The organism is Rhizobium sp. AN5, from assembly GCF_900215255.1.
Lineage (GTDB): Bacteria > Pseudomonadota > Alphaproteobacteria > Rhizobiales > Rhizobiaceae > Agrobacterium > Agrobacterium tumefaciens.
Window position 1 is genome coordinate 1,699,052 of the sequence record NZ_OCMJ01000004.1, and the last position, 110,801, is coordinate 1,809,852.

At 58.5% G+C, this 110,801-nt stretch carries 114 protein-coding genes, 4 tRNA genes, 1 other RNA gene and 1 pseudogene (2 of these 120 running past the window's edge); 48 read left to right on the forward strand and 72 right to left on the reverse strand.

What is annotated here, in order from left to right:
• A protein-coding gene (locus CRP02_RS20995) for a helix-turn-helix transcriptional regulator (RefSeq protein WP_097172177.1) crosses the window boundary here: on the forward strand, positions 1 to 385 show its final stretch. 740 nt of this gene lie to the left of the window's left edge; only the last 385 of its 1,125 coding nucleotides appear in the window; its start codon lies beyond the left edge, outside the window; the stop codon is at positions 383 to 385.
• Between the two features lie 100 nt (positions 386 to 485).
• On the opposite strand, the gene rpoC is transcribed toward CRP02_RS20995, so the two are convergent.
• From rpoC to tuf, 12 genes are all read right to left on the reverse strand, one after another.
• Positions 486 to 4,691 (reverse strand): DNA-directed RNA polymerase subunit beta', encoded by a 4,206-nt coding sequence (rpoC, locus tag CRP02_RS21000; RefSeq protein ID WP_003519344.1) that lies wholly within the window; start codon positions 4,689 to 4,691, stop codon positions 486 to 488.
• 180 nt (positions 4,692 to 4,871) lie between these two features.
• Positions 4,872 to 9,008: a DNA-directed RNA polymerase subunit beta gene (rpoB, locus tag CRP02_RS21005; RefSeq protein WP_097100524.1), complete on the reverse strand. Its 4,137-nt coding sequence runs from the start codon at positions 9,006 to 9,008 to the stop codon at positions 4,872 to 4,874.
• Positions 9,009 to 9,072: 64 nt separating this feature from the next.
• Complete coding sequence (locus tag CRP02_RS27640) at positions 9,073 to 9,240, reverse strand: hypothetical protein (protein ID WP_153793990.1); 168 nt, start codon at positions 9,238 to 9,240, stop codon at positions 9,073 to 9,075.
• 29 nt (positions 9,241 to 9,269) lie between these two features.
• The gene (gene rplL, locus CRP02_RS21010) at positions 9,270 to 9,647 is read right to left on the reverse strand and encodes a 50S ribosomal protein L7/L12 (RefSeq protein ID WP_003519347.1); all 378 of its coding nucleotides are present in this window, start codon (positions 9,645 to 9,647) and stop codon (positions 9,270 to 9,272) included.
• Between the two features lie 59 nt (positions 9,648 to 9,706).
• Complete coding sequence (gene rplJ, locus CRP02_RS21015) at positions 9,707 to 10,225, reverse strand: 50S ribosomal protein L10 (RefSeq protein ID WP_003519348.1); 519 nt, start codon at positions 10,223 to 10,225, stop codon at positions 9,707 to 9,709.
• Positions 10,226 to 10,582: 357 nt separating this feature from the next.
• Positions 10,583 to 11,278, reverse strand: a complete 696-nt coding sequence (rplA, locus tag CRP02_RS21020) for a 50S ribosomal protein L1 (RefSeq protein WP_025593957.1) — start codon at positions 11,276 to 11,278, stop codon at positions 10,583 to 10,585.
• A gap of 2 nt (positions 11,279 to 11,280) precedes the next feature.
• Complete coding sequence (gene rplK, locus CRP02_RS21025; RefSeq protein WP_003519352.1) at positions 11,281 to 11,712, reverse strand: 50S ribosomal protein L11; 432 nt, start codon at positions 11,710 to 11,712, stop codon at positions 11,281 to 11,283.
• A gap of 145 nt (positions 11,713 to 11,857) precedes the next feature.
• Positions 11,858 to 12,388, reverse strand: coding sequence for a transcription termination/antitermination protein NusG (gene nusG, locus CRP02_RS21030; RefSeq protein ID WP_003519353.1), 531 nt, complete (start codon positions 12,386 to 12,388; stop codon positions 11,858 to 11,860).
• Between the two features lie 21 nt (positions 12,389 to 12,409).
• On the reverse strand, positions 12,410 to 12,610 hold the full coding sequence (secE, locus tag CRP02_RS21035) for a preprotein translocase subunit SecE (protein WP_003507689.1): 201 nt from the start codon (positions 12,608 to 12,610) through the stop codon (positions 12,410 to 12,412).
• Positions 12,611 to 12,794: 184 nt separating this feature from the next.
• A tRNA-Trp gene (locus CRP02_RS21040) sits at positions 12,795 to 12,870 on the reverse strand.
• A gap of 242 nt (positions 12,871 to 13,112) precedes the next feature.
• Positions 13,113 to 13,919 carry a glycosyltransferase family 2 protein gene (locus tag CRP02_RS21045; RefSeq protein WP_097172178.1) on the reverse strand — a complete coding sequence of 269 codons (807 nt, stop codon included), beginning with the start codon at positions 13,917 to 13,919 and terminating at the stop codon, positions 13,113 to 13,115.
• 346 nt (positions 13,920 to 14,265) lie between these two features.
• A complete protein-coding gene (gene tuf / locus CRP02_RS21050) occupies positions 14,266 to 15,441 on the reverse strand; it encodes an elongation factor Tu (RefSeq protein WP_013636434.1) in 1,176 nt (391 codons plus the stop codon).
• 431 nt (positions 15,442 to 15,872) lie between these two features.
• Here tuf and CRP02_RS21055 point away from each other — a divergent pair, with 431 nt between their 5' ends.
• Positions 15,873 to 16,505, forward strand: coding sequence for a TerC family protein (locus CRP02_RS21055; protein ID WP_097172179.1), 633 nt, complete (start codon positions 15,873 to 15,875; stop codon positions 16,503 to 16,505).
• 1,057 nt (positions 16,506 to 17,562) lie between these two features.
• On the opposite strand, the gene CRP02_RS21065 is transcribed toward CRP02_RS21055, so the two are convergent.
• Positions 17,563 to 18,012, reverse strand: coding sequence for a hypothetical protein (locus CRP02_RS21065; protein ID WP_097172180.1), 450 nt, complete (start codon positions 18,010 to 18,012; stop codon positions 17,563 to 17,565).
• A 321-nt stretch (positions 18,013 to 18,333) separates the two neighbouring features.
• Between CRP02_RS21065 and CRP02_RS21070 the strand changes: the two genes are divergently transcribed.
• Positions 18,334 to 18,660, forward strand: a complete 327-nt coding sequence (locus CRP02_RS21070; RefSeq protein ID WP_097172181.1) for a BA14K family protein — start codon at positions 18,334 to 18,336, stop codon at positions 18,658 to 18,660.
• 120 nt (positions 18,661 to 18,780) lie between these two features.
• Entirely contained in the window at positions 18,781 to 18,975 is a 195-nt protein-coding gene (locus tag CRP02_RS21075; protein WP_097172182.1) for a hypothetical protein, read from the forward strand.
• 71 nt (positions 18,976 to 19,046) lie between these two features.
• Here CRP02_RS21075 and CRP02_RS21080 read toward each other — a convergent pair.
• Both CRP02_RS21080 and CRP02_RS21085 read right to left on the reverse strand, forming a co-directional pair.
• Positions 19,047 to 19,120: transfer RNA gene (locus CRP02_RS21080), tRNA-Gly, on the reverse strand.
• A 26-nt stretch (positions 19,121 to 19,146) separates the two neighbouring features.
• Positions 19,147 to 19,231 (reverse strand) — tRNA-Tyr (locus tag CRP02_RS21085).
• A gap of 209 nt (positions 19,232 to 19,440) precedes the next feature.
• Between CRP02_RS21085 and rlmB the strand changes: the two genes are divergently transcribed.
• The 5 genes from rlmB (at position 19,441) to CRP02_RS21110 (ending at position 23,325) form a co-directional block, all read left to right on the forward strand.
• The gene (gene rlmB / locus CRP02_RS21090) at positions 19,441 to 20,328 is read left to right on the forward strand and encodes a 23S rRNA (guanosine(2251)-2'-O)-methyltransferase RlmB (RefSeq protein ID WP_003513033.1); all 888 of its coding nucleotides are present in this window, start codon (positions 19,441 to 19,443) and stop codon (positions 20,326 to 20,328) included.
• A gap of 76 nt (positions 20,329 to 20,404) precedes the next feature.
• Entirely contained in the window at positions 20,405 to 20,797 is a 393-nt protein-coding gene (locus tag CRP02_RS21095; RefSeq protein ID WP_038491466.1) for an acyl-CoA thioesterase, read from the forward strand.
• A gap of 5 nt (positions 20,798 to 20,802) precedes the next feature.
• Positions 20,803 to 21,396: a hypothetical protein gene (locus CRP02_RS21100; protein WP_097172183.1), complete on the forward strand. Its 594-nt coding sequence runs from the start codon at positions 20,803 to 20,805 to the stop codon at positions 21,394 to 21,396.
• Positions 21,397 to 21,495: 99 nt separating this feature from the next.
• Positions 21,496 to 21,912, forward strand: a complete 417-nt coding sequence (locus CRP02_RS21105; protein ID WP_097172184.1) for a DUF2946 family protein — start codon at positions 21,496 to 21,498, stop codon at positions 21,910 to 21,912.
• A 48-nt stretch (positions 21,913 to 21,960) separates the two neighbouring features.
• Positions 21,961 to 23,325, forward strand: a complete 1,365-nt coding sequence (locus tag CRP02_RS21110) for a PepSY-associated TM helix domain-containing protein (protein WP_097172185.1) — start codon at positions 21,961 to 21,963, stop codon at positions 23,323 to 23,325.
• 157 nt (positions 23,326 to 23,482) lie between these two features.
• Here CRP02_RS21110 and CRP02_RS21115 read toward each other — a convergent pair whose 3' ends face one another.
• Together CRP02_RS21115 and CRP02_RS21120 are read right to left on the reverse strand one after the other, a co-directional pair.
• Complete coding sequence (locus tag CRP02_RS21115) at positions 23,483 to 23,959, reverse strand: nuclear transport factor 2 family protein (RefSeq protein ID WP_097172186.1); 477 nt, start codon at positions 23,957 to 23,959, stop codon at positions 23,483 to 23,485.
• Between the two features lie 12 nt (positions 23,960 to 23,971).
• On the reverse strand, positions 23,972 to 24,583 hold the full coding sequence (locus CRP02_RS21120) for an NAD(P)-dependent oxidoreductase (protein WP_013636447.1): 612 nt from the start codon (positions 24,581 to 24,583) through the stop codon (positions 23,972 to 23,974).
• Between the two features lie 153 nt (positions 24,584 to 24,736).
• On the opposite strand from CRP02_RS21120, the gene CRP02_RS21125 reads away from it, so the two are divergent.
• The gene (locus CRP02_RS21125; RefSeq protein WP_003513040.1) at positions 24,737 to 25,120 is read left to right on the forward strand and encodes a winged helix-turn-helix transcriptional regulator; all 384 of its coding nucleotides are present in this window, start codon (positions 24,737 to 24,739) and stop codon (positions 25,118 to 25,120) included.
• Between the two features lie 61 nt (positions 25,121 to 25,181).
• Here the strand turns inward: CRP02_RS21125 and CRP02_RS21130 are convergent, their stop codons facing one another.
• Complete coding sequence (locus CRP02_RS21130; RefSeq protein WP_003513041.1) at positions 25,182 to 25,535, reverse strand: DMT family protein; 354 nt, start codon at positions 25,533 to 25,535, stop codon at positions 25,182 to 25,184.
• 241 nt (positions 25,536 to 25,776) lie between these two features.
• Here CRP02_RS21130 and uvrB point away from each other — a divergent pair, with 241 nt between their 5' ends.
• A complete protein-coding gene (gene uvrB, locus CRP02_RS21135; RefSeq protein WP_097172187.1) occupies positions 25,777 to 28,758 on the forward strand; it encodes an excinuclease ABC subunit UvrB in 2,982 nt (993 codons plus the stop codon).
• Between the two features lie 119 nt (positions 28,759 to 28,877).
• Here uvrB and CRP02_RS21140 read toward each other — a convergent pair whose 3' ends face one another.
• Positions 28,878 to 29,480: a hypothetical protein gene (locus CRP02_RS21140; protein ID WP_097172188.1), complete on the reverse strand. Its 603-nt coding sequence runs from the start codon at positions 29,478 to 29,480 to the stop codon at positions 28,878 to 28,880.
• 148 nt (positions 29,481 to 29,628) lie between these two features.
• Here CRP02_RS21140 and CRP02_RS21145 point away from each other — a divergent pair, with 148 nt between their 5' ends.
• Positions 29,629 to 30,597, forward strand: coding sequence for an alpha/beta hydrolase (locus CRP02_RS21145; RefSeq protein WP_097172189.1), 969 nt, complete (start codon positions 29,629 to 29,631; stop codon positions 30,595 to 30,597).
• A gap of 12 nt (positions 30,598 to 30,609) precedes the next feature.
• Here the strand turns inward: CRP02_RS21145 and CRP02_RS21150 are convergent, their stop codons facing one another.
• Entirely contained in the window at positions 30,610 to 31,044 is a 435-nt protein-coding gene (locus CRP02_RS21150) for a DUF1801 domain-containing protein (RefSeq protein WP_097172190.1), read from the reverse strand.
• Positions 31,045 to 31,184: 140 nt separating this feature from the next.
• On the opposite strand from CRP02_RS21150, the gene CRP02_RS21155 reads away from it, so the two are divergent.
• Both CRP02_RS21155 and CRP02_RS21160 read left to right on the forward strand, forming a co-directional pair.
• The gene (locus tag CRP02_RS21155) at positions 31,185 to 31,640 is read left to right on the forward strand and encodes a PRC-barrel domain-containing protein (protein WP_003513045.1); all 456 of its coding nucleotides are present in this window, start codon (positions 31,185 to 31,187) and stop codon (positions 31,638 to 31,640) included.
• 157 nt (positions 31,641 to 31,797) lie between these two features.
• Complete coding sequence (locus CRP02_RS21160; protein WP_097100538.1) at positions 31,798 to 32,409, forward strand: DUF922 domain-containing Zn-dependent protease; 612 nt, start codon at positions 31,798 to 31,800, stop codon at positions 32,407 to 32,409.
• A 19-nt stretch (positions 32,410 to 32,428) separates the two neighbouring features.
• On the opposite strand, the gene CRP02_RS21165 is transcribed toward CRP02_RS21160, so the two are convergent.
• Positions 32,429 to 33,031 carry a J domain-containing protein gene (locus CRP02_RS21165; RefSeq protein WP_097100539.1) on the reverse strand — a complete coding sequence of 201 codons (603 nt, stop codon included), beginning with the start codon at positions 33,029 to 33,031 and terminating at the stop codon, positions 32,429 to 32,431.
• 317 nt (positions 33,032 to 33,348) lie between these two features.
• Here CRP02_RS21165 and CRP02_RS21170 point away from each other — a divergent pair, with 317 nt between their 5' ends.
• Both CRP02_RS21170 and CRP02_RS21175 read left to right on the forward strand, forming a co-directional pair.
• Positions 33,349 to 33,702 (forward strand): nuclear transport factor 2 family protein, encoded by a 354-nt coding sequence (locus tag CRP02_RS21170; RefSeq protein ID WP_097100540.1) that lies wholly within the window; start codon positions 33,349 to 33,351, stop codon positions 33,700 to 33,702.
• 264 nt (positions 33,703 to 33,966) lie between these two features.
• Complete coding sequence (locus CRP02_RS21175; RefSeq protein WP_097172191.1) at positions 33,967 to 35,277, forward strand: tyrosine-type recombinase/integrase; 1,311 nt, start codon at positions 33,967 to 33,969, stop codon at positions 35,275 to 35,277.
• Positions 35,278 to 35,752: 475 nt separating this feature from the next.
• Here CRP02_RS21175 and CRP02_RS21180 read toward each other — a convergent pair whose 3' ends face one another.
• Both CRP02_RS21180 and CRP02_RS21185 read right to left on the reverse strand, forming a co-directional pair.
• Complete coding sequence (locus CRP02_RS21180) at positions 35,753 to 36,127, reverse strand: hypothetical protein (RefSeq protein WP_097172192.1); 375 nt, start codon at positions 36,125 to 36,127, stop codon at positions 35,753 to 35,755.
• Between the two features lie 53 nt (positions 36,128 to 36,180).
• Complete coding sequence (locus CRP02_RS21185; RefSeq protein WP_097172193.1) at positions 36,181 to 36,471, reverse strand: hypothetical protein; 291 nt, start codon at positions 36,469 to 36,471, stop codon at positions 36,181 to 36,183.
• Between the two features lie 878 nt (positions 36,472 to 37,349).
• Between CRP02_RS21185 and CRP02_RS27645 the strand changes: the two genes are divergently transcribed.
• A complete protein-coding gene (locus CRP02_RS27645; RefSeq protein WP_179784089.1) occupies positions 37,350 to 37,568 on the forward strand; it encodes a hypothetical protein in 219 nt (72 codons plus the stop codon).
• A gap of 117 nt (positions 37,569 to 37,685) precedes the next feature.
• Here CRP02_RS27645 and CRP02_RS21195 read toward each other — a convergent pair whose 3' ends face one another.
• Together CRP02_RS21195 and CRP02_RS21200 are read right to left on the reverse strand one after the other, a co-directional pair.
• Positions 37,686 to 37,940 carry a hypothetical protein gene (locus CRP02_RS21195; RefSeq protein ID WP_097172195.1) on the reverse strand — a complete coding sequence of 85 codons (255 nt, stop codon included), beginning with the start codon at positions 37,938 to 37,940 and terminating at the stop codon, positions 37,686 to 37,688.
• Positions 37,937 to 38,197: a helix-turn-helix domain-containing protein gene (locus CRP02_RS21200; protein ID WP_097172196.1), complete on the reverse strand. Its 261-nt coding sequence runs from the start codon at positions 38,195 to 38,197 to the stop codon at positions 37,937 to 37,939. The genes CRP02_RS21195 and CRP02_RS21200 overlap by 4 nt, the downstream gene beginning before the upstream one ends.
• Positions 38,198 to 38,327: 130 nt before the next feature.
• Between CRP02_RS21200 and CRP02_RS21205 the strand changes: the two genes are divergently transcribed.
• From CRP02_RS21205 to CRP02_RS21220, 4 genes are read left to right on the forward strand one after another with little or no spacing between them, the layout of a single operon-like run.
• Entirely contained in the window at positions 38,328 to 38,693 is a 366-nt protein-coding gene (locus CRP02_RS21205) for a hypothetical protein (protein ID WP_097172197.1), read from the forward strand.
• A gap of 32 nt (positions 38,694 to 38,725) precedes the next feature.
• On the forward strand, positions 38,726 to 39,355 hold the full coding sequence (locus CRP02_RS21210) for a hypothetical protein (RefSeq protein ID WP_097172198.1): 630 nt from the start codon (positions 38,726 to 38,728) through the stop codon (positions 39,353 to 39,355).
• Positions 39,352 to 39,615 carry a hypothetical protein gene (locus CRP02_RS21215; RefSeq protein WP_143539333.1) on the forward strand — a complete coding sequence of 88 codons (264 nt, stop codon included), beginning with the start codon at positions 39,352 to 39,354 and terminating at the stop codon, positions 39,613 to 39,615. The genes CRP02_RS21210 and CRP02_RS21215 overlap by 4 nt, the downstream gene beginning before the upstream one ends.
• On the forward strand, positions 39,612 to 39,866 hold the full coding sequence (locus CRP02_RS21220) for a DUF6074 family protein (RefSeq protein ID WP_097172200.1): 255 nt from the start codon (positions 39,612 to 39,614) through the stop codon (positions 39,864 to 39,866). Before CRP02_RS21215 ends, CRP02_RS21220 begins: the two co-directional genes overlap by 4 nt.
• A 643-nt stretch (positions 39,867 to 40,509) precedes the next feature.
• Here the strand turns inward: CRP02_RS21220 and CRP02_RS21225 are convergent.
• Positions 40,510 to 40,866 carry a hypothetical protein gene (locus CRP02_RS21225; RefSeq protein WP_097172201.1) on the reverse strand — a complete coding sequence of 119 codons (357 nt, stop codon included), beginning with the start codon at positions 40,864 to 40,866 and terminating at the stop codon, positions 40,510 to 40,512.
• A gap of 32 nt (positions 40,867 to 40,898) precedes the next feature.
• On the opposite strand from CRP02_RS21225, the gene CRP02_RS21230 reads away from it, so the two are divergent.
• Entirely contained in the window at positions 40,899 to 41,096 is a 198-nt protein-coding gene (locus tag CRP02_RS21230) for a hypothetical protein (RefSeq protein WP_097172202.1), read from the forward strand.
• Here the strand turns inward: CRP02_RS21230 and CRP02_RS21235 are convergent.
• The 14 genes from CRP02_RS21235 to CRP02_RS21295 form a co-directional block, all read right to left on the reverse strand.
• A complete protein-coding gene (locus CRP02_RS21235) occupies positions 41,082 to 43,718 on the reverse strand; it encodes a hypothetical protein (protein ID WP_097172203.1) in 2,637 nt (878 codons plus the stop codon). The genes CRP02_RS21230 and CRP02_RS21235 overlap by 15 nt on opposite strands.
• On the reverse strand, positions 43,718 to 44,044 hold the full coding sequence (locus CRP02_RS21240; RefSeq protein ID WP_097172204.1) for a hypothetical protein: 327 nt from the start codon (positions 44,042 to 44,044) through the stop codon (positions 43,718 to 43,720). Before CRP02_RS21240 ends, CRP02_RS21235 begins: the two co-directional genes overlap by 1 nt.
• The gene (locus CRP02_RS21245; protein WP_097172870.1) at positions 44,041 to 44,262 is read right to left on the reverse strand and encodes a hypothetical protein; all 222 of its coding nucleotides are present in this window, start codon (positions 44,260 to 44,262) and stop codon (positions 44,041 to 44,043) included. The genes CRP02_RS21240 and CRP02_RS21245 overlap by 4 nt, the downstream gene beginning before the upstream one ends.
• A 1,072-nt stretch (positions 44,263 to 45,334) precedes the next feature.
• On the reverse strand, positions 45,335 to 45,601 hold the full coding sequence (locus CRP02_RS21250; RefSeq protein WP_097172205.1) for a hypothetical protein: 267 nt from the start codon (positions 45,599 to 45,601) through the stop codon (positions 45,335 to 45,337).
• A gap of 1 nt (position 45,602) precedes the next feature.
• Positions 45,603 to 45,899 carry a hypothetical protein gene (locus CRP02_RS21255; RefSeq protein ID WP_097172206.1) on the reverse strand — a complete coding sequence of 99 codons (297 nt, stop codon included), beginning with the start codon at positions 45,897 to 45,899 and terminating at the stop codon, positions 45,603 to 45,605.
• The gene (locus CRP02_RS21260; RefSeq protein WP_097172207.1) at positions 45,899 to 46,207 is read right to left on the reverse strand and encodes a DUF6074 family protein; all 309 of its coding nucleotides are present in this window, start codon (positions 46,205 to 46,207) and stop codon (positions 45,899 to 45,901) included. The genes CRP02_RS21255 and CRP02_RS21260 overlap by 1 nt, the downstream gene beginning before the upstream one ends.
• The gene (locus CRP02_RS27650) at positions 46,204 to 46,362 is read right to left on the reverse strand and encodes a hypothetical protein (RefSeq protein WP_179784090.1); all 159 of its coding nucleotides are present in this window, start codon (positions 46,360 to 46,362) and stop codon (positions 46,204 to 46,206) included. The genes CRP02_RS21260 and CRP02_RS27650 overlap by 4 nt, the downstream gene beginning before the upstream one ends.
• Complete coding sequence (locus tag CRP02_RS21265; protein WP_143539334.1) at positions 46,359 to 47,345, reverse strand: hypothetical protein; 987 nt, start codon at positions 47,343 to 47,345, stop codon at positions 46,359 to 46,361. The genes CRP02_RS27650 and CRP02_RS21265 overlap by 4 nt, the downstream gene beginning before the upstream one ends.
• Positions 47,342 to 47,527, reverse strand: coding sequence for a hypothetical protein (locus tag CRP02_RS21270; RefSeq protein WP_097172209.1), 186 nt, complete (start codon positions 47,525 to 47,527; stop codon positions 47,342 to 47,344). Before CRP02_RS21270 ends, CRP02_RS21265 begins: the two co-directional genes overlap by 4 nt.
• The gene (locus CRP02_RS21275) at positions 47,524 to 47,988 is read right to left on the reverse strand and encodes a hypothetical protein (RefSeq protein WP_097172210.1); all 465 of its coding nucleotides are present in this window, start codon (positions 47,986 to 47,988) and stop codon (positions 47,524 to 47,526) included. Before CRP02_RS21275 ends, CRP02_RS21270 begins: the two co-directional genes overlap by 4 nt.
• Positions 47,985 to 48,269, reverse strand: a complete 285-nt coding sequence (locus CRP02_RS21280; RefSeq protein ID WP_097172211.1) for a hypothetical protein — start codon at positions 48,267 to 48,269, stop codon at positions 47,985 to 47,987. The genes CRP02_RS21275 and CRP02_RS21280 overlap by 4 nt, the downstream gene beginning before the upstream one ends.
• Positions 48,270 to 48,422: 153 nt before the next feature.
• A complete protein-coding gene (locus CRP02_RS21285; protein ID WP_097172212.1) occupies positions 48,423 to 48,623 on the reverse strand; it encodes a helix-turn-helix transcriptional regulator in 201 nt (66 codons plus the stop codon).
• Between the two features lie 90 nt (positions 48,624 to 48,713).
• On the reverse strand, positions 48,714 to 49,556 hold the full coding sequence (locus CRP02_RS21290; RefSeq protein WP_143539335.1) for a hypothetical protein: 843 nt from the start codon (positions 49,554 to 49,556) through the stop codon (positions 48,714 to 48,716).
• Positions 49,557 to 49,597: 41 nt separating this feature from the next.
• Positions 49,598 to 49,673, reverse strand: a tRNA-Thr gene (locus CRP02_RS21295).
• 207 nt (positions 49,674 to 49,880) lie between these two features.
• On the opposite strand from CRP02_RS21295, the gene CRP02_RS21300 reads away from it, so the two are divergent.
• Entirely contained in the window at positions 49,881 to 51,620 is a 1,740-nt protein-coding gene (locus tag CRP02_RS21300) for a sensor domain-containing diguanylate cyclase (RefSeq protein ID WP_097172214.1), read from the forward strand.
• 18 nt (positions 51,621 to 51,638) lie between these two features.
• Here CRP02_RS21300 and CRP02_RS21305 read toward each other — a convergent pair whose 3' ends face one another.
• The 5 genes from CRP02_RS21305 to CRP02_RS21325 all read right to left on the reverse strand — a co-directional run bounded on the left by CRP02_RS21305 (position 51,639) and on the right by CRP02_RS21325 (position 58,267).
• Positions 51,639 to 52,748: an endonuclease/exonuclease/phosphatase family protein gene (locus CRP02_RS21305; protein WP_097172215.1), complete on the reverse strand. Its 1,110-nt coding sequence runs from the start codon at positions 52,746 to 52,748 to the stop codon at positions 51,639 to 51,641.
• A gap of 253 nt (positions 52,749 to 53,001) precedes the next feature.
• Entirely contained in the window at positions 53,002 to 54,030 is a 1,029-nt protein-coding gene (locus tag CRP02_RS21310; protein WP_097172216.1) for an ABC transporter ATP-binding protein, read from the reverse strand.
• Entirely contained in the window at positions 54,018 to 55,712 is a 1,695-nt protein-coding gene (locus CRP02_RS21315) for an ABC transporter permease (RefSeq protein ID WP_019565334.1), read from the reverse strand. Before CRP02_RS21315 ends, CRP02_RS21310 begins: the two co-directional genes overlap by 13 nt.
• Positions 55,713 to 55,721: 9 nt before the next feature.
• Complete coding sequence (locus CRP02_RS21320; RefSeq protein ID WP_097172217.1) at positions 55,722 to 56,705, reverse strand: ABC transporter substrate-binding protein; 984 nt, start codon at positions 56,703 to 56,705, stop codon at positions 55,722 to 55,724.
• Between the two features lie 317 nt (positions 56,706 to 57,022).
• The gene (locus CRP02_RS21325) at positions 57,023 to 58,267 is read right to left on the reverse strand and encodes a PLP-dependent aminotransferase family protein (RefSeq protein ID WP_097172218.1); all 1,245 of its coding nucleotides are present in this window, start codon (positions 58,265 to 58,267) and stop codon (positions 57,023 to 57,025) included.
• Between the two features lie 265 nt (positions 58,268 to 58,532).
• On the opposite strand from CRP02_RS21325, the gene CRP02_RS21330 reads away from it, so the two are divergent.
• A complete protein-coding gene (locus CRP02_RS21330) occupies positions 58,533 to 58,985 on the forward strand; it encodes an RbsD/FucU family protein (RefSeq protein ID WP_003513061.1) in 453 nt (150 codons plus the stop codon).
• A 109-nt stretch (positions 58,986 to 59,094) separates the two neighbouring features.
• Positions 59,095 to 60,126: an endonuclease/exonuclease/phosphatase family protein gene (locus CRP02_RS21335; protein ID WP_097172219.1), complete on the forward strand. Its 1,032-nt coding sequence runs from the start codon at positions 59,095 to 59,097 to the stop codon at positions 60,124 to 60,126.
• 74 nt (positions 60,127 to 60,200) lie between these two features.
• Here the strand turns inward: CRP02_RS21335 and ilvC are convergent, their stop codons facing one another.
• The 3 genes from ilvC to CRP02_RS21350 form a co-directional block, all read right to left on the reverse strand.
• On the reverse strand, positions 60,201 to 61,220 hold the full coding sequence (ilvC, locus tag CRP02_RS21340; RefSeq protein ID WP_003507583.1) for a ketol-acid reductoisomerase: 1,020 nt from the start codon (positions 61,218 to 61,220) through the stop codon (positions 60,201 to 60,203).
• A gap of 44 nt (positions 61,221 to 61,264) precedes the next feature.
• Positions 61,265 to 61,918: a TetR/AcrR family transcriptional regulator gene (locus CRP02_RS21345; RefSeq protein WP_003513063.1), complete on the reverse strand. Its 654-nt coding sequence runs from the start codon at positions 61,916 to 61,918 to the stop codon at positions 61,265 to 61,267.
• A 152-nt stretch (positions 61,919 to 62,070) separates the two neighbouring features.
• Positions 62,071 to 62,979: an AraC family transcriptional regulator gene (locus tag CRP02_RS21350; RefSeq protein WP_097172220.1), complete on the reverse strand. Its 909-nt coding sequence runs from the start codon at positions 62,977 to 62,979 to the stop codon at positions 62,071 to 62,073.
• A gap of 187 nt (positions 62,980 to 63,166) precedes the next feature.
• Between CRP02_RS21350 and CRP02_RS21355 the strand changes: the two genes are divergently transcribed.
• Entirely contained in the window at positions 63,167 to 64,213 is a 1,047-nt protein-coding gene (locus tag CRP02_RS21355) for an NAD(P)-dependent alcohol dehydrogenase (RefSeq protein WP_097172221.1), read from the forward strand.
• A 146-nt stretch (positions 64,214 to 64,359) separates the two neighbouring features.
• On the opposite strand, the gene CRP02_RS21360 is transcribed toward CRP02_RS21355, so the two are convergent.
• Both CRP02_RS21360 and CRP02_RS21365 read right to left on the reverse strand, forming a co-directional pair.
• Complete coding sequence (locus CRP02_RS21360; RefSeq protein ID WP_097172222.1) at positions 64,360 to 65,625, reverse strand: NAD(P)/FAD-dependent oxidoreductase; 1,266 nt, start codon at positions 65,623 to 65,625, stop codon at positions 64,360 to 64,362.
• A gap of 71 nt (positions 65,626 to 65,696) precedes the next feature.
• Positions 65,697 to 66,452, reverse strand: coding sequence for a pyridoxine 5'-phosphate synthase (locus CRP02_RS21365; RefSeq protein ID WP_097172871.1), 756 nt, complete (start codon positions 66,450 to 66,452; stop codon positions 65,697 to 65,699).
• Positions 66,453 to 66,685: 233 nt separating this feature from the next.
• Between CRP02_RS21365 and CRP02_RS21370 the strand changes: the two genes are divergently transcribed.
• Positions 66,686 to 67,381, forward strand: a complete 696-nt coding sequence (locus tag CRP02_RS21370) for a MerR family transcriptional regulator (protein ID WP_097172223.1) — start codon at positions 66,686 to 66,688, stop codon at positions 67,379 to 67,381.
• A gap of 107 nt (positions 67,382 to 67,488) precedes the next feature.
• Here CRP02_RS21370 and CRP02_RS21375 read toward each other — a convergent pair whose 3' ends face one another.
• The gene (locus CRP02_RS21375) at positions 67,489 to 68,616 is read right to left on the reverse strand and encodes an ATP-dependent DNA helicase (protein WP_003513075.1); all 1,128 of its coding nucleotides are present in this window, start codon (positions 68,614 to 68,616) and stop codon (positions 67,489 to 67,491) included.
• A 124-nt stretch (positions 68,617 to 68,740) separates the two neighbouring features.
• Between CRP02_RS21375 and CRP02_RS21380 the strand changes: the two genes are divergently transcribed.
• Complete coding sequence (locus tag CRP02_RS21380; RefSeq protein WP_179784091.1) at positions 68,741 to 70,027, forward strand: SDR family oxidoreductase; 1,287 nt, start codon at positions 68,741 to 68,743, stop codon at positions 70,025 to 70,027.
• Positions 70,027 to 70,509, forward strand: coding sequence for a DUF2269 family protein (locus CRP02_RS21385; protein ID WP_097172225.1), 483 nt, complete (start codon positions 70,027 to 70,029; stop codon positions 70,507 to 70,509). The genes CRP02_RS21380 and CRP02_RS21385 overlap by 1 nt, the downstream gene beginning before the upstream one ends.
• Positions 70,510 to 70,515: 6 nt before the next feature.
• Here the strand turns inward: CRP02_RS21385 and CRP02_RS21390 are convergent, their stop codons facing one another.
• Positions 70,516 to 70,998: an SRPBCC family protein gene (locus CRP02_RS21390; protein WP_097172226.1), complete on the reverse strand. Its 483-nt coding sequence runs from the start codon at positions 70,996 to 70,998 to the stop codon at positions 70,516 to 70,518.
• The gene (locus CRP02_RS21395; RefSeq protein ID WP_179784092.1) at positions 70,995 to 71,354 is read right to left on the reverse strand and encodes an ArsR/SmtB family transcription factor; all 360 of its coding nucleotides are present in this window, start codon (positions 71,352 to 71,354) and stop codon (positions 70,995 to 70,997) included. The genes CRP02_RS21390 and CRP02_RS21395 overlap by 4 nt, the downstream gene beginning before the upstream one ends.
• 132 nt (positions 71,355 to 71,486) lie before the next feature.
• Between CRP02_RS21395 and CRP02_RS21400 the strand changes: the two genes are divergently transcribed.
• The 3 genes from CRP02_RS21400 to CRP02_RS21410 are packed head-to-tail and all read left to right on the forward strand — an operon-like array spanning position 71,487 to position 73,193.
• On the forward strand, positions 71,487 to 71,867 hold the full coding sequence (locus tag CRP02_RS21400; protein WP_080580913.1) for a hypothetical protein: 381 nt from the start codon (positions 71,487 to 71,489) through the stop codon (positions 71,865 to 71,867).
• On the forward strand, positions 71,851 to 72,408 hold the full coding sequence (locus CRP02_RS21405) for an RNA polymerase sigma factor (RefSeq protein ID WP_003513086.1): 558 nt from the start codon (positions 71,851 to 71,853) through the stop codon (positions 72,406 to 72,408). Before CRP02_RS21400 ends, CRP02_RS21405 begins: the two co-directional genes overlap by 17 nt.
• On the forward strand, positions 72,405 to 73,193 hold the full coding sequence (locus CRP02_RS21410; protein WP_065662326.1) for an anti-sigma factor family protein: 789 nt from the start codon (positions 72,405 to 72,407) through the stop codon (positions 73,191 to 73,193). The genes CRP02_RS21405 and CRP02_RS21410 overlap by 4 nt, the downstream gene beginning before the upstream one ends.
• 64 nt (positions 73,194 to 73,257) lie before the next feature.
• Here the strand turns inward: CRP02_RS21410 and CRP02_RS21415 are convergent, their stop codons facing one another.
• Positions 73,258 to 73,851 carry a LysE family translocator gene (locus CRP02_RS21415; RefSeq protein ID WP_097172228.1) on the reverse strand — a complete coding sequence of 198 codons (594 nt, stop codon included), beginning with the start codon at positions 73,849 to 73,851 and terminating at the stop codon, positions 73,258 to 73,260.
• A gap of 162 nt (positions 73,852 to 74,013) precedes the next feature.
• Between CRP02_RS21415 and CRP02_RS21420 the strand changes: the two genes are divergently transcribed.
• Positions 74,014 to 74,859 (forward strand): aldo/keto reductase, encoded by an 846-nt coding sequence (locus CRP02_RS21420; protein ID WP_097100558.1) that lies wholly within the window; start codon positions 74,014 to 74,016, stop codon positions 74,857 to 74,859.
• A 154-nt stretch (positions 74,860 to 75,013) separates the two neighbouring features.
• Here CRP02_RS21420 and CRP02_RS21425 read toward each other — a convergent pair whose 3' ends face one another.
• The 4 genes from CRP02_RS21425 to CRP02_RS21440 all read right to left on the reverse strand — a co-directional run bounded on the left by CRP02_RS21425 (position 75,014) and on the right by CRP02_RS21440 (position 78,424).
• On the reverse strand, positions 75,014 to 75,544 hold the full coding sequence (locus tag CRP02_RS21425; RefSeq protein ID WP_097172229.1) for an SRPBCC family protein: 531 nt from the start codon (positions 75,542 to 75,544) through the stop codon (positions 75,014 to 75,016).
• Positions 75,537 to 75,905, reverse strand: coding sequence for an ArsR/SmtB family transcription factor (locus CRP02_RS21430; RefSeq protein ID WP_097172230.1), 369 nt, complete (start codon positions 75,903 to 75,905; stop codon positions 75,537 to 75,539). Before CRP02_RS21430 ends, CRP02_RS21425 begins: the two co-directional genes overlap by 8 nt.
• Before the next feature lie 133 nt (positions 75,906 to 76,038).
• Positions 76,039 to 76,611 (reverse strand): acetolactate synthase small subunit, encoded by a 573-nt coding sequence (gene ilvN, locus CRP02_RS21435; protein ID WP_003513099.1) that lies wholly within the window; start codon positions 76,609 to 76,611, stop codon positions 76,039 to 76,041.
• Between the two features lie 19 nt (positions 76,612 to 76,630).
• Positions 76,631 to 78,424 (reverse strand): acetolactate synthase 3 large subunit, encoded by a 1,794-nt coding sequence (locus tag CRP02_RS21440; protein ID WP_013636474.1) that lies wholly within the window; start codon positions 78,422 to 78,424, stop codon positions 76,631 to 76,633.
• 381 nt (positions 78,425 to 78,805) lie between these two features.
• Here CRP02_RS21440 and CRP02_RS21445 point away from each other — a divergent pair, with 381 nt between their 5' ends.
• A complete protein-coding gene (locus tag CRP02_RS21445) occupies positions 78,806 to 80,812 on the forward strand; it encodes an ATP-binding protein (RefSeq protein ID WP_097172231.1) in 2,007 nt (668 codons plus the stop codon).
• A 9-nt stretch (positions 80,813 to 80,821) separates the two neighbouring features.
• Here CRP02_RS21445 and miaA read toward each other — a convergent pair whose 3' ends face one another.
• On the reverse strand, positions 80,822 to 81,718 hold the full coding sequence (gene miaA, locus CRP02_RS21450) for a tRNA (adenosine(37)-N6)-dimethylallyltransferase MiaA (protein ID WP_097172232.1): 897 nt from the start codon (positions 81,716 to 81,718) through the stop codon (positions 80,822 to 80,824).
• On the opposite strand from miaA, the gene serB reads away from it, so the two are divergent.
• Positions 81,717 to 82,607, forward strand: a complete 891-nt coding sequence (gene serB, locus CRP02_RS21455; protein WP_065659214.1) for a phosphoserine phosphatase SerB — start codon at positions 81,717 to 81,719, stop codon at positions 82,605 to 82,607. The two genes, miaA and serB, sit on opposite strands and share 2 nt — an antisense overlap.
• Complete coding sequence (locus tag CRP02_RS21460) at positions 82,604 to 83,176, forward strand: GNAT family N-acetyltransferase (RefSeq protein ID WP_097172233.1); 573 nt, start codon at positions 82,604 to 82,606, stop codon at positions 83,174 to 83,176. Before serB ends, CRP02_RS21460 begins: the two co-directional genes overlap by 4 nt.
• A 24-nt stretch (positions 83,177 to 83,200) precedes the next feature.
• Here the strand turns inward: CRP02_RS21460 and CRP02_RS21465 are convergent, their stop codons facing one another.
• From CRP02_RS21465 to CRP02_RS21495, 7 genes are all read right to left on the reverse strand, one after another.
• On the reverse strand, positions 83,201 to 83,950 hold the full coding sequence (locus CRP02_RS21465) for an SDR family oxidoreductase (RefSeq protein ID WP_097172234.1): 750 nt from the start codon (positions 83,948 to 83,950) through the stop codon (positions 83,201 to 83,203).
• Between the two features lie 89 nt (positions 83,951 to 84,039).
• Complete coding sequence (locus CRP02_RS21470; protein ID WP_003513113.1) at positions 84,040 to 85,584, reverse strand: Do family serine endopeptidase; 1,545 nt, start codon at positions 85,582 to 85,584, stop codon at positions 84,040 to 84,042.
• A gap of 261 nt (positions 85,585 to 85,845) precedes the next feature.
• Positions 85,846 to 86,769, reverse strand: coding sequence for a protease modulator HflC (gene hflC, locus CRP02_RS21475; RefSeq protein WP_003513118.1), 924 nt, complete (start codon positions 86,767 to 86,769; stop codon positions 85,846 to 85,848).
• A gap of 1 nt (position 86,770) precedes the next feature.
• Positions 86,771 to 87,892 carry an FtsH protease activity modulator HflK gene (gene hflK / locus CRP02_RS21480; RefSeq protein ID WP_003513120.1) on the reverse strand — a complete coding sequence of 374 codons (1,122 nt, stop codon included), beginning with the start codon at positions 87,890 to 87,892 and terminating at the stop codon, positions 86,771 to 86,773.
• A gap of 143 nt (positions 87,893 to 88,035) precedes the next feature.
• On the reverse strand, positions 88,036 to 88,563 hold the full coding sequence (locus CRP02_RS21485) for a dihydrofolate reductase (RefSeq protein WP_019565314.1): 528 nt from the start codon (positions 88,561 to 88,563) through the stop codon (positions 88,036 to 88,038).
• A complete protein-coding gene (locus CRP02_RS21490) occupies positions 88,560 to 89,354 on the reverse strand; it encodes a thymidylate synthase (protein WP_097172235.1) in 795 nt (264 codons plus the stop codon). The genes CRP02_RS21485 and CRP02_RS21490 overlap by 4 nt, the downstream gene beginning before the upstream one ends.
• Positions 89,355 to 89,447: 93 nt before the next feature.
• Positions 89,448 to 89,756 (reverse strand): DUF2853 family protein, encoded by a 309-nt coding sequence (locus tag CRP02_RS21495; protein WP_003513125.1) that lies wholly within the window; start codon positions 89,754 to 89,756, stop codon positions 89,448 to 89,450.
• A gap of 141 nt (positions 89,757 to 89,897) precedes the next feature.
• Between CRP02_RS21495 and ssrA the strand changes: the two genes are divergently transcribed.
• The 5 genes from ssrA (at position 89,898) to CRP02_RS21520 (ending at position 92,152) form a co-directional block, all read left to right on the forward strand.
• Positions 89,898 to 90,270: a transfer-messenger RNA gene (ssrA, locus tag CRP02_RS21500) on the forward strand.
• Between the two features lie 229 nt (positions 90,271 to 90,499).
• Positions 90,500 to 91,012 carry an SspB family protein gene (locus CRP02_RS21505; RefSeq protein ID WP_003513127.1) on the forward strand — a complete coding sequence of 171 codons (513 nt, stop codon included), beginning with the start codon at positions 90,500 to 90,502 and terminating at the stop codon, positions 91,010 to 91,012.
• A gap of 44 nt (positions 91,013 to 91,056) precedes the next feature.
• On the forward strand, positions 91,057 to 91,260 hold the full coding sequence (locus tag CRP02_RS21510) for a DUF4169 family protein (RefSeq protein WP_097172236.1): 204 nt from the start codon (positions 91,057 to 91,059) through the stop codon (positions 91,258 to 91,260).
• 116 nt (positions 91,261 to 91,376) lie between these two features.
• Entirely contained in the window at positions 91,377 to 91,586 is a 210-nt protein-coding gene (locus CRP02_RS21515; RefSeq protein WP_003513131.1) for a ribbon-helix-helix domain-containing protein, read from the forward strand.
• 236 nt (positions 91,587 to 91,822) lie between these two features.
• Positions 91,823 to 92,152: a hypothetical protein gene (locus CRP02_RS21520; protein WP_097172237.1), complete on the forward strand. Its 330-nt coding sequence runs from the start codon at positions 91,823 to 91,825 to the stop codon at positions 92,150 to 92,152.
• A 119-nt stretch (positions 92,153 to 92,271) separates the two neighbouring features.
• Here CRP02_RS21520 and CRP02_RS21525 read toward each other — a convergent pair whose 3' ends face one another.
• The gene (locus CRP02_RS21525) at positions 92,272 to 96,012 is read right to left on the reverse strand and encodes an AsmA-like C-terminal region-containing protein (protein WP_097172238.1); all 3,741 of its coding nucleotides are present in this window, start codon (positions 96,010 to 96,012) and stop codon (positions 92,272 to 92,274) included.
• A 91-nt stretch (positions 96,013 to 96,103) separates the two neighbouring features.
• A complete protein-coding gene (locus tag CRP02_RS21530) occupies positions 96,104 to 97,516 on the reverse strand; it encodes an FAD-binding oxidoreductase (RefSeq protein ID WP_097172239.1) in 1,413 nt (470 codons plus the stop codon).
• A gap of 293 nt (positions 97,517 to 97,809) precedes the next feature.
• Between CRP02_RS21530 and CRP02_RS21535 the strand changes: the two genes are divergently transcribed.
• On the forward strand, positions 97,810 to 98,712 hold the full coding sequence (locus CRP02_RS21535; protein ID WP_097172240.1) for a hypothetical protein: 903 nt from the start codon (positions 97,810 to 97,812) through the stop codon (positions 98,710 to 98,712).
• Between the two features lie 54 nt (positions 98,713 to 98,766).
• Here CRP02_RS21535 and CRP02_RS21540 read toward each other — a convergent pair whose 3' ends face one another.
• Together CRP02_RS21540 and CRP02_RS21545 are read right to left on the reverse strand one after the other, a co-directional pair.
• Positions 98,767 to 101,916, reverse strand: a complete 3,150-nt coding sequence (locus CRP02_RS21540; protein ID WP_097172241.1) for an efflux RND transporter permease subunit — start codon at positions 101,914 to 101,916, stop codon at positions 98,767 to 98,769.
• Complete coding sequence (locus CRP02_RS21545; protein ID WP_097172242.1) at positions 101,913 to 103,079, reverse strand: efflux RND transporter periplasmic adaptor subunit; 1,167 nt, start codon at positions 103,077 to 103,079, stop codon at positions 101,913 to 101,915. Before CRP02_RS21545 ends, CRP02_RS21540 begins: the two co-directional genes overlap by 4 nt.
• 224 nt (positions 103,080 to 103,303) lie before the next feature.
• Here CRP02_RS21545 and CRP02_RS21550 point away from each other — a divergent pair, with 224 nt between their 5' ends.
• The 3 genes from CRP02_RS21550 (at position 103,304) to CRP02_RS21560 (ending at position 107,206) form a co-directional block, all read left to right on the forward strand.
• The gene (locus CRP02_RS21550) at positions 103,304 to 103,714 is read left to right on the forward strand and encodes a carboxymuconolactone decarboxylase family protein (protein WP_097172243.1); all 411 of its coding nucleotides are present in this window, start codon (positions 103,304 to 103,306) and stop codon (positions 103,712 to 103,714) included.
• A 101-nt stretch (positions 103,715 to 103,815) separates the two neighbouring features.
• Entirely contained in the window at positions 103,816 to 106,290 is a 2,475-nt protein-coding gene (locus CRP02_RS21555; RefSeq protein ID WP_097172872.1) for an ATP-dependent helicase, read from the forward strand.
• A gap of 103 nt (positions 106,291 to 106,393) precedes the next feature.
• On the forward strand, positions 106,394 to 107,206 hold the full coding sequence (locus CRP02_RS21560) for a glycosyltransferase family 25 protein (protein WP_097172244.1): 813 nt from the start codon (positions 106,394 to 106,396) through the stop codon (positions 107,204 to 107,206).
• A 163-nt stretch (positions 107,207 to 107,369) separates the two neighbouring features.
• Here the strand turns inward: CRP02_RS21560 and CRP02_RS21565 are convergent.
• Positions 107,370 to 107,741 (reverse strand): annotated as a pseudogene (locus CRP02_RS21565) (TetR family transcriptional regulator C-terminal domain-containing protein); the annotation flags it as partial.
• Positions 107,742 to 107,988: 247 nt separating this feature from the next.
• Between CRP02_RS21565 and CRP02_RS21575 the strand changes: the two are divergent.
• On the forward strand, positions 107,989 to 108,471 hold the full coding sequence (locus CRP02_RS21575) for a DMT family transporter (protein WP_003513161.1): 483 nt from the start codon (positions 107,989 to 107,991) through the stop codon (positions 108,469 to 108,471).
• Positions 108,468 to 108,893: a DMT family transporter gene (locus CRP02_RS21580; RefSeq protein ID WP_003513163.1), complete on the forward strand. Its 426-nt coding sequence runs from the start codon at positions 108,468 to 108,470 to the stop codon at positions 108,891 to 108,893. The genes CRP02_RS21575 and CRP02_RS21580 overlap by 4 nt, the downstream gene beginning before the upstream one ends.
• A gap of 32 nt (positions 108,894 to 108,925) precedes the next feature.
• Here the strand turns inward: CRP02_RS21580 and CRP02_RS21585 are convergent, their stop codons facing one another.
• Positions 108,926 to 110,212, reverse strand: coding sequence for a DUF2778 domain-containing protein (locus tag CRP02_RS21585; RefSeq protein ID WP_097172245.1), 1,287 nt, complete (start codon positions 110,210 to 110,212; stop codon positions 108,926 to 108,928).
• A gap of 455 nt (positions 110,213 to 110,667) precedes the next feature.
• Between CRP02_RS21585 and pncA the strand changes: the two genes are divergently transcribed.
• Positions 110,668 to 110,801, forward strand: partial view of a bifunctional nicotinamidase/pyrazinamidase gene (gene pncA / locus CRP02_RS21590; protein ID WP_097172246.1) — the 5' portion only. 493 nt of this gene lie beyond the right edge of the window; 134 of the gene's 627 nt are visible here — the first part of the coding sequence; it begins with the start codon at positions 110,668 to 110,670; its stop codon lies off the right edge, out of view.

The following is a 110,801-nucleotide window of genomic DNA, read 5'->3' on the forward strand; positions in this document are numbered from 1 at the left end:
AGACAGGGTGTGCATCCTTCACGTCATACCGCTGCGCAAGGACGCGCTGGATTTATCCCCTAACGGCAGCGCCATCGTGCTGATATCGCAACCATCGGACACCGTTGCCGACGTCACCCCGCTTCTGAAGGGGTTATACGATCTCACCAAGGGCGAGGCCCGTGTCGCGCTGGAAATCCTCAAAGGCCTTTCGCTTCCCTCCGTGGCAAAGCAACTTCAAATCTCGCACGAAACGGTTCGCAGCAACGCCAAGTCTATCTATGCAAAGACCGGCAGTACGGGCCAGACCGATCTCGTTCGCCGGCTTTCCGTTTTGACGCGCTACACCATCGGTGAGCAGGAAAGACCCCGAGACGGGACTGGCCATCTGAAGGACCAGATCTGACCCTTTGAACCCAACCAAAACAAAAAACGCCCGGATTGCTCCGGGCGTTTTTTACTGAACTTTGGCGGGGCTTCGTAAAGCCCCTGCCCTAGACCTGACCTTACTCGGCCGGAGCCGGATCCGTCATGTCCTGCAGCATCTGTGTTGCAGAGCCTGCACCCGTACCCTTGCGGCGTTCCTCGAGAATGAGGTCGTCGCGCGAGGTGGCGATGCGGCGGATCTGCGTCATGGTGCCGCCGGTACCGGCCGGGATGAGGCGGCCGACGATGACGTTTTCCTTGAGGCCCTGCAGCGTATCCGTCTTGCCGGCGATCGCAGCTTCCGTGAGAACCTTGGTGGTTTCCTGGAACGATGCGGCCGAGATGAAGGACGGCGTCTGCAGCGACGCCTTGGTGATGCCGAGAAGAACCGGATCGCCATAGGCGGGCTTCTTACCTTCTTCGATCAGGCGGTCGTTGTTGTCGTCAAGCTCGATACGATCGACATTGTCGCCAACGATGTAGTGGCTGTCGCCCGCATCGGTGATCTCGACCTTCTGCAGCATCTGGCGAACGATCACCTCGATGTGCTTGTCGTTGATCACAACGCCCTGCAGTCGGTAGACTTCCTGGATTTCGTTCACGAGGTAGGAAGCCAAAGCCTCTACGCCCTTGATCGCCAGAATGTCGTGCGGTGCCGGATTGCCGTCGAGAATGTATTCGCCCTTCTCGATGTAGTCGCCTTCCTGAAGATGGAAGGGCTTGCCCTTCGGTATCAGGTATTCGACCGGCTCGACGCCGTCTTCCGCAGGCTCGATCATCACGCGACGCTTGTTCTTGTAGTCGCGACCGAGGCGGATCGTACCATCGATCTCAGCGATGACAGCATGATCCTTCGGACGACGTGCTTCGAACAGTTCGGCAACGCGCGGCAGACCACCGGTGATATCCTTGGTCTTGGCGCTTTCCAGCGGCGAACGTGCAAGCACGTCACCCTGGAAGACCTTCGAACCAGGCTCAACCGACAGGATCGCGTCCACGGAGAGGTGGAAGCGGGCTTCGCCACCGCGGCTAAGTTTTGCGACAGCGCCGGAAGCATCCTTGATGATGATCGCTGGCTTGAGGTCCGAACCGCGCGGCGTCGAACGCCAGTCAATGACCTGACGCTTGGTGATGCCGGTGGATTCGTCGGTGGCTTCCAGAACGGAAAGACCGTCGACGAGGTCTTCGAAGTGAACGGTACCTTCCACTTCCGTCATCATCGGACGGGTGTAGGGGTCCCACTCTGCAAGACGCTGGCCGCGTTTTACCTTGTCGCCGTCATCAACGAAGATCTTCGAGCCATAAGCGACACGCTGCGAGGAACGTTCCACGCCGCGCTCATCGAGAATGGTGACCGACATGTTACGGCCCATTGCGATGAGAACGCCATCGGAGTTCCGCAGGATGTTGCGGTTCTTGATCTGGATCGTGCCTTCGTACGAAGCTTCCAGGAACGACTGGTCGACCACGTTTGCCGTACCGCCAAGGTGGAAGGTACGCATGGTGAGCTGCGTGCCGGGTTCACCGATCGACTGTGCGGCGATGACGCCAACGGCTTCGCCCATGTTGACCGGAGTACCGCGAGCAAGGTCACGACCGTAGCAGACGCCGCAAACGCCGACCTGCACTTCGCAGGTCAGTGCCGAACGGATACGGACGGACTGGATGCCAGCCTTCTCGATGATGGCAACGTCGGCTTCGTCGATCAACGTTCTGGCCTTGACGATGTTCTCGCCAGTCACCGGATTGTCGATGTCATCAAGAGCCGTACGGCCGAGGATACGTGCGCCGAGCGAGGCAACAACCTGACCGGCATCGACGATGGCGGTCATGGTGAGGCCCTTGTCGGTGCCGCAATCCACGGAGTTGACGATGCAATCCTGTGCCACGTCGACGAGACGGCGGGTAAGGTAACCCGAGTTCGCCGTCTTCAAGGCGGTGTCTGCAAGACCCTTACGGGCACCGTGGGTCGAGTTGAAGTACTCGTTAACGGTCAGGCCTTCCTTGAAGTTCGAGATGATCGGCGTCTCGATGATTTCGCCCGAGGGCTTGGCCATCAGGCCGCGCATGCCGCCCAGCTGACGCATCTGGTTCGGTGAACCGCGGGCGCCCGAGTGGCTCATCATGTAGATGGAGTTCATCGGCTTCTGGCGGCCCGTTTCCGGGTCGAATTCCACAGCCTTGATGCGCGCCATCATTTCTTCGGCGACCTTTTCGGTTGCCTTACCCCAGGCGTCGACAACCTTGTTGTACTTTTCGCCCTGGGTGATGAGACCGTCGTTATACTGCTGTTCGTATTCCTTCACCAAGGCTTCGGTGTCACCGACGATCTTAACCTTGCTGTCCGGAATGACCATGTCGTCCTTGCCGAACGAAATACCGGCGCGGCAAGCGTGAGCAAAGCCGAGCTGCATGATCCGGTCGCAGAAGATGACCGTGTCTTTCTGGCCGCAATGACGGTAGACCGTGTCGATCATCTTGGAGATGTTCTTCTTGGTCATTTCCTGGTTGCAGACGTCGAACGGCACGTTGACGTTCTTCGGCAGAAGTTCGCCGATCAGCATACGGCCAGGCGTCGTTTCATGGATCTTGGAAACCGGCTTGCCGTCAGCATCCACGGTCTTGAAGCGACCACGGATCTTGGCATGCAGCGTCACGACCTTGTTTTCAAGCGCGTGATGCAATTCGCCGATGTCCGAGAAGGCCATGCCTTCGCCGGGCTCGTTCTGGTTCATGATCGACAGGTAATACAGGCCGAGAACCATGTCCTGCGAAGGAACGATGATCGGATGGCCGTTTGCCGGATGCAGGATGTTGTTGGTCGACATCATCAGCACGCGGGCTTCAAGCTGGGCTTCGAGCGAGAGCGGCACGTGAACGGCCATCTGGTCGCCGTCGAAGTCGGCGTTGAAAGCCGTGCAGACGAGCGGATGCAGCTGAATTGCCTTGCCTTCGACCAGCATGGGTTCGAAAGCCTGGATACCCAGACGGTGCAGCGTCGGTGCGCGGTTCAGAAGGACCGGATGCTCGCGGATGACCTCGTCGAGGATATCCCAAACTTCAGGCTTTTCCTTTTCAACCAGCTTCTTGGCCTGCTTGACGGTCGAGGAGTAACCCTTGGCGTCGAGGCGGGCATAGATGAACGGCTTGAACAGCTCGAGCGCCATCTTCTTCGGCAGGCCGCACTGGTGCAGCTTCAGTTCCGGACCGGTCACGATGACCGAACGGCCTGAATAGTCGACGCGCTTGCCGAGAAGGTTCTGGCGGAAGCGGCCCTGCTTGCCCTTGAGCATGTCGGACAGCGACTTCAGCGGACGCTTGTTGGCACCCGTGATGACGCGACCGCGACGGCCGTTATCGAACAGCGCATCGACGGATTCCTGCAACATACGCTTTTCGTTGCGGATGATGATACCAGGCGCGCGAAGCTCGATCAGGCGCTTCAGACGGTTGTTACGGTTGATGACGCGGCGATAGAGATCGTTGAGGTCGGACGTCGCGAAACGGCCACCATCCAGCGGAACCAGCGGACGAAGGTCCGGCGGAATAACCGGAACGACCTTCATGATCATCCATTCCGGACGATTGCCGGATTCCATGAAGTTCTCAACGATCTTGAGACGCTTCATGAACTTCTTCTGCTTGAGATCCGAGGTGGTCTCGGCAAGCTCGGCACGCAGGTCGCCGGCGATCTTTTCGAGGTTCATCGAAGCCAGCATCTCGTAGATGGCTTCAGCGCCGATCATGGCGGTGAACTGGTCTTCGCCGAACTCGTCAACGGCGATCATGTACTCTTCCTCGGACAGAAGCTGGTTCTGCTTCATCGAGGTGAGGCCGGGTTCGGTGACGATGTAGTTCTCGAAATAGAGAACGCGCTCGACATCCTTCAGCGTCATGTCGAGCAAGGTCGAGATACGCGAGGGAAGCGACTTCAGGAACCAGATATGGGCAACGGGCGCTGCGAGCTCGATATGGCCCATACGCTCACGGCGAACGCGCGACAGCGTAACTTCAACGCCGCACTTTTCGCAGATGATGCCCTTGTACTTCATGCGCTTGTACTTGCCGCACAGGCACTCGTAATCCTTGATAGGTCCGAAAATGCGCGCGCAGAAGAGACCATCGCGTTCCGGCTTGAACGTACGATAGTTGATGGTTTCCGGCTTCTTGATCTCGCCGTAGGACCACGACAGGATTTTTTCCGGCGAAGCGATCGAAATCCGGATGGAATCGAAATGCTGCGCAGGCACCTGAGGATTGAAAAGATTCATGACCTCTTGGTTCATGCCTTGTCTCCTTGAGAGGCTAGCTGCTGCCCCTGTTTGCATCTGGACCGGCTTCTTCCCGGGTCACCGTCCAGAGCTTTAAATACGGATTAACCGCACAATGCGGCGAAAGTGTCCCGCGGCAACCATTGGTCGCCGGGGAACCGGCAGGCGCCAACACGGCGCCCGCCTCTCTCATCTTTATTCCGCTGCGTCGGGCAGCTGATCCTCGGGCTGGTTCTCGACCTTCGAGTTCTCCAGTTCGACCGAAAGACCGAGCGACCGCATTTCCTTGACGAGAACGTTGAAGCTCTCGGGGATACCGGCCTCGAAGGTATCGTCGCCACGGACGATCGCCTCGTAGACCTTGGTGCGGCCCGCCACGTCGTCCGACTTGACGGTGAGCATTTCCTGCAGCGTGTAAGCCGCGCCGTATGCTTCCAGAGCCCAGACTTCCATTTCCCCGAAGCGCTGTCCGCCGAACTGCGCCTTGCCGCCCAGCGGCTGCTGGGTAACGAGCGAGTAAGGACCGATCGAGCGAGCGTGGATCTTGTCGTCAACAAGGTGGTTCAGCTTGATCATGTACATGTAGCCGACGGTGACCTTGCGGTCGAACGGCTCGCCGGTACGACCGTCATAAAGAACGGACTGACCGGATTCATGCAGACCTGCCTTCTTCAGCATCGCGGCAACGTCGGGTTCATGCGCACCGTCGAAGACCGGGGTCGCGATGGAAACACCGCGCTTGGCTTCTTCGGCAAGCTTGACCAGCGATTCGTCGTCGAAGCGCTTTACCTCGTCATGCGATTCACTCGCATAAATTTCGGTAAGCTCCGTGCGAAGCTCGCTGATGTCCATCGTCTTCCGATACTCTTCGAGCATCTCGCCGATCTTCTTGCCCATACCTGCGCATGCCCATGCGAGGTGGGTTTCGAGGATCTGGCCGACGTTCATGCGCGAAGGCACGCCGAGCGGGTTCAAGCAGATGTCGACATGCGTGCCGTCTTCGAGGAACGGCATGTCCTCGACAGGAACGATACGCGAGACGACGCCCTTGTTACCGTGACGGCCGGCCATCTTGTCGCCCGGCTGGATCTTGCGCTTCACAGCAACGAAGACCTTGACCATCTTCATGACGCCAGGAGGCATTTCATCGCCGCGCTGGACCTTTTCGACCTTGTCCATGAAGCGCTGTTCAAGGCGCGACTTGGATTCGTCGTACTGGCCGCGAAGTGCTTCCAGTTCGGACTGGGCCTTCTCGTCTTCGACTGCAAACATCCACCACTGCGAGCGGGGATATTCGGAGACGACGGCGTTGGAAAGCTCGACGCCCTTCTTGAAGCCCTTCGGACCGGCGATGGAAACGTGACCACGCAGCATGTCGATCAGGCGGCCGTAGACGTTACGGTCGAGAATTGCCTGTTCGTCGTCGCGGTCCTTTGCCAGACGTTCGATTTCTTCGCGCTCGATTGCCATCGCGCGCTCGTCCTTCTCCACACCGTGACGGTTGAAGACGCGGACTTCCACAACGGTACCAAACGTGCCCGGAGGCATGCGCATGGAGGTGTCGCGAACGTCGGAAGCCTTTTCACCGAAGATGGCGCGCAGAAGCTTTTCTTCCGGCGTCATCGGGCTTTCGCCCTTCGGCGTGATCTTGCCGACGAGGATATCGCCCGGCTGAACTTCCGCACCGATGTAAACGATACCGGCTTCGTCGAGGTTCTTCAGCGCTTCTTCCGAAACGTTCGGAATGTCGCGCGTGATCTCTTCCGGACCAAGCTTCGTGTCACGCGCCATCACTTCGAATTCTTCGATGTGGATGGAGGTGAACACGTCGTCGGAAACGATACGTTCCGACATCAGGATCGAGTCTTCGTAGTTGTAGCCGTTCCAGGGCATGAACGCGACGAGCGCGTTACGGCCGAGCGCCAGATCGCCGAGGTCGGTCGACGGACCATCAGCGATGATGTCACCCTTGGAGATGATGTCACCGACGGCGACCAGCGGACGCTGGTTGACGCAGGTGTTCTGGTTCGAACGCTGGAATTTCTGCAGACGGTAGATATCGACGCCCGACTTGCCGGCATCGAGTTCTTCCGTAGCGCGGATAACGATACGGGTCGCATCCACCTGGTCGACGACACCGCCGCGGCGAGCCGCGATGGCAGCGCCGGAGTCACGGGCGACGATCGGTTCCATGCCTGTGCCGACGAACGGCGCTTCCGCCCGCAGAAGCGGAACGGCCTGACGCTGCATGTTCGAGCCCATGAGAGCGCGGTTGGCGTCGTCGTTTTCCAGGAACGGAATGAGAGCCGCTGCGACCGAAACGAGCTGCTTCGGCGAAACGTCCATCAGGTTGATGTTGTCGCGCGGTGCGAGCATAACTTCGCCCGAGTGACGGCAAACAACGAACTCTTCAGTGAAGGCGCCTTCGCCATCGAGCTCGGCATTGGCCTGTGCGACGTAGTACTTGGCCTCTTCCATGGCGGAGAGGTAGATAACGTCGGTCGTCACCTTGCCGTCGATGATCTTGCGGTACGGGCTTTCGATGAAGCCGTACTTGTTGACGCGGGCAAAGGTGGCAAGCGAGTTGATCAGACCGATGTTCGGGCCTTCCGGCGTTTCGATCGGGCAAATACGGCCGTAGTGGGTCGGATGAACGTCGCGGACTTCGAAGCCAGCGCGCTCACGGGTCAGACCACCCGGTCCAAGAGCCGAAAGACGGCGCTTGTGGGTGATTTCCGAAAGCGGGTTCACCTGGTCCATGAACTGCGACAGCTGCGAGGAACCGAAGAATTCGCGAACGGCGGCAGCTGCCGGCTTCGCATTGATCAGGTCCTGCGGCATCACGGTGTCGATTTCGATCGAGGACATACGTTCCTTGATCGCACGTTCCATGCGCAGAAGGCCGAGGCGGTACTGGTTTTCCATCAGCTCGCCGACCGAACGCACACGGCGGTTGCCGAGGTTGTCGATGTCGTCGATTTCGCCCTTGCCGTCGCGCAGTTCGACCAGCATCTTGACGACAGCGAGGATGTCTTCCTTGCGCAGCGTGCGCACGGTGTCTTCCGCGTCGAGGTCGAGACGCATGTTCATCTTCACGCGGCCAACAGCCGAGAGATCATAACGTTCTGCATCGAAGAACAGCGAGTTGAACATCGCTTCTGCCGAATCCATGGTCGGCGGCTCACCCGGACGCATGACGCGGTAGATGTCGAACAGCGCTTCCTGGCGGTTCTGGTTCTTGTCCGCATGCAGCGTGTTGCGGATATAGGCGCCAACATTGACGTGGTCGATGTTGAGGACCGGAATCTCGTCAAAGCCGGACTGAAGAATGAGGCCGAGCGTCTTTTCGTCGATTTCGTCGCCGGCTTCGAGATAGATCTCACCCGTCGAGTAGTTGACGATGTCTTCGGCAAGGAAGTTGCCGTAGAGGTCTTCGTCAGTCGCCTTAAGTGCCTTCAGGCCCTTGTCGACGAGCTGGCGGATAAGACGCGGAGTCAGCTTCTTGCCACCTTCGACAACGACTTCGCCGGTGTCGGCGTCGATCATGTCGGTGATGACCTTGGCATTCTTCAGCGTTTCAGGCTGGAACGGAATGCGCCAGCCATCGCCGGAGCGCTCGTAGGAAGCCTTGCTGTAGAACGTCGACAGGATTTCTTCGCCATCCATGCCAAGCGCCATCAGGAGCGAGGTCACGGGCAGCTTGCGGCGACGGTCGATACGCGCATAGACGATGTCCTTGGCGTCGAACTCGATGTCGAGCCAGGAACCGCGATACGGGATGACGCGGGCAGCGAACAAAAGCTTGCCGGAAGAATGGCTCTTGCCCTTGTCGTGGTCGAAGAATACGCCCGGCGAACGGTGCATCTGCGAAACGATGACGCGCTCCGTACCGTTGACTATGAACGTGCCGTTATTGGTCATGAGCGGCATGTCGCCCATGTAGACGGACTGTTCCTTGATGTCCTTAATGGACTTCGCGCCTGTATCCTCGTCGATATCGAACACGATGAGGCGCAGCGTCACTTTCAGCGGCGCTGCATAGGTCAGATCGCGCTGACGGCATTCCTCGACGTCGAACTTCGGCGCTTCGAATTCGTAAGATACGAATTCGAGCATGGATGCGCCGGAAAAATCGGTGATCGGGAATACGGATTTGAATACGGCATTCAATCCCTCGTCGGGACGGCCACCCTTGGGCTCGTCAACCATGAGAAACTGGTCATACGAAGCCTTCTGAACCTCGATGAGGTTCGGCATTTCCGCTACTTCTGGAATTTTGCCGAAAAACTTGCGTACGCGCCTGCGACCGTTAAACGAAAGGGTCTGAGCCATCGTCGCTCCTTTAAAATTGCATCCGGGCCTGCAACGGACGGGAACCGATGGCCAGTCGATCCCGTCAAGCAATGGGTGTCATCAATCTCGTTCCACATCCCGGATCGATCAGGCCGGATTGCCTAGATGAGCCGGTTCGGAACCATTCTCTTGAAGAACCCATTACCCAAAAGCCATTTTCACGCGGCTTTTGGGTAATAAGTTTTAAAACGATGACGACGGAAAGGGGCATGAAGCCCCTTCCCGCCAGCAATCGCAAGATTACTTAACGTCGACCTTGGCGCCAGCGTCTTCAAGCTTCTTCTTGAGGTCAGCAGCTTCAGCCTTGGAAACAGCTTCCTTGACAGCCTTCGGAGCGCCTTCAACGAGGTCCTTAGCTTCCTTCAGGCCGAGACCCGTGATAGCGCGGACTTCCTTGATGACGTTGATCTTGTTGGCGCCAGCGTCAACCAGGATCACGTCGAATTCGGTCTTTTCTTCTTCAACGACAGCAGCAGCGCCAGCACCGCCAGCAGCAGCAACAGCTACCGGAGCAGCAGCGGAAACGCCCCACTTTTCTTCGAGAAGCTTCGACAGTTCTGCAGCTTCCAGAACGGTCAGGGTGGAGAGGTCTTCAACGATCTTTGCGAGATCAGCCATTTTGATAGTTCCTTTTGTTCAGTTCGAACCAGTTTGAATAATTACAGCGAAAAACCGCCTTAAGCGGCTTCGTCCTTCTTGGCGTAAGCCGAGAACACCCGTGCAAGCTGGCTTGCAGGTGCTGCGACAACCGTGGCGACGCGAGTTGCCGGGGCGTTGAGTAGGCCCAGCAGCTTTGCGCGCAGCTCGTCCAGCGAAGGCAGGGTCGCAAGCGACTTGACTGCTTCGGCGTTGAGCGTGGTTGCGCCCATGGAACCGCCGAGAACAACGACTTTATCGTTGGTCTTTGCGAAATCCATGACGACTTTCGGAGCAATCATAGGGTCGACGCTGTATGCAATCAGCGTCTGGCCCTTGAAGAGATCTGTCATCCCTTCCGACTCCGTGCCCTGAAGAGCGATCTTGGCCAGGCGGTTCTTCGCGACCTTGACGGTGCCTCCGGCAGCGCGCATTTTCGAACGGAAGTCGTTCATTTGCGCAACGGTGACACCAGCATAGTGGGCCACGACAACCGAACCGGAAGCCTTGAAGACTTCGTTCAGCTCCGTGACGAATTCGCGTTTTTCCGCTCTTTCCACTGTCTGTCTCCAGTAGACGGGGCCACATAAGTGTGAACCCGTCGGGTTTGCCTTTGCCCCAAGGGACCTTTTTACAAAGATCCCGAGCGACGCTCGAGGATCCTGTCCCCCGGTCTGTCGCCGCAAACGGCTTCAGGCACAGGCACACCAGGTTCGAACCGGACAGTCAGGCATCTGCGATGCCTCAAATCCAGCCTCACCCGTCTCATGCAGGTTGAATGATTAAGGCCAAATCCCGAAGGACATGGCCACCCGCAATCTCGGACAGGAGTTCCGGGTTTCCCCGGAAATCTCCGGCTCCCTGAGAGCCGGAAATTCTTTTAATCACGCTCCCCGAGAGGGAAGCACGAGAATTGATTAAGCCGTAACCGACGAAGGTTCGATCTTGACGCCCGGACCCATGGTCGAGGAGATGGCAACGCGCTTGACGTAGTTGCCCTTGGCACCCGTCGGCTTTGCCTTGATGACCGCATCGGCGAAAGCCTTGATGTTTTCTTCAAGAGCCTTGGCGTCGAACGAAGCCTTGCCAATACCAGCGTGTACGATACCGGCCTTTTCGACGCGGAACTCGACAGCGCCGCCCTTGGACGCCTTGACGGCGCCGGCAACATCCATCGTCACCGTACCGACCTTCGGGTTCGGCATCATGCCACGCGGGCCGAGTACCTTGCCGAGACGGCCGACGAGCGGCATCATGTCCGGGGTCGCGATGCAACGATCGAAGTCGATCTTGCCGCCCTGAACGATTTCAACCAGCTCTTCTGCGCCAACAACGTCAGCACCAGCAGCCGTGGCTTCATCAGCCTTGGCGCCACGTGCAAAAACGGCGACGCGAACGTCACGGCCCGTGCCGTTCGGCAGGTTGACAACGCCGCGAACCATCTGGTCCGCATGGCGCGGGTCAACGCCGAGGTTCATCGAAACTTCAACGGTTTCGTCGAACTTGGCAATCGCACGTTCCTTGACCATCGAAATGGCGTCGGTGAGAACGTAGAGCTTGTTGGGATCCACACCTTCGCGGATCTTCTGAATACGCTTTGCTACCTTGGCCATGATCAACCTACTACTTCCAGGCCCATGGCGCGGGCAGAACCCTCAACCATTGCCATTGCGCCTTCGATATCGGCAGCATTCAGATCCTTCATCTTGGCTTCAGCGATCGTCTTGACCTGAGCCTTGGTGATGGAGCCAACCTTGGCGCCCTTGCCAGGCGTCTTGGAGCCGGAGGTGATCTTTGCTTCCTTCTTCAGCCAATAGGTCATCGGCGGCTGCTTCATGACGAAGGTGAAGGACTTGTCCTGGTAATAGGTGATGACGACCGGAATCGGCATACCCTTTTCCATTTCCTGCGTGGCGGCATTGAACGCCTTGCAGAATTCCATGATGTTGATGCCGCGCTGACCAAGTGCAGGACCGATCGGCGGGGACGGATTGGCCGACCCTGCCTTCACCTGCAGCTTGAGCTGGCCCATAACTTTCTTAGCCATATCTCTCTGCCTTTCAATTCAAACCGGTTTCCCGGCTTCTCTTCTAGCCGGATCGCTCCGGCGGCTGCGGTTGCGTGGTGCGGCGCCCTGCCCCGGCTATGGGAGCCCGTTTGCCTTCCACGCGATTGGGGTTTCACCCCTCCAGTCAGACCTTCTCGACCTGACTGTATTCCAGCTCGACCGGCGTAGCGCGGCCGAAAATCGAAACTTCCACCTTCAGGCGCGAACGCTCTTCGTCGACATCCTGAACAACGCCGTTGAACGACGCGAATGGACCATCGGAAACGCGAACCTGTTCGCCGACCTCGAACGAAACCGAAGACTTCGGACGCTCGACGCCTTCCTGAACCTGACCGAGGATACGATCGGCTTCATAATCCGGAATCGGAACAGGCTTATTGTCCGAACCGAGGAAACCGGTCACCTTCGGCGTGTTCTTGATGAGGTGATAGGCCTCATCCGTCAGGTTGGCGCGCACAAGCACGTAACCTGGAAAGAACTTGCGCTCGCTGTCGACCTTGCGGCCACGACGCACCTCGACAACCTTTTCGGTCGGAACGAGGATTTTCTCAAAAAGATGATCAAGACCCTTTTGACGAGCCTTCTCTTCGATCGACTCAGCGACCTTCTTTTCGAAATTCGAATATGCGTGAACGATATACCAGCGCGCTGCCATTTTTATTCTCCGTTCAATCCGTTACCGGCCGACGTTCAGCACGAGGCTAAGCACCCAGCCGATGAGCTGGTCAGCAGCAAAAAAGAACAGAGCCGCAAAAATGACCATCACAAGCACCATAGCCGTCGAAATCATGGTCTCGCGGCGCGACGGCCAAGTGATTTTAGACGCTTCGGCGCGAACCTGCTGCAGAAACGTAAACGGATTGGTTTTGGATGCCATTGACTGCCCACGCAATTACGGCGCGTAAAGCCGAACTAATCAGCCCCACGCACCGCGTGTCTGTTTTGACCTTACATAAACACCGATTCCAGTTTTAACAAGAGGAAATCGACATTCGGCGAAATTCGCCGGAAAACCGGCACCCATCTGCCATGCAGCGAAGACCGCGCTTGCGAATGGAAAGTGGCAGGGGCAGTAAGGCTCGAACTTACGACCTGCGGTTTTGGAGACCGCCGCTCTACCAACTGAGCTATACCCCTTTAACACCTTAGCCGACCACGAAAATCACTTGGCCGCTTCGGTATGCGTTCCCTTTAAGGCGCACGGAAAAGAATGGCAAGCGCTTTTTATTCGCTTTCGGAAGAAACTGTTGACACCTTCCCCGCCACGTTTTTTTCCTCGGCCGCTTAACCGGTTACCCCCAAGCCCGTCACCTCAACGAACCGCTTTTCGGCATCCAAATGCGCTGGTTTGATACCTTTCGCAACCGACCTTTAATCTTTTACGGCTCAAGCGCACTGCGATCGGACCTAATCAACTGACGCTCCCGATACTTGCGCTTGAAGTGCGCGACGTTGCGCGCCACCGAACGCCGCCATTTACGGACTGTCGCCAGCGAAAAGAATCGATCAAGCTCTTGTGCCGCACCGCGCCAACCACGGCGTTTCTTAAGGCCATAATTGCTGCGGCCAAATCCCGAATGGCTGACGCCGGTTTCGGCCAACCACGCCATGATCGCGCCCTGATCCTTATAAAAGATACTAATCTCCGCCTCTGTCCGGAAACCCGCATAACCTTGCGGTAGTTTTTTATAGCAGGACAACCGCTTGACGGTCGGATTGAAGGTGAAGCTATGCCAGACACGATGCGCGGTCGGCGGTATTCGCCAATACCCTATATCTTCAACTGCCTGCGCCTTGCGCCGAATGTCACGGGGCATGTCGTCATCGGTTCTGAGTTGAACGAGCGCCACCTGCGGGTCCCGCTTCAGTATTTCGATGCCCCTGCCCACAACCTGCGAAACAGGAAACGCCCAGTCGTCTTCGAGATGCAGGATGTAAGGGGTTTGCACTTCTGAATATGCCCGGTCGATAGAGCGGTGCTGCCCAATGTTGACGCCATTCAAAATGACGCGGATCGGTTGCTCTGGATACCGCGCTGAAATCGCGCGCACCGACTCGTCGTCAGAGTCCTCGATAATGATAAATTCCCGTAGCGGGTAATCATTGGTAGAAAAGAAGCTATCGAGAGTTCCGATGAGAAGATCAGGACGGCGGCAGCTGGTCAGCACAACAGTTAAATCGGACATGAAGTTGTCTCTAAAGAAAACTGGCCGATGAAATCAAGCCAGCCAAGCCATGATTAATATAGCTGCACCTACGTCAAAAGAATTACAGGCGGATGACGTCGCTAAATACAAAGCGAATTACATAAAAATAAATTATAAATTACAATTCACTTAAGTATAACTCATAATATAAGCATGAAAAGAAGTACAGCCCCGAAATTTATATTCACATTAGAAGGATATAAGAATCTTTCAACTATATAAATTTACAAAAATCGATTTTTACATAAAAAAAACGGCGGTGCCGAAGACACCGCCGTTTTAGAACTAGATTTTTAAATCCGGCGAAACCGCCGTCTGTCGAAAATTACTCGACGATAGAAGCGACGATGCCGGCGCCGACGGTACGGCCGCCTTCGCGGATAGCGAAGCGCAGCTTTTCTTCCATCGCGATCGGAACGATCAGCTCGACTTCAACAGTGACGTTGTCGCCAGGCATAACCATTTCCGTGCCTTCAGGAAGCGAAACGATACCGGTAACGTCAGTCGTACGGAAGTAGAACTGCGGACGGTAGTTCGTGAAGAACGGCGTATGACGGCCGCCTTCTTCCTTCGTCAGGATGTAGGCTTCTGCCATGAACTTCTTGTGCGGCTTGACCGAACCCGGCTTGCACAGGATCTGACCACGCTCAACGCCGTCACGGGTAACGCCGCGAACGAGCGCACCGATGTTGTCGCCAGCCTGGCCCTGGTCGAGCAGCTTGCGGAACATTTCAACGCCGGTAACCGTCGTCTTCGACGTCGGACGAATACCGACGATTTCGACTTCTTCACCAACCTTGACGATACCGCGCTCAACGCGACCCGTCACAACCGTACCACGGCCAGAGATCGAGAACACGTCTTCGATCGGCATCAGGAACGGCTGGTCGATCGGACGCTCAGGCGTCGGGATGTAGGCGTCAACAGCAGCCATCAGCTCGCGGATTGCGTCTTCACCGATCTTCTTGTCGGAATCTTCAAGAGCAGCAAGTGCCGAACCCTTGACGATCGGAATATCGTCGCCCGGGAAGTCGTAGGACGACAGAAGTTCGCGAACTTCCAGTTCGACGAGCTCGAGAAGCTCGGCGTCGTCAACCTGGTCAACCTTGTTGAGGAACACGACGATCGCCGGAACGCCAACCTGGCGAGCAAGCAGGATGTGCTCGCGCGTCTGCGGCATCGGGCCGTCAGCTGCAGAGCAAACCAGGATCGCGCCGTCCATCTGGGCAGCACCGGTGATCATGTTCTTCACGTAGTCGGCGTGGCCGGGGCAGTCGACGTGTGCGTAGTGACGGTTCGGCGTTTCGTATTCGACATGCGCCGTCGAGATCGTGATGCCGCGAGCCTTTTCTTCAGGAGCAGCGTCGATCTGGTCGTACGCCTTGAACTCGCCGAAATACTTCGTGATCGCAGCAGTCAACGACGTCTTGCCGTGGTCGACGTGACCGATCGTGCCAATGTTGACGTGCGGCTTATTGCGCTCAAACTTGCTCTTTGCCATGTGAATTGCTTCCTGTGAACGTGAAGTAGTTTTCCCGGCGAACCGGTTTGGTGTCGCCGTTTAAGGCTTTGTAAGCGAATGCGCAAGACTTAATTGTCAAAGCACCGTCGCGCACGCCCAAGGCGCGCCTCAAGGTGCATATATGGTGCGTTCCGCGCGATATTCAAAGCTGGCTCAGCCTTCCCACGCGACGGCCAGATGGGAGGCACGGATGGGACCCCGCATGTACCCCTCTTCGCACAATCGGATCGTTAAATAAGCTTTTTCTTTATCACAACTTCTTTACCTGGACCCGCATCATGGCTTAAGGAAATTTCATCTCCGGGGGAGACGGGCGAGCGGGACGATGCGCCCAGGCGCAAAACCTCTATGCCAAATATTGATCAGCCGCGCTCTCCAGCGCGAAATTACATCCGTTTCAGGACCGCTCAATGGAAATCTTCACAGCCGCCGGCTTCACGGCATTCATGCAAGTCATTGCGATCGATCTCGTTCTCGCAGGCGACAATGCCATCGTCATCGGCCTTGCCGCCGCCGGTCTTCCCGCCCATCTTCGCCGCAAGGCGATCCTGGTCGGCATCATCGCCGCCACCGTATTGCGCATCGGCTTTGCCGCCGTCACCGTGCAGCTTCTCTCCATTGTCGGGCTGCAACTCTTCGGCGGGCTTCTGCTTGCCTGGGTGTGCTGGAAGATGTGGTCCGAACTGCGCGAAGCCGCAGGCTCCATCGAAGACGAGGTGACGGACGAAGAGGCTGACCTGACCAAAGGTCACAAGACCTTCTTGCAGGCCGCAACCCAGATCGTCATCGCCGATGTGTCCATGTCGCTGGACAACGTGCTTGCCGTCGCCGGCGCCGCGCAGGACCATGTCACGGTGCTGATCATCGGTCTGGTCGTCTCGATCGCCCTCATGGGACTGGCTGCCAATTTCGTCGCCAAGTTGCTGCACCGTTACCGTTGGATTTCGTATCTTGGCCTGATGGTCATCATCTATGTGGCGCTCAACATGCTGTATCACGGCGTGATCGAAGTCCTGCCCTACGTCAAGCCCTATTTCGGCTGAGACTGGCAGTCACATATTCGTCCCGAAAGGCCTGGAAACGAGAGTTTCCGGGCCTTTTCTTGTCATGCCCACACCAATGCACCCCTCGCCTACGCAGCATTGCAAGCGCGCGCGGGTGAAATCGGCGCACACGGGAATCGGTCTCCGCGTCCGCTGCAACATTCGGATAAGACAGGGAAATCGTGATTTTTTGCCTATGGATTTTGGCAATTGAGGTCAGCCACGGGCAAGCCTAGTGAGCTAGTTAATAAGTCATAAAAATAAAAAGAAAGGTATAGCTGCCAATGGCTTATGACTGGACCGGCGGTCGCACCCGCCGCCTTCGCAGGATGAAGCTGGGCGCTGTTGCAAGCTCTCTAATCCTGCTGGCGCTCTTAACAGCGCTCGTTCTAGGCTGAACGCGCTGCGCGCAATTCAACGCTGACCGGCGGCATGGCAAGGTTTCCTAAAACCGCCCTGCCGCCGCTCCTTCGGGGGCAACGTCCACCCCTTGTTGGCAAGATTTGCAAAATATCAGCCGCGAAGGCATGTCGTGGTTATGCTGCCGAACATATGCGTTGAAGCGGGTTCACTTTGGCGCGGAAGCCGCGGCAAGACCTAGCGAAACAGCCAATAAATGACGCCAAGCACCAACGTCCACATCAGTAATGATATGGCGAGTACGGCGAGGTAGTTTCGAAATCGTCTGGTCATCCGCCCACATTGCCGGCCAGCCGCCACGGGACAGCCGTAACCGTTTGATTGCTGGATGCGGATCAAACCGCAAGATCAACTCTTTCTATCAAGATGCTGAATCGCAAACCATTCGCAGATTTTACCCGCCCGAAACCGGGGTTGCGTGAACCCGTCGAACGTCAACACGTCGATGAGCGAGAAAATGCCAGCCGCTCACTTGCCAGCAGGATTTGCAGGGCACAGGAAAAAACCGCACGTCTTTCTGGACGTGGCTCAAACACACTCCGGTCAACCGAATCGACAAATTAAGTCCTCCGGTATGATGTCTGATGACGCGTCATTGCTGGGGCAACGGCGAAGCCGCCGCCCCAAAAAAAGCGCGTTAGCTCTTCAAAGCCGTGTTGCACAGGCTCCAGTAACCGCCACCCTTCTGAATCCACTTGAGATCGCCGAGCGTGCCGTCGTCCTTGTTCTTACGATAGGAATCGACGCAGGTCTTCAGGCGGGCCTTGCCAGGAGTCTCGCTTGAATATTTCTTATCGACAGCACCCGGAAATACGACGCTCTTCGGAGCCTTTATCGTCGCCTTTTCCGGTTCTTTGTCGGTGGTAGCCGCAACTTGCTTATCGTCGGCAGCGCTTTCGGCAGCAGCATCGCTACCGCAGAACTTGGCGCGATAGTCGTTCCACTTGACGTCCTTCGCGGACCCGTCGGCTTTCGCCGCCTGGTATTTCACGCTGCACTCTTTCATGGTGAGCGCCGCTGCGGGGGAGACAAACGCCGCCGATGCGAGCAGCGCTAAGGATGAGAGAATTACAACCCTGTTGATCATCGAAGACTCCCGTGTGCATGATTGCCGGCAGACTATCCGACCGGACTTTCCGCTTGTCAACGAGCAGTGCAACAAGCACTGAAAGTCGAATTGGCGGGGAGTAGAATGTGCTCATCGGGTGTCGCGTCTTCGCGATGAAGACCGCATCACACAGTGACCATGGATATCCATAATCAGCCCGCCGGGGGCATCCCGGCCTTGCCACGCGACCGCCGGCAAACACCGCCCAACGAATCACGTATTCGTGTGACGTCAACCCTGCACCGGAACGAAATTCCTTAATTTTCGTTAGTATCTCGAACGAATAACGAGGATTTATCGATGTTGAGGATGCCGAAGACTATCTCCGCGCTCGCTCTTGGCGTCGCAATATCTACGGCTTTTACCGTGCCCGCCAGTGCGCTCAGCCTCATACAGCCGGCGTACGAAACACAGGAGCAGGCTCAGAATTCCGACGGTCGCGGCTATCCCGCATCCGCCTTTGCCGCGGGCAAGGGTGAAGAGGCGTCACCCAACGGTTACGCCCTCTCACAAGCGGAAATCAATCACGTAAAATGGTGTGCAGCGCGTTACGCATCATACCATCCAACCGACAACAGCTATATGGCAGCCGCCGGCAACCGGACGCAGTGTCGTTCTCCGGATTGATTCAGCCGTGCCGCAGCGCACCCGCGTCCCAGCCAATAAGATAAAATTTACTTTAAATTCTATTGACCTGAACCTTTATCCGGGTTGGCCGTTTGAAGCGCGTGCCAGCGAGGAAACGCGATGATGTGGAATATTGAAAAACTTGAGCAAGAGCGACTTGATCTGATCGAGGTCATTACTGCCCTGCGCCACACTGAACGCCTGTCGACAGCGGATCGCACCTCGATCTTTGAGAAAATTACGTCACATATGGTAAGGTTAAGCGAGCTCGACGCAGAGAAAATGCGGATTCAGTCGGCCTTGGAGGCGAGCTGAAAATAGCCAACGCTGACTGGAGGCTGCAAATCGGCGCGAGGTAAAGACTATCGATCTTGTTGAGAAGTTTTTGGAGCGGGTAGCGGGAATCGAACCCGCGTATTCAGCTTGGAAGGCTGCTGCTCTACCATTGAGCTATACCCGCGGTGGTGATTTTGATCCTGCGCAGAATGGTGGAGGGAGTTGGATTTGAACCAACGTAGGCGTAGCCAACGGATTTACAGTCCGTCCCCTTTAACCACTCGGGCATCCCTCCAGCTATCTGCTAGGATCGAGCAACCAAGCTCTTCAGATTTCTCTCCGGCGAAGCGCCGTTGCGTCGTCTGTGGCGCGTATATGACGGCCTCGTTCGCTTCTGTCAACACGCCGTTTCACGAATTTTCGGGAAAAAATTCAAACCTCTTTGCAGGCCTGTGGATTATCGCGGGGGCTGGTGTGCGTCGCGTCCCGGAGATATAAGGCGCCATGAGCAAAGACGATCCAAACGACAAATCCACCCGCGACACGCACTACGCCACCCTGCGCCGTGCCGTGCGCGATGCCAAACGCGAGAGGGGCGAAATTCCGACCCCGCAGCAGCCGAAGCGCCGGAATCGTGGCGCGGAAGACTGGAAGCCGCCGCAGCTTGCGCCGGATCAGGTCCATCTTTACGGCCTGCATACCGTGCGTGCGGCGCTTTCCAACCCCGAACGGCAACTCATCAAGCTGTCGGTTACGCTGAATGCCTTTGCGCGTCTGGATATCGGCGAAGCGGATGCGCAGCCCTTCCCGGTAGAGATTGTCTCGCCGCAGGATATCGACAAGGTGCTCGGCCCCGAGGCGATCCATCAGGGCGTGATGCTGGAAACCAGGCCGCTTCCGGTCAAGAAACTCGACGCGCTGAAGAAAAGTCCGCTGATCCTCGTGCTCGATCAGGTTACCGACCCGCACAATGTCGGCGCCATCATGCGCTCGGCGGTCGCGTTCAACGCCGGCGCCGTCATCACCACCATTCGCCATAGCCCGACGGAGTCAGGCGTGCTTGCGAAGTCTGCGTCCGGCGCACTGGAACTCATCCCCTATATCCAGATCACCAATCTGGCCGATACATTGGGCGAGCTGCACAAGCTCGGCTTCTTCTCGGTCGGTCTGGATTCGGAAGGCCCCGCCCCCATCGAGCAAACCTTCACCGGCGCAAAGATCGCCCTGGTGCTGGGAGCCGAAGGCAAGGGTCTGCGCCAGAAGACCCGCGAAACCGTTTCGGCGCTCGCCCGTCTCGATATGCCGGGCGAGATCAAATCGCTCAACGTATCGAATGCGGCAGCCATCGCCCTTTATGCAACGCAGCAATTTCTGGGCAAAGCGTCGTCCTGACGCTTACCCTTCCTTGCGAAATCACAAAGCGCAACGCATGCTGCGCCTTCAACATTCGCAAGGAGCAAATCTCGACATGACCGACCTGCCCATCAAACCGACCGGCGAGCTGACGCTGCGGACGCTCGCAATGCCGGCCGACGCCAATCCGGCCGGTGATATTTTCGGCGGCTGGGTCATGTCCCAGATGGACTTGGCCAGCGGCATCCGCGCCGCGGAGCGGTCCCGCTGTCGCGTGGTCACTGCCGCTGTCAAGGAAATGGCTTTCGAGTTGCCGGTGAAGATCGGCGACACACTGTCCATCTACACCGATATCGCCCGGCTGGGCCGCACCTCCATCACACTGACGGTCGAGGCGTGGGCGCAGCGCTCCCGTTACGACAAGCTGGAAAAAGTCACCGCGGGAACCTTCATCATGGTGGCGATGGACGAAAACGGGCAGCCGACGCCCATCCCTCCGGCGGAGTAGGTGCGATGGAGGCCGCCGTCAACACCCCGGAAGCCTATGCGCATATCCGCGCCGTCATGGGCATGGTGGTTGGCCTCAGCCTCGCCCGCTTGCTGACCGGCCTTGCCGGTTTCGTGCAGCATCCCAAGAAGGAGCGCATCTATCCGCTGCATATCGGCTGGGTGGCGTTCCTGTTTCTGATGCTCGTGCATTTCTGGTGGTGGGAACACCGGCTTTCCGCCACCAGCCACGTCCTCGGCTTCGGCGCGTTCCTGTTCCTGATCCTGTTCTGCTCGCTGTTCTATTTCCTATGCGTGTTGCTGTTCCCTACGGACATGAAGGAATACAAGGGATACGAGGACTATTTCTTTTCCCGCAAAAGCTGGTTCTTCGCGTTTCTCGCCGCACTTTTCGTCACGGATATCGGCGATACGCTGCTGAAGGGACAGGACTACCTCTCCTCGCTGGGCGCTGAATATCTCATCCGCACCGCTATTTACGTCGTTCTGTTCACACTGGCGGCTTTCATCGGCAACCGACGCTTTCACAGGTTTCTCGTCATTTTCGCCCTGATTTATCAGGTAGTCTGGATATTCCGAACCTACGACCTGCTAGCCTGAACATTCCCATCCCGACGCCAGGTGATAATTGAAAGCAGGCCTCGTCTTTCGCCATCGTGTCGCGGTGACACGGCCCGATAAATATGGCATTTCGCTGCAATGGGATTCATTCGCAGGATAATGCAGGACAGAAGTTCGGCTGGCGCCATCGCCACGCTGGCGATCCTGCTTTTTCTCCTGCAAGGGCTCGTGAATGGCCTGACCAGCGGCAATATGGCCTCAGCCGCGCTGGCGACCGGTGAGATCATCTGTTCCAGCCACATGCCCGAAGGCGGTTCGGGCAAACCGAACCCGGCCTCCAACCCTGCGGGCAAGCTCGCCGACAATTGCTGCGGCACGCTCTGCCGTCTCGCCTCCGTTACCATCGCCGCTCTTCCCGTCACTCCCGTCGAGCGTGCGGACAGGATCGTCCTGGTCGTCGAAGTCGACTTTCTCGACCGCGACGCGGCATTGCCGCCGCCGCCACCCAATCTGGAATCGCGCCCACGCGCACCGCCTCCCTCTCTGCAAATGTAAAGAGCGATCCGGCCCTGCCGGAAAATCAACTTTTCTGCGGAGACATCCATGTCCGTTACGACCTCTTTCGAGGGCGAGCGCGCGCCTGCGCAATCCTCATCCGTCAACCTGTACCGCGCCGTATGGCGCTGGCACTTCTATGCTGGCCTTTTTGTACTGCCCTTTCTGATATCGCTGGCCGTCACCGGTGCGCTCTATCTCTTCCGGGACGAATTCGACAATCTCATTTATTCGGACCTGAAGCGCATCGAAGTGGCGCAGAACGTGCCGAAAGCACTCCCCTCCGATATTCTCGCCGCAGCCGTTGCGGCCGTTCCCGGCACTGCTGTGAAATACACCACGCCAGGCGATCCGGGCGCCTCGACGGAAATTACCGTCAGTACGGCCGAAGGGAAACGCGCCGTCTACGTCAACACCTATACCGGGCAGGTTGCCGGTTCACTGCCCGATCGCGGCACCATCATGTGGACGATCCGCTACATCCACAGCCTGAAATATTTCGGCACCTATACCCGCTATCTGATCGAGATCGCCGCCGGCTGGTCCATCCTGCTCGTCGCCACCGGCATCTATCTGTGGTGGCCGAGGAAGCAGAGCGGCGGTGTCTTGACGGTGCGCGGCACGCCGAAAAAACGCGTCTTCTGGCGCGATACCCATGCCGTCACCGGCATTTTCGTTGGCTTTTTCATCGTATTTCTCGCAGTCACCGGAATGCCCTGGTCGGGCGTGTGGGGCGCCAAGGTCAACGAATGGGCAAACGGCAGCAATTTCGGATATCCGGCAGGCGTGCGGACCGATGTTCCAATGTCCGGCGAACATCTCGATCACATGGCCAAGACCAGCTGGTCGCTGGAGCAGGCGAAAGTCCCGGAATCCTCCGCATCCGCCACCGGGCAACCAATCGGCATAGATGCGGCCATCGCGCGTTTCGACGGGCTCGGTCTTGCCGCTGGTTATACCGTCGTGCTGCCGACCAAACCGACGGGCGTCTATAGCGGCTCCGTCTATCCCGATGACCTTTCAAAGCAGCGCGTCGTCCATCTCGATCAATATAGCGGCAAACCGTTGATCGACATGAACTATTCCGACTACGGTCCGCTTGGAAAGGCACTGGAATGGGGGATCAACGTGCATATGGGCCAGCAATTCGGCCTCGCCAACCAGATCGTGTTGCTGGCAGCCTGTGTCGGCATCGTCCTGCTTGCCGTTTCCGCCGGCATCATGTGGTGGAAACGACGCCCCAGAGGTTCGCTCGGCGTGCCACCATTGCCGCAGGATAAACGCGTCTTGCGCGGCCTGCTGGCGCTGCTCGCTATCGGCGGCATCCTGTTCCCGCTGGTTGGTGCAAGCCTGCTGGTGATGCTTGTTCTGGATCTGATCGTGCAGTCCCGCGAAAAGCAACGCGCTGCCTGACAAAAAACACGGCCGGGAGAATATCCCCCTGGCCGTGTCCTTCCGAATTCCGGGCGGTTGGCAGAAGCCTGCCCTAGAGCGTTTGACGTGCTCTAACTGTTTGTTTCTACGCATTTTCCGGACGTAAAAACCGCTACGCACCTTTACTGGAAATGCTCTAGAACATCGTATTATTGTTTGCAGCCTTTTCCTGAACCGGCTGGATCACGTCCCAATGTTCGGTGATCTTGCCGTCGTTGACCCTGAAAATATCAACGATGGCGGCTCCGCGCGCACCCTCTTTGTCCGTGGAATGAATGTGCAGATAAACCAGATCGCCATCCGTGGCGCTGCGCACGATCCGGGATTTCGCCTGCGGGTTTTCCTTGAAGAAGCCGGTGAAATAGTCGACGAATGGCTTCTTGCCATCAGGCACCATCGGATTGTGCTGTTTGTAGCTGTCGACTATGACGGCAGCGCCCTTCGCCACCTCGTGCTTGTTGAAGACGGTGTCGTAAAAATCGATCACCAGCTTGCGGTTGGCTTCTTCCTGAACCAGATCGCGCTTGGCGGTTTCCGCCAAAACGGGCGCGGCCATCAGCGCGGGCGCGAGGGCAAAAGCAGCGATGGCAAGACGACGTGTCATGAAATTCATGGATGAGACCTCTCAGTAACCGACGGTGAAACGCTGGCGGGAATGCTGCGGCTTTTCGATTTCATCGACAAGCGCGATGGCGTAGTCTTCAAAGGAAATGCGGCTGCCAGCTTCGTTGCTCAAAAGACTGTCCTTGCCGATACGGAATTTGCCCGTTCTTTCCCCCGGCACGAATTCGGCCGATGGCGACAGGAAAGTCCAGTCGAGTTGCTTTTCCCCTTTCAGGCGGTCCAGAAACTCCGCTCCCTTGGTCGCCTCTGCCTTATAGGCGGCCGGGAAGTCCGGCAGGTCAACCACGCGCTGGCCCGGCGCAATTTCAAGGCTGCCGGCGCCACCCACGACGAGATAACGGGAAACGCCCGAGGCACGGACGGCCTCGATCAGCGTCACCGGATCGCTCGCAGTGAAGTGCACGGCGCTGATCACGGCATCGTGACCCTTAAGCAGTTCCGAAAGCCCTGCCTGATCGAAGACATCGCCCTTTTTTGCCACTACGTTCGGCAGGCTGGCGATCTTTTCAGGGTTGCGGGCGATCGCCGTCACCTGGTGCCCCCGGTCGGAAAGTTCCTTCAGAATACGGGATCCGGCATTGCCGGAGGCTCCGATGAGCGCGATTTTAGCCATGGCTTTTTCCTTTGTGGCATCGTTATAGGTCTAGATAATAGACCGCTAGGGGAAGCTATGGTATCGCAGCCCCGGCTGCAAGAAGTCAGCCGACGCTGATCAGGTCACACGGCGATAACCTGAAAGGGCACGAAAATGGAAAGAGCGAGGAAAATGCCGGATACACAAACCAAGGAAATCTTCGCCTTCGACCAGCCCTGCCCCATCCGCGACGTGCTGGATCGCATCGGTGATCAATGGAGCCTGCTGGTTCTGGAAGCGCTTCAGGGCGGGGTGCTGCGTTTCAACGAACTGAACCGTAAGATCGACGATATTTCCAAGCAGATGTTGTCACGCACGCTGAAACGGCTGGAGGAGGACGGTTTCATTCGCCGCACGCTCTATGCGCAGGTGCCGCCGCGCGTGGAATACGAACTGACCAATCTCGGACGTTCGTTTCTGGTGCCGATGCAATTGCTGGTGCAGTGGGCCGACGAGAACCACGTCCGCATTTGTACGGCGCGGTTGGACTATGCCAATGGTGGAACGGGATCGTAACACCGTTCTTCGTGCCGTGGCGAAACCTGTCCGCCACGGTAATAGAAAGGCACTTTTGCGATCAGGAGCGGAAGATGAAGGACGCGCCGAAAGCGATGAGCGCAAAACCGATCACGTGGTTGATCGTGATGCTTTCCTTCAGCCAGAAGACCGAGAACAGCGCAAAGACCGCAAGCGTGATAACTTCCTGAATGGTCTTGAGCTGCGCGGTCGAATAGACCTCCGATCCCATGCGGTTCGCGGGGACTGCGAGCATGTATTCGAAGAAAGCGATGCCCCAGCTTGCGACAATCGCAAGGAAGAGTGCGCTGCCCTTGTGCTTGAGATGCCCATACCAGGCGAAAGTCATGAAAACATTGGAGACGATGAGCATCAGGACAGGCCAGATGTGGGCAGGGCTGATCGAGAACGGCATGATTGTTCCTGAATGAAGAAGGGAGGGATGTCACGAAAGGCAGTTTGAAAACGCAACCGTCATTTTTGTCTTTGCTTTAACTTACCGTCGTATGAAACGGAACCGGTTTCTATCAAAGCGTATTCGGCCGCTATGCAACGTATCCGGCCAAATTTTGTTCCCCGCACTTCGTTTCCTTTTTGTACTCATTTTTTCTTGGCCTCCCCTTCCCTTTGCGCGTGACTCCCTCCATATTTCGCGCATGGCCAGATCACCCAAAAATTCCAAACCCTCGAATTCCGGCTTCGAGGAAGCTCCGCAATCGTCGTTCGAAGGCGCGCCGCTCAGCGGCAGCGTTGCCGATTGGGTAAAGCAGCTCGAGGCGGAAGCCGAAGCCGGCTCGGTGGAAACCCAGCGAGAAGTCGCCTCGAAAGCTGGCAAACACCGCAAGAAGATCGAGATCGAAGCGCGCAAGGAAGCGGAAAAAGCGGCCAACAAAACGGCTAAAAACACCACGGCTTCCAAGACTGCGCGCGGCGTTTCCATCGGCGCGTCGAGCGATCCAAAAACCCGCGCCGCCGCCGGTCTCAATCCCGTGGCTGGCATGGACGTTTCCCTGGAGGAGGCGGCCAATCTCGCACCGGGTGCCGTCACCGCCACCGTCGAGGCGCTATCGGCGCTTATCGAGAGCGGCAATCCGCTGTTCAAGGACGGCAAGATGTGGACGCCGCACCGGCCGGCCCGTCCGCCGAAATCCGAAGGCGGCGTTACAATCCGCATGGACTCGGAGTACCAACCGGCAGGCGACCAGCCAACGGCGATTGCCGATCTCGTGGAAGGCATCAATTCCGGCGAGCGCAGCCAGGTCCTGCTCGGCGTCACCGGCTCCGGCAAAACCTTCACCATGGCCAAGGTGATCGAGGCAACCCAGCGCCCGGCCGTCATTCTTGCGCCCAACAAGACGCTGGCCGCGCAGCTCTATTCCGAGTTCAAGAACTTCTTCCCCGATAATGCGGTAGAGTACTTCGTCTCATATTACGATTATTATCAGCCGGAAGCCTATGTGCCGCGCTCCGACACCTTCATCGAGAAGGAATCCTCGATCAACGAACAGATCGACCGGATGCGCCACTCCGCCACCCGCTCGCTGCTGGAACGCGACGACTGCATCATCGTCGCTTCGGTTTCCTGCATCTATGGTATCGGCTCGGTGGAAACCTATACCGCCATGACCTTCCAGATGCAGGTGGGCGACCGGCTGGACCAGCGCCAGCTTCTGGCCGACCTTGTGGCCCAGCAATACAAGCGCCGCGACATGGATTTCCAGCGCGGCTCTTTCCGCGTGCGCGGCGATACCATCGAAATCTTCCCCGCCCACCTTGAGGATGCCGCCTGGCGCATCTCGATGTTCGGCGACGAAATCGATTCCATTACCGAATTCGACCCGCTGACCGGCCAGAAGACCGGCGATCTGCAATCCGTCAAGATCTATGCCAATTCGCACTATGTCACCCCGCGGCCGACGCTGAACGGTGCTATCAAGTCGATCAAGGAAGAGCTGAGGGTCCGCCTCGCCGAGCTGGAAAAGGCGGGACGCCTGCTGGAAGCCCAGCGGCTGGAACAGCGCACGCGCTACGACATCGAAATGCTGGAGGCGACCGGCTCCTGCGCCGGTATCGAAAACTATTCGCGTTATCTCACCGGCCGCAATCCCGGTGAGCCGCCACCGACGCTGTTCGAATATATCCCTGATAACGCACTGCTTTTCATTGACGAAAGCCACGTCTCTGTCAGCCAGATCGGCGGCATGTATCGCGGCGACTTCAGGCGCAAGGCGACGCTGGCCGAATATGGCTTCCGCCTTCCCTCCTGCATGGACAACCGCCCGTTGCGCTTCGAAGAATGGGATGCGATGCGACCGCTGACGGTCGCGGTTTCGGCCACCCCCGGCTCGTGGGAAATGGAACAGGCTGGTGGCGTCTTCGCCGAACAGGTCATCCGCCCGACAGGACTCATCGATCCGCCGGTCGAGGTGCGCTCCGCCCGCAGCCAGGTGGACGATGTTCTCGGCGAAATTCGCGAGACCGCCGCCAAGGGTTACCGCACGCTCTGCACCGTGCTGACCAAGCGCATGGCTGAAGACCTGACCGAATATTTGCACGAACAGGGCGTTCGCGTGCGTTACATGCACTCGGATATCGACACGCTGGAACGCATCGAGATCATCCGCGACCTGCGCCTTGGTGCATTCGACGTGCTTGTCGGTATCAACCTTCTGCGCGAAGGCCTCGATATTCCCGAATGCGGTTTTGTCGCGATCCTCGATGCCGACAAGGAAGGCTTCCTGCGTTCGGAAACTTCGCTGATCCAGACCATCGGCCGCGCCGCCCGTAACGTCGACGGCAAAGTCATCCTTTATGCCGACAATATCACCGGCTCGATGAAGCGGGCGATGGAGGAAACCTCCCGCCGCCGCGAAAAGCAGATGGCCTATAACGCCGAACACGGCATCACGCCGGAATCGGTCAAGGCGAAGATCTCCGATATTCTTGATTCAGTTTATGAGCGTGATCACGTAAGAGCCGATATTTCAGGCGTTTCCGGCAAGGGCTTCGCCGATGGCGGCCATCTGGTCGGCAACAATCTGCAGTCCCATCTCAACGCGCTGGAAAAATCCATGCGCGATGCCGCAGCCGATCTGGACTTCGAAAAAGCCGCCCGCCTGCGCGACGAAATCAAGCGCCTCAAGGCCACCGAACTCGCCGTCATGGACGACCCTATGGCGAAGGAGGAGGCGAAATCGCTTGAGGGTGGCGGCAGAGGCAAGAAAAAAGAAACGAGCGCCCGCAACGGGTCGATCTCCCCTCTTGCGGGAGACATATCCGGCGGGACAGAGGACGGTGCCGCTTCCGCAAACGAAAGTGGAAAATCTCTCTTCGCCAAACCTTCGCTGGACGAAATGGGTCCCGGCTCGGACACGGGCAAGCCGCTGTTCCGCAGGAACACGCTGGACGAGATGACCGTTGGCCGCACCGAGAAGCCGGTGCGTGGTGAAGTTCCCGGCAAACCCGAGACGGAAGCCGGCAAACGTTTCTCACCGCTCATGGAAGGCCAGCCTGAGCGAGCCAAGGACGATCCCCGCCCCCTCGTGCGCGGCAAGATCGGAGCGGGTTCCTATGAGGATGCCGGCGAACAGAAGCGCAAAAGCCGGACGAAGGGGAAGACCGGCCGTCCCGGTCGCTGACGCGCAACGGCGCAACCTGGATAAGCCCCGATAAGTTCGGGTGCTCCCTGCTTCAGCGTTATATGTAACAGGATAGTTCACAAAGAAAGCCAGAGCGCTGACGCGCTCCGGCAAAGCAATCAGCTTTCGCAACGGCTGATCCGCCCCTCAACCTGACCTGCTCCAAACACCTTCACCAGATCCGAATCTATGGACAGGGGAATGTAGTCGTCTTTTTCGGCAGGCTTGACATAGGTCGAGAAATAGATCGGCCCAGCCGGCAAAAGGCCCGCGATACAGGCCCGCAATATCTCTATTTCCGTGCTGCCCCGGATGCGCGGCCCTTTGATACGCGAGTTGCGCACCTTCTCCTGCAATAGGGCAAGCCTTGAAACATCATCGGGCTTTATTCTCCACACGCTTGTAGCCCACCCCTCCCGTTTCGCCACGTTGAACCGTGCACGGTCAGCATCGTCCATATTCTCCTGGATCAGCCCGAATGTATCGACAGTCTCGCCTTTTACGCCATCAGCCGTGCTGCGGATAATCATCACGGCATCACCCGTGCGCAGCGAAAGATAGGTGGGAAGCTGTAACGCGACCCGCACATGCTCAAAATTCATCTTCAGGAAATCGAGCCGCATCAATTTGGGAATACTGGAGATCGGTGTGGTCATGCAGCCGGTAAGCAGCAGAAGCAAAACAAGCGATCGTGCGAAACGCGATAATGTCGATGTCACCATGTCTTGATCCCGAATGCTGCGTGATCCGTGATGGCACGCTGTTGCGCAAACTTGCCGGAACGGCATTGCCGTAACATTGTGTATGCCGGAACTCGCAGTTCCCGTGGACGTTGATTGGCCTTGAGGACCGGCGGCAGGGAGACACCGCATGCATCGAAAAAATCTGGCGGCCTTATGCCTCTTCCTTTTCTCAAGCCCAGTCCTTGCCGGGCAGATTGAGGACGCCACCTTCCACAGCGCCGCCCTGAACGCACCGCTGCCCGTCAACATCTACCGCCCGGATGGCACGCCGCCGGAAAACGGCTGGCCGGTGCTTTATCTCCTGCACGGCCATGATGGTGACCAGAACAGCTGGCGGGATCTCGGCAATATCGAAAAGACGCTGGACACGCTGATTGCGGCTGGCGCCATCCGCCCGCTGGTTGTCGTCATGCCAGGCGTTAAAAACAGTTGGTACGTGGATTCTTCCGCTTTCGGTGGTCCCGGCGATTACGAGACGGCCCTGACTGGCGATCTGCGCCATCAGGTGGAAAAAACGCTGCCGGTGCGGAAAGATCGCGAAGGGCGTGCCATCGCCGGCCTTTCCATGGGCGGTTTCGGCGCATTGCATCTGGCTTATGGCCACGAGGACCTCTATGGCGCAGTCGCCAGCCTGTCCGGCGCGATCTGGCAGAACGTGCCCGCCTCCGATCTCGACAAGACGCCCGCCGAACTCAAGCTCATTCAGGACAGCGCCTTCTTCCACCGCGTCGACCGCACCACCGTCACCATCGGCATCGTGCTGCCCTCCACCGGCGATCACTTCTCCGGCGCCTTCGGCACGCCCTTCGATGCGAGACTTTTCAATGAGAAGAACGTTTTCACCCTCGTCGCACAGCACGTCGCCGAAAACCAGGACTTGCCCGCCACCTATCTGACCGTTGGCGACGACGACGGCTTCTTCCTCTGGCGCGGCGCCATCGCCCTGCACGAAACGCTTCAGGCCGACAATCGCAAATCCCAATTGCGGATCACCGATGGAGATCACGTCTGGTCAGTGTGGAAAGTGTCAATTATCGACGCGCTGAAGTTCATCGATGGGGAATGGGACAAGGCAACGGACGTTGCCAAGGATTGACTGCCTACTCGACTACCCAGCCTTACTCCCCGTGCGTTTCTTTCCAGCCTTCCCCGCCACATTCAACGCCACCGCCGCGCGGATCAGCGCCACCAGTGCCTCCTCGTCGATCTCATCTCCCTCGTGAAAGTCGATGGCGCGCCTCGTATTGCCCTCAAGGCTCGAATTGAACAGGCCGGCCGGGTCTTCAAGCGATGCGCCCTTCGCAAACGTCGTCTTCACGGCTGTCTTGTAGGTTTCGCCGGTGCAGATGATACCGGCATGCTCCCAGACGGGCACGCCGCGCCATTTAACCTCCTCCGTCACATCCGGATCGGCCTTCCTGATTAGCGCCCGGATGCGCCCAAGCATCTCGCCACGCCAGTCGCCAAGCTCCGCGATCTTTCGATCGATGAGAACCGACGGTGCATTCTCCTCCGCTTCCTTGCTGTCAGTGTTTTTTGCCATAACGTCCTCCCGATTTGGCGTGCCAGTGCTCCCGCTACCAGCATAAACCAAATTTTCATGTCGTCCCACGCGGAACCAAATCCGCCCCTCACCGTTTCTTCCCCGAACGAAACGTTCAGCATACAAAGGGAAGAAACATCATGAAAATCAACGTCATCGCTCTCGCTGCCGCAGCAGCCCTCTCCTCTTCCGTGGCTTTTGCCCAGACGGCTGCGACTGCGCCTGCTGTTGGCGCCGACGCGACTTTGTCCGGTCCCGGCATCACCATGGGCACCAAGGCTAACGGCCCGCTGAAGTTCGTCAATGTCCAGAAAACCGACCTCACCGCCTCCCAGCTTGACGGTCTGGATATCTATAACGCCCAGAACGAAAACATCGGCGAAATCGAGGATGTCGTCATCGGCGATGGCAAATCGGTGATCGGCCTCGTTGCCAGCGTCGGCGGTTTCCTCGGCATCGACAAGAGCTATGTGGTGCTCGACCCTGCCTCGGTTGCGGTCCACAACGACAACGGCACCTGGAAGGCCTATGTCGATACCACCAAGGAAGCGCTGCAGAACGCACCGAAGCTCGACTACGACAAGCTGGACGACTGATTCCCCTGCAGTCGCAAGCTTGACCCCCGCGATCCGTCGCGGGGGTTTTTCATGCGTGGAATTTCGGCGCAGTACCCGACAATCCCTCTCTCACGACGCTTGCCTAGCAGCCCGGCTCTCGCCTATCTTCGGCGCGCAAGACACCAAGGATCGATGCGTGCCCGCCAAAACTCTCTCTTCCCTCACCATCAGCGCTGTGACGATATTGCTGAGCACCCTTCCGCTGTCAGCACAGTCAGCCGGCTGGAAACCAGCCGAGCAGATAAAAACCTATGCGATCAGCGGTGATACGGGTGGAGCGCTTTACCAGTCCATAGGCGAACGCGGCCCGACCGCCGGTGTGCAGGCCATCGCCCACACCACCTTCAAGCTGACATGGCGGCGCGATTATCGTCCGCAACCGGACGGTGCCTGCGTACTGGCCACCGCCAAGCCCAATCTCACCATCATCTATACCTGGCCGAAAGCGCCGGCCAGATTGCCGCCCGCGGTCGCCGCCAGCTGGAAAACCTTCATTTCCGGTGTGGAAACCCATGAGCGCGTTCATGGCGAGCACATTCTCGACATGGTGCAGAAGATCGAGGCCTTCAGCACCGGTCTGAGAGCGGAAAACGATCCGAAATGCCAGAAAGTGCGCGTTGTCTTGCAACAGCGGCTTGGTGAGCTATCCAACGAGCAGCGCCAGCGCGGACGCGATTTCGACCGGGACGAGCTTTCCCCCGGCGGCCGCGTGCATCAGCTCATTCTGGCGCTCGTCAACGGTCCCTGAGAACTCCAGGGAGAAACGGCTATTCCGCCGCCTCGCCTTTCAGCAGCGGTTCGGCGAGCGATATGCTCTCCAGCTCGTAGGAATATCCTTCCAGCATCGTATAGGCCTGCTCGATCGCCTCGATCTGCGCTTCCGCATTGCGGATGGCTTCGGCGATGGACTGGCTGCGCGCACGCAACATGGAACTCAAAACATCGGTCTCCGGCTTCCTGCCCAGGCGGTCCATATGTTTACGCACCCGCGTGCGGTGCCGCTCCAGTTCCAGAATGTGAAAGCGGCTTTTCAGGATATCATCCGTCAGCTTGCGGCGCATGGCGGCCACTGGGTCGAAGCTGCCGGGCTCGCGCTCGTCCAGAATGAATTCGTTGACCAGAGTTTCCAGCATCAGCAGGCCTTTGAGGTCCTTGGCATCGGCAAGCTGCGGATCGTAACCGGTATCGTCGAACACCTTGCGGCGCACCGGATCCTTCAAAAGCTCGTAAGCGGTTTGCAGGCGTGCGAATTGGTCGGTGTCGCCCCCGCTGTCGGGATGGGCGGCTTTCGCCACCTTCCGGTAAGCGGACTTGATCGCCGCCTCGTCGGCATCACGCTCCACGCCAAGCAAAACATAGGGATCGATCACTAAAACACCTTCAAACGCAAACTGTTACCGCATGCCATACGCCACCCCCGTGCGGCCCGCGCACGGATCATAAGCGAATTCCGCCCGCGCGGCACCCCCGCGCCGGCGCAAAAGCCCTTGATCCTCAAATTTGTCGGACCCATGGCGACTATAATCACGGGCGGGACAAAATTGTGGAAAGTCATGGCAAAACACGCCGGGCCAAGCTGTCTACCCATGCGGACAACCCTGCAACCCGCAGGTTTTACGGTGCTTATGGTGGAACGGCTCCAACGGGTGTAAGCTTGGCTTTTGGATCTGAAGGGAGGGACGATCCGATGCCGCAAACCATTACCCAGACAGTGACGGATTATGTGCACGCCATGGCCTATGCGGATGAGGGCCTGATGCGTGATGTTTTCGATCCGCGCGCCAGCATCGTCGGGACGTTTCAGGGTGAAACGGAATGGCTCTCACTGGAGGACTTCGCCGAGCAGATACGAAAAAGCGAACGCGGCCTGCCCGATCACGACCCCATCTTCGAAATCCTCGGCATCGACAAGGAAGGCGACAGCGCGTCCGTGAAGCTGACGACCCGTTTCGACGGCATGGATTTTAGCGAATACCTGTCATTGCTGGAGCGCGACGGCAACTGGGCAATCGTGCACAAGCTTTATCACGTCAAGCCGTAGGCGTTGTGCGAATGCAGGAATAATATTGGTGGAAATGGCCAAGCCATTGAAAATACTGGTGCCCCCGACAAGGTTCGAACTCGTGACCCCCTGATTACAAAAAAGGGCGTCTTGTTGTGCGGCTAAATGCGACGACATTTCACAATACCTTGAATTCCAGCCTTTGCAGGCTTTCCGCGTACATCGATTGTGCGCTAGTGTGCGGTGAAATGCGATTTGACGCAATAGATTTGTGCCCCCGACTTGCCCCTAGGATGTGCCCCCATGGTCAAACTGACGAACGACACTCTTAAAAGCGCGATGCCAGAACCCGGCAAGCGTCTCGAGCTACGAGATGATCAAGAGCCTGGCCTAACCTTTCGAGTGACCGACAAGGGCGTTCGGTCATGGTCTATCCGGTACCGGAATGCTGCCGGCGAGCACCGACGCAAGCTCATCGGCCCTTATCCCGCCATCTCCCTTGCCAAAGCACGCGATGAGGCAAGGAAGATAAAAGGCTCTGTCGCGGGGGGCGCGGACGTGGTGGCGAGTGAGCGCCTATCGAGAGCAGAAGAGCGCCGGAGACGCCTGAACACGCTGAACGGTTTATCCGATGCATATTTTGACGACTGTGCGCTAGGAACGCACCGATCCAATGCAAAGGCGAAGAAGCCTGACACGATCAAGGAAGAACGCCGTATCTATGACAGCCTTGTGAAAAAGGAATTTGGCTCCCAGCCTATCGCGAGCATCACTCGAGCCGAGATACAAGCATTTGTGTCCAAGCTATCGAAGAAGGTCAAATCAAATGGCCGCATCGCCCTGAACGTCATCCGCCAGCTACTCGCCTATGCTGTGCGTAACGGCGTCATCGAGACGAACCCTGCCCACGACATTGCCGTGCAAGTCCCTGACCCGAGAGACACAGTGCTGAGCGATTCCGATATGAAGCGCTTTTGGTCAGCCTGTAAGCACCCCAGCACGGTCGAGGATCTGCAAATGTCATTGCTGATGGGCGTTGCCCTCAGAATGGCCGCTGTGACCCTTCAGCGCGGTGGAAGCATCATTGGCATGGAATGGTCGGAAATTGACAGAGAGGGCCGCACGTGGCTTATCCCGGCCCATCGAATGAAACATGGCCGTCAGCACCTTGTACCATTGAGTGACGCTGCTCTGGAGTTGCTTGACGAGGCTGCAGAAGCTCTCCCCAAAGACCAGCAGTCACAATACGTGTTCCCGTCGCCTCGCGGGAAAGGCGAAGATAAGCCCATGGATCGCCGCGCCTTCACACGCGCAATGAAGCGATTGACCGATAAACTTGAGATGGATCGGGCCACGCCTCACGACCTCCGGAGAACAGGCGCCACCAACCTCACCAGCGAGCGGATCGGCATTCCTCGGTTCATTGTCTCGCAGGTGCTTGCTCATTCAAGCGATACGGGCGGAGCGGCAGCTGTCACGGGGCGGCACTACGACCGAAACGATTACCTGACCGACAAGCGCCGTGCCCTTGACGCATGGGCGGCGCTGCTCACTGAAATCGTCTCTGGACAGAAGAGGCCCGACAACGTGGAGCAAATGAAGAAGAAGGCGTGAGACAAGCTGATCGCCAATTTCGGTAAGCAGGTCGCGAGATGGTGCAGTTTTGTACCATGTTAACATCGTCCGAATTCCAGACGATGCCACCCGTGGACGCCTTGACCAAAGGTACGCAGATTGTGCGTACCCGCCGCCATAAGCTGAGTGACGCACAGGTTATGGGCCGATGCGTCACTGGTAACGTTTCCAGTCGGGCCCTGCCTGCCCGCAGACGAGAAATATCTTCGTATAAACGAAGATGACGATTCATGCTGTCGTTCTCCGACAGTATGGATTTTCTCACTGCGTGTTCTTGCAGTAAGCGCCCATACTTCGGAATTCCGCCGTATCCATCGCATTTCGGGCCGATTGCCGTTTCAGGTTTTATCAGGTCCGCACCTTAGCAAACCTTAGCCAGCGCCATGATCGAACCTTAACATTTACTAACATCCGACCTCAATTTGAGGATGGACCGCATATGCGCAAACCTCGGCTATGCGGCAGCGGCCAGAGGAGCATCGGCCAGATGCAGGGAGATCAACACGCCTGCCCTTTCGGCAAGAGGCACGCCGCATTTCATCGCCTGTGCCCGCCGGCGGATATCGCCAAGATCCATTGCATCGAAATCCGACACCAGTGTCGCCCGGCGCATTAAGGCTTGATCCTCATGCAGGATGCGGGCGATTGCCTTCATTAAGTCGCCATAGAGGCAGGCGGCATTCTGTTTCGTGCCGGTCATGAGATTGAAGACGAGGCGCAAGTGATCTGGCCCATATGTGGTGCCGATCCATTTCACCGTTGCACGGCAGAAGCATTCACCCGGCCGGTTCGTTGCCCCGTTATGCTCTTTTGGCGCCAGCAGCTTCACGCCACACTCTTGAGCAATCCTATGAGTATTGAACGTGCTTCGCATGGCAGGCCTCATGCGGCGACAGGAAGGGCGACAGGAGCGTCGAGCGTCTTCATCGCTGGAATGGAGGCGGGGCAGTTGCCGCGTTCATGAGGGGCGGACAGACGGCCAATGCGCACAGCCTCGGCGTAACCGTCGATGATATCGCCCAGGCGGAAGAAACCAGCCCGAGCCATGGAGCGGATGAAGCCTTCATCGACCAGCTTTCGAAAGCCGCCCTTGCTGATATGAATGGCCTTATGGGCGTCATCGATCGACACGGCGAAGTCACGAATAGGCTTTCCACGGGAATATGCGACCATTCCAGATGCTCCAAGTTTGAGATGAATTTCCTATCGGCGCAGGAATAATATCTCATCGGAGGATCGGTTCAAATAGGGGTCGCGTGCGCTTGCGCGCGTACTGGTCACTTTACGGCGCTGTTTCCCCTGCAAACCAACGTGATCCCGGTAGTTCGGCTCTGCGCTTCGATGGTCCACAAACAGATACCGGCGAACTAGGTTTTATAAGGTTCCTCCCCCCATGGCTCGCGTAGTGACTGCGGGAAAATCTTGCCGAGCGGCCTTGCCCACTACCCCGATGTGTTCGGGTCAGTTTCAACATTCTTCAACAACAGGTTTTCACAGGTCCGCTTTTTCGAGAGATATCGAAATCCCGCTCCCCAGATTTGAGGACTGCAACGGGCTGAAATCCCAGCCGGTCAACGCAGATTTGCGCTCACCAAAATTGGGGAGCTCAACATGGGAATTTCCCATGATGGGGCAAGGGGTGGCTGAACAGCATCTCTTTTGGGGATGCTGTCATGTCACGCTTTGCGTCGATGGATTGAGCTTGCTCAACGATACTGCAGCAAGCGTGACATCGGCCGGCGGCGACCCTTTATCATTCCGCTGGTGCTTTGATTTGCTTTAAGCGTGGCGCTTGAGAACAGACTAGATTTCATCGGACCTGTTGGCTGGCAGGCGAGCGTTGGAAGTGGGGCATACCCATATCCAAAGCCGTCGAGAAATGGTGGGAATTTCCCACCTTAAGCGGAATACGGCAGCGATATCAGGAAGATGATTTAAACCCCGGAAATTCTGGGATTACGACATGCAAAAGCCCGAAGCGGAGGAAAACCACTTCGGGCTTTGTCGTGTCTGGGAATAACCGATATCGCTTACTCGCCCGGGTGTAACCCATGCTTTCGGTCGTTGCGCTCGTTCAGGCGCACTGCGATCCATCCGGCAGCTACGATGCTTACCGGCAGGGCGATGTAGAAGAAGATTTCCATTCCGGTCATCACGTCAGCCCTCCTAGGGTCCGTCTTGCAAGCAAATGTAGTGCAACAGCGGCGGAAAGCCAAATCACGGTTCCGATGGCCGTGCTGATCGACAGTTGCGGTGATCCGGTGCTGTGATTGGCTATGCTTGCGGCCGGGGCGATAAGGCCAGCGACCACGCAAGCAGTTGATGCTCGATCAAGCGAGTTCGCCAGCAACTTTGTGCGTTCGTTGTGGATCAGGCCTGTTGGCATTTCATTTACCTTTCACTCTTCCTCGCTCGCACCAATACCGCACGACGACACCCGGCTGCTTTGCAAACAGGTCGGCGGCAATGTTGCAGTTCTCCCGGTTATAGTCTTCGCCGGCACCGGCATCGAACGTGGCAACGTGAACAAACTGCACACCCTCGACAATGCTGGACCGATACAGCGAGTAAACGCCATCGTCCGAGAGGATCGGCGTGCATCCTGAGGCCAGCATGAGGCCGATCAGCAATGCCCGTTTCATTCTGGCGCCTTGCCGTTTGGATGGAGACGAACGCCTGCACCGCCTTGGACTAATTCGCCATCATTCATGAACACAACGCCAGCCGCCTCTAAGGCTTTCGTTACCGCGTCAACGTTGCCTGCCGCGCTTCTTGCTGGCCCTATCTTGTCATCCTCCATCCGCCGAACGGTGGTCAGCGATAGCCCCGACCGTTCGACTAACTCTCCTTGAGACCAGTTCAACAGCGAACGGGCCGCCCGTATCTGGCTTGCTTCCATGCCTTACTCCTTTTCGTGATGGGCCACGTAAACATTTTTTATTTACGCGTAAACAATAACTGTTGACCATGGTTAATCAATATGGTTTATTCATAAACATAAAATGTTCACACGCAAAGGAAAAACGTTCATGCCGAACATCCCCGTTCAGGCCACCGCCGAAGGCATGCCCAAATTCGACCTAGCTGCAATCATGTCGGATGCATGGGAGCGTTTCCGTTATATCCGCCGTCAGTACTCCGCTCGTCAGATTGAGCGCGGCATTGTCGATGCCTCTTTCTCGGCCTGCCTCAAGACCGCATGGCGCGTTGCCAAGAAGAACCGCGAGGAAGCCCGTCAGGCCGCAAAGGTGGCCTCTGTGATGGACACCCCTGCCGGTGAACGTCTTCGCGCTCTCCGCTCCGCTCTGGCCGATACCGACAAGCTTTCATTCCGCTACAGCGCCGCCGCTCGCCGCGCTTCCATCAAATCCGAAATCGCCAATTTGCTCGCCTGACCAGCGCGCCCGATCCCATGGAGGAACCTGCAATGTCCAAGACCGCCGCCACCGCCTCGCATGCTGACCTGAACGAAATCATCGCCGCTGTTACCAATCTTCGCCACCTGCTTGACAGAGCCTGCCTTGCGCTTGGCGAACTGGACTATGGCACAGGCGCATCGCGCAATCATGAACTCGACCGGGCAGCAAGCCTTGTCGATGTCTCCCGCACGATGAGTGAAGCGCTTGAGCGCGACATGGGGAACGCCTATCCGGCATTGGTCAACGTGGCAAAGGCCGCCGATACCGCCACAGTCCAGCGCAAGGGCATGCCACAGCTGCCCACGATGGACTTCACGGATTGGACCATCCTTGACTTTGAGTTGGCCGTTGACGGCTGGATTCGCATGGAGCATGCGATTGGCAGTCTTATCAACCAGCCGAGGGCGAACGCAGGTCGCGATTACCACGCTGGTGCAGCGTTCTTTCGTGACTTCCAAGACGACTGGGCGGCTTTCCAGCTGGACCGTATCGTCAAGCATCTTCGCTCGACCCGCTTCGATACCGTTGAGGACGAACAGCGCCGCGTCTGGCTCATCGTGCGCTTCGCCGCCGAATACCCGGATGAAATCGAGGACTTGCTTGTCTTCGCCACCAGCCAGCTACAGGCCTCGAAATGAGGGAGCGAAAAGCTATCCTCGCCTTGAGACGCCAGTTTCTCGAAGCATGGATCGAAGAAGCAATTCGCTTGCTCGATGAACTGGATGGCGAGTGCGACCTCGAAGACAACGGCGACATGGAACCGTCCGTACCAAGCACACCCCGGCTCATTATGGGCCGGGTTCAGGATGACCTCGAATTTGACACTTCGGATTTTGAACCGCACGGCGATGAAGGCGACTACAGCGCCGGCAGGCTGGCAGGAGGATGCGGACTATGACCACGGTTTTGATGTTCCCCGTTGATCGCTGCCGGAATGAAATTGACCGGATCGCCCGCAACCTGAACAGTCTCAACGGAGAGACGGCCAATCGGTACTGGAAACTGGAAATGCGCGTCCTGGCCGAGCGCTGGAAGGCTTGCGGTTTTTCTGATGACGCGATTGCCCACAAGGTCATACTGCTAACCACCGCCGTTCAGCTGGCGCTGTGTGACATGTGGGGCGAAAGCTCGGTTGCCGCCGAGGACTGACAGCCCACCCTCATCCATCTGATCACAATCGGCCGCGGCATTGCTGCGGTCGTTTTGTTATGTGTTTCCTCTCTGCCAACTCGCCCAAGCGGAAACACTTATCGCCGTCGCTGACGCAATTGCGCCGATCCATCAGGTGTTAAAATGTGTTCCTTCGCGCGCGGGCGCGTATTGCTGCGAGAATGAGAAAATCCGTCCGCGATGTCAGGTTTTGTCAGGTTCCGAAGTCAACAAATGTGAACATCCGGGGCGGTGACTGTTCGCACAGGATGAACAATGGGTTCGATTGTTCGATATCCGTCAATGGTCGTATCGGTGCATTTTTCAAACCGGAGAATTCCCGGCTTGACCCTTTCGCCAAATAGCGCGCCAAGGAAGCGTTTGCAGTCGCTACAGCACTCAGACAGCGGAAAGCCCGTCAAACGCGCTGACGGGCCGGATATGGGCGAAACTGACGGCAATCGGCTGGAAGCGTCACACGAACAGGACGAATGCCGACAGAAACAGAATGGACACACTGCATGCGATACCGGGAATGCTCATAGGTGCTTTCCTCCAATGCTGCGATGACGGCTTCAACGGACTGGATTGTCAGCCGGTTGCCCCGGCCAGTTTTCACAAAGCGGTGAAGCTCGCCACGCCATCAGTTCGCCGGCCGATCGGCATTGATCGGATGCGCAACCATGGCCGTGTTGATCGTCTCGATGGCGCGGCCAAGGTTCGTGATGATCAGCGCCAGTTCGGAAGTCTGCGCGCTTCCCCCATGAGGTTCTTCGATATCCCCGCCCGCCTCGATGAAGGCATTGGCAGCGAGGTATTGCGCCACGTCGATCAGCGCCAGAGCATCTTCGACCGTTTGGCATGGTAACTCGTTCATCCGCGCCAGCACGGCGTCAGCGTCGGCAATCACGTCATAGCCTTCAGCGTGTTGCTTTCGCAGTGCCTGGATAAACAGGGCCGCGTCGGAGATGGATTGAATTTGGTTCACGTCTATGCTCATTCTGTCGGCCTCTCTTTCTGGAAGGCTGCCCGATGCTCCTCAACCGCATCATTCAAATCACTTGCGTGCTGCTGCTCATCGGCGTGATGTACGGCTTCGGTAAGGGCTTTCTGGCGGTAGCCGGGCTGTTTGATGGTCCCGGCTTCCCTGTCGGATTTATATGCGGCGGCCTTCTCGTCTTTCTCGTTTGGTGGATAAGCGAGAAGCTTGAAGGTTCATCGCGCCGGTAACAAACTCGTTCCGGTCAGCAATGCCCGAGTGATGGCATTCACCCTCTGGTCAGACGTTGGCAACGCCTCCCTCGTCCGAAGCGCCTCAAGGATTGCGCGATTCCGTGAACTAAGCACCTCCGACATTCCGGATTCCAGCGCCTCTTTCCTTCCAGACATCAGAGCATTGAAAATCCGGTCACCGGCCTTGATAGCCATCGCCCTCGGTACCGCTGTAATGCCGCCTACAGCCGCTGCTTGGCGAATAAGGTCTGTGTCGGCAGTCTGCCCCTCGCCAGCAGCGAGCGCGCGACGTGCGGTTTCACTGTTGCGCGTAACGGTGCTGTTGGTATCGGCAAAGACCCTTTCGGCCTCGAGCGCCTTGAACAACTTGCCCGCCTTTTCTTCACCGAACAGCGTTGCCAACCGGGAGCGGTTCCAATCGCCCTCCGTCTTGATGAGTTTGTTCAGCGCCGAGATGTCATTCGCATTGTTGCCGAGGATGCGATCCACCTCTGCGCGGGCACCCTGAGACATGCGGAATGGAGCTGCAGAAGGGCCGATTTGCAGACCTTGAGGTTCCGCACCCGCCAACACCTCGGCGGCGAGCTCCGAAGGTCGCGGCGATGTGCGCTTGCTATCCAGAATGGTCTGCCCCCGCGCCAATGCCTCGCGCTGGCGGGCCAACTCGGCATAGGAGGCATCCACAGCCTTGAGGTTCGGCACCGTGCGGGCCAACTCGTCATCGATCTGCGCGCGGGCATTTGTGAGCGCCCGAATAACCTGCGGGTTCGCCTCTGATGCCATCATGCCGTCTATCGCCTGACGGGTCTGGAAAAGGGTGCTTGGGTTCGGGTCGAGATTGCCAGGCGCACCGTTGATGTCCAGCATTGACCGCACACGCTGCACAGCGGTTTGAGCATCGCCCCGGAGATTGACCGCCTGAGCTTCGAGACCTTCGGCAATCGGGCGCGTATCGACGGCCTTTGCGCCGCGGAAAGCCTCGTCGTACAGCGCACCAAGGTTTCGCTGGTTTCCTTTGATCCCGGCTTCGACCTGAGAAGGAACGACATTCGGGCCAAGCGTTTCATCAACGACCTGACCGATTCGAGCGTTGGCGCCTGCCTGCCGTTCTGCAAGCGCCCCCCTGATAACCGCTTGTCCACGGCCGGGTGTGGCAGCGATGCCGCCGGCACGTCCCTGTAGACCGGGGCCGATGTCCATCAGCATTGCTTCCGGGCCAAGGTCATCAAGGGCGCTGCGCAAAGCATTGGCGTCAAGACCATCACGGGCAGCGAGATCAGCCAACCCTCTAACCACCTTCGGCGTTGTTCCGGCCGATGCTGCTGCCGATCGGTTGATGAAAGCATTGCGGAGCTTCCGAGCGCCTGCACCGATCAAGCCGCCTGTTGCGGGGCCGATAGCGCCAAGCCCAAAGCCCATACCCGCCCCCAACGAAGTTTTTTCGATATCCCCGCCGGAGCGAACAGCAGCGTCTGTGCCGCCGAGCACAGAACCAGACAAGGCTGATGCACCGGATCTCGCCATTAGACCGCCACTGCCAGCACCGAATGCAGCGGGAGCGGCAGCAATCAAAGGCGCGGTACCAGCCACGGCACCGGCCACGTTTGCCCCTGTCGTGAGCCACGGATGGGCGTCCTGAGCATCTTGTGTGATGCCCTGAGCCAATTTCAGGTTTTCATCGTAGGTGCCACCGTTGATGATTGTGGAAGCGATTGCTGCACCTCTTTGACCAGCGCCGAGCAAGGCGGGGCCGACGACAGGGACGCCATCAGCAAAGCCGGTCAAGGTCGCCCCGATCCCGCCGCTGGCGCCTTCCATGCGCTGCCGTTGTGAGCCACCTCCAACCTTCTCAGCTGCTTTTATGGCCGCCTGCTCATCAGGAGCTTCGATTTCATACCGCTGGCCGTTGACCTCCATCTGGAACCGCTGGGGTCGTGCATCGGCGGCTAGAAGCGCTTGGCTCTCTTCGAAAGATGGATGGCTTGCTGACGACATACTGCGACGACGCTCAATCTCCGCCATAGCACCCCGGCGCAAGAGTTCGTCGTGTGCCCCTTGTCGCATTTCCTCCGTCACCGGCTGCCCCTGAAACTTCGTCCAAGGCCCGGTTTCGGGCTGCTGGTATTTCGTCCACGGGCCAGCGCTGGGCTTGTGGTTGCGAACCGCATCAACCGTCACGCCCTCGCTGGCGATATAGCCGTCGATATCTTCGACAGGAGCGTTCATTCCAGCCATCTTGGTGACGTTGCGCTTGATCTTGTCGAGGTCAGGTGAACCCGGCTGAGCCGACCGGCCTTTCTGGATCTCGGCAGCGAGCACCTTTGCCGCTTCCGTATCTCCTGCCTGATCCGCATTGATCAGCGCAGTTTCCAGCTGTTTCATGCGCTCTGGCTGCTGCGCCTGCTGTGCGCCGCCGGCAAAGATATCTGCACCACCATCGTCTCGGCGTGGCGCTTCCACGAGCGGGGCAGCTTCCCACCAGTTTCCACTAGTCTGCTGCGGTTGAGGCGCTGTCGGCTGTTGAGCCAGGCTGTGGAACTGCGCCAGTGCTTTCGGCTGGCTTTCAGCCTGAACGAGATGCTTGCGGCCATCCGGCCCCATGATTTCGAATGTCGGCATCAGTAGAGCCCCCCTGAATTTCGGTTCGTGAAGAAGTTGCTTAGTGCGCTTGCCAATCCCGGCTGCGCTCCACCGGGTGCCGCTGGGAACTGCGATCCGGCCTGAGCATACTTGGAAAGCCCGAGACCAATGCCGGCTGCCAGTTGCCCGAGACCTTGCGCTGTGTTCTGTGCCGGTTGCCCTATCATCTGCTGGGCGAAGGACTGGGCCATCTGCTGCCGTTTCTGTTCAGGTGACGGCTGGGCGAGCTTCGCATAGAGGGCGAACGGATCGAACCGTTGCGGTTGCTGCTGAGCGCTTGGCGCTGGCGGATAGTAACCGTTCATTGCGTTCCCTCCTTCAGGTCACCCGGCCAGAACAAGCCGGAAAATGTACGGCCGGATGCCTGAAGCTTTTCGGCAGCGGCGCGCATGACGAACTCGTTTGCGGACATTCCGGCTCGATTGGCGGCGTCCATCAGTTCGGTTTTGAAGCTGCCAGTTACCCGGCCGCCTCGAAGCATGATCGGCGCTGTCGTCTCTCTCGGCTTGGATGCGGTTTGCATTTCGGATGCCTTTCGCATGGGTTGAAACTGCCCATATTTTCGCATCTCGGATTCGGCTGGGGTAGTGACATCGTGTGACATCCTTTGTCCGCCCTAGCGTTGCAAATTCGACTTTCCACACGCACAGATAAGCGAAATCGAGTGTTTCGAGGCAAATACCGCGCACGGCGGCATTTCAGGCAACTGCAAGCCGAGTTCGCTGATTCGGCGCTCTGGTGTTTGGGAAACCCCGACGCAAAACGTCGTAGTTCGTCTTTTAGGACCGCCACCCTAGCGCCGTATGGCACAGCGAGTGAACGGGCGGCAGAAGAACCAGTACGAAATCCGTACCGCTTTCGAAATGTGCCTATGGGCCATATAAGCGCCCCGCCATGGGGCGCGTGTCCAACCCCAAATGGGGGACGAACCGAAAGCGGGTCACGGTGTCCCGCTTAGGAGGGGCTTCGAAGGGTCTAACTTCAAGTTATCCCGCGCCATGGTGGCGCACGTTCCCGCTCGACCGGTTCCGTGCTTCGGAGGCAGTTCTTTCCACGGTGGAAACACCCCCCATTGGGGGAAGTTGATTTTGCTTCGCCGTGAAGCAAAGGGGGTATCTCGGCCAGACATACGCCATTGGCGGAAGTCTCTCTGAGCTTTGCCCCATGGCGGGGCGAACTCCCTAAGTTTGAGGAATCCATGTTTTCACCAAGTGGGAATTTCCCACTTGATCCATGAAGGCTGATCAAAAATCGCAATGCTTTCAAGGCTGCGATCCAGCGGGCGTTGAACGGGCGCTCAACATGCGTTCAAGGGTCGTTTCGGGGTTTGCGCCACCGTGGCGCGAACTGAGGTTTCCACCAACTGTGTAAAGCTGCCCATCGATGGCAGGGTACCAGCCGGACGTAATGCGTTCGCTTGGTCAGTGTCGGAAAATCCGATAGTGGGTTTGCTTCACCGTGAAGCAAACCACGAGATTGCTTACTATCGCTTACTTTCCCACCAATGGTGGAAAACCCTCCGGCGAGGCAATGCCGGGAAATCCGGCAGTGTGGTGAGCCTTACTCCATTGGAGGAAACCTGACTGCTGGGCAGGTTATGTCAGGCCCAGCCGGTCGCTGTAGAACCGTACTGCAGGATCATCACGGCGATTGCTTCGGAGAAGGTCAAGGGCGGTGTCGTCGCCGCATAGCCGCATCTCAAGCGCGAGAACAGACACCTGCAACGGGGAATGCCGCTCTGGCTGCCGGCCGATACCGTATTGCCTCGCCCAGCGCCGAATAGTCCTCTCCGGCTGCTGGGCAAGGTGTGACGCTTCCTTCGTGCTGATGATTTCTTCAGGGAGGATCGGCACCGGCTTCATGTCAGGCGTTGCCCTGGCTGGTGCCCATAGCCTCAGCGAGTTCAACCGAGCGGGTAAAGAACGCATCTGCAAAGGCGGCGCCGGCTATCTCCGATACCTCCGATCCACAGGGGATGATGATTTCAGCACATTCCTTGAATGCGCACTCAACCATGAACTTCACCTCATCGATCGACCACGGAAACGAGTATTCCAGAACCACGCGCTCAGCGAGTTGCCTTCCAGCTTTGTCCATGGCTGCAAACACTGGCGCGGCGGTGGCCTCGAAACGAGCCATTTCGATTTCAATGTTTTCCATCACGCCGCCCCCTTCGGATCAGACGGGTTTTCAACAGGTCGTCTCTTTTTTGCCCTCCGGTTGATTTCCTTCTGCACCGCCTCTCGGAAGGCGAGCACATGTCGGGATATCTCGGCGTCAGTGCATCCGTGCTTGGTCAGCATCTTGCGGATATTGTCCACGATGACACGCCAGTATCGAGCCTGCGCTTCCTGATTCGGCTGATCGAGGTACTTGCCAGCGACGTGCCGCACCTTGCCAATCTGCGCCGGCAGCGGGAACACGATCAGCTTGAACGGCTGTGGTTCGGGGAGCTTAAGCTTTGTCATGCCACCTTCCGCTTCATAGGGATGACATACCCGCCTTTGGGACGCGGTACGTTGTAGATAGTTTCCATGACCGCCTTGTCGATCAAGGCCGGGACAAGATTGATAACGTTGCTTGGCTTCGCATCCGCCCATTCGAACAAACTCAGTTGCGTCATGCGCTTACCCTCTGGCTCAAATCCCAGTCCTCGATGTCAAATGGCGTGAGGTCTCCGTCCATCAACCTTTCGAGGCATCGCTTCAGTTCGGCAGTTGGGCATCCACGGCTGACAAGAAAAGACCGGCCTTCATCGATGGTCTCTGGCTTGGGAAACGGTTTCGTCATCGAGAGCTTCACGGTTTTATCGCCGTCGTTCGTATTGGCATAGCCGTGGCGCTCCCCTCGCGCGCGCGCAGCGTCATACTCAGACGGAGATGGAAGAGACTGGCTCGATGTCAGCGATGAATTCGTAACCTGAGTTATTTGGGCTTTGGAAGGGAGGGGTTCACCATTTCGGTTATGAACGCCTGTGGTTGGGTCCGTTGTGTTATCCATAGACATGTCTGTAGTGGGACTTCCGGTCCAACCCACATCTGGTGTGGAAGTGGGACTTCCGGTCCACGACGGAATTGCGTTCATGAAAAGCCATTCTTCGAGTGCCGGATCTGTCGCGACATCGCGAGAATCTTTGGAATCGAAAGGAGCGTAACGGCGTCGGCGTTCATTGGCCTTTATTCTTCCACGCTCCCGGTCTTGTTCCGATATCGGCAGGCCCGATGCGTCCCTGTTCGCTACTTCACCGCTGGTGAGTTCATCCAGCGCCCACTTTTCCGATAGGTAATAGACCTTAGCGTTGGCAGTGGCTTTATTGGGCGTTAGGCTCCGAATGCGAGCTTGGTGCCCTTTCGGAAGGTGAGCGAAAGGGGCCGGATAGATAGCTCCAATTCTTTCGAGGTACGTCAGCAAGCCATGGACGTTTCGCACAGAGCAATCCAGAACATCGGCTATCTCAGCTTGGCTGGACCAACACACCCTCATTGCCTGGTCGGCCTTGAAGGTGATGTAGGACAATAGGTCGCGATGGATTTTACGCTTGCGAAGCTCGGCACAGGCAAACATTCCAGCCTGAAATGTGGTTTTCCAGTTGGGCTTCTTTTTCAATGCGCGCCTCCCGCCCGATAGCGAACCGCCAAGGCGCAAGCTTCGGATGCCTGCACGGCAGTAAGCCCGAAGCGCGTCTTGATCTGGGGAATGACATCCTGCCGAGGCTCCTGCCCTGCGATCCAGCGGGCGGCAGCTATGACCGCCTCGTCAACTTCCTTACGTTCTGTGGGTAAGTTCATGCCTGCACCTCTGGGAAAGAGGTTGCCGACAGTTCCACTACGCGCTCGATGAAGCCGACCCTTGCGCCGTTCGTGACTTCGCAAACGAGATCCATTGTGAATTCGTCGTCATCATCGCGTGAGACTTCGGATATGAACCAGTCCTCTACCAGTTCAACCATCGCCACAAGCTTCTCTCGCGACCACGGCAGCGGCGAATTCAGGATTTCTACCTCGGCCTGCCGCGCTCCTTTTTCCTTCGCTTTGCTGACCAGTTCGACCCTTCGGGCATCCAGTTCGATCTGCTTGAGTTCAGACGCCTTCACCCGCTCTGAAATCGCGGTCATGGCTGCTTCCTGAAACTGTGGATCGTTCAGGCGGAACCGGTCCGCGATAGCCTGCAAATCGGCCGCGTTGGCGTTGGCGAAGTCGAGAGCTTTGAATGCCTCTGTGGCCGCGTCTATGCGTTCGCTGATCCTCATGCCGCTTCTCCCTGCTCGATCACCTCAACATTGATGCGCAGGACATATCGGGCATGATGGCCGGGGAACGGGCCGCCGTGCGGTTCGTGGATCGTTTCGACCGGCAGGCCATAGCCGCGCAGCCGATGAACGTAGTGTGACCATCTGGGGCCAGGCGCATTGAAGGGTGTGCATCCTGTCTCGCCGGCTTCCACCAGCTTGCGCATCGCCCACGCTTCACGTCCGCGCAGATGCAGGACGCGGTTTTCTTCACCAAATCGGATTGAGAGCTTTACCGTCATCGACGTGCCTTTCGCTTTCGCGGATCGGGCAGCCGACAGGCTGGACAGCAGCGCAATGGGCCACTATCTTCAAGGCGTTCCGATCCAGAGAATTGAGACCTTCGACCCGGTGGGCGTGTGCAAGCGCCGCCGGGTTCTTGCTTTGGCTATTCATCAGGCTGCCGCGCCAACATCGCGCGCGGCTATTTTGTCGGAGAGCCACGTTTCCACATCGGCCTCAGGCCAGCCGACACGGCGCTTCGTCAACTGAACGCCGCGGGGGAAACGGTTGTCGGAGATTTCCTGATAGAGCGTCCGACGGGAAAGGCCGGTGCGCTCAATAACTTCTTCGATTGGGAGAATGCGTGTCGCCATTGGTCACTCCTTTGCGATAGAGTGCCAGAGTAGGCGAACAGATGCGGAACATTAAGCACGTCGCCTGCCAAGATTTTGGCAGCGCAAATATCAGATTTCGTATTCTGAACTGATCTGCATGTAGCGGTTATGCGCGGCGACGTATTCAATCGCCTCTTTTGTCACGCTTATGGCGAAGTAATCTTCGCCCGGCTTCGGTGTGCCTGGATATGTGCCAACGGCTTCCACGACAACCGTTACAATCTCGCTGAGCGCTTGCCGAGGTATCTCCGGTTCATTGTAACTGAACAGCAGGGGCATGCCGATGGATTCCAACACGTCACAAGCTAGCTCAAACCGTATCGCGTCACGCCTAGGCTTCCGATCGAGTTCTTCCATTTCTTCAACGGCGTGCTGATATCTGGCGAGCGCTTCCGGCCCATAGTTCTCAAGAAGATATGGCTCGGCATCAGCGATGACTATTCCATAATCGTGACAGATTGCCTCGACCCTTCGCTGACTGGCGAGGGCTTCATCAATGGTCTGGACCGAAGAAAGCTTCTCCAACTGGTTCAAAAACTGAAGGGCTTCATCGTGACTGCTGAAAGCGCTGGCGAGCAAATTCCTGTTGTAGTCGTTCTGAAGGTGTGAAGAGAGCGAACTAGCGGCCTTTAGGGCGGGCTCATAATAGTCACGACGAACACGTGACGGCGCCGGCGGGGGAGCGCTTCGATATTTTTGAACTGCGGTATCTATGGCGGCTTTCAGCGACCCCACCCAGAAGTCATCAATGGTGGTCGGCCGTGGTCGATGTTCTTCGGGGATGTCAGCCGACTGGAAAGCCTCAATCCCAGCTTTGAAGTTGAGCTTGTGCGCTCGCCCTATCTCAAGAATTCGATCTATCAGATTTGGGAGGAAATCGGGTGATTGTGCCCCCGGTGTGCCCCCGGACATTTCATCTCGCCTCGGCATCCGACGCTTTCCCTTGATTTTACTGGTGCCCCCGACAAGGTTCGAACTCGTGACCCCCTGATTACAAATCAGGTGCTCTACCAACTGAGCTACAAGGGCAATCCAGTGCCTTGCCAACTATCAGATTCTCACTTCGTGTAAAGCAAAAATTGATTGCGCGCCGTTGGGAGACCTCTTTTCCACACCGTACGTGTGGGTTTCAATCACCAGGTCGCGGCAAAAGCCCTGCAAAATAAGCGAAGTATTTACGCGATGCAGCTAAAATGGCGATAAATCATAACCATCCCACCGGGAATAACGCATCGAATGCGCGCAAGCATACAGAAAATCCAACTAACCGGTACGATCGTCATAGCGGTAAGTTCCATCTTGTTGGCAACCCTTGCCGCCCTGCCAAGCGTTTCCAGTTACTTACGCTACCGGACCAATGCGCAGCAACTCAGCCGCTTCGAAACGGCCCTCCAGTCCGCATGGCTGGTGTCGGCCGAGCGTGGTCCCGCCAATAATTTGATGGGCGCGTCTTCCCCCGATGCAAAACTGGTCCAGGAGCTTGCCGCAGCGCGCAAGGCGACGGACGACAAGCTGGTGGAACTCGAAAACTCTTTTGCCGCGGAAATCAGGGCGCAGCCAGAATTGGCAAAATCGCTGGTCGATACACGCCGAAAACTGGCGCAATCCCGAGAAGCGGTCGATCAGGTTGCTGCACTTCCGGAATCCGCGCGCAGCTACACGGCAATGTCCAACGCAATTTTTACGATGTTCAAGGCGGCGGACAGCGTCAACATGCTGCGTGGCAAGACCGCCCGCGCGATCATCAAGGTAACGCCCAATGTAGCGATCGACATCGCCATGACCGGCACTGCCGGAGTGATGCGGGACCGGATCGGTCGCCTCGGTTCTTACGTGGTCATGAGCCTGCGGGCGAACAGGCAGGACAAGCTGAGCCTACGCGCTAAATTCGACACGGAAATACAGAGCCTTACACTGCTGAAATCGTCGCTGACGAACTACACCGCCGCTTACCTGTCCACACCACGCGTCGATGCAGCATTTCGCGATATTGAAATCTTCTATTTCGGCCAGGCACTTCCCTATGCGCAGAATACGATTGCGATGGTGGTGCCGTCCGCGCAGCCAAGCGTTCGCGAATTCTCCGAAAACTACATCAAGGGCATGCGGTCCTCGAGCACATTGCGCGACCTTATTCTCGCCGAAACACGGGCAAGGATAGAAAGGAACAAGGAACAGGCGTTGATCTATGGTGGAACGTCTCTCCTCCTCGCTCTCATCGCGGTTCTGGTATTGCTGCGGCTTGCATCGGTTTACAGAACGGCACTGTTCCGACCCATGCAATCCGTCCAGACGCAGATCGCCGCAATCGCCGCTGGCGATCTTTCAGGAGCCCTGTATCAGGACAAGGCTGCTCCGGAAGTGAAGAAAATGTTCGAGGAACTGGATTTCCTGCGCGAGCAGCTTCGCCAGAAGGAAGAAATGGAAAAGCAGCAGTCTGCGCTGGCCGAACAATTACGCACCCTTTCAGAAACAGATGCCTTGACCGGTGTGTCCAATCGCCGTGCGCTGGAAAAGACCGTTCGTGCCATATTGAGCGGCGAGGAGCAGTTGCAGGCGCTTGGCGTGATGATTGTCGACATCGACCACTTCAAATCCATCAACGACCGCTATGGCCATGCCATGGGCGACCTCGCGCTACAGAAGACAGCGACTCTTTTAAGAGGCGCCCTCCGCAAAAACGATATTCTGGCGCGCTATGGCGGCGAGGAATTCGTGGTCGTGTTGCAGGATGTCAGCCACGCGACGGCGACAGCCACCGCCGACCGCCTGCGCCGGCTGATTGAAGCCCAGATCATTGATGAACAAAGCGGGCTCTCACTGACGGCAAGTTTCGGCGTGGTCTGGCAGGAGGCACGGGCGATCAACAGTTGGGACGAGCTGATCGCAATTGCCGACGACCGGCTTTATGAGGCCAAGCGTGCGGGCCGCAACCGGGTGTGGGCGACCTATTTCCCCAAGGTCGCCAACGGCTAGGCGGCCCGGAGCAGCAGGTCAGATCAGATCGAGCGTCATAACGACAGGGCAATGGTCGGAAGCCTTCGGGCGGTCCCAGCCGGTGCGCGGATAACGATCCACCTCCTGCCCCGGCGGAAAGACCGTCCGGTAAGGCTGGCCAGCGCGGATGATTTCAGGAACCCTTGTCGCATTGATGTGTGCAAGATGCGGGGAAAGCCAGATATAATCGAGCTGGCAGAGATGCTGTTCCTGCGGCCCGCGCGAATGATAGAGCGTCCAGCGATCCATAACGTCGCGACGCGACATCGGATTGGTTACAAAATCATCCGCCGTGAAGATATCGAGCGCGCTCCGCTCCTCTTCGACCGGCGTAAAGCTGTAGCCGCTGCGCCGGTCGCCGGAAATCGAAATGCGTTCCTGATAATCATTCATGTCGCCGCAGATGGCAAAATTCTTGTTGCGGGTATTGTTTGCGCCCCAGCGGTTTTCGATGATGCGGCGAACGGCCATGGCTTCCGCCTCGCGGATCGGCATGGTGGCGAGCCGGGCATCTATGGCGTCACGGGCATTGGTCATGGATTTGAAATGCGTGACGTAAAGCGTCAGCGGTTTGCCGCCGATCCTCAGATCAATTTCCAGACAATCGCGTTTGAAAATCTTGTCGTCTATCTGGTTGGTCGCGGCAAGTGCGGGATTGAAGAGATCGAGATTGCGGTAGGTTAGCGCGGCGTGGCTCTTGATGTCGATGACCTCGATCTTGTCGCCGTCTCGGGTCTGCTCGCGCATGACGACGGCGACATCGATGCCGCGGCTGTCATTGCCCTCGACCAGATATTTCTGCAGATAGCCGTTGCCGACCATGCGGTAGAGATAGCCATATTCGAAAGCCTGCAGGGCCGCCATGTTGTCGACTTCCTGCAGGCAGAGAATATCGGCATCCGCATCCGCAATGGCCAGCGCTGAAAGTTGCCGCGTATCGTCTGTAGAAGAGACTGCCCGCGCACTTTCCAGCGCCTGATAGGTCGCCTCGTCGCGAATGTCGAAAAGCTGGATCGCCCTGTCGCGCCGCGTCTGGTTGCGAAAACCGGTAAAGTCGAAACGGGTGAGAAGATTTTCGATATTGAAGGTGGCAAGCCGAAGCGACATGTTTCATTCCTGTTGCTGGAATGGGAGCTTAGCCGCTCCTATCCGGTCTCGCCAGTGGCCTGTCGCGTTGATCAGATTTCCCGATTCACGATGTCGGATTTTATGTGCCGGGACATTCCCCACCCTGATTCCTGTGCCTGTCACGGGAATCCAGCCGACACGCGTCTGCGCGGCGAGAGGCGTCCTTTCAGCTCAAGGACTTTGGCTGGCTGGATCCCTGTGACGAGCACAGGGATGAGGGAGCGAGCAAATGCTAAAGACGCCACGCCGCACGAATCGCAACCGGCAGCCGGTCACCGACCGCAACCGATTCTCGAGAATAAGCCCGAAGCGCCTGCCCGTCCGGCAGGTCGAGACGCAGGGCATAACGTTCGCCCTCGTAGAGAACCGAGGTCACGGTGCAGGTGATTCCATCCGCATCCCGCACCACGTCCTGCGGCCGCACGAGAATATCCGCCCGTGGCAATTGCCCGCCGCTATCCATCGCTGTGCGGAGCGCGTCCCAGTCAATATCTCGCGAAGTGCCATCCGGCACCGGCAAAGTCAGGATTGCCCCCTGCCCCACCAGCGAGCCGACGAGACGCCCCTCCGGGCGTGCATAAAGCTCGGCGGGCGGCGCAACCTGAAGCAGCTTGCCCTGAGACATGACGGCGACATCGGTTGCCAGCGCCATGGCTTCCGCCTGATCGTGGGTGACATAGATCATCGTCGCGCCGGAGCGGATGTGGAAATCGCGAAAGGTCTCCTCCATCTCCTGCCGCAAATGCCGGTCGAGATTGGCGAGCGGCTCGTCGAGCAGCACCACATCGGGTTCGGTGACGAGGCAACGGGCCAAAGCGACGCGCTGCCGCTGCCCGCCGGACAATTCCGCTGGACGACGGTCCGCGAAACTTTCGAGACGCACGGCTGCGAGCGCTTGGGCCACCTTCTCGCGATATTTCTCACCCGAAATGCCGCGCACTTTCAAGGGATAACCGGCATTGTCGGCGACCGACATATGCGGCCAAATCGCATAGGACTGGAACACCATCGCCATGTTGCGCCGTTCCGGCGGCACCATGCTGCCGGCATCGGCCAGCACCCGCTCGCCGAGGAGGATGGAACCGTCAGTCGGTTGCTCGAAACCGGCAATCATGCGCAGCACCGTCGTCTTGCCGCAGCCTGAAGGCCCGAGAAGCGCGAGGAAACCTCCCTCACGCACCGTGAGCGAGACGTCGTCAACGGCGGGTTTCGACCCGGCTCCAAAGCTTTTCGTCAGACGATTGAGGATCAGTTTCGCCAAGGGACCACTCCTTTCGGCAGATAGCGCCCCAGAATTTCGAGCAGCAGCATGAGGAAAATCACCATGATGACGACAAGCACCGAAAGTGCGGAGGCAAGGTCGAAGCTGCCGCTGTCATCGAGGTTATAGATGAGCACACCGAGCGTCTGCGTGCCGGCGGACCACAGGAGCGCCGAAACCGTCAGCTCATTGCAGGCGATCAGGAAGACGAGGATGACGGAGGCGCCTGCGGCAGGCCCGACCAACGGCAGGATGATATCCTTCAACCGCCGCCAGAAACCGGCGCCCGAAAGCCGTGCCGCCTCTTCCAGCGACGGGTCGAATTGCAGGAAGGCGCTGACCATCGGTTTGAGGCTGACGGCGAAGAAGGAGGAAAAATAGGCGAGCAGAATGATCCAGATCGTGCCGTAAAGCGTGATGCCGAGCAGCGGGATGGGGGCCGCGAACAACAGGACGAAGGATACGGAAATCACCACACCCGGCAGCGCATAGGGAATATCCACAAGCGCCGACAGCAGAAACATGAAGCGGCTTTTGCCGCGCACCAGGAAATAGGCGGTCAGCACCGTCACCGCAAGCAGGCAAAGGGATGTGACCGTCGCCAGAAACAGCGAGTTGCGGAAGGCTGTGCGAGTTACGCTCTGCCGGTAGAGCAGCTCCTCATAGGCGTGCATCGTCGCGGTCTTGAGACTGAGCGGCACGCCATAGGCGGGGGCAAGCGAGCTTGCCACCAGCGCAGCAAGCGGTGCGACCAGCATGAAGAACAGCACGAGCCACAGCACAAGCTCAGCCACTACACGCCAGCGCGACAGCTTGAAAGTCGCGGCCTTGCCGGAAAGACCTATGATGCGATAGTCCCTGCCCTTCATTGCCCGCTCTTGCAGCGCAAGACCGGCCACGGAGATGATGGCGATCATGGTCGAGAGAATGGCGATGTCGCCGAAGGTGCTTGCACCAAAGCTGGCGAAGCGGCTGTAGATCAGCGTCGGCAGGGTGAAGATCGAGGCCGGAATGCCGAGGATCGCCGGAATACCGAAATTGCCGACATTGGACACAAACGAGATCGCCGCCCCGGCGATCAATCCCGGCGTCGAAAGCGGCAGGATGATATCGAACAGCACGCGGCGAGGCGAGGCACCGGAAAGCTTGGCTGCCTCGATGCCATCCTGCGGCAAAGCGAGCAGACCGGCGCGCAGCGACAGATAGACGAGCGGCGCATGCTGCACGCCGAGCAAAAGCGCGATACCGGCAATGGAATAAAGCGGTTGCGGCGAGCCCATGGGCGGCGCAAGGCCGATTGCCTTTAACAGCGTGCTGGAAGGCCCCGTCATGCCGATCCAAGACAGAGCCGTCACCTGCGGCGGGATCATCATTGGCAGCATGAAAAGGAAGCTCAGGATCGACTTGCCGCGTATGTCGCAAAGCGTCAGCGCCAGCGCGAAGCCCCCGCCGATCATGAGCGAAATCAGCATGCCGAAAAACGAGGTGGACAGCGTGTTCAGCGCCGCATCCCAAAGGGCGGGATCAGCCAGCAATCGCCATATGTCACCGTTGAGTGACGAAACAATGCCGGTATAGGCGAGCCGCCCGAGCGGCAGGGCGCTGAGCGCAAAAACGACGCTCACCACAAAAGGAAACAGCCAGCGCGGCTGGCTGTTTCCGTAGGCACTTGATCGGGACATGCCGCTATATCAGCCCTTGGAGCCGAAAATATCGGAGAAGGTCTTGAGATCCTGCTCGGAATTCTTCAGCGCGTCCGCTGCGTTGAGCGGCAGGACCTTGAGCTTGTCGCGGGCGGGGAAACCTTCCGGCATGCCAGCGTCAGCGCGCGCGGGGATGTAACCGAGCTTGACGAAGCCCTGCTGGCCCTTTTCCGAAAGCACGTAGTCGACGAACTTCTTCGCGGCTTCCTCATGCTTGGTGCCCTTGAGGATCGCGACCGGTTCGGTCACGGCCGAAACGCCCTCTTCCGGGAAGACGAACTCCACCGGCGCGCCCTTGGCCTTTTCGCGGATCGGCATGTAGTCGACGACAACGCCGTAAGCCTTCTCGCCTGATGCAACCGACTTCAGCACCGCGCCGTTACCGCCGCCGGAAATGGCTTCATTGGCCTTCAGCGCCTTGTAATAATCCCAGCCGAGATCCTTTACGGCGGCCAACGTCTGCGCGTGGATCAGCGCCGCACCCGAAGTCAGCGGGCTCGGCATGGTGACCAGACCCTTGGCTTCCGCCTTGGCAAGATCCTTCCAGCTCGTCGGCTTCATCGCAGCGGCAGTATTGTACATGATGCCGGTGGTGATGAGCTTGGTGGAATAATAATACCCGTCCGCATCGTAGAGCGACGCGTCGATGTTCTTCGCTTCCGGGGACTTGTGGGCCATAAGCTGGCCAGCCTGCTTCATGCGCTCAAGTGTGACGGTGTCGGCGATCAAGAGCACGTCGGCAACCGGATTGCCGGCACTGATCTCAGCCATCAGCTTGGCCATGATCTTCGGCGTTCCGTCGCGTACCCATTCGACTTCGATACCGGGATTGGCGGCCTTGAAACCATCAACGGTCGCCTGCGCGTCCTCGTTCGGCTGGCTGGTATAAAGCACCAGATCGGCGGCATTGGCAGCGGTGGCGATGAAGCCGAGCGATACGATGGCGGTAAAAGCGGAAAGCAGCGTTTTCATAGGTCCAGTCCCTGTTGTTTCGTGGGACCGCTAAAACATGATTGCATAACATGTATGTGACAGGCAGGATTTTAAGGGTGCAATAGCGGGAGAGTGACAAAGATCCCTGACAGTCGTGGTTTACCCCCCTCTACCCTGCCGGGCATCTCCCCCACAAGGGGGGAGATCGATCCGTGGCGAGGTCTCGCCCATCTCAACGTTCGAGAATGAAGTGACGAAAGAGCGTCTTGCCGATCTCCCCACCTGTGGGGGAGATGTCCGGCAGGACAGAGGGGGGTAAGCCGCACCCCCCGTCGCTGCCGAAAACCTCGCAACCCTCAAATCGCCGGAACCACCTCGGTCGTCTCCGCCTGCGCCGTCGCAATCAACCGGCCAAGCCGCTTCATGCCTTCCTCGATCATCGCCTCGTTGGCGCAGGAGAAGCTGATGCGTAGCGTATTCGTGCCCGAGCCATCCGCAAAGAAAGCGCGACCCGGAACGAATGCGACCTTTTCCGTTGCGATGGATTTTGCCAGCAGTGCGGCGCCATCCATGCCTTCCGGCAGGGTGACCCAGATGAACATGCCGCCTTCCGGCTTCGTCCAGCGCGTGCCCTTCGGCATGTATCTGTCGAGCGCAGCCAGCATCGCATCGCGGCGGGCGCTGTAGGCAGCCTTGATCTTGGCGACCTGTTTGTCAAAGCCGCGCGAAGCGACACGTTCGATGGCGATCTGGTTGATCGTCGAGGAATGCAGGTCTGCGGCCTGCTTCATCAGCACCAGCTTGCGGATAACAGGCGCAGAGGCAACGATGTAACCGACGCGAAGGCCGGGTGCGAGCGTCTTGGAGAAGCTGCCGCAATAGATGGTGCGGGTGTTCTCGATGCCGCCCGAGCGGGCAATATCCATTGCCATGATCGGCGGAACCGCCTCGCCGTCGTAACGCAGCGACTGATAGGCGGCGTCTTCGATGACGGCGATATCCAGCTCGTCAGCCAGCGCCAGAACCTTTTCGCGGCCGGCAAGATCAACGGTTTCCCCGGTCGGATTGGAGAAATCGGCAGAGAGATAAGCGAACTTCACGGCGCCGCCGAGCTTGGCCGCAGTTTCGCGGTAAGCCTCAGGCGTGCGGTTGCCGCCGGGATTGAGCTGGTCGTAATTCGGCTCATAGGCGTTGAAGGCGGAAAGTGCGCCGAGATAGGTCGGCCAAGTCACCAGCGCGGTATCCTTCGGCGACAGGAAGAGCTTGCCGAGGTAGTCGAGCCCCTGCTGCGAACCGGAAACGATGAAGACGTTGTCGGCAGTGCATTCGATGCCGATATCGGCCATCTCGCCCGCCAGCCATTCGCGCAGCGGCTTGTAACCCTCACTTACCGAATATTGCAGCGCTGCATTGACCTGCGCGCCGGAAAAAATATCCGCGTAAGCCTGCTGGAATTCTTCAGCCGGGAACAGGGCCGGGTCCGGAATGCCACCGGCAAAGGAAATGATGTCGGGTTGCTCGAGCAGCTTCAGCAGCTCACGGATTTCAGACGCTTTCATGCGCGAAGAGCGCGTGGCGAAAATTTGTTCCCAATCAAGCATGGGTACGTTTCCTCTTGTGTCGTTTTTATGCGTGCATCTTTACAGAAATGTCGATACGTCAGCAATACTGACTTATCAGTTTTTCGAATTATTTCTGCCTCCCTGCACCTTACCCGCATTTGGGCCCGCCTTTGGCGGACAAAGCCAAATACACCCTTGCGCAAAGCTTCACAATCTTCCGTTTGCGATTGACGCGGCAAGGTTTTCCGGCTGGATTGCGGCCACGCGCCGCGACACGGCGAAAGCATCATGGGAGTTTGACGACATGCTGAAAAATATCGACCCGGCGCTGAATGCCGATGTCCTTCACGCGCTGCGCGCCATGGGTCACGGCGATACGCTGGTGATTTCCGACACCAACTTCCCGTCCGATTCGGTGGCTCGCCAGACAACGGTCGGCAAGGTGCTGCGCATGGACAACATCTCCGCCGCCCGCGCCATGCAGGCGATCCTCTCGGTGCTGCCGCTCGACACGCCGCTGCAGCCGTCGGTCGGACGCATGGAAGTGATGGGCGCGCCGGACCAGCTGGAACCCGTACAGGTCGAAGTGCAGAAGGAAATAGACGCGGCGGAGGGAAAATCCGCCCCCATGTACGGTATCGAACGCTTCGCCTTCTACGAACAGGCTAAAAAAGCATATTGCGTCATCACAACAGGCGAGACCCGTTTTTACGGCTGCTTCTTGCTGACGAAGGGCGTCATCCCGCCGGGCAAATAAGATAAAACGGCAAAATGGGTCGTGTGCTACACCCGTCATGACAATTTCAAGTTGTTGTGGCAAAAACTTCCACTAGGTTTTGTAAAACCAACCGGAGGTGTGAGGTATCATGACCCAATATGTCCTGGCGTTCTGGAATGTCGAAAACCTGTTTGCGCCGGAGGGTTATCCGGCGCGCGAACCTTGGATTGCCGAGCGGCTGAAGAACGATCTGAAAGGCTGGACCGAAGATCTGTTCAAGACCAAGCTCAGGCAACTCGGTTCGATCATAAGACAGATCGGTGGCGCGGGGCCGGATCTGCTCGGCGTGTGCGAAGTCGAGAACCGTTTCGTTCTGGAGACGCTCGCGGACCATCTGAACGACCTTATGCCCGAGCGCGCCTACCGTGTGGTGCATGCAGATTCCAGCAAGGACCAGCGCGGCATCGATACGGCCTTCATCTATGACAGCAAGAAGCTGCTGATCAACGAAAACGAGATTTTCAGCCATTTCGTGATGCGCCGCACCGGTACCCGCGACATTACCCAATGCACCTTCATCACCAAGGGCGGACGCCAGCTTATCGCCCTTTCCAATCACTGGCCGTCGCGCTCCGGCGGCGCGGTGGAAAGCGCCGGTTTTCGCATGACGGCCGGTGAGACGCTTGGCTACTGGCACCAGCGGATCAGGGAAGAAAAAGGAAACGACATCGCCGTCGTCGCCTTCGGCGATTTCAACGACGACCCTTCCGATGCATCGCTGCGCTATCACGCCAATTCCACCCGCGAACGCGACGATGTCGAAAGCTCGCAATCGGCAATGTTCTACAATCTCACCTGGAACTACCTGCGCCAGCAGGTAGTGGATTCAGTCGGTACGGCAAGAACGATCTATGGCACGCTCTATTTCAACGGCGACGCCAATATCTTCGACCAGATACTCGTCTCAAGATCGCTTCTGACCGGGAGCAGCGGCTTCGCGGTGCGCGAGGAAACCGCGAAAATTGAAGCCATTGCCGCCATGGTCAGCCACAGCAAGAATGAGGGGCCGATCCGCTTCGGCCTGTCGAAAGGCGATGCAGTCAAAAACGTCAATCTCGGCGGTTTCTCCGATCACTTTCCCGTATCGGTCATTATCGAGGAAGCCGACGCCATCGTGTGATCGCGGACCACGCGCAATGCAGAAAGGCCGGAGCTCTCGCCCCGGCCTTCCAATATTCTGTCAAGCAATGAAGCTTAGTTGACAGCCTTGTCGACCAGCTTGTTCTTGCCGATCCAGGGCATCATGCCGCGCAGCTTTGCGCCGACTTCTTCGATCTGGTGGGCGTCGTTGTTGCGACGGATGCCCTTGAAGCGTGCGCCGCCGGCCTTCCATTCCTGCATCCACTCGGTCGTGAACTTGCCGGTCTGGATGTCGTGAAGAACGCGCTTCATTTCAGCCTTGGTGTCAGCGGTGATGATGCGAGGACCGGTGACGTATTCGCCCCACTCGGCCGTGTTGGAGATCGAGTAGTTCATGTTGGCGATGCCGCCTTCATAGATCAGGTCAACGATCAGCTTCACTTCGTGCAGGCATTCGAAATAGGCCATTTCCGGTGCGTAACCGGCTTCGACCAGGGTTTCGAAACCGGCGCGGATGAGCTCTACGAGACCGCCGCACAGAACGACCTGTTCGCCGAAGAGGTCGGTTTCGCACTCTTCCTTGAAGTTGGTTTCGATGATGCCCGAACGGCCGCCGCCAACGCCGCAGGCGTAGGAGAGAGCGAGTTCAAGCGCGTTGCCGGAAGCGTTCTGGTGAACGGCAACGAGGCAGGGAACGCCGCCGCCCTTCTGGTATTCGCCGCGAACCGTGTGGCCGGGGCCCTTCGGTGCGATCATGACGACGTCGAGCGAAGCCTTCGGCTCGATGAGGCCGAAGTGAACGTTGAGGCCGTGTGCGAAAGCAATCGCCGCACCGTCACGGATGTTGCCGGCAATGTCGGCCTTGTAGATGTCGGCCTGCAATTCGTCAGGCGTCGCCATCATCAAAAGGTCGCCCCACTTGGCGGCTTCGGCAACGGTCATGACCTTGAAGCCGTCGGCTTCCGCCTTCTTGACGGTCGGCGAACCGGCCTTCAGAGCGATGACGACGTTCTTGGCGCCGGAATCCTTGAGGTTCAGCGCATGGGCGCGGCCCTGGGAACCGTAGCCGACGATGACGACATTCTTGGACTTGATGAGATTGAGATCCGCATCACGATCATAATAAACGCGCATTGTATGGTCCTTCCCTAATGCTTGTCTCTGTGTGAACCGGAACCTCAGGCGACCTTGCCGCCCAGTTCCGAATGTACCTTTTCCGTGCCGTAGAGTGTTAGAAAGGCGACCACCGCCTTCTTTGCCCGGGCGGAAAAATCCTTGTCAGGCGCCTCGCCCAGCAGCATGCGCACATGCAGATCCGAAACGATGAGGCCGTAAAAACTGCGATACGCCTCTTCGGCGTCATCGAAACGCAGGTAACCCGAACGGCGACCCGCCTCGATCAACCCGCGGGCGCGGCGGTCGATCTGGCGACGGCCACGTTCCAGAAGAAGATCGCCAAGCTTCGAACCGTCACGGCTCGCCTGCCCTATCGCCAGACGGTTGAGCGCCAGCGACACATCGCCCGCCAGAACATCCAGCAGATCATGTGCGAAAACCTCGAGATGATCGGCAAGCTGCGGCGCAGACACGCGGTCGCCCGCCTTCTCGAAGGTGCGAACCTTGCTCTGCTGGAAGGTGATCATCGCGGCCAGCAGGCCGTCACGGTCGCCAAACCATTTGTAGAGGCTTTCCTTGGAACAGTTGGCCGCGCGCGCAAGACCAGAGGTCGTCAGCGCTTTCTCGCCGCCCTCGACCAGAAGACGCAATGCCTGATCCAGAACGGCGTTCTGGCGCGGCGAAAATTCCTGCGCTGTGATCGGGTCGGAGGCCACTTATTTCTACTCCAGAGGCTCGATTAATGTACCGTACGGTACGGTTCGAGCGCCATTTAAGCGGAGGCAGCTTGCCCGTCAAGCGCTTTCTTCACAGTCATGTACGAATTGACGCGATGCGGCAGCAGGACGCGCCGCACCATAATGCCGCTTTATCCCGCCGCGCTTATCTCACGCGAGGCGTCGACGTCGCGTGAGGGCGACAGCCCGTAAAAGCGGCTGTATTCCCGGCTGAACTGTGAAGGGCTCTGATAACCGACACGATGGCCGGCGGTGCCTGCATCCAGGCGCTCCAGCAGCATCAGCCGGCGCGCCTCATGCAGCCGCAACTGCTTCTGGTACTGAATGGGGGTCATGGCCGTGATCGTCTTGAAATGGTGATGGAAAGACGACACGCTCATGCCGATATGCTCCGCAAGTTCCTCGATACGCAGCTGGCGCGCGAAATTCTCGCGCAGCCAGGCGATGGAGCGGGCGATCCGATTGCCATGGCTTCCGGCAGCGACGATGTTCATCAGCTGCCCACCCGCTGGTCCGGTCAGGATTCGATAGAGGATTTCCTGCTCGATCAGCGGCGCCATGGCCGCAATGTCCGCCGGGCGATCAAGCAGGCGCATCAGCCGGATGGCCGCATCGAGAAGCTCCGGTGTGGCGGCGTTCACCACGATGCCGCGCTGGCCGCTTACCGGCTCCTGAGGCCGCTCGATTGGCATGCGGCTCATAAGGTCGAGCAGCTTTTCGCTGTCGATCGCAAGCCCGATGCAAAAATGCGGTATTTCCTCGCTCGCTTCCACCACACGCCAGGCAACCGGCAGGTCGAGCGAGGTCAGAAGATAGTCACCGGCCCCGTAATTGATGGTGTCCGTTCCCAGCTGAACGCTTTTCGACCCCTGGATCACCATTGCCAAACAGGGACGATAGCTGCCGTGGCACGGCGCGCTGGGTGTGGACCGGCGGCTGATGCCGAGGGTTTCGATTGCCGTCTGGACCTCGCCATCGCGGGTGGCATGCCGTGCGGCGATGGAGGCGATCTCCTGATAGAGATTGAACGGCATGGTCATCTGGGAAATCCTTTAGGGAAGGAAGCAGCGTGTCTGTTTGCATTATCTAGAAAGCCGGGCCAGTTTCCGCAAATAGCCCACCGCAATTTTTTGCAGGATCGTGCAAAAAGCTCGGAGGATCGCTCTAACGCCTCGGCACCCTTCCATTGCATATTCCGCCGTCCCCAACTCCCGAAAGGATATTCAGATGGCCATTGCAAGAGGTTATGCTGCGACCGATGCGTCGAAGCCGCTTACCCCGTTCACCTTCGAACGCCGCGAGCCTAACGATGACGACGTTGTCATCGATATCAAATATGCCGGCATCTGCCACTCGGACATCCACACCGTCCGCAACGAATGGAAGAATGCCGTCTTCCCGATCGTTCCCGGCCATGAGATTGCCGGTGTCGTGAAAGCCGTCGGCTCCAAGGTCACGAAATTCAAGGTCGGCGATCATGTCGGCGTTGGCTGCTTCGTCGATTCCTGCGTCGGCTGCGCCACCCGCGACCTCGACAACGAACACTACATGCCTGGCCTCGTCCAGACCTATAACGATGTCGATCCGAATACGAAGACAGCCACCCATGGCGGTTATTCCGACTCGATCGTCGTCAAGGAAGGTTATGTCCTGTCGATCCCGGACAACCTGCCGCTCGACGCTTCCGCGCCGCTTCTATGCGCAGGCATCACGCTCTACTCGCCGCTGCGCCGCTGGAACGCCGGTCCCGGCCAGAAGGTCGCAATCGTCGGCATGGGTGGTCTCGGCCACATGGGCGTCAAGCTCGGCGCTGCCATGGGCGCGGATGTCACAGTTCTTTCCCAGACCCTGTCGAAGAAAGAAGACGGCATGAAGCTCGGCGCGAAGGAATATTACGCCACCAGCGACGCCTCGACCTTCGAGAAGCTGGCCGGCACCTTCGACCTGATCATCTGCACGGCAGGTGTCGCAATCGACTGGAACGCCTATCTCGGACTCCTGAAGCCCAAGGGCAGCATGGTCGTGGTCGGTGCACCGGAACATGCGATCCCGGTCCACGCCTTCTCGCTCATCATCGGTGCAAAGAGCCTCTCCGGCTCGATGATCGGCTCGATCAAGGAAACCCAGGAAATGCTGGATTTCTGCGGCGAGCATGACATCGTCTCGGAGATCGAGACGATCAACATCCAGGATGTCAACGAAGCCTATGAGCGGGTGCTGAAGAGCGACGTTCGTTACCGCTTCGTCATCGATATGGCATCGCTCGACGCTTGAGCCTTGGATTGGCACAAGCTCGCCACATCCGCACTCCGTCACCCTAAATCAAGTCCGAGGTGACGGAGGAGTGGTTTGGCGCACTGACCAAAAACGCGAGCGCGGGAAGCCAATGCTTCCCGCGCTTTCCTTTACCCGCCCTGCCCTCAGGCCTCGTCCTTCAACGTCTCTTTCTGGGTGATAAGCCGCGCGCTGTGCTGGCCGCTGAGGTAAATCCACAGCCAGCTCCAAGCCACGGCCAGCCGCGAGCGCGTTCCGATCAGGAAATAGATATGGGCAAGCCCCCAGATCCACCATGCAAGCACGCCCTTGAGCTTGAACCTGCCGAAATCGATCACCGCCGCGCGTTTGCCGATTGTCGCCAGGTTACCCTGATGGCTGTAGCGGAACGGCGTGGGCTCCGGCTCTCCGGTTAGCCGCGCCTTGATGACCTTTGCCACATGGGCGCCCTGCTGTTTGGCTGCAGGCGCAATGCCCGGCACCGGTTTGCCGTTTTCCTGATTGACGGCGGCCGTATCGCCGATGACGAAGATATTGGGGTCGTCTTCCAGATTGAGATGCGGCCCGACGACAGCGCGTCCCGCCCTGTCGGCAGCGGCATTCAGCCACTTTGCAGCGGGAGACGCCTGCACGCCAGCGGCCCAGACCACCGTGCGGCACGGATAAAAGGTCTCACCCACCGTCACGCCCTCATCGGTGCAGGCCGTTACCGGGGTGCCGAGCAGAACCTCGACGCCGAGCTTTTCAAGCGCCTGCTTCGCATAAGCCGAAAGATCGTCCGTGAAAACCGGCAGAACGCGCGGACCTGCCTCGACAAGCAGCACGCGGCTCTTTCTGGTATCCACATTGCGGAATTCCGGCGGCAGCGCCTTGTGGGCAAGCTCGGCGATCATGCCCGCCATTTCCACGCCCGTCGGGCCTGCCCCGATGATGACGAAGGTCAACTGCGTCTGCCGTTCCTCTTCGCTGGTGGCAAGTTCCGCACGCTCGAAAGCCAGAAGCAGGCGGCGGCGGATCGTCGTTGCATCCTCGAGCGTCTTGAGGCCGGGAGCGGCACGCTCCCATTCGTCACGGCCGAAATAGGCATGACGGGCGCCGGTGGCCAGCACCAGCGTATCGAAGCCGATGACCTGACCGGAACTCAGATGCACGGTGCGGGCGTCACGGTCTACGCCGTTCACTTCCGCAAGTAGCGTCGTCACTTCCTTGCGATCGCGGTAAAGATGGCGGATCGGCCAGGCGATTTCGGATGTCGCAAGTGCCGTCGTCGCAACCTGATAAAGCAATGGCTGAAATAGATGATGGTTGCGGCGGTCAATCAATGTGATGCGGACAGGGGCCCCCTCCAGCCCGTGTACCATTTGTAAGCCGCCGAAGCCTCCACCCACGACGACAACGTGATGTTCTTGCATGTGTCTCTGCCTTTAAAAGCTCGCGCACGGAGCATGCGCAAGCAGATTATAGGCAAAAAAATTGACTTTGGTTATGAAATAGCCTGACCGCAGGCGCGACAAAAACGCCTGACTGTTTCAGCCATGCCATATTCCAGCGCATCCGCCGTCAACCCGTGACCGATGGAGACCTCTGCGAGATAAGGTATGCGTTTCATAAGCTTGGGCAGGTTTTCAACAGTCAGGTCGTGTCCGGCATTGACGGCAAGCCCGAGCGCTGCGGCGTAATCCGCCGTCTGTCCGAGTTTTTCCAGAAGCGCGTCACCCTTTTGCGGATCGTCAAAACAGCCGCCATAGGGACCGGTATAGAGCTCGATGCGGGCAGCACCCGTCTCAGCCGCCAGCTCCACCGCTTCGCGCTCGCCGTCACCATCGGCAAAAAGCGAAACCCGCATACCGCCAGCCTTCAGACGCCCAACGACTTCTCTCAGGAAAACCGCGTGCTTGCGGAAATCCCAGCCATGGTCTGATGTCGCCTGCGACGGATCGTCGGGCACCAGCGTCACCTGCTCAGGCTGGGTCTGTTCGCACAGAACGAGAAAATCCTCGGTCGGGTAACCTTCGATGTTGAATTCCGCGCTTGGGAAACTGTCATCGATAAGCGCACGCAGCACCGGCAGGTCCGAAAAGCGGATATGGCGCTGGTCCGGTCGAGGGTGTACAGTCAGCCCGCTAGCACCCGCAGCGAGTGCAATATGCCCGAAATGCGCGACATCCGGCCATGGGAGATCGCGACGGTTGCGCAGCATGGCAATTGCGTTCAGATTGACGGAAAGTTTTGCGGGCATGACATCGAGGCTCCGGTTCGGAATTGACATCCTGTTTCACGCAGGTTGACGCCGACCGCAAGGAGGCCGATAAAATTTTTTAAGAATGCGGGAACGAAAGCAGGCAATACAGGTTACGTTTCTCATGCAGCATCGGCAAAATGTCTTGATCAGAAGACAGTTCTGCGGTGGGGAACAAGTAACGAATGCCATAAAAAGCAGGCACACTGTCAAAACGCGCGAAGGGGGAAACGATGCAGAATGGCAGGATGCCGTTTGAACACGGCGACGAGGACAAACCCAATCTAAGGATCAGCAGCTTTTTACCGGATATAAGCCTGCCCTCCTCCCTGCCCGCCGAACCGGTTCCCATCGCCGACATGGCCAACATTTTCGGCGTAACGCACCGGACCCTGCATTTTTACGAAGAAAAGTCGCTGCTGACCTCGAAACGCATCGGCCAGATGCGGGTTTATTCCCACCGCAACGTGCAACGCATGGCCGTGATAAATGTCTGTCGCGAAGTCGGCATTTCCGTCGCAGCCATTACAGACATCATGGAAAAACTTGCCCGCTCTCTCTCGCAGGAAGAAGCGGACGAGATGTTCCACTCCGCACTGCGGCAGCGAAAAAGAGAACTGACCGCGGAACGCTCCACGCTTCAGCGTCAGGCCCAGCAGATCGAGGAACTGCTCGCCACCGATAACGATGCTGATGGCCTCGACGCCGCTGAGCGGGGACCGGGCAAGGATATCGCGCTGACAGACAACGAGCGAAAATGCCTGGAACTGATGGCGGAGGGGTACGCCCCGGTAAGGCTCGCGCGCGCTCTCGGCCTTTCAGGTAACGACCTCAACGAACTGGAGGCGAAGATCATCGGCAAGTTCAGTGCCAGCAACCGCTTTCAGGCGGTTGCCAAAGCGGTTCTGCTCGGTGTCATCCGCGCCTGACAAAGCATTTCCACGAAAACTGCACAGCGGTTTTCCGTCCGGACAATGCGCAGACAAAAGAATTGGAGCATTGAAGGTGTCCCGCTATTTACCGGAATTGCTCTATCTCAGCGAACGATTGTGAGTGTTTCTGCGGCGCGGGTGATGGCGGTGTAAAGCCACCGCTCGCGCGAATCGCGGAAGGCATAGCTCTCGTCAAAGAGAACCACATTGTTCCACTGCGAACCCTGCGCCTTGTGCACGGTCAGCGCATAACCGAAATCGAACTCGTCATAACGCTTGCGGGTGGTCCACGGAATTTCCGTTTCCACATCCTCGAAAGCCGCCTTCAACAATTTGATCTTGGCCGCGCCGCGATCCATATCGTCGTCTTCAGGCCGAATCATCAGGTTGATGCCGGGTTTCACCGTCTCGCGCGACGAACTCATGACCTGCCAGAGAGAGCCGTTCAGCAGGCCCTTGGCCGGATCGTTCCTGAGGCAAACCAGCTTGTCGCCGGATTGCGGATAATCGGCCGTAAAGCCCTTCAGCTCGCGAAGCCGCTGGTTATAGCGGCGGCGCGTGCGATTTGTGCCGACGAGCACCTGATCGGCATCGAGCACGAGCGACTGTGTCACCTCGGACTTGGAAATCACCTGCGCGGCACCGTAGTCGCCACGCATGATCTCGCGGCCTTCCCGCACATCCATGGCAAGGTGGATGATGGGATTGTCCTTGGCCTGCCGATGAATTTCGGAGAGCAGATAATCCGGCTCCTGCTCCGTGAAGAAGCCACCGCCTGAAACGGGCGGCAACTGCCCGGGATCGCCGAGCACCAGGATAGGTGTGCCGAAGCTCATCAGATCCTTGCCGAGCTGCTCATCTACCATCGAACATTCGTCGATGATGATGAGTGCCGCCTTGGCGAGCGGGCTCTGGCGGTTGATGGAAAACATTGGCGCGACCGAGGTCTTGCCGGTCTCCTCGTCTTCCACGGTCTCTTCGCCGCGCGGGCGGTAGATCAGCGAATGGATGGTGCGGGCATTGGTCGCCCCGCGCGAGCGCAGCACCTGCGCAGCTTTGCCGGTGAAGGCCGCAAACAGCACTTCGCCATCGACATTTTCCGCGAAATGTTTGGCAAGCGTCGTCTTGCCGGTTCCGGCATAACCGAACAGCCGAAAAACCGGCGTCCGGCCTTCCTTCAGCCAGCGGGAAACAGCCTTGAGCGCTTCGTCCTGTTGCGGTGAAAATAACATGCGCCCTCATCGCAGGATTCGAGTACCGTGCGCAACAGAAAAAGAACGAAAGATGAATCACACAATCAGAATGCGGCAATAAAACACGGCTGGTTTTTAAACCATGGCGGGTATCATGCCGCCCATGAAGATATTGATTCTGGGCGCGACAGGTTTCATCGGTTCCGAAGTGGCAAGGAGCCTTCACGGCAAAGGTCACACCGTTACTGGATTGGCTCGCACCATTGCGCGCGCCAAAGATAAATGGCCTTTCGCCAGCTGGGTTTCGGCAGATCTTGCCCGCATGACTGGCGCTGCCGACTGGACGGCACTCGTGAGCGACCATGACGCCATCGTCAATTGCGCAGGTGCGCTTCAGGACGGCCTGTCGGATGATCTTGCCGCGACGCAAGAAAAGGCGATGCTGGCGCTCTATCAGGCCGCGGTAAATGCGGGCGGCAAGCTGGTGATCCAGATATCGGCCCGGACTTCCGGAGCCGCTTCCCAACTGCCCTTCCTCGCCACCAAACGCCGAGCCGATGTGGCACTTGCCGCAAGCGGCCTGCGCTTTGTCATTCTCCGCCCCGCACTGGTTGTCGGCCGCAACGCCCATGGCGGCACAGCACTCGTGCGCGCGCTTGCAAGCTTCCCCTTCGCTGTGCCGCTCGTAAACGGCAAGATGCCTGTACAGACCGTCGCAGTCGAAGATGTCGCGTTGGCAGTCAGCGCGGCAATAGATGGCGAAATCCTGTCAGGTAGCGATATCGAGCTGGCAGCAAACGAAACGCTGACATTGCAAGGCGTGGTCGCTGCGCACCGGCAATGGCTCGGCCTCGCCCCCGCTCCCGCGCTAAATCTTCCGGCCGCCTTCATGCGCCCCGTCGCCCTCATGGCGGATATTGCGGGAAAGCTCGGCTGGCGGTCGCCGCTGCGCTCAACCGCCATGACGGTGATGTCGGAAGGTATCGTGACGGAGAACAGCGCGCCAAAAGCGACGACATCGCTCAAGAGCTTGAGGGACACGCTGTCAGCTCACCCTTCCGGCGTGCAGGACCTGTGGTTTGCCAGATCATATCTGCTCAAACCCGTCCTCATTCTCTGCCTGTCGCTGTTCTGGCTATTGTCCGGCCTCGTACCGCTGTTTGATATCGACCGCGCGGCGGCGCATTTCCTGCCCTTCATGCCGAAAGTGCTGGCCGTCACCCTCACACTCGCCACCTGCCTCATCGATATCGCCCTGGGCGTCACCGTCCTGATAAGACCGCTTGCCAGAAAAGCGCTCATCTCCATGCTCTTGGTCACCGCCGCCTATCTGACTGGTGGCAGTCTGCTGGAACCGGGTCTGTGGCTCGATCCGCTCGGCCCCCTCGTCAAGGTCCTGCCCTCAATCGCCCTGACACTTGCCGCCCTTGCCACATTGGATGAACGCTGATGACACCTGAAGAACTTCTGCGGCTCGCCCATGTCATCGGCGCAACCGTGCTGTTCGGTACCGGTGCCGGCATCGCGTTTTTCATGGTGATGGCGCGGCGGACGGCAAACCCGGCGCTGATCGCCCATGTTTCGGGCACGGTCGTCATCGCCGACACCATCTTCACCGCCACGGCGGCAATCATCCAGCCGGTCACCGGTTATTTTCTGGCGCGCATCATCGGCTGGCCGCTAAGCGAAGGCTGGATCGCCCTTTCGCTCTGCCTTTATGTATTCACCGGCATTTTCTGGCTGCCGGTGGTGTGGATCCAGATCAAACTGCGCGACATCGCCCGCGATTGCGTCGCTACGGACGAGGCTCTGCCGCCGCAATGGTTCCGTCTCTACCGCATCTGGTTTGCCTGCGGTTTTCCGGCTTTCTTCGCGGTTCTCGGCATCATCTGGCTGATGCTCACCAAGCCGGACATTCCCCTGTTCGGTTGACGCGCCTCAATTGACCGCATGTCTTTCGACAAGCTGCGCCAATTGCTCGGCAACCGTGTTCCAGCCGTCGAAAAATCCCATCTCCGCGTGCCTGTCGCGATCTTCAGGGTTTCTGTGCATGGCATACGCCACATATTCCATGCCTTCGGGATGGTCGCGAAACGTCATGACGGCGGTGAGGAATGGGCGCGCGGACGGGCGAAAGCCTGAAGTCAGCGCATCGGTGAAGACCAGACGCTCCTCATGATCCACCGCCAGGAAACATCCGCTTATGTGATCGCCAAATGCCTTACCGTCTTCGCTGTAGCGGGTCTCGAAAGCGCCGCCGGGGAAAAGCTCCATTTTCTCGACACGGCATTGGCCGGGATGCGGCACCCACCACTGTTCAAGGCTGTTTTTGTCGACCCAGGCGTTCCAGACGAGCCGGCGCGGCGCCCTTATGATCCTTGAAATCTTCAGATCGAGATCGGGATTGAAAGTGTCGGTCATTTGTCATTCTCCCCTTTTCGTGAGGTTCTGTCCTGTTGCGCCATGACGAACTGTTCAAGCCGATCCGTCCGGCCTTCCCAGATGGCATGCTGTTGCGAAAGCCAGCCCTCGATCATCGAAAGCCGCTGTTTCTCCAGCGAGCAGAACCGCACCCGGCCCTGCTTGCGCGTCACGATCAACCCCGCTCCTTCCAGCTGGCGGATATGTTTCATGAACGACGGCAGGGCCATGGCGAAAGGTTCGGCAAGCGTGCCGACACTCGCATCCCCGCTGCCCAACCGCAAAAGCACGGCCCGTCGTGTTGGATCGGCAAGGGACTGGAAGATATCGTCGAGTGGGCCTGAATAGTTATCCATAAGACTAACTATCACGGCGAAACACTTAGCTCAACGGATAAGTTTAAAATCGTATCGGCGGAGGGAATAAAGCAGTGACCTGCGGTGTCTTTTGATGTGCTGGCGGCAGAAGCCGCCCGAACCAAGGAGGATATGTCCATGAAAATCCGCTTTATCGTTCCCGCCCTCGTTCTGGCATTTGCCGGAACGGCCTATGCGGCACCCGCGGTCGAAACGGTCAAGACCGCCAAAGGCAATGTGCTTGCGGGCGAAAAAGGCATGACGCTCTACACTTTCAAGAACGACAAGAAGGGCGTATCCAATTGTTATGACAAGTGCGCCACCAACTGGCCGCCGTTCTTCGCGGCCACTGGCGACAAGGCCGAAGGCGCCTATTCCGTGGTGACGCGCAAGGACGGCAAGATGCAGTGGGCAAAGGACGGCATGCCGCTCTACTACTGGGCCAAGGACATGAAAAAAGGCGATGCAACCGGCGACGGTATGAACGGTGTATGGGATGCCGCAAAACCATGATGGCATGAATGGCAAGACGCGGGGGAGCCTCTCCCCCGCAGCCGGCTCCTTCGAGGCGGAGATGCTGGCGCTGATACCCATGCTGCGGCGTTATTCCCGCAGCCTTTCCCGCTCCGACGCCGATGGCGAGGACCTTTTGCAGGACTGCGTGGAAAAGGCGCTGACCAATAAGAGGCAATGGCACGGAACGGCTTTGAAATCATGGGCTTACGCGATAATGACGAATCTTTATCGCAACCGCCACCGCGCCGCGAAACGTCACCCGTCCGAAAGTCTCGACGGCCATGAAAGCTTGGCCGTTGCCGACACGCTCGGCGACACGCTGGAAAACGATAGGCTGCACGTCGCGCTCGGGCTGCTTTCGCCCGAGATGCGGGCGGTGCTGATGCTGGTGACGGTGGAAGGCTACAGCTATCAGGAGGCAGCCGAGACATTGTCGATTCCGGTGGGTACCGTCATGTCCAGACTTTCCCGCGCCCGCGAAACCCTGCGCCAGCACCTGGCCGCGGACAATATCATTCCCCTGCGGAGACCACGATGAAAAGGCCCGATGCCATTACCGAAGACGATCTGCACGCTTATGTCGACGGGCTTTTGTCCGACGACGACCGCGCGGCTGTCGAGGCCTGGCTGACCGAAAGGCCGCAGGAGCGGGAGCGTGTGGAAGACTGGAAAAAACAGGCCGAAACCCTGCGAGCCGCATTCGCCGCCTATGCCGCCGAACATCCGCACGACACCGCGATGCTTGCCGAAAGAAAACAGGCACCCGCATGGCGGCTGAAACCGGTTCTTCTGCGAACGGCGGCCGTGTTGCTGATCTTCGCCGCGGGTGCGGCAGCCGGCAGGCTTGTGCCGTCGCCGCTCGCCACGCAGCAGGACGTGGTTCTGGCGTCGTTGACGACTGACATTCCCGCGCAGGCGAAATCGGCCTATCTCATCTATGCAAGCGAGGTGCGCCACCCCGTTGAAGTTGGAGCCGAACAGCAGCAGCACCTTGCAACATGGCTCGGCAAAAGGCTCGGTTATCCCTTCGCCATCCCCGATCTTTCCAAGATCGGATATGATCTCGTCGGCGGGCGCCTGATCCCCGTCAGCGGCAAGCCAGGGGCGATGCTGATGTATCAGGACAAGACCGGCCGTCGGGTAACGGTGCTGGTCGGCCACAACGAGGAAAACCGCACCACCAGCTTCCGCATGGCGAGCGCCGATGGCGTCGAGACCTTTTACTGGATCGACAACGAACTGGGCTATGCGGTTTCTGCCGAACTGACACGCGCCGAGGTGCAGAAGATCGCCGAGGAATGTTACCGCCAGTTCCCTGCGTAGAATAACCTGTACCCCCTTACCCCACATCCATGCGACAGGCACAGGGATGACGAAGGGAGAACCTCTATTTCAACATCGGCCAGAGGCTGACGACGAGAAGGACGGCCATGGTGATGTTGAACCATTTGAGCCGCACGGGAACGGAAAGCCAGTCACGCAGGGCCGAGCCGAAGCCCGCCCAGGTCGAAACGCTGGGAAGATTGACGGCGGCGAAAACCACGCCGACGATCAAAACGGTGACGAGATATTGCCGCTCATCCGTATAGGTCGCCATCGCCGTCACGGCCATTACCCAAGCCTTGGGATTGACCCACTGAAAGGCTGCGGCGGCGAGAAAGCTCATCGGCACTGATGCGGCCGTACCCTCGTTCAGGCTGCGGGACGTGCCGATCTTCCACGCGATCCAGACGAGATAAAGTCCGCCCGCGAATTTCAGCACGGTATAGAGCAAGGGCACGGAGTGCAGCAGCGCGCCCAGCCCAAATCCGACGCCGATCAGCAGCGACAGGAACCCCGCCCCGATGCCCAGCATATGCGGGATCGTGCGGCGGAAACCGAAATTCACGCCGGAGGCAAAAAGCATCATATTGTTCGGGCCGGGCGTGATGGAGGTTGTGAAGGCAAACAGCACCAGCGCAACGAGGGTTTCGACAGTCATGATCTCTCCTGTGAAAAGACACTATCCGCCGAACCACCATCAAACCAGTCCGATCAACCGATAGGCGTAGTCAAATTTTTTGATGGATCGATCCTTTCCATGCCGGGTTTGAGAAGTCGGAACAAAGGGCTATTCTCCGTCAACAACCGCTGGAGCGAACCGATGTATGACGACATTCCTTCCGTCACCCTGCCATCCGGAAAAGAGATACCAGCCCTTGGCCTAGGCACCTGGAACATGGGCGAGATGAGATCATCGGCTCCGCAGGAAGTCGAGAGCATCCGCAAGGCGATCGATCTCGGCATGACGCTGATCGACACCGCCGAAATGTATGCAGACGGCCGATCCGAAGAAGTGGTGGGTACGGCGATTGCCGGCCGGCGCGACGAGGTGTTTCTGGTCAGCAAGGTCTATCCCTGGAACGCCAGCGCCAGAGGCACGATTGAGGCCTGCGAGCGCAGCCTCGCAAGGCTCGGCACCGACCGGCTCGATCTCTATCTACTGCACTGGCGTGGTGATCACCCGCTGGAAGAAACGGTGGCCGCTTTCGAAAAACTGAAAAAGGACGGCAAGATCGGCGACTGGGGCGTCTCGAATTTCGACACCGACGACATGGAGGAGCTTTTCGCGGTTCCCGACGGTAAGAATTGCGCCGCCAATCAGGTGCTCTACAACCTCTCCCGGCGCGGACCGGAATTTTCGCTTCTGCCCTGGTGTCAGTGGCACAGTGTGCCGCTGATGGCCTATTCACCAATCGAACAGGGGCGCATCCTCAACAACCACGAACTCATCCGCATCGCCAAGGCCTATCAGGCTACGCCTGCGCAACTGGCACTGGCCTTTCTTCTGGAAAGAGAAGGCGTTATCGCCATTCCAAAATCCGCCAGCGCCGCACGCGTGGAGGAGAACCGAGGTGCCACCGATCTCGAAATCACCGACGAGGACTGGGCCGCACTGGATGCTGCCTTCCCACCACCGACGCGCAAGACGGCGCTGGAAATGCTGTGACCTAACAAAGCATTAGGAGGTTTTTCGGAATCAGGCACTCAAACAATTGAATCGAAGTGTGAGCCTTGGGGGCTGATGCTCTGGGCTGCACCATTTTAACTCAATAACGGCGCAGAGAACCGCGCCGCCAGTCTCCCAAACATGCCGCACCCAGTTACGGTATGCGGCGCTCATATTCCTCTTTCAGCCCCAGCCAGCTATCCCAGAAAGGTCCCGGTTCCTTTTCCTGAAGACGGGCGGCGAGAATGTCGAGATGCGCATGCCAGCCAGCGCTGACGTTGAGCTTGGTCGTGCGATCCGCAAGCCGGCGGTGAACCAGTGTCAGAAGCACGTCCTTGCCCAGAGCCTGAAGCTCGATCGACACCTCCGCGCTCTCACCCCAGGTGAAGACGAGGCGGTGCGGCGCAACGACGGTGATGATGCGTGAGCTCATCCTGTTCTCTTCGGAAAAACCTTCCGGGCGGCTGCCCGGCGGGTCGGAAAGCTCGTCGTTGCGCCAGACGAGTTCAAATGGTGCGTCGGGCGCAAGCCGCATCTCGCCGGACGCCAGCCACCGGCGGCGAAGTTCGCTCTGTGTCAGATAGGCCCAGACCCGCTCGATTGGTCCCGGCAGGAGCCGTTCTATCTTCAGGGTTGTCGGCTCGACGAGCCGGCCATAGGCGTCAGGCATTGCAATATCAGCCATTGTCATTTCCTCCATCTGCAGGGGATTTTCCCTGGTCATCCTCCCTGAGCATCTGCTCAAGAATATCGAAGCGGCTGTTCCAGAACTGCCGGTAGAAATCCAGCCATTCATGCGCCTCTGCCAACCGTTCCGGTGCGAGGCGGCAGACATGGGTACGCCCCCTCACCTCACGGCGGATAAGCCCGGCGTTTTCCAGCGCCTTGATGTGCTTGGATGCCGCAGCCAGCGATATGTCGAACGGCTCGGCCAGCTGGCTCACCGTTCGCTCGCCACGGGATAGATCGCGCAGCATCGTGCGCCGCGTCGCATCGCCAAGGGCATGAAAGACAGTGTCGAGATGTGGAACAGATAATTCAACCATGTTGTTGAATATAGGTCGCCACACAAAAAAGTCAACCATATGGTTGAATATCAATTCACCGGAGCGCAGCCCATAAAAAAACCCGCGGCGAACCGCGGGCTTGGTATTCCAAGGATATTCGAAAGGCGGAGGATTACATCCCCTGCGAACCGCGATTCATCGCTGCAATACCCGTACGGCAGATCTCGATCAGGCCGAGCGGCTTGATGATGGCCACGAACTGGTCGATCTTGGACGACTTGCCGGTGATCTCGAAGATGAAATGCTCGACTGTCGCGTCCACCACCTTGGCCTGGAACGCATCCGCAAGGCGCAGCGTCTCGGCGCGAGCCTCGCCCGAGCCGGCCACCTTGATCAGCGCTACTTCACGCTCGATCGGCCGTTCCTGCCCGAGTTCGCGGGCGCGAACTGTGAGATCGAGCACCCGGTGCACAGGAACGATGCGTTCCAGCTGCGCCTTGATCTGCTCCAGCACGATCGGTGTGCCGCGCGTCACGATCGTGATGCGCGACAGATGCGCCTCATGCTCGGTTTCCGAAACCGTCAGGCTTTCGATGTTGTAGCCCCGGCCGGAAAACAGGCCGATGACCCGGGCGAGGACGCCAGGCTCATTGCTGACGAGAACCGACAGCGTATGATTTTCGACGGCAGCCGTTTCCTTCTGGATGAAATAGGCGGAGCCGGTGGGTTGTAGGTGTGCGTTCATGTCCTTTTCCTCTCCCGGCTCAGACTAGCTGACGGCCCTTGGCATCGATGGCGTTGGCAACAGCTTCATCCGTCGCCTCATCCGGCAACAGCATCTCGTTATGGGCTTTACCAGATGGGATCATCGGGAAGCAATTGGCGAGATTGGCGACGCGGCAATCGAAGATGACCGGCCTGTTGACCGCAATCATCTCGGCGATCTTGTCGTCCAGTTCCTTCGGATCGTCGCAATACATGCCAACCGCGCCATAGGCTTCCGCCAGTTTGACGAAGTCAGGCATGGCTTCGGTATAGGAGTTGGACAGGCGGTTGCCGTGCAGCAACTGCTGCCACTGCCGCACCATGCCCATGTACTGGTTGTTGAGGATGAAAATCTTCACCGGCAGACCGTACTGGATGGCGCAGGACATTTCCTGAATGCACATCTGGATCGAGGCATCACCGGCAATGTCGATAACCAGCGCTTCCGGATGCGCAACCTGAACGCCGATGGCGGCCGGCAGGCCGTATCCCATTGTGCCGAGACCGCCCGAGGTCATCCAGTGGTTCGGCTCCTCGAAGCCGAAGAACTGCGCCGCCCACATCTGGTGCTGGCCAACTTCGGTGGTGATGAAGGTCTCGCGCCCCTTCGATGCCTCATAAAGACGCTGCAATGCATATTGCGGCATGATGACATCGTTGGAATTCTTGTAGGCAAACGAATTGCGGGCGCGCCAGCGCTCGATCTGCAGCCACCAGTCCGCCGTCTGCGCTTTTTCCGGCTTCTTCGGCAAAGCGCGCCACAGGCGAACCATATCTTCCAGAACATGGCTGACATCGCCAATGATCGGAACGTCGACGCGCACGGTCTTGTTGATCGAGGACGGATCGATATCGACGTGAATCTTCTTGGAATTCGGCGAAAACGCGTTCAGGCGCCCGGTAATACGGTCGTCGAAACGCGCGCCGATGCAGACCAGCACGTCGCAATCATGCATCGTCATATTGGCCTCGTAGGAACCGTGCATGCCCAGCATGCCGAGCCAGTTCTTGCCGGAAGCCGGATAGGCGCCGAGACCCATCAGCGTCGAGGTGATCGGGAAACCGGTCAGCTCTACCAATTCGCGCAGCAGCCGTGTCGCTTCCGGGCCGGAGTTGATGACGCCGCCACCGGTGTAGAAAACCGGCTTCTTTGCCTTAGACATCAATTCGATGGCCGCGTGAATGGCGTTTAGATCGCCCTGAACCTTCGGCTTGTAGCTCTTCTGCTGAATGGCGGCGGAAGGCGGCGTATAGGTGCCGGTGGCGAACTGGATGTCCTTCGGAATATCGACGACGACGGGGCCGGGACGACCGGTCTGTGCGATGCGGAAGGCCTCATGGATGATGCCCGCCAGTTCGTTGACGTCCTTTACCAGCCAGTTGTGCTTGGTGCAGGGGCGTGTAATGCCGACGGTATCGCATTCCTGAAATGCGTCGGAGCCGATCAGCGATGTCGGAACCTGGCCGGAAAGGCAGACGAGCGGAATGGAATCCATCAGCGCATCCTGCAGCGGGGTGACCGCATTGGTGGCGCCGGGACCGGAGGTAACGAGCATGACACCGACCTTGCCGGTGGAGCGGGCATAACCTTCGGCAGCATGGCCGGCACCCTGCTCGTGACGCACGAGAATATGCTGAATGTCTTCCTGCTGGAAAATCTCGTCGTAGATCGGAAGCACGGCACCACCAGGATAACCGAAGATGTGCTCGACGCCGTTGTCCTTCAGCGCCTTCAGAACAATCTCCGCACCTGTCATGCTATTGCTGTTTTCCGTATTATCCTTATCCGTCATTGCCTGTTTCCATCCCGCTTTGGCTTTGGATATCGAGGAGCCCGAGGGCCTGTTTGAAGACATAAAAAAAGGCCCCTAGAGGAGCCTCGTTCAGCGCATGGGTGCTTTCGCCGGATGGTTACACCATCCTGCCCATGCGCCGTCCCACCACGATAAGTACGTTAAGATTTTTCATGGGCCGGAGTGTTAGCCAGAAAAGCGCCAGTCGTCAACGCATATTGCGGAAAAAATCGGCGTCGGCTTCTTTTATTACCCGTAAGGCAACATGGACGAAATTTTCGAACGCAATAGATACACAGGTTGTTAAATATAATCTTTTACAATCAAAGATGCAGATAATGCCCAAACCACCGCGATCATCCGCATGTACCGGGATAAGACGTGAATAGTGACGAGTTTCATAGAGCGTCCCGCATGGACGAAAACGAACGGCGATCCGGCCAGCAGCCGGCTAACCGCATGCTCGGTCGTGTCATCGCCTGTGATGGCGCCCATGCGACAATCGCCGCAGAAACTGAAATCGGCTCAACCGATGTCGCGCAGCTCTGGTCCGTCGGACGCCTGATCTCGATCGAAATGGGAACGAGTCGTGTCGCCGCACTGGTATACGCCATGCGCACGGGCGAAGAACACTGGTCGTCGGACAAGCCGAACCGGCTGCTGATCGACGTGGAACTCGTTGGCGAAGTCTACCGCACCGAAGATGGCAGCGAACGTTTTTCCACCGGCATTTCCCGTTACCCCTACCTGGGCGCGGTCGCGCATCGCATCCGCACGGGAGACCTTTCCAAGATCTATGACAGCGGCAAGCGAGACACATGCGTCATTGGTAAGCTGACGCAGGACGACACGATTGGCGCGGCCATCAACATCCAGCAGATGCTGGCGAAACATTTCGCCGTCGTCGGCTCGACGGGCGTGGGTAAAACCACCGCCGTCTCCCTTCTTCTGAACAAGGCGATCGAGACGGACCCGAAGCTGCGTGTCCTCATTCTCGATCCGCACAATGAATTTGCGGCCGCCTTTCCCGATCATTCTGTCGTCATCGACACCGACACACTCGACCTTCCCTTCTGGCTGATGCGCCTTGAAGAATTCGCGGAAGTGATTTTCCGCGGACGCAAGCCCGTACCGGAAGAGATGGATGTCCTTCGCGACATCATTCCGGAGGCGAAAAAGGCATTTCGCGGCACAGATGGCTCCGCCGTTCGCCGCACGTCCGACAAGAGCGCGATCACGCCCGACACGCCGGTGCCTTACCGCATGGCCGATATTCTCGCCCTCATCGACGAGCGCATCGGGCGGCTGGAAGGGCGCGGCGAAAAGCCGACCCTGCGCTCCCTCAAGGGTCGCATCCTCTCGGCCATCAACGATACGCGCTATAACTTCATGTTCTCCAGCAATACGATCAGCGACACCATTCTGGAAACGGTGGCGCATATCTTCCGTATTCCAGGAGAAGGTAAGCCGATTTCGGTTTTCCAGCTGTCCGGCATCCCCTCGGAAGTGGTGAATTCGGTCGTCTCCGTTCTTTGCCGCATGTCCTTCGAACTCGCGGTGCTGGCGCGCGGCTCGCTGCATATGCTTGTCGTCTGCGAAGAAGCGCACCGTTACGTTCCCGCCGACCCTGAGCGCGGATTTTTCCCGACCCGGCAGGCGATTGCGCAAATCGCCAAGGAAGGCCGCAAATACGGTATTTCGCTTGGCGTCATCAGCCAGCGTCCGAGTGAGCTGGACCAGACCATCCTGTCACAATGCTCGACTGTTTTTGCCATGCGGCTGACGAACGAGATCGACCAGAAGATCATTCTGTCCGCGGTACCGAACGCCTCAACCTCTACCACCAGCTTTCTCTCGTCCATCGGCAATGGTGAGGCAATCGCCTTTGGCGAGGCGGTGGGCGTGCCGATGCGCATGCGCTTCGACCGCGTCTCCACGGCCAAGTTGCCGAAGGCGAACGGCGCAGTCAGCCATACGCCCCACGAAACGCCCGATACCGTCGATCTGAACACCATCGTCAGCCGCATGCGCGCGGCAGCCAAGCCGGTCATCACCGGCTTCCAGCAAAGCGTCGAAGCGGCCTTCTCCGATATGCAGGAACCGATGTCCGCTCCCAGAGAGGCGGACGACGTCGATCGCTGGAAACGCGAACTGGGGACGGCGGCGACAGAGGGATACGAACCTTACCGCCCCGACATGCTGCCCGGACGCACAACACTCGCGCCGCAGTCGCCCGCAACGGCAACGGATACCAGCGCTGTCAACGAATTGCGTAAGGTCGGCTTCCAGATGCAGGCACAGAATGGCCCGCCTCCATCAGAGACACGTCCTTCGCTGCGGGAGAGCCTGATGAAAAAGCCGCTCGGCAGCCTTTACCGCAAGGAATGAGCGCAGCCCTTACGGCTGGATACGTGCCCAGTCCGGCCCCATCTGGTTGCGGAACCAGGTCATCTGCCGCTTGGCATATTGGCGGGTCGCGGCCGCCGATTTTTCGATGACCTCTGCCTCACTCATACCGCCAGCCAGCATATCGGCGATCTGGGAAACGCCGATCGCCTTCATCGCTGTGGCATCAGGCGCAAGGTTCAGGGCGAGAAGAGCTTTGACCTCTTCCACAGCACCACTCTCCATCATGGTTTCGAACCGTCGATTGATGCGGTCGTGCAGCACGGGCCGTTCCGGCAGGACCACGAATTTCTGCGCTCGGTCCGGATTAACAATCATCGGACCACTGGCTTTTTGGAACTCCATGATCGACTTTCCGGTCGCCTCCATGACCTCCAGCGCCCGGACGATCCGCTGGCCGTCCCCCGGCTGAAGCCCCTGCGCCATCAAGGGATCGCACCGCGACAGTTCCGCGTGCAGGACCGTCGACCCCTCTTCGATCAGCCGGGCGCGCAGCCTCTCGCGTATGTCGTCAGGAATGTCGGGCATATCGGACAAGCCGCCCGTCAGTGCCTTGAAATAAAGCCCCGTACCGCCAACGATGACCGGAAAACGCTGCTGCCTACCCAAATCCACAAGCAGGGCGGAAATGTCCCGCAGCCAGTCACCCGTTGAATAGGAACTGCTTGCCGGCACATGGCCGTATAGCAGATGTGGCACGCCTGCCATTTCTTCCTCGGATGGCCGGGCGGTCAGCACCCGCAGCGTGTCATAAACCTGCATGCTGTCGGCATTGATCACGACACCGTTCCGCTCCCGCGCCATACGAAGCGCAAGCGCGGACTTGCCGCTTGCCGTCGGGCCGGTTATCAGGATCGCATCAAAATTCTCATCAAGGTTTTTCATCATGGCTTTCGTTGCCACGCTTATCGCCAATCCGTCAAATCCTGTTCTGACACCGGCCCTCGGCGAAGCGGCCGCCAATGCCGTAAACGCATCTGGTCTCTACTGGCTGGCCGATGGCATCGCCTGCGATATTGCCCTGCCCTCTGGCACCGATGCCGAACAGGCACGTGACGCGATTGCCGGCGTGCTTTCGGGCCAGCCGATCGATATCGTCGTTCAGGAACAGGACAAACGCCGCAAGAAGCTTCTTATCGCCGATATGGATTCGACTATGATCGGCCAGGAATGCATCGACGAGCTGGCCGCCGAAGTGGGATTGAAGGACAAGGTTTCCACGATTACCGCCCGCGCCATGAATGGCGAAATCGCTTTTGAGCCGGCGCTCCGGGAGCGCGTGGCGCTGCTGAAGGGCCTGCCAGTCTCCGTCATCGATGACGTCATCGAAAAGCGCATCACGCTGACATCAGGCGGCAAGGAGCTGATCGCCACCATGAAGGCGAAGGGCTACTATACCGCCCTCGTTTCCGGCGGTTTCACGGTCTTCACCGGCCGGGTGGCGGCGATGCTGGGGTTTGATGAGAACCGCGCCAATCTTCTCGGCGAGGCCGATGGCCAGTTGGATGGCACCGTTGCCGAACCGATCCTCGGCAAACAGGCCAAGGTGGATGCGCTGAACGATATCGCCGCAAAGCTCGGCATCTCGCCGGACGAGGCAATGGCGGTCGGCGATGGCGCCAACGATCTCGGCATGCTGCATCTGGCCGGCGCGGGCGTTGCCCTGCACGCCAAGCCCGCCGTCGCCGCCGAGGCGCAGATGCGCATCGACCATGGCGACCTGACCGCACTCCTTTACATTCAGGGTTACCGCAAGACGGATTTTGTCGTTCCATGATCATCCGCGAAACATCAAGGCTCATTCTGCGCGAGTGGAAGGAGAGCGACCGCAATCTTTTCCGCGAAATCAACGCCGACGAAAAGGTCATGGAATTTTTTCCCTTCCGCCGCAGCCATGCGGAAGCGGATGCGGTTCTCGAAACCATCAATGGCATGATCCGCGGCAGCGGTTACGGCTTCTACGCCATGGAACTGCGCGAAACCGGCGAGGTTATGGGATTTTGCGGCATATCGCCGGTCATGAACCTTGATCCGCCCTTCCCGCTCGGAACCATGGAAATCGGTTGGCGGCTCGCCACCCGCTTCTGGGGTCACGGCTATGTCACCGAGGCCGCGCAATCGCTGCTCGTCATGGCTTTTGACGAAAAGGAAACGCCGGAAATCGTCTCCTTTGCCGTCCATGACAACCAGCGTTCGACGCGGGTGATGGAACGTATCGGCCTCAAGCGTGACCCGTCACGAGACTTCGACCACCCGCGCGTCCCGGAAGACACCCATCCGCATCTGCGCCCGCATGTGACCTATGCGCTGACGCTGAATGAATGGCGGGAACGGCAGGCGCAGTAGCGCCCTCGCCCGCCAGTTCGGCAATTATTTCACCGCCGCATTTCCGCCATCGGCAAACAGGGCCGATCCGGCAACAAAGCTCGACATCGGGCTGGAGAGAAAAAGGGCGGCCTGCGCCAGTTCCTCCGGTTCCGCAATGCGCTTCATCGCATGCAGCCCTGCAGCCCACTCCTTCTGGGCCGCATCTCCCGCCATCGGCGTATCGACTCCGCCGGGAAGCAGCGCATTGGCGCGAATTCCCTTGAAGGCGTAGTCGGCAGTAATGCCCTTCACCATCCCCATCAACGCCGCCTTGGCGGTGCCATAGGCTGCCATGCCGGGTATGCCGGCGCTGGTGCCGACGAAGCTGGAGATGAAGACGACCGAACCGCCTCCCCGCTTCAACATCGCAGGGATCTGGCTGCGCACGCCGAGAAATGCGGAAGTGAGGTTGGCAGTGATCACGTGATCCCATTCCTCGACCGAAATCTCCGCAAGCGGTTTTGTTGCCCCAACGGCACCGGCATTGTTGACGGCGATATCGAGACCGCCAAAGACGGTCATGGCCGCATCCGTCAGACGGGCATGGGTTTCCGCAACTGTGACGTCACCCACGACGGGGTGAACGCGACCGCCGGCCTGGCGAATGGCGGAAGCCACGTCCTCCAGTGCCGCTGCGCCACGCGCATTGATAATGACGGCCGCGCCCTGTTCGGCAAACAGCCTTGCCGTCGCCCGGCCGATGCCGGAAGACGCGCCAGTGATGATCGCAACCTTGTTTTCTAATAATTTCATATCCTTGGCCTCCTTTGGCGGAGACCGAGGAATAGAGAGCAAGCCGAACCACAACCACCCGATTCCTGAGGAACCGGGCGAAAGAAGCCTTACTCCAGCGGCAGCGCCACGACGCGCAGATTGCCCTGTGCATCGGCAACCATCATATGCGCATTCTTGCGACCCTCGGATTTCAGGCCGTTGACACGAACAAGCACGTCGCCCGGAACCTCCATGAAGTCCTGTCCGACCTCGACGATGACATCACCCGCCTTCATGCCCTTCTGTTCGGCCGGCGACCCCTGATCGACGCTGGCGACAAGCACGCCTTCGACGCTTTCGGCAATGCCCTTCTCCGTCCGCAACTCGTTGCTCAGCACTACGAGGTTCATGCCAAGCACGCGCTGCGGCGCTTCGCGCACCTCCGGCGTCTGGTCCTGCGCCTGATCGTCGGAACCGCCCTTGTCATCAGGCACGACCATGCCACCGTCACCGTCCTCGGCCTGCGGATCGTCGGTTGCGGCCTTTTCATCGGGCGCATCCTGCAACTGGCCAAGCTTTACCTTGACGGTCTCTTCCTTGCCGTCACGGAAGACCACGACATCGACTTCCTTGCCGACCGGGCTTTCCGCCACGATCCTCAGGAGGTCACGCATCTCGTGAATATCCTTGCCGTCGAATTTCAGAACGATGTCGCCGGCCTGGATCGGGCCGTTTTCCACCGGGCCACCCTTGGCCACGCCGGAAATCAAGGCACCCTTTGCCGCTTCCATGCCAAGGCTTGCGGCCACGTCGTCGGTAACCGGCTGGACGCGCACGCCGAGCCAGCCACGGCGGGTTTCGCCGAACTGGATGAGCTGCTCGACGATATTCTGGGCGAGTTCCGTCGGAACCGCGAAACCGATGCCGATCGAACCGCCGCTCGGCGAAATGATCGCCGTATTGATGCCGATCACCTCACCCTTCATGTTGAAGAGAGGACCGCCGGAATTACCCTTGTTGATTGCCGCATCCGTCTGGATGAAGTTGTCATAGGGACCGGCATTGATATTGCGCCCGCGCGCGGAAACGACGCCGACAGTCAGCGATCCACCGAGGCCGAAGGGATTGCCAACGGCCATCACCCAGTCACCGATGCGCATGCTGCGCGAATCGCCGAACTTGACTGCCTTCAGCGGAGCCTTCGGCTCAACCTTCAAAACGGAAAGATCGGTCTTGGTATCAGTGCCGACCAGCGTTGCCTTCAGCTTCGAACCATTCGGAAAAATCACCTCGATGGCGTCTGCGCCCTCGATGACGTGATTGTTGGTGACGATGTAGCCAGCCGGATCGATAACGAAGCCGGATCCCAGCGAACTGACCTTGTCGCCGCCTTCCGGTTTCTGGTTGTCGAAATAATCCTTGAAGAACTCCTGGAAAGGCGAACCTTCCGGCAGTTTCGGCGGCACAGGCCCTTTGCCCTCGGTCTTGACGTTCTGCGACGTCGAAATATTCACCACCGCATCAAGAAGCGGTGCGGCAAGATCGGCGACCGATGCCGGCCCATGGCTCTGCGCCCATGCCGCAACCGGTGCCGAAAGGCTACCCGCCACAAGTGCGAAGCCCGCGACTGCGGCAATGCTGCTGCGAAAAGGCGAAAGAAGGGTCACGGCCATAAGCGTCCTCGCGTTTCAAATCGTCATGCCCTGCATATATCGTCAAAGCATAAGGCGGAATGATGAAGTGTAAAAATACCTTTTCGTGAACAGCACCGGCTGCCTTGCTCACTGCCTACAGCATCGGCGCGAAAACGGATATCCCTTTCCGGGCGCGAGACAGCAGGATTTTGCCCCTTTCCGCTTTACTGCCACCCAGCCATTCACTCAAAAAGAAAGGGCCGGTCAAAACCGGCCCCTCCAAAATTATTCGATCCGTTATCAATTTGCCGGCGGTGCGGCAGGTGCGGCCGGAGCCGTGGATGGAGCACCGTTGATGTCGTTGAAATAACGGAAGAAGGTCGAGTCCGGAGACAGGACCAGCGTAGTGCCGGTTCCAGACAGCGCGCTGGAATAGGCCGCCATGGAACGATAGAACTCGAAGAAGCTCGGGTCGCGCTGGAAAGCTTCGCCGAAGACCCGGTTACGCTCCGCATCGCCTTCACCGCGCAGGACTTCGGACTGACGCTGGGCATCGGATTCGAATTCCACGACCTGACGGTCGGCAATAGCGCGACGACGCTGTGCCGCCTCGTTACCGCGGGCACGGATCAGCTCGGCTTCTGCCAGACGTTCCGACTTCATACGCTCGAAGGTCTGCTGCGAGACTTCCTGCGTGAGATCGGTGCGGCGGATGCGGACATCCACGATGCTGACGCCAAGCGATTCCGCATCGGGACGCAGATCGTCACGTACTTCCTGCATCATCGATGCACGCGCATCCGAAAGCGCCGATTCGAAGCCGCGAAGACCGTAGACCCGGCGCAACGATGCGTCGAGACGGGTGCGAAGACGCGATTCCGCCGACATCTGGTCGCCGGAGACCGTCTGCCGGAAGCGGCGGGCATCCGTGATGCGATAGACCACAAAGGCATCAACCTCGTAGAACTTGCCGCCGGAAACCTGAACACGGATGTTGTCGTGATCGAAGCGCAGCGCCCGGTTCTCGATATATTGCACCCGATCGGCATCCATGAAGGCGAAGGGCAGCTTGAAATAGAGGCCCGGCGCCGTTTTCACGTCCTGGATCTGACCGAAGCGCACAACGATGGCCTGCTGGCGCTCGGTGACGACGAAGATCGACGAATAGGCCAGGAAAAGCACGGCGGCGAGACCGACGAGAACGGCCGTAAGACGGTTGCTCATATCAGTTGCCTCCCTGCTGTGCCGCGCCCGGATTGCCGCGCATGATCTCGTTCAGAGGCAGATAAGGCACCACACCCTGTTTTTCGTCGATGATGACCTTGTTGGAACCCTTGAGGACCTGTTCCATCGTTTCCAGGAACATGCGCTGGCGGGTCACGTCAGGTGCCGTGCGATATTGATCGTAGATTGAGATGAAGCGCTGTGCCTCACCCTCTGCCTCGTTGACGACACGAGACTTGTAGGCGTTCGCCTCTTCGATGATCTGCGCTGCCTGACCACGTGCGGCACCCAGCTTCTGGTTGGCGTACTGGTTGGCTTCCTGCACGAAGCGGTCCTCGTCCTGTTCGGCACGCTGCACTTCGTCGAAGGCGTCGGCAACTTCGCGCGGCGGCGCCGCGTCTTCGATGGCGACAGCATTGATGGAGATGCCGGCCCCGTATCCGTCCATGGTGGACTGGATGATGGTGCGTACATCCGCCGCGATCGCCTGACGGTTATCACGGAAAATGTCCTGTGCGGGACGACGGCCGACGATTTCGCGCATTGCGCTTTCGGAAACCTGCTGCAAGGTCTCAGCCGGGCTGTCGACGTTGAAGAGGTAGGATTTCGGATCCGAAACCGTATAGAGCACCGAGAACTGCACGTTGACGATATTCTGGTCGCCGGTCAGCATAACGCCGTTCGCCGAGGAAGACGAAGCGCGCGAACCGATATTCTGCTGCTGTTCGGTCACCTTGACGATTTCAACCGTCTCGATCGGCCATAGATGGAAATGCAGGCCAGGCATCGAAATCTCGTCCTTCGGACGCCCGAAACGCAGCTCAACGCCGCGCTCGTCCGGCTGGACGGTGTAGATGGACTGAATGCCGAGGAAAACCAGAACGACGAGAGCGACGATCGCAATCGCGCCGCCATTGAACCCGCCCGGCAGGACATTCTTGAAGCGGTCCTGGCTGCGCCGGATGATCTCTTCCAGATCGGGCGGGCCGCCATTGCCGCCGCCACCGCCGCGAGGCCGGTTAGGTCCCTGCCCCCATGGGCCGCCACCGCCGCCCTGGTTGTTTCCGCCACCACCGCCGCCGCCCCAAGGGCCGCCGCCGCCATTCTGATTGCTCCAGGGCATCAATACCTCTTTATAAAAGCCTCTCCCGATCCCGTTCGAAAGCGATTGCTCGCGTGCGGCGGGAATATGGACCCGTTATAAGAAGGAGAAGCGTGCGTTTCAACGCAGAGGTGGTAACTAAATACCCAATCAGGGTAAATAGTTCACTTTGACGCGGCTCTGCGCAAATAAGTGGTGAACAGAACCGGATAATTGTCCTTTTCCCCGGCGGGAACGGCATTTTCCTCGATTTTTTCAAAGACGGCGGGATCGATTTCCGGAAAAAAAGTGTCGCCATCAAGCTTTACGGCCACATGGGTGACGGAAAGTTGATCGGCAAACGGCATGGCCTGACGGTAGATTTCCCCGCCACCGGCCACGAAAACCTCGTCCACACCCAGTTCCGCAGCCTTGCTTTTGCCAAGCGCGAGGGCGTCTTCAAGCGACGACACGACATCCACGCCATCGGGCCTGTAATCGGCATTGCGGCTGACGATGATGTGCGGCCGGCCCGGCAAGGGACGCTCGCCCACCGAGAGAAATGTCTTCCTGCCCATGATGAGCGGTTTGCCCATCGTCATCGCCTTGAAGCGCTTGAGGTCAGTGGAAAGCTTCCAAGGCATATCGAGATCGCGGCCGATAACGCCGTTTTCCGACACCGCGACGATGATGGTGATGCGCGGCTCGCTCATACCGCGATCGGTGCCTTGATGGTTGAATCCGCCTCGTAGTTTTCCAGCGTAAAGTCTTCGAACTTAAAGGAGAAGAGGTCTCGCACATCCGGGTTGAGGCGCATCGTCGGCAGGGCCTTGGGGGTCCGCGTCATCTGCAATTTCGCCTGCTCGAAATGGTTGGCGTAGATATGCGCGTCACCAAGCGTATGGACGAAATCGCCGGGCTTCAGCCCCGTGACCTGCGCCACCATCAGCGTCAGAAGTGCGTAGGAAGCAATATTGAAGGGCACGCCGAGGAAAATATCGGCCGAGCGCTGGTAAAGCTGGCAGGACAGCTTTCCATCCGAAACATAGAACTGGAACAGGCAATGGCAGGGCGGCAGCGCCATCTCGTCCACCAGCGCCGGGTTCCAGGCCGAAACGATGTGGCGGCGGGAATTGGGATTGGTTTTCAGCGCCTCGATCAAAAGTGCTATCTGGTCGATGTGGCGGCCGTCGGGCGCCGGCCAGGAGCGCCACTGTGCTCCGTAAACCGGACCCAGATCACCATTCTCATCGGCCCATTCGTCCCATATGGAAACGCCGTTTTCCTTGAGATAGGCGATATTGGTGTCGCCCTTCAGGAACCACAGGAGTTCATGGATGATCGAGCGCAGATGCAGCTTCTTGGTGGTGAGAACCGGAAAACCTTGCGCAAGGTCGAAACGCATCTGGTAACCGAAGACCGAGCGCGTACCCGTACCGGTGCGATCTCCGCGGTCGGAGCCGGTGTCCATCACATGCCGGAGAAGATCGAGATATTGTTTCATGTGTTCTGCCGCCGATTCCCTGATATCAAGGGAATATAATAGCACAGGGCGACAGAACCAATCACCAGCGAGTCGCTTATCCCCGCGAAAAAATCAGAGCGACTGGAGTTTGCCCAGTTCCTTGGCCACCAGATAATAAAAGGTCACACGCGACTTGGAGCGGTCTGCGGCCATGGCCTTGGCGGTTGCATCGATCGCCTTATCGGCGCTGTCATCGGTTACGCCGAGTTTCTTGCCGCACCAGTTCGCCTTTACACGTGCAAGCTCTTCCGGATCGGAAGCGGACACCAGCGATGAATCCCGGTTGCGCAAGGCAATGCCGAGATGTTTGACGATCTTGCCGACAATCGCTTCGTCGGCTGCTGCGTCGTATTTCTTCACATCTGCGAGATAGTCAGTCATGTCCACTCCTTCGTGTGTCCCCGGCCCGGTGTTGCTTGTGGTGACCGGTTGTAGGGAGAATGTGTCAGCAATCCCTCGTCGTCAAGAATTGTCTAAATTGTGGGCGGCAAACACGAAATCTTTTCATGGAATTGTCATCGGCCCCTTTTCTCGGCCGAGGGAAACGCCTATATGAACCTTGCCGGGGCAACCCGGCTATGGCGATAAACGGTCGGTGTAATAAACCTATTGGACCCGGGGGCGGTACCCGGCGCCTCCACCAAAAACCGGCGGCTTTTCAAGATGAAGGCCGGCTTTTGATGGGGGCGAAATAGGATCGACAAGGGCGTAAAGATCGAACTTTTGCTCGGCATGATACCGCCGTTATCGGGTCACAAGTGTAGTTGCAAATGACAACAACGCTAAGGAATACGCTCTCGCTGCCTAATGGCGGTGCGGGAATTCCGCTCTAAAGTCCTCACGGTTAGCCCCGTGAGGCGGGGTTCGGAGGTACCTGGCAACAGAAACCTCCACCTTCTCCATTTTGCCTGAATTGGTTATATGATAGCTGACTTGCAAACAGCATCGGCTTTTCCGTTGCTGCCGTTCAGGACATTGCGTATACTTGGGTAATGCGTAGCCGCCAGGATCGAAATTGATCCCGGCTTGCGGATTACGCAAAGATTCAAAGTGTTACAGCGTCCTAGGCGCACTTGGTGCGCAGCGCTTTAAAAGACGTTCGAATAAGGGAAAGACAGGACCGCATGGGGCAGGATCATATCCGTTACGACATTCTCGCACAGGATGCCCTTCGCGGCGTTATTCGCAAAGTTTTGGGTGAAGTGGCCGCAACCGGCCGCCTGCCCGGCGACCACCATTTCTTCATAACATTTCTGACCGGCGCGCCGGGTGTGCGGATTTCGCAGCACCTCAAGTCCAAATATGCCGAGCAGATGACCATCGTCATCCAGCATCAGTTCTGGGACCTGAAGGTGACGGAGATCGGCTTTGAAATCGGTCTGTCCTTCTCGGATACGCCGGAAAAGCTGGTTGTTCCCTATAACGCCATCAGAGGTTTCTACGATCCTTCCGTCAATTTCGAGCTTGAGTTCGATGTGCCCCTGGCAGACGAGGAAGAGCTGGAAGAGGCAGAAATCACCGCCTATCCCGTTTCCCATGAGGCAAAGCCGGCTACAACGTCCGAGACGCCCAAGTCCGGCGAGGAAAAGAAGGAAGGCTCCGTCGTTTCTCTGGATGCCTTCCGCAAGAAGCAATAACGGCTTTTTGCACGACCGCGCGAAGCTCAAGGAGACATATCCGCATGGCCGCCGATATCGTCAATCTGCGTCAGTTCCAGAAGCAGAAAGCCCGTAGCGAAAAAGAAAAACAGGCGGATCAGAACCGCCTGTCCTTCGGTCGCACCAAGGCGGAAAAAAACCTCACATCGGCCCTTAACGAAAAAGCCGAAAAGGCGCTCGATCAGGGGCGGCTTGAAAAGGACGATGACAGGACCGATAGGGATTGAAGAGCCGGCCTGCCCGGGAAAGCTTTCGGAAGACCGGAAAAAACACCGCTAAACAGAGGCTTGCAGGCGCGACATGATTCAGATTCCCAACCGGACCAGCCGGAGAGATTGATCTGATGATCCGCAAGCACTCCACGACATTGCACGGCCACCGCACCAGCATTTCGCTCGAGGATGCCTTCTGGGACGAGCTGAAAATCATCGCCGAAAAGCGCAAGATCAGTTTCGCTGCCCTGCTTGCGGAAATAGACGACAACCGGCCAGCCGACAGCAATCTGTCCTCATCCCTTCGGGTCCATGTGCTGAATTGGCTGAAGAGCAGGTGAGCTTTCTGCAAGGTGGCATCGAAAGATGATACTGCAGCGGCGCGCATATGCGCCGGCTCCTATCCAGCCATTCTCCGACTACAAACATTCTTGCCGAAAACTCATAATGTCGTGAAAGCATTCATTAAACATTAGCGCGCTAATTTGTACTGCAAGGCGCTTCAGTACTGCGTAGCCTTGCTTCCAGATTTGTATTTCAAGCTTTTCCTTTCCATCCGCACGCCACGAGGCGACCCATGGTTTCCGCCGTTTCGGGAACGAGCATCGCTGTTTCCGTCCTCTCCCCTTCATCCACCTCGTCTTCAAGCGTTGCCGAACTGGAATCGCAGATTGCCGAAAAGCAGTCAGAACTCGCCCAGACCTCCGAAGCGAAAGCGCAGGAAGAATTGAAGAGTACTATCGCTTCGCTGCAAGCGCAGCTCGAGGCACTCGAAAATAGCGCCGACAAATCGGCTTCCTCAAGCAACACCGCGGATAAGCCCAGCCTGTCGGGGGAAAGCAGCAGGATCGGCACCAAGAATTTTGATGCCGACACGCCCTTCGGCGAGCGTGAAGCCTGGATTTAACAGGCTAACGGATAATTTTGGCAAAGCGGTCGAGGCGGCAGCTGTCCGGACCGCGTCAAAATTCGCCCCGAGACACGGTCTCCAACCTCTCTCCAAAACGCGCCGTCGTCGCAGCAAACTTACGGATTGGCCGGAGCGTTTTCGGGCGCCAGTTGCCTGATCGCATCTTCCGTTGGAGGCACCGTCAGGGCCGGCGTTGATTGCCGCTCGGGAACAGGTTGCTGCTGCTGTTGTTGCTGTTGCTGTTGCTGCTGCTGTTGCTGTTGCTGTTGCTGCAACCGCTCCTGCTGTTCCTTTTCCTGCCGTAGACGCTCCTCTGCCGCCGCCTTCAGGCGCGCCTCCTCTTCGGCCTTGGCCTTGGCTTCCGCCTCCACCCGTTCCTTTTCAGCCTGACGTTCAGCCGCCTGAGAGCGATAAAGCGCCGTTTCCCGACGCAGGCGCTGCTTTTCGAGAACGCTGGCCTGCATGGCCTCGACGCGACGGCGCTCCTTTTCGAAAGCCCGGAGCGACAGATAATTGCCGAGCGCCGAAACATCGGTCGTCAAAGCCGGTGCGGCAAGCGGACCGTTATAGTTGAGACGCAGCGACGGTTCGGCCCCTGCAACTACTTCGGTGCCGGGATTGAAGATAAGATCGAGATCGCCATTCACGGTCGATGCTGCAATGTCGACCGTCGCATCTCCGGTAAGCGTCACTGGATCGATCCCGGCGCGCAAATTCTGGAAGTGAAGCGCGCCGCCATTCAGGGTGAATGGCAGGGCGACGTTGCCGAGCGGTATTTCGCCCTGCCACAGGCTCTGATCCACCAGCGGCCGCACCTTTGGCGCGTCGATCGGCTGCTGCAAGCCTTCCGCCGCCTGCAGGATCGGCGGAAAGGCGCCAGGATTAAGCCCTTTGAGCACAAGCCCGCTGGCGCGCACTTCCCCGGAGCCACCTGCCGATTTCAAAATTTCACCAACGCTCTTGCCCGTCGATTCGGCGGTCAGATCGACCGCCACCCGGCCCGTCGCGACCGGGCCGTTGGCATTCGCCCACAATATCGACTCGGGATTGACGTCGTTCACCGCGATCTTGGTGCGGAAAATGCCCGCTCCCTCGCCTGTGGACATGGCAAGCCGCCCGGTCAGCTTGCCGCCCATGAAGGTGCCGGCGATATCATCAAGCGCGAGATTGCCATCATCATGCGTGACCTTGGTCGACAGACCCGTGACCGTGCCGAAGGGACCGGCCTCGAAACTTTCCGCTTTCAGCGACAGCGAGGCCTTGAGTTGCGGGAAAGCCGGCATGGCCAGCGGCTTGGCGTTGAGCGCGCCCGTTTCCGGGTCGATCACCGGTCCGTAGATCGCGTCTCCGAGCCAGGCAAGATCGACGGTCCGGAGGGCAAGATCACCGGTGACGGAATGGGGGGCCGCGCGCTGGAACGCCAGACTGCCCGAGAAGGGGTTGCCGCCCGCCTGCCCGCCGAGGGCGGAAAACGCAATCTTCTGCGCATCCACCGCCATTTTTCCGTTCGCCTTCAGCGCCATGCCACCACCAAGCTGCGGCAGGCCAACGGCGTTCATGATGAGATAGGGCTCGATATCAGCGCTTTCGAGCGCCAGATCCGCACTACCCTCGCCGAAATTGGCGGCGGCAACGGCAAAGGACCCGATCATCGAGAAATGCGTGCGCTCCGTCGAGAAACGGATATCGGTCTGGACGGGAGAGCCAAGCGTGCCGTTGAGCTTGACGGAAAGCAGCCCCTCCCCGTCCGCATCGAACGGCAGGGGATCAAGCCCTGCCTGGCCGAACAGGATCGCCGTCGACTGGTTTTTCAAAACCCCTTCCAGCGACATCGCCGTATCGTCGGTGATGGACAGGAAATCCGGCATCTTGGCCACGGCCGACAGACGGCTGCCGTTGACTGTGCCGGAAACGGCGACATTGGCGCCGCCATTTTCGCTGTTGACCGAAACATCCATGGCAAGGTCGGAATTGGCGTACCACGGCGAACTCGCCGCCAGACGGCTGAGGAACGGATGACCAGGCAATTTCTGCTGCAGCATGGCGAAGAACGGCTGCATGTCGGTCGCATGCAGGTTCACCGTGCCCTTGCCCGCATATTTCAGCAACGACCCCTGCAACTGCCCTTTCGCCTTGACTTCGGCACCGGCGATATCGCCAGCCGTCATCTTTTCAAGCGAGAGAACGCCGCCCGCCATGGTGAAGGCGGTTTCCACGTGATTTGCGGTCACACCGGCCATGTTGAACCGGTCGGCCTTGAACTTGGCGTCGATGCGGTGGTCGAGAACAGAACTTCCGACCTGATCGCCGAGCGCCAGGCTGCCAAGCGCCTTCAGGGCGTCGAGATCGATCTCGTTACCGGCAAGATCGATCGAAAGATTGGAGGCCTTGCCGTCAGAGCGCCGTTCCAGCTTCCCCTTCAGAGAGGCGTCGCCAATCGCAAGCTCGAGATTGTCGAAACGCTGGTTCAGCGTCGTCAGCGAGACGTCGGCGGAAAAACCGGCGGCATTGAGCTGGCGAATCGCCGGATCGACAGAACCTGAAAGCCAGTTTGCCAGCCCGGATGGCTGGTTGGAGGCAACGAGCAGATTGCCGTTGAAGGCGGGGCCATCCAGCAGCGTCAGGGAACCTTTGGCTTCCAGCTGCGTCCTGCCGGGCAGCGTTGCCACGGCGTTCACCACCTGCCAGCCGCTGCCATCAGGGCGCACGTCCAGCCGGATGTCACGAATGGTCGTGTCGTCGGAAACGAGCGCCGGTAGGCTGATGCTGGCCTTGCCCGGGACCGGCGGAACCGGAATGCGGGCGACCATGGCAGCAAAAGCCTCGATGCGCTGGCGCACGGAGGCGGTGGGCTGACGCGAGGTCTTGCCGGTCTGTACGACGGGCGGTGCGAAGCGATTGACGTCGATCTGCTGACCATCCGCCGTCAGCAGGAATTCCGGCTTGGCCCCGGTATCCAGCGTTGCCTCGCCGGTCACGACGTAAGGATTTTCGTTGCCACCGAGCTCCATGCGGTAGCTCGGTATGCGCACGCTTTCATTCGTCAGTTCGAAGCTGCCGCGGGTGCGCGGCGACGAGAACAGCGATTGCCCGGCCTGCTGCTTCTGTTTCTGGTCTTCACGGAAACTGAAGGCGAAGGAACCGCTATAGGCGGGTTTTCCCGCAGTCGCGGCAATCGCACCGTCCAGATCGACCTCGACCGGATGTTCATCCGGCACCACGCGAATCCGCAGGCCCATGCGCCCATTGGCATAATCCGGCTCACTGCTCGACAGCGAGAACGAGCCTGGATGCCCGTCAACGGCGGCGCGCCCTTCCGCCTTCCATGGTCCGGCCAGCGAATTGGCGGACATATCGGCGTTAAGACCGGTCACAACACGGTTGCGGCCGGATTGCTCGTCGATGAATTCGATCTGCCCGCCTTCGATCTGCACACTTTCCAGAACCACGGTGCGGGCTGGAATTTCCGCCCGGCTGCCGCGCATCCAGTCCAGAGTGCCGTCTTTCAAAAGCCGGATCTTGGCCTTGGGTTCCTCGATGCGCATGTCGAAGATGCGGGCTTCACCGGAAAGGAAAGGCGCCAGCTCGGCATCCATGGAAAAACGCGCCACCTGAATGAGCGGCGATCCGTCGGCATCCGTTCCGGCGCGCACGTCATGCAGCGTCACCGAAGGGAAAGGCAGAAGCCGGGCTTCGACGCGGCCGTGCACCACCACCTTCTTGCCCAGAATGCGGCTTGCCTGATCTTCGAAATCGCGGCGGAAATCCGTCCAGTCGACGAAATAGGGAATGAGCAGCGCTGAAAACAGCACCACGGCCAGCAGTCCGCCCAGAAAAACCAGAATACGCCCGAGCACTGAACTGCTTCTCCCTTCGCGAACGCTGCAAACCTATTCTTATTTGCCTTAACGGCAAGCAGCCTTTTGTACCAATCAATTGTGAGAATGATCAGACAAGACGGAACAGCTTGCCTGGATTGAAGATGTTATCGGGGTCGAGCGACGTTTTGATGGCGCGCATCACATCCAGCGCATTTCCCGCCTCTTCGGCCAGAAAACTCATCTTGCCCTGGCCGATGCCGTGTTCTCCGGTGCAGGTGCCGTCCATGGCGATAGCCCGGCGATTAAGACGCGCAACGAACGCTTCTGTTTTGGCGACACTTTCGGCATCCTTGCCGTCGAACAGGATAAGCACATGGAAATTGCCGTCGCCCGCATGGCCGACGATCGGCGCCAGAAAGCCGTTTTCCTTGATATCCCGTTGCGTTTCCACCACGCAGTCCGCCAGCCGCGAAATCGGCACGCAGACATCGGTGGACAAACCGTCGAGATGCGGCGCGAGCGCCCGCGAGGCCCAATAGGCATCATGCCGGGCCTTCCACAGCTTGTTGCGCTCGGCCGCATCGCTGGTCCAGCGGAAATCGACGCTGCCGCATTCCGCCGCGATCTCTGCAAATTGCTGCGATTGCAGGGCCGCCGTCTCTTCGGTGCCGTGGAACTCCACGAACAGCGTCGGTTTTTCCGCGTAGTTCAGGCCGGAATAGGCATTGCACGCCCGCACCTGAACCTCGTCAAGCAATTCGATGCGCGCAACCGGAACACCCATCTGGATCGTCATGATAACGGCATCACAGGCCGCCTGAATACTGTCGAAGGTGCAGACGCCACCGGCGATCTTTTCCGGGATGCCCTGCAACCGCAGCGTAACCGAGGTCAGAACCCCAAGCGTGCCCTCGGCGCCGACGAAAAGCCGCGTCAGATCGTAACCGGCCGACGACTTGCGGGCACGGCGAGCAGTGCGGATTTCCTCACCATTGGCAACAACGGCGGTAACGGCCAGAACATTGTCCTTCATCGTGCCGTAACGCACCGCATTGGTGCCCGACGCCCGCGTTGAGGCCATGCCGCCGATAGAAGCATTGGCACCCGGATCGATCGGAAAGAACAGGCCGGTATCACGCAGATAGACGTTAAGGTCCTCGCGCGTCACACCCGGCTCCACCGTCACGTCAAGATCTTCGGCGTTTACCTCAATGATGCGATTCATCCGGCTGAAATCGATGCAGATTCCGCCATCAGGCGCATTGACCTGTCCTTCCAGCGAAGAGCCAGTTCCGAAGGGAATGACCGGCACCTTATACTGCGCACAAGCCTTCACCACAGCTTTCACATCATCTGCGTTTTCGGCAAAGACGACACCATCAGGCGCCTGCAAGGTCAGACAGGTGGTGGTATGGCCGTGCTGCTCGCGAAACGCCTGCCCGGTCTGGAGCTTGTCACCCAGCTGCTGCTTCAGCGCTGCAAGCACCGACGCGATGCCTTCCTCGTTGCGTTTTCCCGCGACCACATCTTTCAGCGCCATCGTCCATCTCCACCGCAAGATACCGCCGTAACGGACTCGATCCGTTACGAAATTCCGTTGGGTGGTATGGGATAAGGTTAAGGCTTTGTCCAGCCGATCAGCAGGCCGAACGGCAAGAACAACCCGCTCTCATGTGGTGTTCCGCATGCACATGCTGCCAGCCCTGAACAAGCTCCGGCTCGTATACATCTTATACGTGAATTTCTTCATTGATGCTCATAAATGCATATAAATTACAACCGGAATGCGGAGCCGGCTATAAACGGGTCGTATTCAAACATCAGGGTTTCAACATGACTACAATTATAAGTCAGCCCTTTGCAGGATCGAATTATTTTCGACCGCTGACTGACAGCATCCGGGCAGAAAACCGGGCAAGCAATTCCTCGAGCGCCGTAAATAGCGTCGATCCTCTAACCGCCCTGCTTGCCTCCAGCGCGGACGACGAAACCAGTGACCTTACCTACGACATGAGAGGCAAGATCGAAGGGATGCCGGAGAAAGATAATACCGATGCTGAAGAAGCAAAGAACAATGCGGATCCAGTGGCGGATAGAGACTGGATGGAAGATATTATCCGAACCACCAGCCTCAATCTTTCCCCGGCCTCAAGCAAACGGGATGTGTGGGGAGAGGAATTACGCTTCAACCGCGCCATGCACACCCCAGGTATGCGGCCTGAAGACATTGTTCGGAATTTCGTTCCCGAGGGCATGACGAAAGAAACTGTACACGATCTAACGCCGGAGGCATATCAGGCTGAGCTAAGTAAAGCATACCACAATGCTTCCGTGCGAGAACAGAGAGAGAGTTGGGCACTCGCTGGTATCGACTATGATACCTACTGGGCTAATTTTGATAGCCCCGGCTATGCCGCCATGGGCATTCCGGGAAGCATACAGTCCTTACAGAATGCGATCGATTTTTATAACAGCACACACAAAATCGAAGCCAAAGGAGTCGATCCGAAAACCCTGACGGAGAAACAGCGGGTAGTTCTTAAAATGTTCGAAGACACCAATAATTACTGGAAAAAGCGCGCCAAAGATCAACTCGACCAGACGATTTCCAGCCTGTTCAATAGCTACGACAGAACAGGAAACCTGATCGAAACCGACGCGGCTGGCCTCGTGAGCGTCGGAACCTTTGAGCTATCGTATAAAGGCGTCCAGATTTATCGCCCGAACAGAAGTTAATCAACTGCCACGATCTGCTCAGCGCGTCGCGCTCTCTGGCTTGCCCATAAATTTTTATTCCGCCGCAAGCAGCTGCTTGTCCTCCTCCAGCGCCTTCCGACGCGCGGCAAGTTCCAGTTCGCGGTGGAGGCGGATTTCCTCATCCGCCTGTGGCTTGGCGAAACGGGCAATCAGCAGGTAGGATACCGGGGTGATGTAAAGCGTCACCAGCGTCGCAAAACCCAGACCGCCGACGATGACCCAGCCCAACGCGATGCGTGCTTCAGCACCTGCTCCCTGCGCAAGCACCAGCGGCACGCCGCCCAAAATGGTCGCGATCATTGTCATCATCACCGGGCGCAGGCGGATGCTGGTGGCTTTCTCGATGGCTTCGCGCACGGTGGCGCCCTGGTCACGCAGATGGTTGGCGAATTCCACGATGAGAATGCCGTTCTTTGCCATCACGCCCACCAGAAGCACAAGGCCGATCTGGCTATAAACGTTGAGGCTCGATCCGGTGACGAGCAGCGCGATAACCGCGCAGGCAAGACCGAGCGGCACCGTCGACATGATGATGATCGAACTCAGGACACTTTCGAACTGCGCGGCCAGTACGAGGAAGATGATGGCGATGGCAAAACCGAAGGTCAGCAGCATGCCGCTCGAATTTTCCTCAAGCGTCGCCGCCTCGCCGAGCGGCAGAAGGCGGGCGCCGGGCGGCAGGAGGGATTGCGAGAGCTCGTTCACCTTTTCCAAAGCCTGACCGAGCGAAACGCCGTCCTTGAGATTGGCGGTAAAGCCGACGGAGGGAAGCTGCTGCTCGCGGTTCAGCTGCGGCGCGACCGCATTTTCCTTCAGGGTGGCGATAACCGACATCGGCACGATCTTGCCGTCACCCGTTTTCAGGAAGACGTTTTCGAGATCGGTCGGGTCGTTGATCGGCCGGGTGGAGGACAGCAGCCGGACCGGGATTGCATCCCCATCCACGAAGACGTCGACAATCGAACGTCCTTCCAGCAGCGATTGCATGGCGCGCGACAGGCCGGTGATATCAATGCCGAGATCGGAGGCGCGCTCCCGGTCGATGGAGACGGATAGCTGCGCCTGGTTGGGCTCGTTGTCCAAACGCGGCGTTTCGAACAGGCCGCTTTCCTCCATGGAAAGCAGTAGTTTCTGCGTCGCAGCCGTCAGTGCCTGATAATTGCTGCCGACCATTGCCATCTGCAGGCCGTTGCCCGCACCGCGAATGCGCAGGCTGTTCGGCTGCATGGCGTTGCCGCGCAGCGCCGGCACCTTGTTGGCGGCAGCGGTAACGTCGGCGGCAATCTGGTTCTGCGTGCGATCGCGATCAGCCCACGGCGCCAGCGTCAGCACCAGAAAACCGGTGTTGGAGGAACCGTTCATGCCGGTGATGGAGTAAATATTGCGGATTTCACCGCTATCGCGCAGCGGCTGGAGATTTTCCTCGATCCGCTGCAACTGGTCGCGCGTATAGTCGAGGCTGACACCCTGCGGCGCCGTCACACGCATCATCACCGAGGCGCGGTCCTCGCGCGGCGTCAGTTCGTTCTGGATCATGCCGAAGGCAATCCAAGACAGGCCCGAAAAGACGAGCGCAACGATGATGACGATGAGCGGGTTGTTGAGGCAGGCGGAAAGCGTCGTCTTGTAGGTGGAGGCAAAGACATTGCCGAACCAAGCCAGCGGTCCCGTGGGTTCCTTCAATCCGTCTTTCAGCATCCGCGAAGCGAGCATCGGACAAAGCGTCAGCGCCACGATGGAGGAAAGACCGACAGCGAAGGCGAGAACGAAACCGAATTCGCGGAAAAGGCCACCCAGCTGGCCCGGCAGGAAGGAGAGCGGAATGAACACTGCGGCAAGCGTCGCCGTCGTCGCAATCACCGCGAAGAACACTTCCTGGGTGCCGAGAACAGCGGCGGCGCGCGGCCCCATTCCCTCCGCACGGCGGCGCACGATATTTTCCAGCACCACGATGGCATCATCGACCACCAGACCCGTCGCCAGAACGATGGCGAGCAGCGTGAGGATGTTGATCGAGAACCCGACCATGTAGATTGCGATAATGGTGCCGATCAACGCCACGGGCATGGTGATCGCCGGAATGAGGGTTGCCCGCCAGTCGCGCAGGAACAGGTAAAGCACCACAACCACGATGAGCGCAGAAAGACCAAGCGCCAGTTCCACCTCGTGCAACGCGCCTTCGATGAAGACGGCGTCGTCACTGGTCACCACAATGCGTGTACCCTGCGGCAGGTTGGCCGACATGGCCTCGACGGCAGCCTTCACGCCGGTGGAGATATTGAGCGTATTGGACTGCGCCTGCCGGATAACGCCGAGACCCACACCCTGCACACCGTTGGACCGCAGCGAGGTGGATTCGTCATCCGCCCCCAGCATCACGGTTGCCACATCGCGCAGGCGGATATTGTCCTTGATCAGAAGGTTGGAAAAATCCTCAGGCTTCGTGAGGCTCGCGGTCGCGCGCACGACGATGTCCTGCGTCGAACTTTTCAGCGATCCCGCCGGCACATCCAGCGCGGCACTGGCCAGCGCGGTGGAAATATCCGTCACCGTCAGACCACGGCTGGCAAGTGCGGCCTGATTGAGATCGGCGCGGAATACTTTTTCCTGATCGCCGTAAAGCTCCACATCCGCCACGCCATCGACGGCGGCCAGGCGGTCGATGACCTCGTCATCCACCAGCTTGGTCAGATCTTCCATGCTGAGCGTGGACGAAGTGACGGCAAGACGCATGATCGGCTGGCTGTCGGAATCCGCCTTGATGATCTGCGGCTCGTCAGCATCATCAGGCAACTGGTTGGTTACGCGGCCAATGGCATCGCGCACATCGTTTGCGGCAACGGCCATATCGACATTGTCGCCGAATTCCATCGTTACGCGGCTGGTGCCGAATTGCGAATTGGAGGAGATGGTTTTGACACCGCTGACGCGCGCAACAGCCCCCTCGATAGTCTGCGTCACTTCCTGATCGATGGTTTCGGGCGCCGCACCTTCATAGGTCGTCCTGACGCTGATGGACGGCCGGTCCACATCCGGCAACTCGCGCACCTCAACGCCAACCAGCGCGGCAAGGCCGGCAACCACAAGCAACGTATTGAGAACCGCCGCCAGAATGGGACGGCGAACGAACAGTGCGGTGAAGGCGAGCTTGGAATCCTTACCCGAAGGCGGCTGAGTCGTCATTGGCTGGCAACCTCCTCGGGCTTCGGCTGGCTTGCGACACGGACGGCACCACCCTCCCGCACCCGCTGCAATCCTTCGGTCACGACCTGATCGCCTTCCGCCAGTTCCGCTTTCACGAGAACGGCGTCGGGGTTACGCTGCACGATCTGCACCCGCACCTTGGCCGATTTATTGTCGGTCACGCGCCAGACATAGGAACCTTCGGCATCCCACTGCACAGCCAGCGGATCGACGGAAGCATAGGTCTCTCCGGCAAAACGCATGGTGACACCGAAGGACATACCGGCCCGAAGCTCGTCCTTGTCGTTGGCAAACCGTGCCCGGATGCGGATGGTACGGCTTGCGGCGTCGACACGGTTGTCGACGGCCTCGACCTCACCTTTGAACGTCTCGCCGGGGCGTGAAATCGAGGTGGCCTCTACAGGCATTCCGACGGTAATTGCAGTTGCGAACCGTTCCGGCGCCCAGAAATTGACAAGAATTTGAGAACGGTCATCGATGCCGACGATCGTTGATTGCGTGGTGACATTGTCGCCGATATTGGCGGCCACGATCCCGACAACACCCTCAATCGGCGCGACGATGTCGCGACGCCTGAGGTTCAGCTCGGCGGTGCTCAGCGCGAGTTTTGCGGCTTCCTCGGCAATCTGCGCGTCCAGCACATCAAGGCGGGATACGGATTTCAGGTTACTGTAGGAACTCGATTTTTCGACGGCGCTGCGTAGCGCAACCTGCGCCTTGTCCCGCTCGATCACCTGCTCCTCGTCATCGAGCCGCGCGAGCACCTGCCCCTTTACGACGCGGGCGCCGGATGAAATGCGGATTTCCGAAAGCGTGCCTGATGTCTGCGGCATGACGATGACCGACTGTATGGCCTCGCCACTGCCGATGGCGTTCAGCCTGTCATTGACCGTGCCTTGCTTGACCGGGGCCATCGCCACCAGGGTCGCATTGCCATCACGGCGTGCGGCGCCGGCATTTTGTCCGGATGACGAACCGGGTGTTCCGGCACCGGATGCGGCAACCTCGACCGCGCCGGCCGGTGTTTTGCCGATGCCGATACCCGCGAGCAGATTCCGCGCTTCGGGTGAATAAAACCCCCAAAGACAGAGTCCTGCTCCCGCCACAGCAAGACAGACACCCACCTGTTTCCACACCCGCATACATTTCTCCGATTATCCGCACAGCATAAACCCGCCCCGAAAAGAGCTTTCGGAACGGTAGAAGTATTCCCGCATGCCTTAACGAAGGCAACGCACAAATCCGTTCCTTACATAATTGTAATTTGTGATGAATTGTCGTCGAAAGCGCACTGACGGCCATTTCTGTCGCAAACATTCGCCAATCCGCTAATCTGCAGCTTAAATAGCCATGACCGGAGGAATGCATGAGCACCGTAACGAAAGCCGAAAATCCCGAAGCCAACCCGCGCGTCAAGGCTGTGTTCGACGATATCCGCGCAACGCGGAAATCGGATTTCATCAACAATATGTGGCTCTACCTCGCCTTCGACCCCGATCTTCTGGAAAAGACCTGGGCCGAGGTCAAGGCGGTGATGGCCACACCTTCAGCGCTCGATCCGCTGGTGAAGGAAATGCTTTATATCGCCGTTTCCGTCACCAATGGCTGCTCCTATTGCGCCCACTCCCATGCCGCGGCTGCAAAAGCCAAGGGCATGACGGGCGAACAGCATGCCGATCTTATGCGGGTCATCGCCCTTGCCGCCAAGACCAACCAGCTGGCCGTGGCGCTGCAATTGCCGGTGGACGCGGCTTTTGATGCCGACAGGCGGGCCTGAGACGAAAAAACGTCTTGGAATAGGCGTTTTGACGGATGATACCGGAATAAAAGCAGAACACGGTTCTAGCCTTTATATCCCGAATCACTACATTGGGCCGCATGAGCAACAGTTTTGACGATATGCCGTTCTTCGACGAAGAACCTGAGACGCCGCGCAAGGCGACGAACAATGCCGATGCAGGCAACGCCGGCGGGCTTGGCATTGCCGCGCGCGCCATGGCGGCACGCGATCAGGCACGGCCCACGCCCGACTATCTTTCCGGCCTCAACCCGGAACAGCGCGAGGCCGTGGAGACACTGGACGGCGCGGTTCTGGTGCTTGCGGGCGCCGGCACCGGCAAGACCCGCGTTCTGACCACCCGCATCGCCCATATTCTGGCGACCGGACGCGCCTATCCAAGCCAGATTCTGGCCGTGACCTTCACCAACAAGGCCGCCCGCGAGATGAAGGAACGTATTGGCGTTCTGGTCGGCGGCGCGGTTGAGGGCATGCCCTGGCTCGGCACCTTCCACTCCATCGGTGTCAAGCTCTTGCGTCGCCATGCCGAACTCATCGGCCTGAAGTCTGATTTCACCATTCTCGACACCGACGATGTGGTGCGGCTGATCAAGCAGCTCATCCAGGCCGAAGGTCTTGATGACAAGCGCTGGCCGGCCAAACAATTCGCCGGCATGATTGACGGCTGGAAGAACAAGGGACTGACGCCGCCGGATATTCCCGAGGGCGATTCCCGCGCCTTTGCCAATGGCAAGGGCCGCGAACTTTACACGGCCTATCAGAACCGGCTGAAAACGCTGAACGCCTGCGATTTCGGCGATCTTCTGCTGCACCCGATCAGCATCTTCCGCCGCAATCCAGATATTCTGAAGGAGTACCACCAGAAATTCCGCTACATTCTGGTGGACGAGTATCAGGACACCAATACGGCGCAATATATGTGGCTCAGGCTTCTCGCCCAGCGCCCCAAAGGCGAGCCGCAAAACGTCTGCTGCGTCGGCGACGACGACCAGTCGATCTATGGCTGGCGCGGCGCCGAAGTGGACAACATCCTGCGCTTCGACAAGGATTTTCCCGGTGCCAAGGTCATCAAGCTGGAGCGTAACTACCGCTCAACCGAGCATATTCTCGGCACCGCCGGCCATCTGATCGCCCATAATGAAGGGCGTCTCGGCAAGACCCTGTTCACCGAGCGCAGCAGCCCCGACGATGAGAAGGTCGTGGTGCATGCGGCCTGGGATTCCGAAGAGGAAGCCCGCGCCGTCGGCGAGGAGATCGAGCAGCTTCAGCGCAAGAACCACAAGCTGAACGACATGGCCATTCTCGTTCGCGCCTCCTTCCAGATGCGCGAGTTCGAAGACCGTTTCGTCACGCTTGGCCTCAATTACCGCGTCATCGGCGGTCCGCGCTTTTATGAGCGTCTCGAAATCCGCGATGCCATGGCCTATTTCCGCCTTGTCTGCCAGCCAGCCGACGATCTGGCCTTCGAGCGCATCGTCAACACCCCCAAGCGCGGGCTGGGCGACACGACCATCCGCAATCTGCATGATTACGCCCGCGCCCGCGACATTCCGATGCTGGCAGCGGCAACGGACATCATCGAGACCGACGAGTTGAAACCCAAGGCGCGCAAGGCGCTGTTCGACGTAGTACAGGATTTCCGCCGCTGGCAGGGGCTTCTGGAAAACACCGAACACACCACACTTGCCGAGCAGATCCTTGACGAAAGTGGCTATACCGCCATGTGGCAGGCCGACAAGACGGCGGAAGCGCCCGGTCGGCTGGAAAACCTGAAGGAACTCATACGCTCGATGGAGGCCTTCGAGAGCCTGCGCGGTTTCCTCGAGCATGTCGCTCTCGTCATGGATGCCGAGCAGAACGAAAATCTCGATGCCGTTTCCATCATGACGCTGCATTCCGCCAAGGGGCTGGAATTCGACACAGTCTTCCTTCCCGGCTGGGAAGAAGGTCTGTTCCCGCATCAGCGGGCGTTGGACGAAGGCGGCCGCTCCGGTCTGGAGGAAGAACGTCGTCTAGCCTATGTCGGCATCACCCGCGCCAAGAAGCTGTGCCATATCTGGTTCGTATCGAACCGGCGTATCCATGGTCTGTGGCAATCCACCCTGCCCTCGCGTTTTCTCGATGAACTGCCGCCGGCCCACGTGGATGTCGCGGCATCTGACACCAATTACGGCGGTTACGGCGGACGCGGCGGTTATGGCCAGTCCCGTTTCGACAAGGCAGAACCCTTCGCCAACAATTACTCCACCCCCGGCTGGAAACGTGCCCAGGCCAACAAGTCCGACGCGACCCGCGATAACTGGGGCACACGCTCCGGCCATGCGGTGGAGCGGATCGGTTATGGCGAAAGCGGCCCCCGCGCCCGCACGATCGACGGCGAACTGGTGGCCAAATCGGTTGCCGACACACCGTCGAAATTCGTGGTCGGAGACCGCGTTTTCCATATCAAATTCGGCAATGGCAACATCTCCGCCATCGAGGGTAACAAGCTGACCATCGATTTTGACCGCGCCGGACAAAAGCGCGTGCTGGATGGATTTGTGGAAAAGGTTTGATTCGGCAACGATGAGTGCACGAACGCGGCTTTTTCCGTAGCCCGCGTCACGCCGTTGCAATAAAGGAGTTGCAACAGGGTGCAGAAACCGGGCGAGGACTGCTTTGCATATTTTACCGAAAAGCGGGCGCAAGCTTGCCGTTTTCCTGATCAATATGGACAGCGCCACCAAGCGCCTCGAGGACATGAACGCACGTCTCGACGCCATCGGGCTGAAGGCAGAGCGGGTCCCGGGCGTCAATGGCCGCGAGCTGAATTATCCGATCCCGGAATTCAGCGAGCTTTCCTACATGCTCATGCATGGCCGCCGCACCTCGCCGCCGGAAATCGGCTGCTATCTCAGCCATGTCGCCTGTGCCAACCGGTTCATGGGCAGCGATGCCGACATCGCGCTCATCCTTGAAGACGATGTCGTCTTCGAGAAGGATTTCCTGGAAGCAATCGACGAGGCGATAGTGAATGGAAGCGACTGGGATCTGCTTCGGCTGACCACGGTCAGCAACGGCCGCAAGTTTCCGTTCCGCAACCTCGTTGGCGGGCGCTCACTCGCCATTGCGTTGACGCGGGAAAAGGGTTCGGGGGCATATCTCGTCAACCGCCGCGCCGGCAAATGGATCTCGAAGCTCATCCCCATGCGGCTTGCCTACGATATTGCCTTCGATCTGGAATATCTCGCTGGCCTGAAGGCGGCCTTCATTTACCCACTCTGCGCCACACAGGATGCGGACGGGGAAAGCCAGATCCAGAACAATCTGCGGATATACCGTCTGCCCCGCTGGCGCTACTTCACCGTGCTGCCCTACCGCGCATTTCTGGAAACCAGCCGTTTCCTCATGCGCAGCCTCCGCTTTGCCGTTGCCAAGCTGAGCGTTGCGCTGGAGCGCGGCAAGGGCAAGACCCTTCCCACCGGCAATTGACTGCGCTGGCCTACACTTCGCCGGGCGTGAACCCAACCAGATAGACCGCAGCGATCACAGCTGCGAGAGTGAAAATCGAAATGACGAAAATCGTCATCCGGTTCAATGGTTTGCGCGTCGTTTTCTTCATGTTGGAATAATGCGAAGCGCGCTTACTGGTTCCCTACGGATTGTCAGCTTTTGTGTTCGGTAACCTGTGAGACAGGTAATCCCGCATCTGCTCCATTGCCTCCTCGCGCGTCAAACAACCGGACTGCAATCCTGAGCGCAACCAGAGGCCGTCGATAAGCGAGGTGATCCCAAGCGCTACGGGTTCGCAGTCTTCCTTCGGCACGAGGTGCACCAAAGCTGAGAGAAGATTGGAGCGCATCCGTGCATGGATCACCTTCTGGATCCGCGCGAGCTGCGGCTCGCGCGGAACCTCGGCGCAAAGCGACAGCTAGGCGTGGCAGATCGAGGGCTGAAAGAAGCTCTCGTCGAAATTCCCATCGATAATGGTATCGATCCGCTCACGAGGACTGACCGCCTGATTGATTGGCCGCCGCCTTTCCCGGGGCTCAAACCGTTACGCTCGATGGGCATGGCCACAATCCGCATTGGGAAAACCCGAAGGGCGTATCCACGCTGATCGCCGATTTTTTCGCGGATGTTATGTCAGACTGCGTTAAGTAAGGGAGTGGAGCGCCTTGGTTGCACATGTTTCTGGAAACAACTGACAAATCGATTTCGATTCAGGTGCCGATGTTGTAACGCTTCGGTGAATAATCATATCTCGGCTGGTCATGACAGAAACGACCCATCCCCGCCTGAACCCGTTGCACCTTGCCGCCGCCTTCGCAAGCGGCTGTCTTCTGACATTGATGGTGCATTTCAACGGCCAGCTTGCGCATTACGGTAACGCACTTTTCTCCTCCTGGACTGCACACGGCACCGGCACGGTGGCGGCGCTGATCTATCTCGCGATCATGCGCCCGAAGACGGAGGCGGGTGCGCTGGCCAAACCGAAGGCGCCGCTCTGGGCCTATTGCGGCGGGGTGATTGGTGCGGCCATTGTTATCCTCACCTCCACCGCCGTCAATTCGCCGCTTGCCCTCTCCGGCACCATCGCGCTCGGGTTGGGTGGACAGGTGATCTTCAGCCTTCTGGCCGATTTCTTCGGCCTGTTTGGCCTGCCCAAACGGCGGCCGGATTTGCGTGACATGGCGGCGGTGGCACTGATTCTCTGTGGCAGCGCACTCATTATCCTTGTCGGGAGAACGGCATGATCGTCTGGATAGCCATGGCGTTTACCGGCGGCGTCTTCGTGGCGCTGAGCCGCCAGGTCAACGGCCGCCTCAGCCTGTCGAACTCACCGCTGATCGCCTCGTTCTGGAACCATATCGTCGGTTTCGGGGTATTGACCGTCATCGGCCTCATCGTCGGCGGCCTCATTCCGCCGGGCGCGGCCGACGCGCCGTGGCTTGCCTTTATCGGTGGCCCCATCGGTGTTGTCTTCATCGCTTCGGGAAGCTGGCTCATCCCCCGCATCGGCGCGGTCAATACCGCACTTCTCGTCATCAGCGGCCAGATGGTCTCAAGCGTCGTGCTCGACTTTTTCAGCGATCAGCCGCCGAAACTCTGGGCAAGCGCACTCGGCATTCTGCTGATTCTCGCCGGCATGGTGCTGACCCAGCGTCGCGGCCGCTAGGGCATTTCTCCGTACGTCCGGGAAAGCGTAAATCAGGTATCGCTATCGCGTGAGAACATGCTGAGCAGGGTCTTGCCGCCACTCTTGCCACCGCTGCTTGCGAGCGTCGGGCGACCACCGTTCAGCTTCGGCACCACGACCATGCGCTTGACTTCGCCACGTTTGAAGGCCGCAAGGAACCGGGAATAATCCCGGAACACAACGCAGCCATTCGATTCACCGCGTTTCGCCAGCATGTAGGTGTGGGCGAGAAGACCGTCACGGCCATGCGGATTAACGCCATTTTCCGGCGTCAGACGGATTGCTTCGACGCCATGGAACCGCGCCTCGCGCATCGTCAGACGATAGCTGGAGGGCGGTGTCGAGCCGCGCATTCTCACATGAACATAGTCGGGGTTGTCGCGCATCTTGCCGATGCCCGAATGTGCCTCAAGCTTCTCGCCGTTCGGCATATGAACCAGGCCGGAGGAAATATCGTAGATCGCCGTGCCGTTGCCGCGATCCGGCCACGGAACCGCATCCATCTTGCTCGGCTCGCGCACCGGATTATCAGGTTTTGCAAAGGCGAGCATGCCGGCCGTGCCTTGCCGCGGCTGCTGGGGTGCACGCGCAGGCACCGGTGCATCGAAAGCAGGTGCGGAAGCAACGGCTGCCGGGTGTTCATCGGTCTTCGCCAAAACGGCGGGGCGGGGTGATGGCTCCACCGTTTCGGCAGCCGCAACCTCGGGCCGGAAGCTTGGCAAAGGGACGTCGTCCGGAAGCAGGCTGCTCGCCTCTTCCTCGATCTGCGGGCGCCCTAATGCCACTTCAAATGCCGGATGTTGCGATGCGGCGCTCTGATAGGCGACCTCTGTGGTGCGTCCAAGCGCCGAATCGACGATGGCGGAGGGCCGCAGCGCTGCAAGTTCCTTGACTGTCGCCTGCCCCTTCGCGTTCGCAGCCGCGCCAAAACGCTCGCGGAACTCCTTCTCGCCGATTTCGGGCATGATGCCGGCAAGGCGAACCGCCTTCTGCGGGCCATGGCTGTGGTCGCTCAGACGGGAAAATTTGCGGACGTGGATATCGCGTGCGGCTGCGCCGGAAATCGCAGCCTCGCCAGACTCCAGCCTCGCCACCAGCGTCTTCTCAAACTGCCCGACACCATGCGATGCGGTCGCCATCGTGTGAAGCGAGGCGAAGGCAGCGAAGGCGAACAGACCGGCAAAGGCACCACCGCCAAGCAGAGCGGACATTCGGCCAAGAGAAAAGGATTTGCCTCTCTTGAGGCAAGACGAACCGGCAAGACCGGCGCCATTATAAGCCGCAGCAGAATACGCCATGATACTCGTTACTCGAACCGTTCACGCACACCCGGGCAAAGCCGGAGGGATTTTGGGGCATCCGAACAGCGGGCGGACACCCGGCCGATTTCGGAACTGACTGGTTCGAAGCATGACGAATTATGGTAACCAAAGTGTTTACGAGTCCCTGCAAAAATAATTCGTTAAGGTCTGCGCATTATCGGGCGAAGGCAAAACAATGACTTGCGCGGGCTGGGCATGCATCTGCATCGCCTTTTCCCGGAAAATGCCCCGCAGGGCGTCATCGGCCTTTAAAGTTTACGTCGCCGCATCGTCAGGTAAATTCCGACTTTGCCGGAAATTTGCTGTAAATGCGGCAGGACTGCGACGGAGCAAATCTATGCCATGAGCCGTCAAGCACATACAAAGCTGGTAAGGACACTTGATCCGTCGCTGCCGGCTTGGCATCCTGCCGGAAATAAGGGAGGCAAATCATGAAGGCGCTGCTGCTCATCGATATCCAGAACGGTTTTTGTCCGGGCGGTAATCTGGCTGTCGCCGATGGCGACCGGATCGTGCCCATCGCCAATGCCCTCATCGACAATGGCGGTTACGATCTGATCGTCGC

Excerpts from the sequence above, each read along its gene's own strand:
- rpoC (WP_003519344.1), bottom strand. The coding sequence starts at position 4,691 with ATGAACCAAGAGGTCATGAATCTTTTCAATCCTCAGGTGCCTGCGCAG.
- rpoB (WP_097100524.1), bottom strand. The coding sequence starts at position 9,008 with ATGGCTCAGACCCTTTCGTTTAACGGTCGCAGGCGCGTACGCAAGTTT.
- CRP02_RS27640 (WP_153793990.1), bottom strand. The coding sequence starts at position 9,240 with ATGCCCCTTTCCGTCGTCATCGTTTTAAAACTTATTACCCAAAAGCCG.
- rplL (WP_003519347.1), bottom strand. The coding sequence starts at position 9,647 with ATGGCTGATCTCGCAAAGATCGTTGAAGACCTCTCCACCCTGACCGTT.
- rplA (WP_025593957.1), bottom strand. The coding sequence starts at position 11,278 with ATGGCCAAGGTAGCAAAGCGTATTCAGAAGATCCGCGAAGGTGTGGAT.
- rplK (WP_003519352.1), bottom strand. The coding sequence starts at position 11,712 with ATGGCTAAGAAAGTTATGGGCCAGCTCAAGCTGCAGGTGAAGGCAGGG.
- nusG (WP_003519353.1), bottom strand. The coding sequence starts at position 12,388 with ATGGCAGCGCGCTGGTATATCGTTCACGCATATTCGAATTTCGAAAAG.
- secE (WP_003507689.1), bottom strand. The coding sequence starts at position 12,610 with ATGGCATCCAAAACCAATCCGTTTACGTTTCTGCAGCAGGTTCGCGCC.
- CRP02_RS21045 (WP_097172178.1), bottom strand. The coding sequence starts at position 13,919 with ATGTCCGATTTAACTGTTGTGCTGACCAGCTGCCGCCGTCCTGATCTT.
- tuf (WP_013636434.1), bottom strand. The coding sequence starts at position 15,441 with ATGGCAAAGAGCAAGTTTGAGCGCAATAAGCCGCACGTCAACATTGGC.
- CRP02_RS21055 (WP_097172179.1), top strand. The coding sequence starts at position 15,873 with ATGGAAATCTTCACAGCCGCCGGCTTCACGGCATTCATGCAAGTCATT.
- CRP02_RS21065 (WP_097172180.1), bottom strand. The coding sequence starts at position 18,012 with ATGATCAACAGGGTTGTAATTCTCTCATCCTTAGCGCTGCTCGCATCG.
- CRP02_RS21070 (WP_097172181.1), top strand. The coding sequence starts at position 18,334 with ATGTTGAGGATGCCGAAGACTATCTCCGCGCTCGCTCTTGGCGTCGCA.
- CRP02_RS21075 (WP_097172182.1), top strand. The coding sequence starts at position 18,781 with ATGATGTGGAATATTGAAAAACTTGAGCAAGAGCGACTTGATCTGATC.
- rlmB (WP_003513033.1), top strand. The coding sequence starts at position 19,441 with ATGAGCAAAGACGATCCAAACGACAAATCCACCCGCGACACGCACTAC.
- CRP02_RS21095 (WP_038491466.1), top strand. The coding sequence starts at position 20,405 with ATGACCGACCTGCCCATCAAACCGACCGGCGAGCTGACGCTGCGGACG.
- CRP02_RS21100 (WP_097172183.1), top strand. The coding sequence starts at position 20,803 with ATGGAGGCCGCCGTCAACACCCCGGAAGCCTATGCGCATATCCGCGCC.
- CRP02_RS21105 (WP_097172184.1), top strand. The coding sequence starts at position 21,496 with ATGGGATTCATTCGCAGGATAATGCAGGACAGAAGTTCGGCTGGCGCC.
- CRP02_RS21110 (WP_097172185.1), top strand. The coding sequence starts at position 21,961 with ATGTCCGTTACGACCTCTTTCGAGGGCGAGCGCGCGCCTGCGCAATCC.
- CRP02_RS21115 (WP_097172186.1), bottom strand. The coding sequence starts at position 23,959 with ATGAATTTCATGACACGTCGTCTTGCCATCGCTGCTTTTGCCCTCGCG.
- CRP02_RS21120 (WP_013636447.1), bottom strand. The coding sequence starts at position 24,583 with ATGGCTAAAATCGCGCTCATCGGAGCCTCCGGCAATGCCGGATCCCGT.
- CRP02_RS21125 (WP_003513040.1), top strand. The coding sequence starts at position 24,737 with ATGCCGGATACACAAACCAAGGAAATCTTCGCCTTCGACCAGCCCTGC.
- CRP02_RS21130 (WP_003513041.1), bottom strand. The coding sequence starts at position 25,535 with ATGCCGTTCTCGATCAGCCCTGCCCACATCTGGCCTGTCCTGATGCTC.
- uvrB (WP_097172187.1), top strand. The coding sequence starts at position 25,777 with ATGGCCAGATCACCCAAAAATTCCAAACCCTCGAATTCCGGCTTCGAG.
- CRP02_RS21140 (WP_097172188.1), bottom strand. The coding sequence starts at position 29,480 with ATGGTGACATCGACATTATCGCGTTTCGCACGATCGCTTGTTTTGCTT.
- CRP02_RS21145 (WP_097172189.1), top strand. The coding sequence starts at position 29,629 with ATGCATCGAAAAAATCTGGCGGCCTTATGCCTCTTCCTTTTCTCAAGC.
- CRP02_RS21150 (WP_097172190.1), bottom strand. The coding sequence starts at position 31,044 with ATGGCAAAAAACACTGACAGCAAGGAAGCGGAGGAGAATGCACCGTCG.
- CRP02_RS21155 (WP_003513045.1), top strand. The coding sequence starts at position 31,185 with ATGAAAATCAACGTCATCGCTCTCGCTGCCGCAGCAGCCCTCTCCTCT.
- CRP02_RS21170 (WP_097100540.1), top strand. The coding sequence starts at position 33,349 with ATGCCGCAAACCATTACCCAGACAGTGACGGATTATGTGCACGCCATG.
- CRP02_RS21175 (WP_097172191.1), top strand. The coding sequence starts at position 33,967 with ATGGTCAAACTGACGAACGACACTCTTAAAAGCGCGATGCCAGAACCC.
- CRP02_RS21185 (WP_097172193.1), bottom strand. The coding sequence starts at position 36,471 with ATGGTCGCATATTCCCGTGGAAAGCCTATTCGTGACTTCGCCGTGTCG.
- CRP02_RS27645 (WP_179784089.1), top strand. The coding sequence starts at position 37,350 with ATGCTTTCGGTCGTTGCGCTCGTTCAGGCGCACTGCGATCCATCCGGC.
- CRP02_RS21195 (WP_097172195.1), bottom strand. The coding sequence starts at position 37,940 with ATGAAACGGGCATTGCTGATCGGCCTCATGCTGGCCTCAGGATGCACG.
- CRP02_RS21200 (WP_097172196.1), bottom strand. The coding sequence starts at position 38,197 with ATGGAAGCAAGCCAGATACGGGCGGCCCGTTCGCTGTTGAACTGGTCT.
- CRP02_RS21205 (WP_097172197.1), top strand. The coding sequence starts at position 38,328 with ATGCCGAACATCCCCGTTCAGGCCACCGCCGAAGGCATGCCCAAATTC.
- CRP02_RS21210 (WP_097172198.1), top strand. The coding sequence starts at position 38,726 with ATGTCCAAGACCGCCGCCACCGCCTCGCATGCTGACCTGAACGAAATC.
- CRP02_RS21215 (WP_143539333.1), top strand. The coding sequence starts at position 39,352 with ATGAGGGAGCGAAAAGCTATCCTCGCCTTGAGACGCCAGTTTCTCGAA.
- CRP02_RS21220 (WP_097172200.1), top strand. The coding sequence starts at position 39,612 with ATGACCACGGTTTTGATGTTCCCCGTTGATCGCTGCCGGAATGAAATT.
- CRP02_RS21225 (WP_097172201.1), bottom strand. The coding sequence starts at position 40,866 with ATGAGCATAGACGTGAACCAAATTCAATCCATCTCCGACGCGGCCCTG.
- CRP02_RS21230 (WP_097172202.1), top strand. The coding sequence starts at position 40,899 with ATGCTCCTCAACCGCATCATTCAAATCACTTGCGTGCTGCTGCTCATC.
- CRP02_RS21235 (WP_097172203.1), bottom strand. The coding sequence starts at position 43,718 with ATGCCGACATTCGAAATCATGGGGCCGGATGGCCGCAAGCATCTCGTT.
- CRP02_RS21240 (WP_097172204.1), bottom strand. The coding sequence starts at position 44,044 with ATGAACGGTTACTATCCGCCAGCGCCAAGCGCTCAGCAGCAACCGCAA.
- CRP02_RS21245 (WP_097172870.1), bottom strand. The coding sequence starts at position 44,262 with ATGCAAACCGCATCCAAGCCGAGAGAGACGACAGCGCCGATCATGCTT.
- CRP02_RS21250 (WP_097172205.1), bottom strand. The coding sequence starts at position 45,601 with ATGAAGCCGGTGCCGATCCTCCCTGAAGAAATCATCAGCACGAAGGAA.
- CRP02_RS21255 (WP_097172206.1), bottom strand. The coding sequence starts at position 45,899 with ATGGAAAACATTGAAATCGAAATGGCTCGTTTCGAGGCCACCGCCGCG.
- CRP02_RS21260 (WP_097172207.1), bottom strand. The coding sequence starts at position 46,207 with ATGACAAAGCTTAAGCTCCCCGAACCACAGCCGTTCAAGCTGATCGTG.
- CRP02_RS27650 (WP_179784090.1), bottom strand. The coding sequence starts at position 46,362 with ATGACGCAACTGAGTTTGTTCGAATGGGCGGATGCGAAGCCAAGCAAC.
- CRP02_RS21270 (WP_097172209.1), bottom strand. The coding sequence starts at position 47,527 with ATGAACTTACCCACAGAACGTAAGGAAGTTGACGAGGCGGTCATAGCT.
- CRP02_RS21275 (WP_097172210.1), bottom strand. The coding sequence starts at position 47,988 with ATGAGGATCAGCGAACGCATAGACGCGGCCACAGAGGCATTCAAAGCT.
- CRP02_RS21280 (WP_097172211.1), bottom strand. The coding sequence starts at position 48,269 with ATGACGGTAAAGCTCTCAATCCGATTTGGTGAAGAAAACCGCGTCCTG.
- CRP02_RS21285 (WP_097172212.1), bottom strand. The coding sequence starts at position 48,623 with ATGGCGACACGCATTCTCCCAATCGAAGAAGTTATTGAGCGCACCGGC.
- CRP02_RS21290 (WP_143539335.1), bottom strand. The coding sequence starts at position 49,556 with ATGTCCGGGGGCACACCGGGGGCACAATCACCCGATTTCCTCCCAAAT.
- CRP02_RS21300 (WP_097172214.1), top strand. The coding sequence starts at position 49,881 with ATGCGCGCAAGCATACAGAAAATCCAACTAACCGGTACGATCGTCATA.
- CRP02_RS21305 (WP_097172215.1), bottom strand. The coding sequence starts at position 52,748 with ATGTCGCTTCGGCTTGCCACCTTCAATATCGAAAATCTTCTCACCCGT.
- CRP02_RS21315 (WP_019565334.1), bottom strand. The coding sequence starts at position 55,712 with ATGTCCCGATCAAGTGCCTACGGAAACAGCCAGCCGCGCTGGCTGTTT.
- CRP02_RS21320 (WP_097172217.1), bottom strand. The coding sequence starts at position 56,705 with ATGAAAACGCTGCTTTCCGCTTTTACCGCCATCGTATCGCTCGGCTTC.
- CRP02_RS21325 (WP_097172218.1), bottom strand. The coding sequence starts at position 58,267 with ATGCTTGATTGGGAACAAATTTTCGCCACGCGCTCTTCGCGCATGAAA.
- CRP02_RS21330 (WP_003513061.1), top strand. The coding sequence starts at position 58,533 with ATGCTGAAAAATATCGACCCGGCGCTGAATGCCGATGTCCTTCACGCG.
- CRP02_RS21335 (WP_097172219.1), top strand. The coding sequence starts at position 59,095 with ATGACCCAATATGTCCTGGCGTTCTGGAATGTCGAAAACCTGTTTGCG.
- ilvC (WP_003507583.1), bottom strand. The coding sequence starts at position 61,220 with ATGCGCGTTTATTATGATCGTGATGCGGATCTCAATCTCATCAAGTCC.
- CRP02_RS21350 (WP_097172220.1), bottom strand. The coding sequence starts at position 62,979 with ATGACCATGCCGTTCAATCTCTATCAGGAGATCGCCTCCATCGCCGCA.
- CRP02_RS21355 (WP_097172221.1), top strand. The coding sequence starts at position 63,167 with ATGGCCATTGCAAGAGGTTATGCTGCGACCGATGCGTCGAAGCCGCTT.
- CRP02_RS21360 (WP_097172222.1), bottom strand. The coding sequence starts at position 65,625 with ATGCAAGAACATCACGTTGTCGTCGTGGGTGGAGGCTTCGGCGGCTTA.
- CRP02_RS21365 (WP_097172871.1), bottom strand. The coding sequence starts at position 66,452 with ATGCCCGCAAAACTTTCCGTCAATCTGAACGCAATTGCCATGCTGCGC.
- CRP02_RS21370 (WP_097172223.1), top strand. The coding sequence starts at position 66,686 with ATGCAGAATGGCAGGATGCCGTTTGAACACGGCGACGAGGACAAACCC.
- CRP02_RS21375 (WP_003513075.1), bottom strand. The coding sequence starts at position 68,616 with ATGTTATTTTCACCGCAACAGGACGAAGCGCTCAAGGCTGTTTCCCGC.
- CRP02_RS21380 (WP_179784091.1), top strand. The coding sequence starts at position 68,741 with ATGAAGATATTGATTCTGGGCGCGACAGGTTTCATCGGTTCCGAAGTG.
- CRP02_RS21385 (WP_097172225.1), top strand. The coding sequence starts at position 70,027 with ATGACACCTGAAGAACTTCTGCGGCTCGCCCATGTCATCGGCGCAACC.
- CRP02_RS21390 (WP_097172226.1), bottom strand. The coding sequence starts at position 70,998 with ATGACCGACACTTTCAATCCCGATCTCGATCTGAAGATTTCAAGGATC.
- CRP02_RS21395 (WP_179784092.1), bottom strand. The coding sequence starts at position 71,354 with ATGGATAACTATTCAGGCCCACTCGACGATATCTTCCAGTCCCTTGCC.
- CRP02_RS21400 (WP_080580913.1), top strand. The coding sequence starts at position 71,487 with ATGTCCATGAAAATCCGCTTTATCGTTCCCGCCCTCGTTCTGGCATTT.
- CRP02_RS21405 (WP_003513086.1), top strand. The coding sequence starts at position 71,851 with ATGCCGCAAAACCATGATGGCATGAATGGCAAGACGCGGGGGAGCCTC.
- CRP02_RS21410 (WP_065662326.1), top strand. The coding sequence starts at position 72,405 with ATGAAAAGGCCCGATGCCATTACCGAAGACGATCTGCACGCTTATGTC.
- CRP02_RS21415 (WP_097172228.1), bottom strand. The coding sequence starts at position 73,851 with ATGACTGTCGAAACCCTCGTTGCGCTGGTGCTGTTTGCCTTCACAACC.
- CRP02_RS21420 (WP_097100558.1), top strand. The coding sequence starts at position 74,014 with ATGTATGACGACATTCCTTCCGTCACCCTGCCATCCGGAAAAGAGATA.
- CRP02_RS21425 (WP_097172229.1), bottom strand. The coding sequence starts at position 75,544 with ATGGCTGATATTGCAATGCCTGACGCCTATGGCCGGCTCGTCGAGCCG.
- CRP02_RS21430 (WP_097172230.1), bottom strand. The coding sequence starts at position 75,905 with ATGGTTGAATTATCTGTTCCACATCTCGACACTGTCTTTCATGCCCTT.
- ilvN (WP_003513099.1), bottom strand. The coding sequence starts at position 76,611 with ATGAACGCACACCTACAACCCACCGGCTCCGCCTATTTCATCCAGAAG.
- CRP02_RS21440 (WP_013636474.1), bottom strand. The coding sequence starts at position 78,424 with ATGACGGATAAGGATAATACGGAAAACAGCAATAGCATGACAGGTGCG.
- serB (WP_065659214.1), top strand. The coding sequence starts at position 81,717 with ATGGCTTTCGTTGCCACGCTTATCGCCAATCCGTCAAATCCTGTTCTG.
- miaA (WP_097172232.1), bottom strand. The coding sequence starts at position 81,718 with ATGATGAAAAACCTTGATGAGAATTTTGATGCGATCCTGATAACCGGC.
- CRP02_RS21460 (WP_097172233.1), top strand. The coding sequence starts at position 82,604 with ATGATCATCCGCGAAACATCAAGGCTCATTCTGCGCGAGTGGAAGGAG.
- CRP02_RS21465 (WP_097172234.1), bottom strand. The coding sequence starts at position 83,950 with ATGAAATTATTAGAAAACAAGGTTGCGATCATCACTGGCGCGTCTTCC.
- CRP02_RS21470 (WP_003513113.1), bottom strand. The coding sequence starts at position 85,584 with ATGGCCGTGACCCTTCTTTCGCCTTTTCGCAGCAGCATTGCCGCAGTC.
- hflC (WP_003513118.1), bottom strand. The coding sequence starts at position 86,769 with ATGAGCAACCGTCTTACGGCCGTTCTCGTCGGTCTCGCCGCCGTGCTT.
- hflK (WP_003513120.1), bottom strand. The coding sequence starts at position 87,892 with ATGCCCTGGAGCAATCAGAATGGCGGCGGCGGCCCTTGGGGCGGCGGC.
- CRP02_RS21485 (WP_019565314.1), bottom strand. The coding sequence starts at position 88,563 with ATGAGCGAGCCGCGCATCACCATCATCGTCGCGGTGTCGGAAAACGGC.
- CRP02_RS21490 (WP_097172235.1), bottom strand. The coding sequence starts at position 89,354 with ATGAAACAATATCTCGATCTTCTCCGGCATGTGATGGACACCGGCTCC.
- CRP02_RS21495 (WP_003513125.1), bottom strand. The coding sequence starts at position 89,756 with ATGACTGACTATCTCGCAGATGTGAAGAAATACGACGCAGCAGCCGAC.
- CRP02_RS21505 (WP_003513127.1), top strand. The coding sequence starts at position 90,500 with ATGGGGCAGGATCATATCCGTTACGACATTCTCGCACAGGATGCCCTT.
- CRP02_RS21510 (WP_097172236.1), top strand. The coding sequence starts at position 91,057 with ATGGCCGCCGATATCGTCAATCTGCGTCAGTTCCAGAAGCAGAAAGCC.
- CRP02_RS21515 (WP_003513131.1), top strand. The coding sequence starts at position 91,377 with ATGATCCGCAAGCACTCCACGACATTGCACGGCCACCGCACCAGCATT.
- CRP02_RS21520 (WP_097172237.1), top strand. The coding sequence starts at position 91,823 with ATGGTTTCCGCCGTTTCGGGAACGAGCATCGCTGTTTCCGTCCTCTCC.
- CRP02_RS21530 (WP_097172239.1), bottom strand. The coding sequence starts at position 97,516 with ATGGCGCTGAAAGATGTGGTCGCGGGAAAACGCAACGAGGAAGGCATC.
- CRP02_RS21535 (WP_097172240.1), top strand. The coding sequence starts at position 97,810 with ATGACTACAATTATAAGTCAGCCCTTTGCAGGATCGAATTATTTTCGA.
- CRP02_RS21540 (WP_097172241.1), bottom strand. The coding sequence starts at position 101,916 with ATGACGACTCAGCCGCCTTCGGGTAAGGATTCCAAGCTCGCCTTCACC.
- CRP02_RS21545 (WP_097172242.1), bottom strand. The coding sequence starts at position 103,079 with ATGCGGGTGTGGAAACAGGTGGGTGTCTGTCTTGCTGTGGCGGGAGCA.
- CRP02_RS21550 (WP_097172243.1), top strand. The coding sequence starts at position 103,304 with ATGAGCACCGTAACGAAAGCCGAAAATCCCGAAGCCAACCCGCGCGTC.
- CRP02_RS21555 (WP_097172872.1), top strand. The coding sequence starts at position 103,816 with ATGAGCAACAGTTTTGACGATATGCCGTTCTTCGACGAAGAACCTGAG.
- CRP02_RS21575 (WP_003513161.1), top strand. The coding sequence starts at position 107,989 with ATGACAGAAACGACCCATCCCCGCCTGAACCCGTTGCACCTTGCCGCC.
- CRP02_RS21580 (WP_003513163.1), top strand. The coding sequence starts at position 108,468 with ATGATCGTCTGGATAGCCATGGCGTTTACCGGCGGCGTCTTCGTGGCG.
- CRP02_RS21585 (WP_097172245.1), bottom strand. The coding sequence starts at position 110,212 with ATGGCGTATTCTGCTGCGGCTTATAATGGCGCCGGTCTTGCCGGTTCG.